Here is a 113738-nt window from a genome sequence, read left to right as displayed (position 1 = left end):
GTGGCGTCACCGAACGCAGCCTTCGCCTCGCTGCCGGCCTGCTGCATCTGCGTTTCGAGATCGTCGGGATCGTTGACGACCTTCATCCCGCGACCACCGCCGCCGGACGCCGCCTTGATGATCACCGGATAGCCGATGTCTTCCGCGATCCGCTTGGCCTCGGCGATGTCGCTGATCGCACCGTCCGAACCGGGGACGAGCGGCAGCCCGAGAGCGCCCGCGGTGCGCTTCGCCTGGACCTTGTCGCCCATCGTCCGGATGTGCTCGGGCTTGGGCCCGACGAACAGGATGTTGTGCAACTCGACGATCTCGGCAAACTGCGCATTCTCGCTGAGGAAGCCGTAGCCCGGATGGATCGCGTCCGCGCCCGAAATTTCGGCGGCCGAGATGATGTTCGGGATGTTCAGATAGCTGTCCACGGCTGACGGCGGTCCGATACAGATCGCCTCGTCGGCGAGCCGGACGTGCATCGCGTCGGCGTCGGCGGTCGAGTGCACGGCCACCGTCTTGATGCCCATCTCATGGCAGGCACGGTGGATCCGCAGCGCGATCTCGCCGCGATTCGCAATGAGCAGCTTCTTGATTTGCGGCATTATTCCACCACGACCAGCGGCTGGTCGAACTCGACCGGCTGGCCGTTCTCGACCAGAATCGCGGTCACCGTGCCGGCCGACGGCGCGACGATCGTGTTCATGACCTTCATAGCCTCGATGATCAGCAACGTGTCGCCCGCCGCTACCTTCTGGCCGACCGTCGAGAACGGCTTCGCTTCGGGGTTGGCAGCGAGATAGACCGTGCCGACCATCGGCGACTTGACCGCACTCGCACTGATCGCCGGAGCCGACGCGCCGACCTCGGCCTGCGGGATCGACAATGGCGCCGAGACGGGGGCCGGAGCGGGCGCCGGCGCGTAATGCGCGACGGGTGCGGCCTGCGCGGCTTTCCGCGCGACGCGAATCCGGCGCGAGCCGTCCTCGACCTCGATCTCGGTCAGCTGCGTGGTGTCGAGCAGTTCGGCGAGCTGGCGCACCAGGGTCACATCGACCTGCATCGCGCCTGTTGTTTCTGGTGTATCGTTCATGGCGGGGCCTCCTGTCAGAACCGTGCGACGGCTTCAAGCGCGAGCAGGTACGAAAGCGCGCCGAAACCCGCGATCGTGCCCTTCGCCGCCTGGCCGACCAGGCTCACATGCCTGAACGATTCACGCTTGTGGGGATTGGAAAGATGCACTTCGATCACCGGCGTCTTCACGCCCTTGATCGCGTCGTGCACCGCGACCGAGGTATGCGTGAACGCACCCGCGTTTAGGATCACGGCCTTCGCGCCGCGCGCCTGCGCCTCCTGGATCCAGTCGACGAGGTGCCCCTCGTGATTCGACTGGCGCATGTCGATCTCCAGGTCGAGCTCGCGAGCGCGGTCCTCCAGCATCCCGGCGATATCGTCGAGCGTCTCGTCGCCATAGATTTCCGGCTCGCGCGTTCCCAGCAGGTTGAGGTTGGGGCCGTTCAGGACGAATATCGTATCGGGCAAGGGCGGCCTTTCGGTTACGGGTCGGTTGCGGGTGCTGCGGAGCGGTCTCTATATGCGCGTCACGCCATTCCTTACAGGCCCGTCTCGCGACAAGTCGAGCCGCGCCGTCGCTATATAGTGGATCACACACCCATGCCCCATGCCGATGGCACCGTCTCGATCACCGTCAACGGCGAGCACAAGCGCGTCTCCGCCGGGCTCTCGCTTGCAGGGCTCGCTACCGAACTCGGCCTCGTGCCTGAGAAGATCGCGGTCGAACGCAACATGGAGGTCGTGCCGCGCTCGACGCTGGCCGACGTGATGGTAGAGGACGGCGACGACCTCGAGATCGTGCATTTCGTCGGTGGTGGCGACCACGAGAATAATGGGCATGAGGACAGCTGGACCGTCGCGGGCCAGACCTTCAAGTCGCGGCTGATCGTCGGCACCGGCAAGTACAAGGATTTCGCGCAGAACGCCGCTGCGGTCGAGGCGTCGGGCGCGGAGATCGTCACCGTCGCCGTCCGCCGCGTCAACGTGTCCGATCGTAACGCGCCGATGCTGACCGACTTCATCGACCCCAAGAAGATCACCTACCTCCCCAACACCGCCGGCTGCTTCGATGCCGAATCGGCGATTCGCACGCTGCGACTAGCGCGCGAGGCGGGCGGCTGGGAGCTGGTGAAGCTCGAAGTGCTCGGCGAGGCGAAGACGCTCTATCCGGACATGGTCGAGACGCTCCGCGCGACCGAGATCCTGGCGAACGAGGGCTTCAAGCCGATGGTCTATTGCGTCGACGATCCGATCGCCACCAAGCGGCTGGAGAATGCCGGCGCGGTCGCGATCATGCCGCTGGGCGCGCCGATCGGCTCGGGGCTCGGCATCCAGAACCGCGTGACGATCCGGCTGATCGTCGAGGGGGCAGGGGTGCCCGTGCTGGTCGATGCCGGCGTCGGCACCGCATCGGATGCGGCCGTCGCGATGGAGCTGGGCTGCGATGGCGTGCTCATGAACACCGCGATCGCCGAGGCGAAGGACCCGCTGATGATGGCCGCCGCGATGAAGGCGGCTGTCGAATCGGGGCGGCTCGCCTACCGCGCCGGGCGGATGGGGCAGCGTCGTTATGCCGATCCTTCGAGCCCATTGGCGGGATTGATTTGAAACATAGGTCATGACGCAAACGTCACGGAACCCACGGTAAAGACGGCCGTTATACCTTTGCAAGTTCAAGCGGCCCGGTTGGCGGGTTCGCACAGCAAGTGGAGGCTCTGATGGGCGAGTTCACCGACAAGGTTGCAGCAGCAGGCAACAAGGTTGCAGGTAACGTCAAGGAAGCCGTCGGCAAGGCGACCGATAACGAGAAGCTGGTAGCCGAAGGCGAGGCGCAGCAGGCCAAGGGCACTGCGCAGAACGTCAAGGGCAGCGTCAAAGGCGCACTCGGCGACGACATCTAAGCTTCGGCTTGGTGCAGGAATACAGGCCGCTTCGGGAAACCGGAGCGGCCTTTTCTTTGGGTGGTCGATTGAGGCTGCACCGCTACCCACAACCACGACCACCCCGGCAAAGGCCGGGGCCCAAGTGGGGGACGATTCTGATTAAGGGCGCCGCGCCGTTACCTCGGACATGCCAATTGGGCCCCGGCCTTCGCCGGGGTGGTGCAGAGAGCCGAACCAAACCGCCTTGCCCAACCCGCCAAACCCCCTCACGAGCACTCGCATGACTCTCCCCACCCGCAGCTACGCCGCCTTCCTGTTCGATATGGACGGCACGATCCTCACCTCGATTGCGTCGGCCGAGCGCACCTGGACCAAATGGGCGATCGCACACGGCCTCGACGCCGCGACGTTCGTGCCGACGATCCACGGCGTGCAATCCGTAGAGACGGTCCGACGGCTGAACCTCCCCGGCGTCGACCCGGTCGCCGAAGCCGCAGCGATCACCGCGGCCGAGATGCTGGACGTCGGCGACATCGAACCAATCCCCGGTGCGGCCGCGTTCCTGGCCAGCCTGCCGCCTGAACGCTGGACGATCGTGACGTCCGCCCCGCGCGCGCTCGCCGAGGTGCGGTTGAAGGCTGCCGGGCTGCCGATGCCTGCCACCATGATCGCCGCCGACGACATTCCGAACGGCAAACCTGCGCCGGACTGCTTCCTGGTCGCGGCCGAGCGGCTGGGCGTCGCGGCGGCTGATTGCCTGGTGTTCGAGGATGCCGCCGCCGGGATTGCCGCGGGCGAAGCGGCGGGGGCGGATGTTCTCGTGATTACGGCCACACACTCGCATGGTGTCGCGACGTCGCATCCTACGATCGTCGATTATCGCCGCGTGGTGGTGGTGACCGGAGCGGACGGGCTTACCTTAACCCACGTTTGATACGCCCCATCCGTCATCCTGACGAAAGTCAAAATCCAGAGTAACAGTCCGCATCGTTCGTGGCTCTGGATCCTGACTTTCGTCAGGATGACGGGCGTGGGTCAGGAGCGCGGACAGAACGCCTCAGAACAGTCCCTCGATCAGCCCTTCGTCGTTCAGGTGGATCGCCTCTGCGGCGGGCACGCGCGGCAGGCCCGGCATCGTCATGATCTCGCCGCAGATCGCGACGACGAACCCCGCACCCGCCGCAAGGCGGACTTCGCGGACCGGCACGATGTGGCCGGTCGGCGCGCCCAACAGAGCGGGATCGGTCGAGAAGCTATACTGCGTCTTGGCGAGGCAAACGGGGAGATGCCCATACCCCGCGTCCTCCCAGCGCTTGAGTTGCGCCAACACGCTCGGCTCGGCGACGGCATGCTCCGCGCGGTAGATCCGCCGCGCGACGGTATCGATCTTGTCGAACAGCGACAGTTCGTCGCCATAGATCGGTGCGAATCCGCCGCCATGCGTCTCGCAGATCTCGGCGACCGCGTCGGCCAGTTCGACCGCGCCCGCGCCGCCCTCAGCCCAATGCCGGCACAGGATCGCGCGCGAACCGTGTTGTGCCGCAGCCTCGACGATCGCGGTGATCTCCGCGTCGCTGTCGGTGTAGAAATGGTTGATCGCGACGATCGCGGGGACGCCGAACTGGCGGATGTTCTCGATGTGACGGACGAGGTTGACCGCGCCCTTGCGGACCGCCTCGACATTCTCGTGCGCGAGGTCGGCCTTGGCCACGCCGCCGTTCATCTTTAACGCGCGCGCGGTGGCGACGATCACGACCGCGTCGGGCGCGAGACCCGCTTGGCGGCACTTGATGTCGAAGAACTTCTCTGCGCCCAGGTCCGCGCCGAAGCCGGCTTCGGTGACGACGTAATCGCCGAGCGATAGGGCGGCTCGCGTCGCAATCACCGAGTTGCAACCATGCGCGATGTTGGCGAACGGCCCGCCGTGGAGGAACGCGGGCGTGCCTTCGAGCGACTGGACGAGGTTGGGCTTGATTGCCTCCGCCAGCAGCACCGCCATCGCGCCGTCGGCCTTGAGGTCGCGCGCGGTAACGGGCGTGCGGTCGCGCGTGTAGGCAACGACGATATCGCCGAGCCGGCGTTCCATGTCCGCAAGGTCGTTGGCCAAGCACAGAATGGCCATCACTTCGGAGGCGACGGTGATGTCGAAGCCCGATTCGCGCGGATAACCGTTAGCGACGCCACCGATCGACTGGACGATATCGCGGAGCGCGCGGTCGTTCATGTCGAGCACGCGGCGCCAGACCACGCGGCGGACGTCGATCTGGAGCGCGTTGCCCCAGTGGATGTGGTTGTCGATCATCGCCGCGAGCAGGTTGTGCGCGGCGGTGATGGCGTGGAAATCGCCGGTGAAATGGAGGTTGATGTCCTCCATCGGCGCGACCTGTGAACGGCCGCCACCGGTCGCTCCGCCCTTGGTGCCGAAACACGGCCCGAGCGAGGGTTCGCGGAGCGCCAGCACGGCCTTGCGGCCGGTATGGCGGAGTGCGTCGGCAAGGCCGATCGAGGTGGTGGTCTTGCCTTCGCCCGCCGGAGTCGGGTTGATCGCGGTGACGAGGATCAGCCGGCCTTTTGCGGCTGATTTACGGGTTTCCAGCCAGTCTAGCGCGATCTTCGCCTTGAAGCGGCCATAGGGCTCGATCGCCGCGTCGGGGATGCCGAGGCCGTCCGCAATGGTGGCGATGGGGCGCAGCGCGACGCTGCGGGCGATGGCGATATCGGTGTCCATGGCGGCGTGCGTAGCGGGGGATGTGGCGGGGTGCCAGACGCTTTATGTGGTCTAAAGCCCCTCCCTGAAAGGGAGGGGGGAAGGTCTTCATCTGTTAGAAGATGAGTCGGGGTGATGGGAGGGGGGCGAAGGCGCGCCGCGGCTAAGCCGCGTCGTCGGACAGGGCTGCTCGCCCCGCCGGCCGGGCGTGATGCCGCGTCCGCGCCGGAGCTTGCGCTCCGGCTTGGGCATCACGCCGCGAACTGGTTCATCGTATTATGCGCGCCCCCAGCCTTCAGCGCCGCCTCGCCCGCGAAATACTCCTTGTGGTCGTCGCCGAGGTCCGAGCCGGACATGTTCTGGTGCTTCACGCAGGCGATGCCCTCGCGGATTTCCTTGCGCTGGACGCCCTTCACATAGCCAAGCATGCCGGCGTCGCCGAAATACTCCTTGGCAAGATTGTCGGTCGAGAGCGCGGCTGTGTGATAGGTCGGCAGCGTGATCAGGTGGTGGAAGATGCCCGCACGCTTGGCCGAGTCCGCCTGGAAGGTGCGGATGCGTTCGTCGGCTTCGTCGGCCAGCGCGGTGCCGTCGTACTCGACACTCATAAGGCGCGCGCGGTCGTAGGCGGAGACGTCCTTGCCCTCGGCCGTCCAGGCGTCGAACACCTGCTGGCGGAAGTTCAGCGTCCAGTTGAAGCTCGGCGAGTTATTGTAGACGAGCTTGGCGTTCGGCACGACCTCGCGGATGCGGTCGACCATGCCGGCGATCTGTTCGATGTGCGGCTTCTCGGTCTCGATCCAGAGCAGGTCGGCGCCGTTCTGTAGCGACGCGATGCAATCCATCACGCAGCGGCCCTCGCCGGTGCCGGCGCGGAACTGGAACAGGTTGGAGGGCAGGCGCTTCGGGCGGAGCAGCTTGCCGTCGCGGTTGAGGATGACGTCGCCGTTCTGCGCCGTCGCCGGGTCGATCTCCTCGCAATCGAGGTACGAGTTATACTGGTCGCCGAGATCACCCGGCTGCTTGCTGACCGCGATCTGCTTGGTAAGGCCGGCCCCGAGCGAGTCGGTGCGCGTGACAATGATGCCGTCCTCGACGCCGAGTTCGAGGAACGCGTAGCGGCAGGCGCGGACCTTCGCGAGGAAGTCCTCGTGCGGGACGGTGACCTTGCCGTCCTGGTGGCCGCATTGCTTCTCGTCGCTGACCTGGTTCTCGATCTGGAGCGCGCAGGCGCCCGCCTCGATCATCTTCCGCGCGAGCAGATAGGTCGCCTCCGCATTGCCGAAGCCCGCGTCGATGTCGGCGATGATCGGCACGACGTGCGTCTGGTGGTTTTCGATCGCGTTGAGCAGGCGCTGTTCCTCGATCGCGTTGCCGGCGGCGCGCGCGGCATCGACGTCGCGGAACATCATGCCCAACTCGCGCGCATCGGCCTGGCGGAGGAAGGTGTAGAGTTCCTCGATCAGCGCGGGGACGCTGGTCTTCTCGTGCATCGACTGGTCGGGCAGCGGGCCGAATTCGCTGCGCATCGCCGCGACCATCCAACCGGAGAGGTAGAGGTAGCGCCGGTCGGTGGTGCCGAAATGCTTCTTGATGCTGATCATCTTCTGCTGCGCGATGAACCCGTGCCAGCAGCCGAGCGACTGCGTGTAGTGCGCCGGGTCCGCGTCGTAGGCGGCCATGTCCTTGCGCATGATCACCGCAGTGTAGCGCGCGATGTCGAGGCCGGTGGTGAACCGGTTCTGGAGCCGCATCCGCGCGACGGACTCGGGCGAGATCGCGTCCCACGTGCCGTTCTGGTCGGCGATGAGGTTGGTCAACTGGGCGATGTGAGTCTGGTAGGTCACGGGCGATCCTTCGCTGCTGCGTTGATCGTCGTGTACGGTTGTTGACAGGGTTTCTGCGCGAAATGCGGCGTGCCGGCGGGTGTTGGTGTCTGCCGGGTGGCAAACCGCAATGTCGCTTTGTGAAGAAGATTACACCGGCAGGGCTGGTGAGCACCACTCATCTACCTTCGTCATCCCCGCGGAGGCGGGGACCCATATGCTCGAACCTTCGCGATTATATAGCTTGGCCTGCCAATATGGGTTCCCGCCTTCGCGGGAATGACGAGGAACGTTCGACGCCTGCTTGTCTACGGGTGACGAGAGAGGCGTCAGTCCGCTTCCCTCACCCGGTCGGAAGGGGCTGGCGCCGTGAGTTGATCCGCCGATGCCGGCTCACCAAGCGACGCCAGCACCGCGGCTGCCAGCGCGTCCAGGCCGTAGGGCTTCTCCAGCATGATGGCATCGGTTTCGTCCGCAACCGAAGCCGTATCTCCGGTCGCAAAGACGATCCCCACCCCCGGCCGCAACGCCCGCGCGGTACGTGCAAAATCCGGCCCGGACACGCCCGGCAGGTTCACGTCGGTCACCAGCGCATCGATCGGCACGGTCTGGAGCGCCGTCATCGCGTCCTCCGCGCTGGCCGCATCGACGACGACGAAGCCGCTGCCCTGCAACATCTCGGCGGTGTTGGCGCGGATCAGCGCATCGTCCTCGACCAGCAGGACGGTGCGGCGGGCGGGCGTGTCGAGGCGGCGGTCCGCGTCGATCCGGGAGTCGCGCGCGGCCTTGGCTGCAGGGCTTCCCGAACGTTGGCGGTTGGCAAGCACCTGACGGAATTTCCGTGCCAGCGCCTCGCGCGTGTACGGCTTCGACAACAGGTCGATCCCCGCGTCGAGCTTGCCCCCGTGGACGATCGAGTTCTCGGTATAGCCCGAGGTGAACAGGACCGCGAGATCGGGCAGGCGTTCCTTCGCCTTCCGCGCGAGTTCGGGGCTTTTCAGCGTGCCGGGCATGACGACATCGGTGAACAGGATATCGATCGGCACGCCGCTTTCGACCACGTTGAGCGCGCTGGCTGCGTCGACCGCCTTTAGCACGCTGTAGCCGAGATCCGTCAGCAGCTCGACGACGGTGCCGCGGACCTCGTCGTCGTCCTCGACCACCAGCACGGTCTCGGTGCCACCGGAGATCGGGCTGGCGTCCGCGACGACTTCGACGTCCTCGGCTTCCATGGCACGCGGCAAGTACAGCTTGATCGTGGTGCCTTCGCCGACCTCGGAATAGATCTTCACATGGCCGCCGGACTGTTTGACGAAGCCGTAGACCATCGACAGGCCCAGACCGGAACCCTTGCCCTCGCTCTTGGTCGAGAAGAACGGCTCGAACACCTTTTCGATAATCTCGGGGCTCATGCCGCTGCCGGTGTCGGAGACGGCGAGCATGACGTACTGGCCCGCCTGGACCTCGTCGTGACCGAGCGCATAGGCGTCGTCGAGGTGGGCGTTGCCGAGCTCGATCGTCAGCTTGCCCTGGCCCTCCATCGCGTCGCGCGCGTTGATCGCGAGGTTGAGCAGCGCGTTCTCGATCTGCGCGGGGTCGATGAAGGTGTTCCACAGGCCACCGCCGACCACGGTCTCGATCTCGATGCCTTCGCCGATCGCGCGGCGCAGCATATCGTCCATCCCGCGCACGAACCGCGTGACGTTGACGACCTTGGGCTCGAGCGCCTGGCGACGGCCGAACGCGAGCAACTGCGCCGCCAGCTTCGACCCGCGCGACACGCCGGCCATCGCATTCTCGACCCAGCGCTCGGCACGCGCGTTGCCGGCGAGGTTCTTGCCGAGCAGCTGGAGATTGCCCGAGACAACCTGAAGCAGGTTGTTGAAATCATGCGCGACACCGCCGGTGAGCTTGCCGACGGTTTCCATCTTCTGCGACTGGGCGAGCTTGGCTTCGGCCTGGCGACGCTCATCGATTTCGCGGATGACGCGTGCCTCAAGCGTCTCGTTGAGCTGGCGGAGCTGATCCTCGGCGCGTTCGCGGTGGCGAACCTGACGGGCGAGCGCCTCCGCCTGTTCGCGCAACGCGGCTTCGGCGGCGCGCTGGTGCGTGATGTCGGTGTGGACGCCGACCCATTCGAGCACTTCGCCAGCATCGTCGAGGATCGGCAGGCCGCGCACCGCAAATGTGCGCCATGTGCCGCAGTGGCGGCGGACGCGGTGTTCGAACACGAACATCGACTTGCTGAGGACAGCGGCGGTCCAGGCCTTGATCGTCGATGCAACGTCGTCGGGGTGGATCGCGTCGGCCCAGCCGAAATTCTGATAGGCGTCGATCGACTGGCCGGTGAGCGCGGCCCAGCCGGGCTGCTCGCCGATCATCCGGCCGTCCGGGCTGTTGGTCCAGAGCACGCCGTGGACCGCGTCCATCGCGGTGCGGAAACGGCCGTTGCTGATGCCGACCGCGGCCTCGCGTTCGGCACGCTCCTCGACATCGATGCCGAGAATGTAGATGCCGGGGATCGAGCCATCCGCCGCGACATGCGGCACGTAGCGGAATTCGGACCGGCGCGGGCGGCCGTCGAGATGGGGGAAGATCGCTTCGGTGGTGAAACTCTCGCCGGCAAATGCACGATCGAATGATGGGCGACGGTTTTCGTAGGCTGCCTCGCCGAGGACCTCGCGAACCGGCTTGCCGATCATCGCCTCGGGGTCGATCCCGAGCCATTCGTCATATTGCGCGTTGGCGAGACGATAGACGTGGTCGCGGTCTACATACGAGATGAGCATCGGCACCGCATCGGTGACGCGGCGCAGTTCGGCCTCGCTGGCGGCGAGGCGGTGTTCGGCTTCGGCCCGGCCGGTGTTGTCGACCATCGTGCAGAGGACGCCGCCGACGGTGCTGGCAGTGGGGCCACTGGCGCAGTAGACGGGCGTGTAGAACAGGTCGAGCGTCAGCGTCTCGGGGCCGTCGGGGCGCTGGAACAGGATCGGCTGGTCGCGGTACGCCACGATCTCGCCGCGCAAGCCCGCATCGAGGACGGCGCGGTTCCAGTCCCACACTTCGGGGAACGCGGTCGCGACCGGGCTGCCGAGCGCGGCGGGGTGGCGGTCGCCCGCGACGGCGCGATAGCTGTCGTTGTAGAGCATGATGTGCTCGGGTCCCCACATCACGACCTTGGCGACCGGCGAGTTGAGGATGTTGGCGAGCGTGACGCGGAGTTCGGCGGGCCACGAGTCGATCGGCCCGAGCGAGGTCGCGCTCCAGTCTCGCTGGCGGACAAGCATCCCGCATTCGCCGCCGCCGATCAGGATTTCGGCAGGACTTGGCGGGGCGTCGCGCTCGCGCATCCGTTCGAGCGCGGTGCGGACGATCGCGGTGGCGTCGCCATGCCCTGCGGCGGCGAGGTCGTCGATGTAGCTGCCAAGGTCGGAGGGCAGGATAACGGTGCGCGACGAGACTTGCGACGAGTCTGGAGTTGTCATGCCGGACTAGTGGGTTTGTGGCGCACGCGTGTCAATAAATACGCATGGTTAGCGGCGATAGGGTTGCAGGTTGCGAGCTACTACAACTCCTAAACCACCCCGGCGGAGGCCGGGGCCCAATTGGAAAGGTGGGAATAACGAAGGACGGCTTTCCGTTCAGCGACTTCCCCCAATTGGGCCCCGGCCTTCGCCGGGGTGGTGCCGGGGAGGGGACATCCGACAACCATCATGTGTCCCCGCGAAGGCGGGGACCCAGTCTGGGCTCCCGCCTTCGCGGGAGAACAAGGGGGTGGGGGCCGTCGTTCGGCGGCTCGCACCGACCGGCTCCCACCACCTTGTCGCTTACCGAATCAGCCCTCGGTGCGCGGCAGGCCGAGCGGGTTGCCGTGCTTGACGGCCTTCGGCAGCAGCGCGTCGGGCAGGTCCTGATAGCAGACCGGGCGCAGGAAGCGCTCGATCGCCGCGGTGCCGACCGAGGTCGTGCGCGGGTCCGACGTGGCCGGGAAGGGGCCGCCGTGGACCATCGCCGGGGCGACCTCGACACCCGTCGGCCAGCCGTTGGCGAGGATACGCCCAGCCTTGCGCTCGAGCGTCGGCACCAGCGCTGCGGCGTCGGCGTAATCGCCTTCGTCGATCTGCAACGTGATCGTCAGCTGGCCCTCGATCTTCTCCAGCACGCTGCGGACCTCGGCGAGATCGGTGCAGCGGACGATGATCGACGCTGCCCCGAACACTTCGTGCGACAACGCCGGATCGGCGACGAACGCCTTGCCGGTGGTCGAGAACAGCGCGGCGCGGCCGCGGTTTGCGCCGTCGGCCTCGGTGCCACGCGCCACCGTCTCGACCGAGTCGTGACCGGCGAGCGCGGCGACGCCCTTGTCGTAGCTGGCGTGGATACCCGGGGTCAGCATGACCTGCGGCGCAGCTTCGCCGAGGGCAGCGGCGGCGGCTTCGACGAAGGTGTCGAGATCCGGACCATCCACCGCGACGACGATGCCGGGGTTGGTGCAGAACTGCCCCGAACCCATCGTCAGCGAGCCGACATAGGCCTTGCCGAGCGCTTGCCCGCGCGCGGCCAGCGCCGCCGGGAACAGGATGACGGGGTTGATGCTGCTCATCTCGGCATAGACCGGGATCGGCTCGGGACGCGCCGCGGCGAGCGCGACCAGCGCGAGGCCACCGCCACGCGAACCGGTGAAGCCGACCGCCTTGATCCGCGCATCCTTGACGAGTGCCGCGCCGAGTTCATTTGCAGGACCCTGGACCAGCGAGAACACGCCTTCGGGCAGGCCGCACTTGGCGACCGCGGCCTGGATCGCCTTGCCGACCATCACCGACGTGCCGGGATGTGCGGGGTGACCCTTGACCACGACCGGGCAACCGGCAGCGAGTGCGGACGCGGTGTCGCCGCCTGCGACCGAGAAGGCGAGCGGGAAGTTCGACGCACCGAACACCGCGACCGGGCCGACCGCGATCCGACGCTGGCGCAGATCGGAGCGTGGCATCGGCTTGCGGTCGGGCTGGGCCTCGTCGATCACGACCGAAGCCCAGGTGCCGGCGCGGAGATGCTTGGCGAACAGCCGGAGCTGGCCGGTGGTGCGACCGCGCTCACCCTCGAGACGAGGCCGGGGCAGGCCGCTTTCCTGGATCGCGCGCGCGACGAGCGGCTCGTGGATCGCCTCGATCTCGTCGGCGATCGTCTCCAGGAATATGGCGCGGGCCTCGGGATCGATCTCGCGGAAAACGTCGAAGGCGACTTCGGCGAGCTTGCAGGCTTCGGCGACGTCGGCTTCGCTCGACACGGCGAAGGCGGGCTCGATCTTCGCGTCGGTCGATGGGTCGATCGCCAGGAAGGTGACGTCGCTGCTTACGGCGCGCGCGCCGATCGGGAAGGTGCCGTCCATTTCAATTCTCCAGGTCGGTCGTGACGCGCATCGGCCGCGTCGCGACATTTTGGTAGCGGATCGCTTGGTGTCGCAGACGAAATAAGGGTGTGACCGATAACACGCAAGCCAAGGACTGCTGGCGGGGTCCGCGATTGCGGGTAATACGCACGGCGAACGGAGGATTGGCGCATGACGGTTGCGCTCTTGGCGAACGTAGCTTCGTCGATCGCGTGCCAGCATGCCTCCAGCGAGCATCGGGCCTGCGCCACGTTCTGCGAGCAGCGGGGCGGACCGCCGTGTCCTGCCCGACAACTATCTGGTATGCGATCAATCGGATGCCGCACCGGCGCGGCGTTTACGCGGGTGCGTCCACGCTTGACCGCATGGCGGCCGTCGCGGTAGCGCTCCCATCGAAGAATGGTGTTCAGGAGAGTTTGCAGTGGACCGTGTACCGGTAAGGCCGTTCCGATCGCGCGACTGGTTCGCCGATCCCGCCCGCTCCGACATGACCGCGCTCTATCTCGAACGCTTCATGAATTACGGGCTGACGCCGGCGGAACTGCGCTCAGGACGGCCGATCATCGGCATCGCCCAGTCAGGTAGCGACTTGAGCCCGTGCAACCGTATCCATCTCGAACTCGCCAAGCGCACGCGTGACGGCATCCGTGACGCAGGCGGCATCGCGATGGAGTTTCCGGTCCATCCGATCTTCGAGAATTGCCGGCGTCCGACCGCGGCGCTCGATCGCAACCTGGCGTATCTGGGGCTGGTCGAGACGCTCTACGGCTATCCGATCGATGCGGTCGTGCTGACCACCGGCTGCGACAAGACCACGCCGAGCGGCATCATGGCGGCGTCGACCGTTGATATCCCGGCGATCGTGCTGTCGGGCGGGCCGATGCTCGACGGCTGGCATGATGGCGAACTGGTCGGGTCGGGCACCGTGATCTGGCGCAGTCGGCGCAAGCTGGCGGCGGGCGAGATCGATGAGGAGGAGTTCCTCAACCGCGCCACCGACAGCGCGCCCTCGGCCGGGCATTGCAACACGATGGGCACGGCGTCGACAATGAACGCGGTCGCCGAGGCTCTGGGGCTCTCGCTGACCGGCTGCGCGGCGATCCCAGCGCCGTACCGTGAGCGCGGGCAGATGGCGTATGAGACCGGACGGCGGATCGTCGAGATGGCGTACGAAGATCTGCGCCCGTCGAAGATCCTCACGCGCGACAGCTTCCTCAACGCGATCCGCGTGGTCAGCGCGATCGGCGGGTCGAGCAACGCGCAGCCGCACATCATGGCGATGGCGCAGCACGCCGGCGTCACGCTGTACCCGGAGGACTGGTCGGATCATGGCTACGACTTGCCGTTGCTGGTCAACATGCAGCCGGCGGGCAAGTATCTCGGCGAGCGCTTCCACCGCGCGGGCGGCGTGCCCGCGGTGCTGCACGAACTGATCGCGGGCGGGAAGCTCGACACGTCGTGCCTGACGGTCACCGGGCGATCGATCGGCGAGAACATCGCCGGGCGTGAGACGCGCGACCGCGAGATGATCAAGCCGTTCGACGCACCGATGATGGAGCGCGCGGGCTTCCTGGTGCTCAAGGGCAACCTGTTCGACTTCGGCATCATGAAGACGTCGGTGATCTCGCCGGCGTTCCGCGAGCGGTATCTCTCGACGCCGGGCGCGGAAGATCGGTTCGAGGCGCGGGCGATCGTTTTCGAGGGCTCGGACGATTATCATCACCGGATCAACGATCCCGCGCTCGACATCGACGAGGGCTGTATCCTCGTGATCCGCGGTGCGGGGCCGATCGGCTGGCCGGGCTCGGCGGAGGTCGTGAACATGCAGCCGCCCGACGCGCTGATCCAGCGTGGCGTGCTGGCGCTGCCGACACTCGGCGACGGGCGTCAGTCGGGGACGTCGGACAGCCCTTCGATCCTGAACGTCTCGCCTGAGAGCGCGGTCGGCGGTGGCCTGTCGTGGATCCGGACGGGCGACATGGTGCGGATCGATCTGGTCGCGGGCACGTGCGACGCACTGGTCGAGCCAGACGAGATCGCGCGACGCAAGGGCGAGGGGCTGCCACCGGTGCCCGAGAGCAATACGCCGTGGGAGGAACTGTACCGCGAGAAGACCGGGCAGCTCGCCGAAGGCGGCGTGCTCGACTTCGCGGTGAAGTATCGTGGGATTTCCGCCAAAACGCCGCGGCATAACCACTGAGGGCAATATGGCCATCCCGTTCGTCGGGATGGCCATATTGGGCTCTAGAGCGTGACCAGCTCGACCGGAACGCCTGGGACCGCGACGCGGAAAGTGAACAGGTTGCCGGCGAGCGGCTGTTCCGCAAGCGCTGCGGCGTCGAGGCCCTTCGCCGCGGTCGTCGCATAGGCGGTCCGGCCGTCCGCGCCACCGAGCGCGATCTTGGTGATGTTCGCGACCGGGAAGCGCACCACATCGGTGCAGGTGCCGTCCGGCGCATAGCGACGCGCCGCCCATCCGCCGAAGAAACCGACCCAGACGCCGCCTTCGGAATCACAGATCGCGCCGTCGGGATGGCCATCGTCGGGGCCCACGACGATGAACGGACGACGATTGTCGAGCGTGCCATCGGCACTGACCGTCCACGCGTCGATCTGCTTGCCGAGCGTGTCGACCGTGTAGAGCGTGCGGCCGTCAGGTGAAATCGCAGGGCCGTTGGTGATCGCGACGGGCGGCACGTCGGTCTGCGTCAGCGTGCCGGCCTGCCAGTGATAGACGTGTCCGGACATGGCGGTTTCGGCGTTGTCCATCGTGCCGAACCAGACCCGGCCATCGGGCGCGCGTGCCGCGTCGTTGAGGCGGTTGCCGGGCGTCTCGACGTGAACGGGTGCGAGCAGATCGAACGCCCCGGTCGCCGGGTCGAACCGGTGCAGCCCGCCGCGGACGCCGGCGAGAAAGCCGCCACCGGTTTCCGGGATCACCCAGCCGACCTGATCGGGTGCTTCCCAAGAGTCCAGCGATGCCGAGGCGGGATCGAACCGGTAGACGCAGGGCGCCTTGATATCGACGAACCAGAGCGCCGCGTCGCGGGCGACCCAGATCGGGCCCTCGCCGAGCGTCGCGCCGACGTCGCAGATGCTGGTCGCGACGACCGTGTCGTTCGCCATCTTAGCGCCACCCCGCATCGACGAAATAGTCGTGACCGGTGCACATCCGCGCGTCGTCGGAGGCGAGGAACAGCACCAGCGCCGCGACATCGGCGGGCTGGACGCGGGTCTTCAGGCACTGCGCGGCGATGATCTCGGCCTCGCCTTCGGGCGTGTACCATTTCAGCTGGCGCGGCGTTTCGACATTGCCGGGGACGATCGTGTTCACGCGAATGCCGTCGCCACCAAGGTCGCGGGCCATCGCGCGGGTCATGCCCTCGATGCCGGCCTTGGCGGTCTGGTAGATCAGCAGTTCGGGCAGCGCGAGATGCCAGGAGATCGAACCGAAATTGAGGATCACACCGCCGCCGGCGCGCTTCATAGACGGCACCACGGCCTGGCCTGCGAAGAACAGGTGGCGCAGGTTGGTGGCCATCCGCTCATCCCAATATTCCGGCGTGATCTCCTCGATCGTATGGCGATCGTCGTTGGCGGCGTTGTTGATCAGGATGTCGATCCCGCCGAGCCGGCTTTCGATCGTCGCGACCGTCGTCTTCAGCGCATCGATGTCGCGCAGGTCGAGCGGGAGGAAGATCGGCGCGGTCGCGACGGCCGGCGTCAGCGTGGCGATCAGGTCGTGCGCCGCATCCACGGCCATGTCGACGAACGCGACGTGCGCGCCCTGCCGCGCGAACGCCTCGACCAGCCCCGCACCGATCCCGGACGCGCCGCCGGTGATGAGAACGCGTTTGCCCTTGAGGCTGGGATAGATCGCCGTTTGGTCGGCGGCTTGGGTCTTCTGCAGCACGGGGTTACGCTCCCTGGTTCTTGGTTTGCGCCAGCAGGCCGCGACCTGCCAGATTGCGCATGAGGTCGCCGATCCCGTAGTTCCACGGTGCGGCGTCCTTCGATGTCGTCACCGGATTGACCAGCGCGCCGAGCTTCGGGTTCGAGATCGTGACGACGTCGCCGACCGCATGCGTGAAGCCACGGCCGGGCTCGTCGCGATCCTGCGTCGGCGCGAACAACGTACCGAGGAACAGCACGAAGCCGTCGGGATACTGGTGCTCGCTCATCGCCTGGCGGACGAGATCCTCGGGATCGCGGCTGATCTGGTCCATCGAGCTGCTGCCTTCGAGCCGGTATCCGTCGGCACCGTCGATCGTCAGCGCGATCTCGGATGCGCGGACGTCGTCCATCCCGAAGCCGTCGTCGAACAGGCGGATGAACGGTCCGAGCGAGCAGGACGCGTTATTGTCCTTCGCCTTGCCGAGCAGCAATGCGCTGCGGCCTTCGAAATCGCGCAGATTCACGTCGTTGCCGAGCGTCGCGCCGATCGTCTTGCCGTTGCGGTCGACGACCAGCACGACCTCGGGCTCGGGGTTGTTCCAGGTCGAATCGGAGCGGATGCCGACCTCGCCGCCCCAGCCGATCGTCGACAGCGTCGGGCTCTTGGTGAAGATCTCAGCATCCGGGCCGATCGCGACCTCGAGATATTGCGACCACATGCCGTCCTCGATCAGCGCGGCCTTCAGCGCGGCCGCTTCGGGCGATCCGGGCACGACCGAGCGGATGCTCCCGCCGACGCGTTCCTCGAGACGGGTTCGGACCGCCGCCGCCGCCGAGGCATCGCCGCGGGCGCGTTCCTCGATGACGCGTTCGAGCGCGGAGACCGCGAACGTCACGCCGGACGCCTTGACGCAGTGCAGGTCGATCGGGCTCAGCAGTCGCGGCGTCGCGTCCGCGTCGACCGATAGCGCCAGGTCGTCGAGATGGCCGAGATCGGTGCCGGCCCCAGTATCGAAACTGCCCGCCTCGATCAGCGCCGCGACGGTCGGCGCCACGTACGACATGTCGTACACGCGACCGCCGCGAACGATGACCGGGGTTGGTCCGTCGCCCAAGTCGATCCGACCGAGCAAGGCCGCCTGTTCCCAATCGGCAGGCAACGCCCGCGCCGATGCGAATGCGATGTCCACGATGTCATCCTCTCCGAAATTGTTAGCGTTACCGTATGCTGCTTGGCGGAGTCGTCAAGTCCCGGTTGGCCGTCGCGGATGCTATGCTATCCCCGGGCCATCCCGCGCAACCGCGATTATACGATCTTTGCCGTAAACCGGGATTGTGACCGATGCTTGAACGGCCATAGCAGGGGGGCAATGGATCGTCCGCTGCGCATACCTCCGGGATATATCGTACCAGCGAGGTGTAAGATCATGCGCCGTAGAGCGCGAGCGCCCATGGCACGGTAACGATATCATCCGTGCGAGATACGGGACCGGCAGCGGAAATTGGCGCGCCCGGAGGGAGTCGAACCCCCGACCGAGGAGGTAGAAGCTCCTTGCTCTATCCAACTGAGCTACGGGCGCGCGCTGAGGACCGATTAGCGTGGATTGCGCGCGCTTGGAACCGTCATCATAACGCGCCGCATGGATATCGATCAGGGCAGGGGCGTGGCGTCGGACGCCATCGGAGTCGCCGCGAGCGACGTGTCGGGCGGGCAGTTCCGCTATTATGATTTCGTGATGGCCGCGTTCGTCACGATCCTGCTGCTGTCGAATGTGATCGGCGCGGGGAAGCGCGCGGTGATCGACCTGCCGTTCATCGGCGCGTGGCCGTTCGGCGCGGGGATCCTGTTCTTTCCGGTCAGCTATGTGATCGGCGACGTCCTGACCGAGGTGTACGGCTATGCGCGAGCGCGGCGCTGCATCTGGGCGGGGTTCGGCGCGATGCTGTTCATGGTGTTCATGTCGGCGGTCGTCGTCGCCCTGCCGCCCGATGTCGGCTGGACGGGCCAAGCGGCGTATGAGTCCGTGTTCGGACAGGTGCCGCGAATCGTGTTCGCGTCGATCTGCGCATTCTGGGTGGGCGAGTTCGCCAACAGCTTCGTGCTCGCGCGGATGAAGATCTGGACGCAGGGGCGGATGCTGTGGACGCGGACGATCGGCAGTACGATCGTGGGGCAGGCGTTCGACAGCCTGATCTTCTACCCGCTCGCGTTTTACGGCGCACCGGACTGGCCGGTCCACGCTATGCTAATGGTGATGGTCAGCCAGTTCCTGCTGAAGGTGTCGTGGGAGGTGCTGCTGACGCCGCTGACGTATGTCGCGGTCGGGTGGCTCAAGCGGCGCGAGGGTGTGGACGTGTATGATCGAGGGACGGACTTCTCGCCGTTCCGCACGCGGGTTTGAGCGCCGTCCGTCATCCCAGCGAAAGCTGGGATCCAGAGCCAAACGCGGATGCGCTCGTGGCTCTGGATTCTGGGTCGAGCCCAGGATGACGAAGGGTTAGGCGCTGACGGCTTCGAGCAGGCCCTCGAACAAGCGCCGTCCGTCGGTGCCGCCGTGCGCGGCTTCGATGCGACGCTCGGGATGTGGCATCATGCCGAGCACGTTGCCCTTGTCGTTCAGCAGGCCAGCAATGTTGCGCGCCGAACCGTTGACGCTCTCGGCATAGCGGAACGCCACGCGGCCTTCGCCTTCGAGGCGGTCGAGCGTCTCGGTATCGGCGAAGTAATTGCCGTCATGATGCGCGACCGGGAACGAGACGCGCTCACCAGCGGTATAGCCCGACGTGAACGTCGAGCTTGCCGTCTCGACCGTCAGCGCGACGTCGCGACAGACGAAATTCAGCCCCTCGTTGCGCATCAAAGCGCCGGGCAGGAGCCCCGCTTCGGTCAACACCTGGAAGCCATTGCAGATACCGAGCACGGGCAAGCCCTTGCCCGCCTGCTCGACGACCGCGCGCATGATCGGCGACCGCGCCGCGATTGCGCCCGAGCGGAGGTAGTCGCCGTACGAGAACCCACCGGGCACCGCGACCAGCCCGACATCCGCCGGCAAGTCCGCATCACCGTGCCAGACCATGAGCGGCTTGACGCCGGTCACCGCCTCCAGCGCGACGGCGATGTCGCGGTCGCAGTTGGAGCCCGGAAAGACGATGACGGCGGTCTTCATGCGCGCTCGACCCGGTAATTCTCGATCACCGTGTTGGCGAGCAGCTTGCGGCACATGCCGTCGATCGTCGCGTCGTCGGTATCGTCGGCGACTTCCAGTTCGATCAGCTTGCCTTGGCGGACGTCCTGCACGCCGTCGAAGCCGAGGCTGCCGAGCGCGTGGTGGATCGCCCGGCCCTGCGGATCGAGCACGCCGGGCTTCAATGTCACGAAAACCTTGAGTTTCATTTACTTGCCCCGGTTCTTGCGATGCTTTTCGAGGTCGAGAACGGCGTTGTCAGCCCCTTCGGGGAGCAGGCCAAGACGGCGTGCAACCTCTTGATACGCTTCGACTTCGCCGCCGAGATCGCGACGGAAGCGATCCTTGTCCATCTTCTCGTTGGTTTCCATGTCCCACAGGCGGCAGCCATCGGGGCTAATCTCGTCGGCGAGGATGATGCGACCGAAGTCGTTGTCGAAGATGCGGCCGAATTCGAGCTTGAAGTCGACCAGGCGGATGCCGACGCCGGCGAACAGCCCGCACAGGAAATCGTTCACGCGGATCGCGAGGTCGGCGATGTCGTGCATCTCCTCCTGGCTTGCCCAGCCGAACGCGGCGATGTGTTCGTCGGAGATCATCGGATCGCCGAGCGCATCGTCCTTGTAGTAATATTCGATGATCGTGCGGGGCAGCTTGGTGCCCTCCTCGATCCCGAGACGCGTCGAGATCGAGCCCGCAGCGACGTTGCGCACGACGACTTCGATCGGGACGATCTCGACCTGGCGGATCAACTGCTCGCGCATGTTGAGACGGCGGATGAAATGCGTCGGCACGCCGATATGATCGAGCAGCGTGAAGATGTGCTCGGAAATCCGGTTGTTGAGCACGCCCTTGCCGTTGATCGTGCCCTTCTTCTGGGCATTGAACGCGGTCGCGTCGTCCTTGAAATACTGGATCAGCGTGCCCGGCTCGGGACCCTCGTAGAGGATCTTGGCCTTGCCTTCGTAGATCTGGCGGCGGCGAGCCATGCGCGGTCCCCTGGAAATCGAGCGATGAAAATCGAGCGGCCCCAGCCTACGCGAGATCGTTCGCGAAGCCGAGGCCGGAATAGGCCGCGCCTATAGGCGAAGGGTGCGAGGGGTGCAATCGCGGCGTCAGCTGCGACTATGGTTGCAACGCGAACCGTTGAAACCCTGTACTGCATTGTGTATAAGTGTGTATCAGGGCGGGTATGCGAAGTGCCGAGATCATCAAACGGATTAGCAAAGCCGGTTGGGTCGAGGTCCGGCAAACCGGATCGCACAGGCACTTTCGTCACGCGACATTGCCGGGAACGGTGACTGTGCCGCATCCCAAATCGGAGATGGCGATCGGTACGCTCAAAAGCATCGAGCGGCAGAGTGGCGTGCGGCTTCGCTAGGTGCGCGGCTTGGTTACATTCCTTGAAGGATTTGAGAGTCATGGCGATCGTCCACTACCCTGCCATTATCGAGCGCGCAGATACCGGCTTCGGCGTATTTTTCCCTGACTTACCCGGATGTACCTCGGCGGGCGTGACGATGCAGGAGGCGGCGCTTGGCGCGGAGGAGGCGTTGAGCGGCCATCTGGCGATCATGGCGCAATATGGCGATCCAATTCCTGAGCCGTCAGCGATCGACACGATCGCACTTGATCCGGACGTCGACGAGGCGGCTCGCGTGCTGGTTCGCGGTGATCGGCCCGGGCGGGCAGTGCGCGTGCAGGTTTCGATCGACGAAGGTTTGCTCGCGCGGATCGACCGTGTCGCGAGCAATCGGTCGGGATTCCTGGCGGACGCGGCCAGAGCAAAGCTCGCAGCGATGGGATGAGGTTCGCCCTTACGTGACCGCCAGGCGTTGGGAGAAGGCTGGATCGCGCCACGCTTCGGTTTCGATCGTTTCGTGCAGGATTTCGGCAGCACGCCAGACATCCTCATGGCTGAGATATAGCGGCGTGAGCCCCAGCCGGAGGATATCGGGGTCGCGGAAGTCACCGATGACGCCTCTAGCTATGAGTGCTTGGGTCAAGGCGTAAGCGTGCGGGTAGCGGAAGCTGATGTGGCTGCCGCGTTTGGCGGGGTCTCGGGCGCTTACGCAGTCGAGACCCAATGCGTCGCCGGCTGCGGCAAGGATGTCGAACAATTGAGCGCTCTTGGTAGCGATGAGTTGCTGGTCGATGTCGGCCCAAAGGTCGAGTGCGGTTTCGAGGGCGGCGGTCGAGAGCATCGCGGGGGTGCCGGCGAGCCAGCGCTTCATGCCGGGGGCGGGGCGGTAGGCGTCCTCGAACGCGAACGGCGCGGCGTGGCCCATCCAGCCGGAGAGCGGGCTGGCTAGCGCGTGCTGCCAGCGCTTGGCGACGTAGAGGAACGCGGGCGCGCCGGGGCCGCCGTTGAGGTATTTGTACGTACAGCCGACCGCGAGATCGGCGTTCGCGCCGTCGAGGTCGATCGGGACCGCCCCGACGCTGTGGCTCAGGTCCCAGAGCATGAGCGCGCCGGCTTCGTGGGCGCGGGTAGTCCAGGCGGCCATGTCGAAGCGGTCGCTGGTCTTGTAGTGCACGTGGGTGAGCAGCAGCACCGCGGTGTCGTCGTCGAGTGCGGCGGCAAGGTCCTCGCGGACGACGACCTTCAACCGCGCGCCGGGGACGCAGGCGACAGCGCCTTCCGCGATGTGGAGATCGGTGGGGAAGTTGCCGGCCTCGCTGATGACGGTGTGGCGGTCGAGGTTGCTGCGGAGAGCGGCGACCAAGGCCTTGAAGAGGTGCGTCGAGGTGGTGTCACCGATGATCACCTCGTCCGCGGCCGCGCCGATCAGCGGGGCGATCTTCGCGCCGATCCGCTGGGGGGCCTCGATCCACCCTTCGTTCCAGCTGCGGATGAGGCGGTCGCCCCATTGGCGCGTTGCGACGTCGGCGAGCGCGGCGGGCGTGGCCTTGGGAAGCGCACCGAGCGAGTTGCCGTCGAGGTAGATCACGCCCTTGGGGAGCGCGAACTTGTCGCGGTAGGCGGCGAGCGGATCGGTCGCGTCGAGCGCGCGGGCGTCTTCGAGCGTCACTGGCTCTTTCCGAAATAGGTCAGGATCAGGCGTTTAGCCTCGGCCCAGGCAGGCGTTTCCGGCGTGATCAGTTCGACATGGCCGGTCGCAGGAATGGTGTGTAGCGTGGCGGTGTCGCCGGCCGCCTTGGCCTTGGCGATGTAGTCGGTCGCCATCACGAAGGGGATGATCCGGTCTTCGCGGCCGTTGATCAGGTCCTGCTTTACGCCGAGCGGCAGCAGGCGCGGGACCGAGGTGTCGGCGTACACGTCCGGATGCTGCGGCGTGGGCGCGCCGACCAGTTTCGCGACGACTTCGGTGCCGCAGCCATTGTCGGCGTTGGTCGCGGTGGCTTCGAGATCGGGCAGACCGCCGAGGCTGATGACCTGGCGGATGCGGAGCGGCTGCGCGGTATGGAGGGAGCTCGACGCGGGGATCTTGGGGCGGGCGGCGAGCCAGAGCGCGAGGTGGCCACCGGCCGAGTGACCGATCGCAAGCACGCGGCGCGTATCCAGGTTGAACGTCTTGGCGCTGACCTTGAGTTGGTCCGCGGCCGTCGCAGCGTCCGCGAACGTCCCCGGATAGCCGCCGCCGGTCCGGTCGACGCCGCGATAGTCGATGTTCCAGACCGCGATGCCGGCGTTGCGGAGGTCGTCGGCGATCCAGTTCATCAGGCTGCGATCGGCGATGCTCGTCGTCCAGCAGCCGCCATGCACCATCACGACGACCGGGAACCGGCCCTTTCCGCGCGCGCCCTTAGGGAGCCAGACGTCGACCTTCTGCATCGGGTCGATGCCATAGTCGACGGTTGCATCGGGCGTCGGTTTGGGCAGCTTGGTCAGGTCGGGCCAGGTCAACAGCTTGGGCGGCGGGGGAGCGGGCGTTTGCGCCATGACAGGCGTGGAGATCGCGGCGAGCGCGAGAAAGGCGAGGCGGATCATCGGGTTGGTGTAGCGGGCTCGATCGACCGCGTCATGCGGGCATATCGTCGCGTCGGGGCATGCCGCAGGGTTCGTTGCGTTCATGCTTTGATCGTTTCGCTCGCGGCTGCTATCGCTGCGCGCAATGGCCACCGATTTCAAAGATCCGTTCGACTCCATCGTCGACGCCCCCTTCGATAGCGCGTTGTCCGAGCGGTATCTCGTCTATGCGCTATCGACGATCACCGCGCGGTCGCTGCCCGACGTTCGCGACGGGATGAAGCCGGTGCATCGGCGCCTCTTATGGGCGATGCGACTGCTCAAGCTCGACCCGGCGCAGGGGTACAAGAAGTGCGCGCGCGTCGTCGGCGACGTCATCGGTAAATATCATCCGCACGGCGACCAGTCGGTCTACGACGCGATGGTCCGCTTGGCGCAGTCGTTCGCGATGCGCTATCCGCTGGTCGACGGGCAGGGCAATTTCGGCAACATCGACGGCGATAATGCCGCCGCCTATCGCTACACCGAGGCGCGGCTGACGCAGGTCGCGATCGACCTGATGGACGGGCTCGACGAGGACGCGGTCGCGTATCGCCCGACGTACAACGGCGAGGATCACGAGCCCGAGCTGTTCCCGGGGCTGTTCCCGAACCTGCTGGCGAACGGCGCGGCCGGGATTGCAGTCGGCATGGCGACGAGCATCCCGCCGCACAATGCGGCCGAGTTGCTGGAGGCGGCGATCGTGCTGATCGATACGCCCGACGCGGACGATGCCGCGATCCTGAGCCACGTGAAGGGCCCCGATTTCCCGACCGGTGGACTCGTCGTCGATCCGCCTGCGGTAATCCGCGAATCCTACGCGACCGGGCGTGGTGGCTTCCGCGTCCGCGCGCGCTGGGAAACCGAGCGCGAGAAGGGTGGCGGCTGGCAGCTGATCGTCACGGAAATCCCGTACGGCGTGCAGAAGGGCAAGCTGATCGAGCAGATCGCCGACCTGATCAACGCCAAGCGCCTGCCGATCCTCGCCGACGTGCGCGACGAATCGGATACCGAGATCCGCATCGTGCTCGAACCGCGCAGCCGCACGGTCGATCCGCAGATCCTGATGGACGGGCTGTTCCGGCTGACCGATCTCGAGACGCGGATCAGCCTCAACCTCAACGTGCTCGACAAGGATCGCACACCGCGCGTGATGTCTCTGCGCGAGGCGCTGGCGGCGTGGGTCGATCACCAGTTCGTCGTGTTGCGCCGGCGGACCGAGCACCGCTTGGCGAAGATCGCCGACCGGGTCGAACTGCTCGACGGCTATCTGATCGCGTATCTCAATCTCGACCGCGTGATCGAGATCATCCGCACCGAGGACGAGCCGAAAAAGGTGATGATCGCCGAGTTCGCGCTCACCGATCGCCAGGCCGAAGCGATCCTCAACATGCGGCTGCGCAGTCTGCGGCGCCTGGAAGAGTTCGAGATCAAGACCGAGCGCGACAAGCTCGACAAGGAGCAGGCGACGCTCGCCGCCTTGCTGGCGGATCCGAAGAAGCAGCGCGCGCGGATGAAGCGCGACATGGCGAAGATCCGCGACCGCTATGGTCTGGAGACGGTGCTCGGCAAGCGGCGCACGACGATCGAGGAGCACGCCCCGACGCGCGATATCCCGCTCGAGGCGATGATCGAGCGCGAGCCGATCACCGTGATCCTGTCGCAGCGCGGCTGGATCCGCGCGATGAAGGGGCACAATGATCTGGCGAGCCCGGAGGCGCTGAAGTTCAAGGAGGGTGACGGCCCGGCCTATGCGTTCCACGCGCAGACCACCGACAAGCTGTTGCTCGCCGCCGAGAACGGGCGGTTCTACACGCTGGCGGCGGACAAGCTGCCGGGCGGACGCGGGTTCGGCGAGCCGGTGCGCGCGATGATCGATCTCGACGGCAGCGTCGGGATCGTCGCACTGCTGCCCGCGAGCAAGCATCCCAAACTGCTGGTCGTTGCCACTGACGGCCGTGGTTTCTCCGTGAGCAGCGCCGAAGTGATCGCCGAGACCCGCAAGGGCAAGACGGTGATGACGCCGCGGCCGGGTGCGCAGCTGAAGATCGTCCGTCCGATCGGCCCCAATGACGATTACGTCGCGGCGATCGGCGATAACCGGAAGATGCTGGTGTTCCCGCTCGCCGAACTGGTCGAGATGACGCGCGGGCAGGGGCTTCAGTTGCAGCGCTATCGCGACGGCGGGCTGGCGGATGCGATCACGTTCACGTTCGCCGAGGGCCTGAGCTGGGCGATGGGCGGCGGTACCGGTCGGACCAGAACCGAATCGGACCTTGGACCGTGGCGGGCGGCGCGCGGCGCGGCCGGAAGAATGCCACCGACCGGGTTCCCGCGCGATAATCGCTTTGGCTAGCGTACCGTAAACCAACGACTTAACGCGATATGACGAAATGAACCGATGCGGTTCCTTCAGTTCGTCTTAACGAAGGACGTGTATGCAATCGGTATGGCATCGACAGCCCCGGATGCGACGACGCACCTGACGACCGCGACCGATCTGGTTTCGCGCGCGCTGGAACTCATTCCCATTCCGGCCGTGCATATCCATCTCAATGATGGGGCTTTCGAGCTCTTTGCGATGAACCGGGCCTACCGTCTCGCGGGACTGGGCGTGGTTGCCGAGCGATCGCCGATGATCGTCGACCTCGGGCCGCGAATTCGGGCGTTTCTCGAGAGCCAGCAGCTGCGGATCGATACCGACTGGACGCTGGGGGATGCGGTCGACTGCCGCTATTACCGCGTGACGATGGCGCGGACGTTCGCCTGGATGCACGACCGGTGCACGGTGAGCTTCATCGACCAGACGTCGCAGATCCAGACCGAGCGTAGCCTCCGACGCGAAATGACGACCGACAGCCTGACCGGGCTGCCGAATCGGGAGGGATTCGAGGAACTGATCGAGACCGTGCCCGACCGTAGCATCAGCGCGGTGCTCGCGGTCGATATCGATCGGTTCGGTCGGCTGAACTCGTGCCTGGGATCGCTCGCGGGCGACGAGCTGCTGATCACCGTGGCGCGGCGGATCAAGGGTGCGTTGCGCGGACGGGACATGCTCGCGCGGATCGGTGGCGATCAGTTCGGGATCCTGATGACCATCGACGACGATCGGGAGGAGGCCCACGCGCTCGCCGAACGGATCCAGCGGACGCTGACCACGCCGTTCCGGCTGACCGACTACGAGATCAGTGTCGAGTGTTCGGTGGGTATCGCCTATGGTGGGGACGACGCGAGCGATGTCGCCGAACTGATCCGCCACGCCCAGTTCGCGGTGAAGCGCGCCAAGGCGAGCGGCCTTGCCGAGAGTTATCTGCCACAGGATTTCGCGATCGCGCGCGCGCAGTTCAGCATGGAAACCGCGCTGCGCCGGGCGATCGAGAACCGCGAGCTGCGGCTTGCGTATCAGCCGATCTGCGATCTTTCCAGCGGCCGGATCGTCTCGTTCGAAGCGTTGGCGCGGTGGACCGATGCGAGCGGTCAGCGCCATTGCCCGACCACCTTCATCCCGGTGGCCGAGGAATCCGGGCTGATCGTGCCGCTGGGACGCTGGGCGATCGACGAGGCGGCCCGAACGCTCGCGGCCTGGGATGCGCGGTTTGGCGGCGATTGCGGCGTCCGGCTGGCGGTGAACCTGTCGGCGATCCAGCTCCAGCGCGACGCGATCGCACCCGTGGTGGAGGCCGCGCTCGCATCGACCGGGCTCGCGGGCGACCGGTTCACGCTCGAATTGACCGAGAGCGCGATCGTCACCGATCCGGATCGTATCGCCAAGACGATGCACGCGCTGAAGGCGCTCGGCACGACGCTCGCGATGGACGATTTCGGAACCGGCTATTCGAACCTCGCCTACCTCCAGAAGCTGCCGATCGACGTGCTCAAGATCGACCGCAGCTTCGTCACCGGCATGCTCGCGGACCGCGACAAGGTCTCGATCGTCCGCGCGATCCTGAGCCTGGCGCAGGCGCTGGGCATGAAGACGACCGCGGAGGGCGTCGAGACGTTCGACCTGGCGCAGACGCTGACCGCGCTCGGGTGCACCTATGGGCAGGGATATTTCTACGCGCGACCGCTCGAAGCGGATGCGGCGTATGCGATGATCGTTCCCGCCGAGGCCGGCTAGACCCGGCGAATGCATCGTCGTCGCCTCAGCCTCGCCAGGTTGGAGCCGGGGCTGGGAAGCGGAGCCTAAAGTACCGCCGCTGCGACCATTTCATCCGCGATGACCGTGACCCTCGCTGCATCCGGAAAGCCCTCTGCGATCCATCGCGTCTCGACCTGGCGAAGCATCGCGGCGACCTCCGGCCCCCTGCGCAGACCGCGTTCCACGAGCGCCCCGCCGGAGAACGGGAAGGCGGGCGGCGTCCAGTCCTTGATCGGCGTGACGTCTTCGCCGGCGATCAAGAGGCGGTCGATCGCGACGGTCATGCCGGTGCGGTAGGCGAGTGCCTGCGGGCCTTCGGTGCCCGGCCCGGCGGTGGCGGCGATCAGGCGCTTGCGGTCGGTGTTGGACAGCTTCAGACGCGCGCCGACGGCTTCGGCCGCTGCGGGAGCGATCGTCATCGCGAGCCGACGGATCGGGTCCGGCGCGATGCCGGCCGCGGCTTCGCGGTCGGCGAGAAGAGCGAGGCGCTCGGCACCGGCCGCATCGATCTCCGGCAAAACCGCACGGAAAATGCCGCGCTCGACCATCAGGGCGACCACAGGCACGGCGTTGGCCGCGACCAGCAGCTTTAGCACTTCGCTCGCGACGCGTTCGCGCGAGAGCGCCATCAGGTCGTTGGCGCGTGCGGTGCAGGCGTCGAGCCCGGCTTCGTCGATCGCGGTGCCGAACCGCGCGTGGAAGCGGAAGAAGCGGAGGATGCGAAGGTGATCCTCGGCAATCCGTTGCAACGGGTCGCCAATGAAGCGGACGCGCCGGGCCGCGAGATCGTCCAGGCCGCCGAAATAATCGAAGATCTCGCCCGTCGCCGGGTCGGCGTAGAGCGCGTTCATCGTGAAGTCGCGGCGCGCCGCATCCTCGCGCCAGTCGTCGGTATAGGCGATGATCGCATGGCGACCGTCGGTCGAGACGTCGCGGCGCAGCGTCGTCACCTCCACCGGTCCTGCGGCGGTGACCGCGGTGATCGTGCCGTGTGCGAGCCCGGTCGGGACCGCCTTGATCCGCGCATCCTGCAGCCGCTCGATCACCTCCTGCGGGGGCAGGCGGGTGGCGATATCAACATCGGCGACGTCGATCCCGAGCAGAGTATCGCGCACCGCGCCACCGACGAAGCGCGACTCGCCCTCCACCGCGCCGAGAACCTTGGTCAGTGCTTCCAGGCCGTCACGGTCGCGCCACGGCGCAGCCGGGAGTATCAAGACCACCTCAGGCGGCGCGCGAGGTTGACGATCATCGCTGCGGTCGCACCCCAGATACGGCGCTCGTTCCACATGATCTCGTAATAATGCCGGTCGTGGCCCTGCCATTCGAGCGTCGCCTCGACATGGTTCGCCTCGTCCAGCAGGAATGCGAGCGGGACTTCGAAGACGCTGGCGACTTCCGCTTCGCTCGGTGTGAAGACCAGGTCGGGCGGGATGATCCCGATCACCGGCGTCACCTGGAACCCGGTGACGGTGCGGTAGCTGTCGGCCTCGCCGATCACGCGGACCTCGTCGCGGGGGAGGGCGATCTCCTCGTCGGCCTCACGCAGCGCAGCGGTGACGACGTCCTCGCCGGGATCGATCCGACCGCCGGGGAACGCGATCTGGCCGGGGTGGCGGCTCATCGTGTCGGTGCGCTGCGTCAGGATCACGCCCGGATCGGCGCGGTCGGTCACCGCGATCAGCACCGCGGCGGGAAGCAACGTGTCGGCGGCGGTGAGATCGCCGTCATGCTGGTCGCCGGTGAGCAGGATCATGTGCGACCCGGCGCCCTTCGCCAGCGCCGCGGTCAGCCGTTCCGTCAGGTTCATGCAGCGGGCTCCAGCGGGAAAAACGCGCCATCGCTCCACAACCCGGCGGGAGTCGCGTCGTCGGCGATCGCGCGCTCGGCGAGTTCGTAATAGACCGAGCGCACGACCAGCGCCTCCATCCCGCCGCGCACCGCGAGGTAGGGGCGCGGGCCATCCGTATCCTCGACGAAGCGCAGCGGATGCTCGGGGCCTGCGGTGACGAGGTCGCCGGTGTTGAGCCGGAAGGCGAGCTTCGAGTCGCGACCGCTGCCCTCCGCCTTCATCTCGACCGCGATGAAGGCGGCGTCCTCGACCTCGATATCGAGCTTTTCGACCGGCGTGACGAGCACGTGGCTGCCATCGGGTTCGCGGCGCAGGATCGTCGAGAACAGCCGTACCATCGCCGGCCGGCCGATCGGCGAGCCCTGATGATACCAGGTCCCGTCGCGCGCGATCCGCATCTCGCTGTCGCCGCAATGCGTCGGATTCCATTTCTCGACGGGCGGGAGCTTGGCTTCCTCGACCAGCCGCGCGATTTCCGCGAGGCTGAGCGAGGCGATATCGGGGATGGGGTCCATGGGCATGGCGGCGGACTAGGCGGGCAGGGGGGCTAGGTAAAGCGGCGGCTTATGCGGATGCGGTGACTGGCAGGCGCGGACCCAGCATTCCGGTGCCATCCGGGACCGCTTCGCCGCGGGCGAGCAGGCGGTGGCGCTCGACCGGGCCGGGCGCGTTCCAGCGGGCGGTGCGGTCTGCTGTGAACCCGAAGAACCGGCCATAATAGTCGGGATCGCCGATCAGCATGAGCGCGTCGCCGAGGCCGTTCGCGGTGGCGGCATCGAGTACCTGCGCGACGAGGCTGCGGCCGATTCCGTCGCCTTGCCGGGTGGGGGCGACGGCGACCGGACCGACCATCACCAGCGGGCTCTCGCGGTGGTCGTCGATCAGCGCGATCGGCCAGCACTGTATCGAGCCCACCAGCGCGCCGTCCTCGACCGCCGCGAAGCTGAGCGCGGCGATCGGCCTGCCGGGGCCCCGGATCTTGTAGGCGGTGCGCGTGAACCGATCGGGACCGAAGGCGGCATCGAGCAGCATCTCGACCGCGGTCGGATTGATCGTGTCGAGGGGGACGAGCGTAATCACCGGCATCTCCTGCCCCGAAGGCGTCCGAGCATGAACGGCGAGGGCAGCGCGCTTTAGCCTTGGCGAGGCTGAACGCAAGAATAACCGGGGGTGAGACTCGCGTAAGCCATCGGCATCGCATCGCCCCGTCGAAGAGCCGACTTTCATCTCGGCGTGCGTCTGCTAGAGGCGCGGCGATGGAAGACAGTCTTCAACTCGAAGTCCACGATCTCGAAGTGCAGGTCCTGACCGGCATCTATTCGGAGGAGACGCACCTGCCGCAGCCGCTGCGGATCTCGCTGACCGTCGACATGGTCTGCCCGAAGCGCTTCGCGCCGGATACGCCGCTGTCGGCGTCGAAGAACTACCTCGACCTGAAGAACGCGGCGACCACCGCGCTGCCATCCGGCGTGCATTTCACGCTGATCGAAGGCGTCGCGGATCATATCTGCGAGACGCTGTTCCTGCAGGATGCGCGCGTGCTGCGCGTGCAGGTGAAGATCGTCAAACTGGCGATCGCCGAGGCGGACGAAGCGATCGGCGTGACTCTCGTCCGCCATCGCCGCTGATCAGCGGAGCCGAATGGTGCGGCTGACTCTCGAGTCGGACGGCGACATCGTCTCGTTGATCCGGAGTGCCGAGGCCGAGTCGATCGTCGTCGTCGTCGTACAGCCATCCGCGAACGCGCTCTGGACCGCGTTGGCGCGCGCTGCGATTCCACCGCTGGCGATCGAGCGCGCGCCGGGCTGCCGGGTCAACGCGGTATTCGCCGAGGAGGGCGCGTGCGACGCCGATGTCGATGCCGCCGCGGAGTTCCTCGACTGCGCCCGATCGACCACCGGCCAGATCATCGACGTCCGCCCGCCTGCGCTCGGCTAGAGTTTGCGCGTTCGACCGCAGGGGCCGAGCGCCTTCAGCACGAAGGCATAGTCCTCGCGCGCGACGACCGCGTCGGCGGCTTCGAGCGACGTGGTGCTGTGATCCGGCAGCGTCGACGGCAGCGCGCACGTCAGACGATACCACAGCAATGTCTCGGGCTTGGGCGGGGCGGCCGATTCGTCGACGATCTCGCTCAGCGCCACCGCCCAGCGCGGTTGCTCGCCGGGGCGACGCAGGATCGACAGCGATACGGGGCGCTGATCGGCGGTCGTCAGGAAGATCTGCGTTTCGCCCTCGCCGGGCAGCGCGCCGGCCACATGGAAGGCATTGCCGACACCGGTGATGACCGTCGGCGCATCGGCGGCCAGGGCCGCTTCCGCGATCTGGCGGACGGTGGCCTGCGCGGCGGGCGTCCAGTCGATCTGCGCATCCGGCGCGACGAGCTGCACCTGGTTGACCGAGCCGGCGACCGGCCGCGCGAACAGCAACACCCGCGCCTTCTTGAATTTGGGGATGCGGCCGCGCGCATCGGGCGCGACGTCGAGCAGGTAGCCGATTCGGGGCGGCAGGCCGTTTGCGCCCCGGATCAGCGTCCCGACATCGACCTCGACATAAAGTCTAACCTGTCCCGAAGTGAGACCAGGTGCCTCCGACGGCTTGATCCGGACGGTCGATCGGACGGTCGCATCGGCGATCACGGGCGCGGACAGGACGAGATCGGCTAGGTCCGAATATTGGAAGGACGATGCCGCCGACGACGGCACGGATGAAGGCGCATTTGTCGGATAACGGGGGGAAACGGCGGTTTGGGACGCAGAAATCGGTCCCGCCGCCAAAGCGATGATGCTGACGCAAGCCGTAACGTGAAAGGAGATTTTCATCGCTTTGCGCTACGCCATCGGAGCTGAACGATACAGAAATAATTCTGCCATCCCGAGGTTGTACGTTTGTTGCGTCCGACAAAGCGTTTGCGTGTCGCGGAACGTGGCGATAGGACTCGGGTACTGCCCCGTGGTTATTCCGGCCAACGGCAGACGTATGCGTCGCGCACTTGGTGCGAACACGTGCGTACGGAGCAGGCAGATTAAGGGAGTGTCGTTTCTGAATGGCCTATACTGACCAGAAGATGTCCGGAGGCAAAATCGTCGCGATCGTGATCGTCGCGCTGATTCATGCGGCCTTGGGCTACGCTTTCGTCACGGGCCTCGCGTATCAGTACGTGAAAAAGGCCCAAGAAAAGATGACGACGTTCGACGTGGAGCCGCCGCCGCCGCCGCCTCCGCCCGACGAGCCCCCGCCGCCGCCGCCTGACCAGCCCAACCTGCCGCCGCCACCGACCACGGTCGTGACGCCGCCGCCGGTCGTTGTAACGCCGCAGCCAGCGCCCGCGCTGACGACGTCGAGCATCATCCCGAAGTTCCAGCCGACGGCACCGCCGGCACCGCCGTCGCCGGCGGTGGCGCCAGCGCCGCCCGCTCCGGTGGTCAGCAAGGCAGCCGGTGCGAAGGGTGATCCTGCGCAGTGGGTTTCGACGGACGATTATCCGCCGAGCTCGCTGCGTGCCGAGGAAGAAGGGACCGTCGGGATCGCCTGGGACATCAACACCCAGGGTCGCGTCGAGAACTGCCGCGTCACATCGTCGAGCGGATCGTCCGCGCTGGATCGGGCCGCTTGCGCCGCGATCACACGGCGTGGTCGGTATTCGCCGGCAGTGGACACGGCGGGCAATCCGATCCGGTCGAGTTCTTCGCGTCGCGTGACGTGGAAGATCCCGCCTCAGTGATTTGGGCCAGGGATTATCGGGCCTGATGATTTGGGCCCGATACTCTGGTCAGTTTACGCTGCACCTTTCGTTTCAGACATAGACTATAGTCAGAGGACTAACCGAACATGATCACCACCATTCTTGCAGCGGCAGCGCCCGCCGCAGCCGACGCCAACCCGTACGGCCTGCAAGCCGCACTCCGCGAGGGCGGCCTGATTTCGCAGACCGTGTTCGGCATCCTCGTGCTGATGTCGGTCGTGTCGTTCTACATCCTGTTCTCGAAGCTGTTCGAGCAGCAGAAGATCATCGGCCAGGGCAAGCGCGTCCGTCAGGCCTTCTGGTCGTCGAACAGCCTCCGCGAGGGTTCGGCCAAGCTCGAGAAGAACTCGGCCTACAAGCAGATCGTCGACGACGGTCTGGCCGCTCAGGAGCAGCATTCGAAGCTGACCGATCCGGTCGAGGCACATGACTGGCTGCACGGCTCGCTGGCGCGTTCGGAAGCTGCGATCAACTCGAAGCTGGGTGGCGGTCTCGCCTTCCTCGCGACGGTCGGTTCGGTCTCGCCGTTCATCGGTCTGTTCGGTACGGTTATCGGCATCTACCGCGCACTGGTTAAGATCGGCGCATCGGGCCAGGCATCGATCGACAAGGTTGCAGGGCCGGTCGGTGAAGCACTGATCATGACCGCCCTCGGTCTGGTCGTCGCGGTTCCTGCCGTTCTGTCGTACAACTGGCTGCAGCGCCGCAACAAGTCGATCGCAGAGGACCTGTCGGCCTTCTCGAACGACGTGCTCGGCTTCCTGGCGTCGAACGGTGCGGTTCGCCCGGCGATCGCTGGTCCTGCTAAGCCGGTCACGAAGCCTGCCACGACGACCACGACTGCCGGCCAGACCGGTGGCGTGCCGCGCTAATCAAGATGCGCAAAAGGCGGGGCTGCTGTCCGCAGCGGCTCCGCTTCATTGCCGCCGGCAGTTCCGGTGGCGATCAAATGGATAGGATAGTTCGCACATGGCGATGAGTGTTGGTGGCGATTCCACCGAGAGTTCGATATCGGACATCAATACGACGCCGCTGGTCGACGTCATGCTCGTGCTCCTGATCATCTTCCTGGTGACGACCACGGTCGCGGTCCAGGCGGTGCAGCTGAAGCTGCCGGATGTTCGCTTCGATCCGACGATGACCAAGCCCGAGAACGTCTCGCTCTCGGTGACGTCGGCCAACGGACAGTGCCAAGTATATTGGGGTCTTTCCCCGGTGACTCACGAAGAGTTGCTGCAGCGGGGCGTCGACAAGCTGAAGGCGGAGATCGCGCGTCAGGGCGGTGCCAATGCCGCTGGCCTCGAATTGCCCGAGGCGCATATCCGCGGCGACGTGAACGCACCGTATCGCTGCATCGGCGCCACGATCTACACGATGCAGCAGGCCGGGTTCGCCCGTGTAGGCTTCATCTCCGAACCGCCTCCCGGCGTCACCACCGAACGTTGATGCGGAACGCTGATGCCGACCGCTGACGGTGGCTCGGACGTATTTAGGAGTAGTATAAAATGGCAATGAGCGGCGGCAAAGAAGACGGCGCGCCGATGATGGAAATGAACATGACGCCGTTGATCGACGTCCTGCTCGTTCTCCTCATCATGTTCATCATCACGATCCCGATCCAGACGCATGCGGTCAAGGTGGACCTTCCGGTCAACAGCCCGAACCAGCCGCAGAACCCGGTCAATCCCGAGAAGAACAAGATCTCGATCGATCCGGCGGGTGTCGTGGCGTGGAACGGAGCGCCGGTCGATGAGGTCACGCTGCGCCAGTATCTGGATCAGAGCGCTGGCATGACGCCGGAGCCCGAACTCCACTTCCAGCCTGATCCGCAGGCGAAGTATGAAGTGGTCGATCGCACGCTCGCGGTGATCAAGCGGTCCGCGATCACGAAGCTCGGCTTCATCGGCAACGAGCAGTACCGCAACGACTTCTAAGTCAGCGTACAGCATCGAACGTCCAAAGGGCGGTCCTCCGGGACCGCCCTTTTTTTTGTTGTCCGCCACAGGACGGACGGGAGGAGGGGCCTCTCACGAGAAGTTGATCGATGTACTTGTATGACGGTCTTCAAAGTGACACACCGTTGTCACAAAAATGAAACCTTCGGATCGGCGGAGGTCAGTGGAGATGGATGATGCGCAAGACCGTCCTGTTCGTTCTCACAATCCTGGGCACGGCAACGCCGGCGCTGGCAGGATCGTCCCCAACCATGGATCGTACCGGCTATACGGCGATCGCGGCGGGCGACCTCTCGACGGCGGAACAGCGCATCGTCGCCGAGCGGAAGATCTTCCCGCAGCGTCCCGAACTGATGATCAATCTGGCGTCGGTGTATCACCGGACCGGTCGCGACTCGGAAGCCCGCGCGCTGTATGCGGCGGTGCTGGAACGGCCGGCGGTCGCGATGGACCTGCCGTCGGGCGCAGTGGCATCGTCGCACGATCTCGCGAGCCGGGCGCTCGCCCGCCAAACCCAGCAGATCGCGACTCGCTGAGCAGGAACTCGCGGTCGTGATGGCAGGCTCTTAGTACGAGAGCGCGAGTGGCCTCGGCGCGGCCCCGATGGCGGGGGCAGCGCCCTGTAAAGGGCTGCGCCATTCTTGTTCTCCCGCGAAGGCGGGAGCCCAGTCTGGGTCCCCGCCTTCGCGGGGAAACAAGCCGGGCTGCGGTTGAGAGGGTATGGAGCGGGCAAGGAGCAGCCGAGCACGAGGGTGGTCGAACGTGTAGCCTGGCGGGGGGATCGTCCGCGATTGGACGGCATCCCTAGAGCTGGGACGATCCGTGTCCGATCTTGCCGACCGCCAGGTGAGGTTCGTTTCTTGCCATTTCGACCCCGACCTTCGCCGGGAGGGTGCGGGGAGCTACAGGTCAACCGCTATCCCCCCGCGATAGCGTGCCGCGGGCAACCAATCTGCGGCGGAAGCGGGCAATCTGCAGACCCCGAGCAAAGGTGGAGCGAGTCCCACACCTTCCGCCGTTGCCAGCCTCGGGTGGCCCTAAGCCCTAGAGCCGCGGCAACGTCACCCCGCGCTGGCGCATGTATTTGCCCGCGCGGTCTGCGTAGCTGACTTCGCAAGGCTCGTTCCCCTTGAGGAACAGGAACTGGCACGCGCCTTCGTTGGCGTAGATCTTGGCCGGCAGCGGGGTGGTATTCGAGAACTCCAGCGTCACATGCCCCTCCCATTCGGGCTCGAGCGGGGTGACGTTGACGATGATCCCGCACCGCGCATAGGTCGACTTGCCGAGGCAGATCACCAGCACGTCGCGCGGCACGCGAAAATACTCGACGGTCCGCGCCAGTGCGAAGCTGTTCGGCGGAATGATGCACACGTCGGTTTTGCGGTCGACGAAGCTGTTGGCCGCGAAGTCCTTCGGGTCGACGATCGCGCTGTCGACGTTGGTGAAGATCTTGAACTCGTCGGCAACGCGCGCGTCATAGCCATAGGAGGACAGACCGTACGAGATGCAGCCATCGCGGCGCTGCGCCTCATGGAACGGTTCGATCATCGCGTCGCCGAGCGCGCGCTCGCGGATCCAGCGGTCGGACATCACGGACATGGTAGCTCCTCTTCGGGGTGCGCTTTCGCCCGGATGCGGCGTCACGGCAAGGGGGCACGCTCGCGACGTCATGCAGGATCGCAAACTCACGGGGACTCGCGTCGCGCGGATGACTTGCCGTCCGCGAGGCCCTACGCACGCGGATCAATCGCAGGGGTCAAGATGCGCGCGTTCGTTCCGATACTCGCCGGTGTCACTTTACGCAGTCGGCTGCTCGCATGTCTGGGTGCGTGCCTCGGCATAGCGCTGACCAGCGCCATCAGCGCGACCATCATCCACCCGCACGGATCGTTGCTGCTCCTGGTCGCGCCGATGGGCGCCGCGGCGGTGCTGGTGTTCGTGGTGCCCGCCAGCCCGCTCTCGCAACCCTGGTCGGTGATCGGCGGCAACGTGATCTCGGCGCTGGTCGGCGTCGCTGCTCTGAAGCTCGTGCCGATCCCGGTCCTTGCCGCCGGACTCGCGGTGGGCGGCGCGATCCTCGCAATGTCGCTGACGCGGTCGTTGCATCCGCCGGCGGGTGCGGTGGCACTGACAGCGGTGCTTGGCGGCCCGGCGGTGTGGGACGCAGGGTTCGGGTTCGCGCTGGTGCCGATCGCCGTCAATTCGGTCGCGTTGGTCGGATTGGGCGTGGCGTTTCATCGGCTCACCGGGCAGCGCTATCCACACCGGCCGGTGCCGACCAGCGACCCCGCGCGCGAACCCGAAGCGACGATGCTGACCGCTACGGATCTCGATCTCGCGCTGATCGACCTGGGCGAGACGCTCGACGTCGGTCGGGAGGACCTCGACGAATTGCTCCGTCGTGTCGAGCATCACGCGATCCGCCGCCGCGCGCTGGCCGGGCCAATCACGCGACGCTGATCGGTCAGCCTATTCCGAGATCCGCCGGACCGAACGCGTCGGGCAGCAGTTCCGAGACGGTATAGGTGCGGATCGCGTCGCCTTCCGCCGCGCCGCAATGCACCGGCAGGTCGCGGCCGCCCATCTGTGCGGCTTCGTTGATGACCTGGCGACAGCGGCCGCACGGGCTGACGGGGGACGTGCCGGTTGCGCGGCCCTCGGCATCCATCGCGCCGCCGATCACGCCGATCGCGACGATATCGCGGAGCCGGCCCGCCGCGCTGGCGGTGGCGATCGCGACTGTTTCCGCACACAGCGACAGGCCGTAGCTCGCATTCTCAAAATTGGCGCCGGTGATGACGCTGCCGTCGTTCAGCAAGACTGCCGCCCCGACCGCGAACCGCGAATAGGGCGCGTGGGCGTTGCGCGCGGCGTCGCGTGCTGCCGCCACGAGTTGCGTTGCTTGTTCAGTCATGATGCCACCACGTCCCAGTTCACCGGTCCCTCGATCCCGTCGATGCGGCGGAAATCGCTGGCCCGCCACATCCGCCACGGCCGCGCGGTGTAGTCGGGCTTTAGGATATTCTCTACCGCCCATAGCGGCCGCGGCACGGCGTCCGACAGCGTGTATTGCGAGTCCACCGCCTTGCTGATCCGTAGCATGACCGGCTGGCGGGTATGCGTTTCGACCATCGTCACGAACTGCGCGATGTCGGCGATCAGCCTCGCGCGGTCGGGCCGCGCGGTGCAGTCGTCGTGGAACGCGATGTCGACAGCGGTCGGCAACGCGTCCGACGTCCGCGGCACGAAGGTGTTGAACGCGTTCGCCTGCTCGTCCGCGCGCTGGCATAAGGAATAGACATGAACCGCACCACGTCGCAGGCCGGCGTCGGGCAACGCCGCCCAGTTCGCCTCGAACGCCGCATCGCGGCGGTCGGTCCCCGACGTCGCGACGATATACGCGAAGTCGGCACCGCTCGCGCGCACCGTGCCCCATTCGACCGGGCCGGGGTTTTCGGCGAGGTCGATGCCCTGCAACGGGTAGTGCTTGACGTCGGGGTGCCAGCCGGTTGCCGCGGTCCAGCCGCAGATGCCGACGAAGCCGGTTGCGGCCAGCGCGGCCGCGAATTTCAAAAGTGCGTGAGCCATGGGTCTTCTAGTTGCGGATGTGGAGGACGCAGATCAGCGTGAACAGCCGTCGCGCAGTGTCGAAATCGACCTCGATCTTGCCGTCGAGACGCTCTTTCAGCAGCTCGGCGGCCTCGTTGTGGACGCCCCGGCGGGCCATGTCGACCGTCTCGATCTGCGCCGGGGAAGATTGCCGGATCGCTTGGTAATAGCTGTCGCAGATCGCGAAATAATCGCGGATCGGTCGGCGGAAGCGCCCGAGCGCGAGCACCAAAGTCTCGAGATGCGTGTCGTCTTCGCGGTGAATATGGATGCCGAGGCGTCCTTCTTCCGACTGGAGCTTGATCTTGTACGGCCCCGCATAGCCGTCGGCATAGGCTCGCTGCGGGGCGAAGTGATTGCCCTCGATCAGGTCGAAGATCGCGATCCGCCGCTCCTGCTCGACGTCGGGCGAGCGCCAGCCGAGACTGGTCTCGTCGAGTTGCACGTCGATGATCCGCGGGTCGGCCATACCGGTTCGATAGCGGGGGTCGTATCGCCTGTCACTTGGTCTGAACACGCGGACGCCAAGAGCTAGACGCGCTCCCCTCCCTGGAAGGGAGGGGCTGGGGGTGGGTAGGCCAGCTCTGGCCGCAACCGTTCCATGATCCGGAACCCGCCCCACCCCCGACCCCTCCCTTTCAGGGAGGGGCGCAGAAGGAGGCGACTTATCCCCACATTCCGTCGCAGTGCGCTTGGACCGGAAGGTCAGCATCGCGTAGGTGAAGGGGATGGCAACTCTCGCATTCCCCGTTCCCGCGGTCCCCGAACCGCAGCAACTTCCCCGCAACGTCGAGGCCGAGGCCGCGATGCTCGGCGCGATGATGATCGACAACCGGCTCGCGGACGACCTCGTCGACAAGCTCGAACCGGGGCATTTCTTCGAGCCCGTCCACGGACGGATCTTCGCCGCGATCAAGACGCTGCGCGGCAATGATATGCTGGTGACGCCGGTGACGCTGCGGCCGATGTTCGACGCGGACGAGGGTATGCGCGAACTCGGCGGGCCGGCGTATCTGGCGGGGCTGACGGGTAGCGGCGCAGGCCTGATCGGCGCGCGCCAGTTCGCGCAGCAGATCTACGACCTGGCGATGCTCCGTGCGCTCGTGTCGGTCGGCCGGACGCTCGTCGATCGCGCGATGGACACCTCCGAGGAGGTCAATCCGCGCGCGCAGATCGAGTTGGCCGAGGAGGAGCTGTTCAAGGTCGCGGCGGATGGCGGCTCCGAGAATACGGTGAAGTCGTTCGCGCAAGCGACCACCGCGGCGGTCAAGATGGCCGAGCGCGCGCTGAACTCTGGCGGCAACCTGTCGGGCGTCACCACCGGTATCGATTCGATCAACGCCAAGATCGGCGGCATGCATCACAGCGATCTCATGATCCTCGCCGGTCGTCCGGGCATGGGCAAGACCTCGCTCGCCACCAACATCGCGTTCAACGCCGCGCGGCGCTGGATGCGCGACATGGCCGACGGCATCGCCCCCAAGGACTCGGTCGGCGCGAAGGTCGCGTTCTTCTCGCTGGAGATGTCCGCGGATCAGCTGGCGACGCGTATCCTCGCCGAGCAGTCGCAGATTAGTTCCGAATCGCTCCGCATGGGTAAGATCAGCCGCACCGAGTTCGCGCAGCTCGCTGCTGCCGCTGCCGAGCTGGAGAACCTTCCGCTGTTCATCGACGATACCGGCGGTCTCTCGATCGGCGCGCTGCATACGCGCGTCCGCCGGTTGCAGCGCCGGCACAACAACGAGATCGGGCTGGTGGTGGTCGATTACCTCCAGCTGCTGTCGGGCTCTGGCAAGAGCAAGGACGGCAACCGCGTCCAGGAAATCTCCGAGATCTCGCGCGGCCTGAAGACCTTGGCGAAGGACCTCAACGTCCCGGTGCTGGCGCTGTCGCAGCTGTCGCGTGCGGTCGAATCGCGCGAGGACAAGACGCCGATGCTGTCGGATCTTCGCGAGTCCGGCTCGATCGAGCAGGACGCGGACATGGTCTGGTTCGTATATCGCGAGGATTATTACGTGGCGTCGAAGGAGCCCAAGCGGCCGGCGGAAGGGGATAGCTCGAAGATCTTCGAGGACCATGCGTCGTGGGCGGCGGAGATGGAGCGGGTCTACGGCCTGGCGGAACTGATCATCGCCAAGCAGCGCCACGGCGCGACCGGCAAGGTGCGGATGAAGTTCGATCCGACGATCACCAAGTTCTCGGATCTCGCCGAGTATTGAGTGTCTGAGTCCCTCGCCCCTCCGGGGAGAGGGAAGGGGCCCGCGGCTACTTGGCCGTGGGAAGGGAGAGGGGCATGTGGCTCGGGACGGTCCATCCCAACGCCCCTCTCCCTTCCGTCGCCAAGTGGCTCCTCCCTCCCTCTCCCCGAAGGGGCGAGGGAAAGTGGTCAGATCATCGGGTCGTAATCGGTAGGCGCGTGGATGCCGCATTCGACCTTGTCGAAACTGCGCCACCGGCCTGCCCGGGGGTCTTCGCCGGGGGCGACTTTGGTCGTGCACGGCGCGCAGCCGATCGAGAGATACCCCTGCGCCTCCAACGGATGCCGCGGCAACTCATGCTCCGCGAAATACGCGTCGAGCTTGGCCTTGTCCCAATCCGCCAGCGGGTTGATCTTCAACCGCCCCTCATCCTCCTCGAACCGCGGCAAGGCGGTACGAGTCCCCGACTGGAACCCCTTCCGCCCCGAAATCCACGCATCGAACGGCGCCAACGCCCGCCGCAACGGCTCGACTTTGCGCAGATCGCAGCAGCCATCGGGATCGTAGGACCAGCGCAAACCCGTCTTGTCCTTGATCGCCAGCAACCGCGGATCGGGCCGAAACACACGCAGGTCGGTGAAGCCCAGCTTCTCCGCCAGCTCATCACGGTACGCCAAGGTCTCGCCGAACATCTTCTGCGTATTCGTGAACACCACCGGCACATCGACATCGACCTGCGCGACCATGTGCAGCAGCACCGCCGACTCCGCGCCAAACGACGACACCGCCGCGATCCGCCCGCGCAACTCGCCGACCAGCAGCTCGAACAGCATCTCCTGTGCGGAGACGCCCTCGAACCGCTCCTGCATCGCCATCGCATCGGCGCGCGTGAACGCCGGCGTGACGTCGATCATGTCGAGTTGGCGCGCGGGCTCACCCATGGCGCAGCTTCCACACCGGCACCGCGCCATCGGCCGCCTTCTGGTACGGCGTGTCGTAGCGCTCCAGGCTCGCGCGTAGCACGTCGATATCGATCGGCGCCTGCGGTGCGAAGCTGTCGAACCCGCAGCGCCGCATCAGCGGAATCTGATCGACCAACACGTCGCCCTGCGCGCGCAGTTCGCCGGTATACCCCGCCTCGCGCAGGATCCGCGCGGACGAATAGCCACGCCCGTCGCGGTAGCCGGGGAAGCTCACCTCGATCAGCGCGAGCTGGTCGATCTGCGGCAACAGCGCGCGCGCGTCGTCGCCCGCCTCCAGGCGCACCGCCGCGGCATTGCTCTGGCCGATGAACGAATCGAGCGTCACCGCGGGCTCGTCATGCGGCTCGTCGTCGCGGAAGCGGAGCAATGTCTGGTCCGGATACTCAACCATAGATCGCCTCCTTGAACGTCTCGAAGCCGACGCGGCGGTAGGTGTCGAGGAAGCGTTCGCCGGGATCGCGGACCTGCAGATAGCGGTCGGTGACACGCTCGATCGCGTCGACCACGCCGTCCTCCGAGAAGCCGGGCCCGGTGATTTTCGCGAGGCTCACGTCCTCCGCGCCAGAGCCGCCGAGCGAGAGCTGGTAATTCTCGGTGCCCTTCTTGTCGACGCCGAGAATGCCGATGTGGCCCGCGTGATGATGCCCGCACGCGTTGATGCAGCCGCTGATCTTCAGCTTCAACTCACCCAAGTCGCGCTGCCGATCGAGACTGCCGAAGCGAGTCGCTATCTTCTGCGCGAGCGGGATCGAGCGTGCGTTGGCGAGGCTGCAATAATCCAGACCGGGGCAGGCGATGATGTCGCTGATCAGATCGAGATTGGCCTCGGCGAGCCCTGCCTCGTTCAGCGCCGACCATACCGCATGCAGGTCGGCGATGCGGACGTGCGGCAGAACGATGTTCTGCGCATGCGTGACGCGCAGTTCGTCGAAGCTGTAGCGCGTGCCGAGATCGGCCATCACATCGATCTGGTCCGCCGACGCATCGCCGGGGATACCGCCGATCGGCTTGAGGCTGATGTTGACGATCGCATAGCCCGGCTGCTTGTGCGCTTTCACGTTCTGGTCGAGCCAGACCGCGAAGTCGGGATCGCTGCGGTCGATGTCGGTCGAGGCATTGGCGTCGAAATCGGGCGCGCCGAAGTGGCTGGTAATGCGCTCTAGCTCGGCGCGCGGAGGATCGAGGCCGAGGCCCTTCACCGCGGCGAATTCCTCCTCGACCTGGCGGCGATATTCGTCGGGACCGACCTCGTGGAGCAGGATCTTGATCCGCGCCTTGTAGATATTGTCGCGACGGCCGTAGCGATTGTAGACGCGCAGGCACGCCTCGAGATAGCTCATCAGGTCGTCGGCGGGGACGAAGTCGCGGATCTCGTGGCTGATCATCGGCGTACGGCCCATGCCGCCGCCGACATAGATCTTCGCGCCAAGTTCGCCGTCGCGAACGTGCAACCCGATGCCGATGTCGTGCAGGCGCATCGCCGCACGATCCTCGTCCGCCGCGATCACGCAGATCTTGAATTTCCGCGGGAGGTAGGTGAATTCCGGATGGAACGTGCTCCATTGGCGGATCAGCTCGGCCCAGGGGCGCGGATCGGCGACCTCGTCCGCGGCGGCGCCGGCGAACTGGTCGGAGCTGATGTTGCGGATGCAGTTGCCGCTGGTCTGGATGGCGTGCATCTCGACCGTCGCGAGCTCCTGGAGGATGTCCGGCGTCTGGTCGAGCTGGATCCAGTTGAACTGGATGTTCTGGCGCGTGGTGAAGTGGCCGTAACCGCGATCGTACTTGCGCGCGATGTGGCCGAGCATCCGCATCTGCCGCCCGTCCAGCGTCCCGTACGGCACCGCCACGCGCAGCATGTACGCGTGCAGCTGGAGGTACAGGCCGTTCATCAGCCGAAGCGGCTTGAACTGGTCCTCGGTCAGCTCGCCCGAAAGGCGGCGGCGGACCTGGTCACGAAACTCGTCGACGCGCTGGTCGACGATCGCCTGGTCGTATTCGTCGTATTTATACATATCAGATTACCCAGCTGCCGGCGTTGGGGTCGGCGGGTTTGAGGGTCAGGTCGGGTCGCATCGTCGGGCCGAGCGCGCGGATGCGGTCCTTGATGTGGGCGGGGCGGGGGCCGTCTTCGGTCTGCGTCGCCTCGATCAGATAGGGGACGTTGACGCGGCGCGCGCCTTCCTCCGCCTGGAGGATGGCTTCACCCGCGACGCCGACGTCCGCCGCTTCCTCGATGTGGCGCGACCAGCCGTTGCCGGTCCACCAAACGACGTCGCCGGTGGGAAGGTCGTTTCCGGTCAACAGCTTCATGCGGCAGCGTCCTCTGCTACGCGGGCCCAGCGGGCGAGTTTGTCTTCGGCGTCCGACAGTTCGACGACCTCGCCGACGACGATGATCGCGGGGCTTTTCACCGCCTCGCGCGTCACCATCGCGCCGAGATCGGCAAGCAACGTCCGGATCGCCCGCGAGCCCTCGAGCGTGCCGCGTTCGAGCACTGCGACGGGCATGTCGGGGGCGACGCCATCGGTCATCAGCTTGTCGGCGATGTCGGTCGCGCTCGCGATGCCCATGTAGATCACCAGCGTTCGACCCTGTCCGGCCAGCCCCGCCCAGTTCTGTTCGCTCAGCCCCTTGCACTGGCCCGCGACGAAGCTGACCGCGCTCGAATGATCGCGGTGAGTGAGCGGTAGCATCGCTTCGGCGGCGCAACCGAGCGCGGCGGAGACGCCGGGGATTACCTCGACGGGCAGGCCCGCTGCGCGGACCGCCTCGACTTCCTCGCCGCCCCGACCGAACACGAACGGGTCGCCACCCTTCAGGCGGATGACGATCGCGCCGGTCTTAACATGCGCGATGATCAGCGCGTTGATCGCCTCCTGCGGCAGTGTGTGGCGCGCGCGCTGCTTGGCAACCGAGATGCGCTGTGCGCCCGGCGGCGCGATGTCGAGCACGCGCGGGTCGATCAGCCCGTCATGCACGACGACGTCGGCGGTCTTCAGCGCCTCGACCGCGCGGACGGTGAGGAGGCCGGGATCGCCCGGCCCCGCCCCGACGAGGATGACGCGCCCGCGGGCGGTGGGATCTAGGAGGCTTGCCATAGGATAAGAGATGGACGGCAACCCGCTGCACCGCAACCGAATGATGCTTTGGCGGGAGGTAGGATTGCTTTCGAACGCGCCGAAACGCGGTCAGCCGTCGGCGAGGCCGATGCCGATCGACGCACGCGCGCTCTCGGATTCGCTGCTGACGACCGGGTAGGCGCAGTAATCCGCGGCGTAATAGGCGCTCGGACGATGATTGCCCGACCAGCCGATGCCGCCGAACGGGGCTCCGCTCGAGGCACCATTGGTCGGCTTGTTCCAGTTGACGATGCCGGCGCGGATGTTCGCCCAGAACCGGTCGTACAGCGCGGGCGTCTGGCTGATCAGCGACGCAGACAGGCCGTAGCGCGTGTTGTTGGCCTCGGCGATCGCGGCGTCGAAATCGTCGACGCGAACAACCTGCAGGATCGGCCCGAACAGCTCGATATCGGGGCGGTCGGCGATATCGGTGACGTCGATCAGCGCGGGTTTCAGGAACGGCAGGTCCGCGACCGGGCGTTCGAGGTGACGGATCGCGCGGCCACCGCGCGTGAGCAGTTCGAGGAAGCTTTCGGTCAGCTGCTCGGCGGCTTCGTTGTCGATCACCGGGCCCATGAACGGGGCGGGGTTGGCATGCGGCTCGCCGACGATGATCCGGCCGACCATCTTGTCGACGGTGGCGATCAGCGGGTCATAGAGCTTGGTGTCGACGATCAGCCGGCGCGCCGCGGTGCAGCGCTGCCCGGCGGTGGTGAAGGCCGACTGGATGATCAGGATCGCCGCGGTGTGCAGGTCGGGCGTGTCCCACACGACGATCGGGTTGTTGCCGCCCATCTCGAGCGCGAGGATCTTCTCGGGCTTGTCGGCGAACGCGCGGTTGAGCGCGAGGCCGGTGCGCGCCGAGCCGGTGAACAACAGCCCGTCGATATCGGGGTGCGCGGCGAGCGCCTTGCCTTCGTTCGGGCCGCCGATCACGAGGCGGATGCACTCGGGGGGTACGCCCGCGGCGCGGAAGCATTCGACGAGGAAGGCGCCCACGGCCGGGGTTTTTTCCGACGGCTTGAAGACGACCGCGTTACCGGCGATCAGTGCGGGAACGATGTGGCCGTTGGGCAGATGCGCGGGAAAATTATACGGCCCGAGCACCGCGAGCACGCCATGCGGCTTGTGGCGGACGGCGATCCGCGACCCCATCGTCGCTTCGAGACGGCGCTGCGCGGTACGGTCGGCATAGGCGCTGACCGAGATGTCGACCTTGGCGATCACCGTCTCGACTTCGCCACGCGCTTCCCAGATCGGCTTGCCGGTTTCGCGGGAGATCAGGTCGGTGAACGCGTCGTTGCGCTGCCGGACGATGTTGGCGAAGCGCCGCATCGTCTCGATCCGGAAGGCCAGCGGCTTCGACGCCCAGCTCGACCAGCCGGCGCGCGCGCAGGCGACTTCGGCATCGACGTCGCCGATCGGTTGACGCCAGAGAATCGCGCCGGTGGCCGGCTCGTAGGAGATGATCTCGTCGGACATGCGCCGCTCTTGCCTTGATTCGCGGCGAGTTTCCACTGGCGGATGCGTCGCTTTCTTCTTCCCTCCCTGGAAGGGAGGGGGCGGGGGTGGGTGGGCCGGTTCGTGACACAACCGTCGCACCACACGGAAACCGACCCACCCCCAGCCCCTCCCTTCCAGGGAGGGGGGAGTTACTCGGCGAGTGCTTCGCCCATCGTGCGGATGGCGGCGACCTTGGCGTTCAGCGCACTCCAGTCGTCGTGCTCGGCGATCGGCGCCCAGATCGCCTCCACCTCGTCGATCAGCATGCTGCACGGCTCGCCCGCCCAGTACGGGTGCGAGCGGTCCTTCCGGGGTTCGTAGGTGGCGAGCGCGGTGCGGACTTCGGCCCAGGGTTCGGCGTAGGCGTCGGGCAGATTCCCACCGAACGCGTCGAAGAAGAACCGGTCGATCCCGACGCCGGAGGTGCGGAGCGCGCGTTCGGTGGCCTGGACGAGGTCGCGGTCGGCATCCGGATCGCGCGGGCGGACGCCGAGACGCCAGAGGATCGCCTGCGTGACTTCGGGTTGGTAGCGCGGACCGAACTGGTCGAGCGCGGCCACCAGCGGGTCGCTCTCGGCGATCTGGCGGAGCGCCACGGCCAGCTGCATCACGTCCCAGTGGATCGCCTCGGGCTGGCGGCCGAACGCGTAGAGCCCCTGGTGATCGAAATAGGCAGCGGTGAAGGCCGGGTCCCAGGTCGGGGCGAATCGCCACGGGCCATAGTCGAAGCTCTCGCCGGTAACGTTGATATTGTCCGAATTGAGCACGCCGTGGACGAACCCCGCTGCCATGTAGCGCGCCGCGAGACGCGCGGTACGGCCGACGACGAGGTCGAGCAGGCGGACCGGATCGTCGCTGTCCTCGTCGTAGAGGTTGCGGAGCGTGTAGCCGACGAGTTTGCGCAAACCCGCTTCGTCGCGTTCGTAGGCGAGGCGCTGGAAGCTGCCGATTCGGACGTGGCTGTGGTTGAGGCGGACGAGGACCGCCGATCGCGTCGGGCTGGGCTCGTCGCCGCGCTGGAGTTCCTCGCCGGTCTCGATCAGCGACAGCGTGCGCGAGGTAGGGACGTTGAGCGCTTCGAGCATCTCGGTCGCGAGGATCTCGCGCATCCCGCCCTTTAGTGTCAGGCGGCCATCGCCCGCGCGGCTCCACGGGGTCTGGCCCGATCCCTTGGTGCCGAGGTCCATCAGGCGACCGCGATCGTCGCGCATCTGCGCGAAGGTGAAACCGCGGCCATCGCCGAGATCGGGATTGTAGTTGCGGAACTGATGGCCGTGATAGCGGAGGGCCAAGGGCTGGGGGAGCGTGTCGGGGAGCGGTGAGAACCGGCCGAAATGGCGCGTCCATTCGTCATCCGTCAGCGTGTCGAGACCGATCTGCGCGGCGGCGCGGTCGTTGCGGAAACGAAGCCGCGTCTCGGGGAAGTCGGCGGGCGCGACGGGATCGAAGAAGCCGTCCCCCAGTGTTAGAAGTTCAGCTTCGGGGCGATACACTTGCGGGTCGATGGCCATGCGGCGATATGGTGGCCGCTACCCGAAGGACGCAACCATGGCCGCATACGAAAACCTCTATTGGTGGTCCAACGACGAGCTGAGACTCCACGCGCGCGACTATCCGGGGGGCGAGGAAGGCCAACCGCCGATCCTGTGCATGGCCGGGCTGACGCGCAATGCGCGCGATTTCGATGCGCTTGCGGCAAGGCTGGCCGGGCGCTGGCGCCTGATCGCCGTGGACTTTCGCGGGCGCGGCGAGAGCGCGTATGCGAAGGACCCGATGTCGTATGTCCCGCTGACCTATGTGCAGGACGTCGAGGCGCTGCTGACGGAGCAGGGGATCGATCGGTACATCGCGTTCGGCACGTCGCTGGGCGGAATCGTCACCATGCTGATGGCGGGGCCGTCGCGGGGGCGGATGACGGCGGCGTTGCTCAACGACGTCGGGCCGGAGATCGACGCGCAGGGGCTGGCGCGGATCCGCGGCTATGTCGGCAAGTCCAGCGTCTTCCCGACCTGGATGCACGCCGCGCGCTGCGTCGCCGAGAATAACGGCGATGTGTATCCCGACTGGCAGATCGAGGATTGGCTGGCGATGGCCAAGCGCCTGTACCGGCTCAACAGTTCGGGGCGGATCGTGCTCGATTACGATTTGAAGATCGCCGAGCCGTTCCGCGTGCCGGGGAACGAAGCGGGGCCGGACATGTGGCAGGCGCTGGGCTCGCTGCGCGACGTGCCGACGCTGATCGTGCGTGGCGGGCGCTCGGACCTGCTGTCGGCGGCGACCGCGGAGCGGATGGCGGCGTCGCTCGACTTGGCCGAAGTGGTGACGCTGCCGGGCGTCGGCCACGCCCCGACGCTGAGCGAGACGATGCTGCAGGAGCCGATCGACCGATTGCTGGCACGCGCGCTTGAGGGGGCGGCGATCCGCGCTTAGGGGAGGGCGGCGCGCAGTGTTTCACCGTGCATTTCGCCGCCAATCTGCTGACAAGCCGGGATACTTGATGACCGAACTCTCCGACGCCCACACCACCGTCCGCCCGCTGAAGGGCCGCCGCGCGATCATCACCGGGGGGACCACCGGGATCGGCCGGGCGATCGCGGTGCTGCTCGCCTCGGAGGGCGCCAAGGTCTATATCTGCGGCCGCGACGAACGCTATCTGCAGGATGCGCTCGCCCGCATTCGCGAAGTCGGCGAGGGCGACGGGATGATCACCGAACTCGCCGATCCCGACAAGGTCCGCGCGTTCTTCGACGCGGGCGAAGCGTATCTCGGCGGCTTCGACATCACCGTCGTTAACGCGGCGGTCGCGGCCGGCGGCCTGACGCAGATGAGCGAGGACGAGCTTCGCTATGCGATCGCGGTCGATTTCACCGCGTACCTGCTCAGCGCGCATCACGCCGCTCACCGGATGACGCCGATCAGCGACATCGTCATCATCGGCTCGCTGAGCGCGCATATCCTCGGGCCGAGCTCGACGGTGTATGCCGGGGTCAAGTCGGGGATCGCCGGCTTCTCGGAAGCGTTGCGGCGCGAGCTCGGGCCGAAGGGGATCAAGGTCTCGCTGGTCGAGCCGGGCAAGGTCGGCTCGAACATGCAGTATCCCGACGTGCCAGACGACAAGCAGCGGCAGATGATCGAAGCGGAGCAGATGCTGCGCGCCGAGGACATCGCGGTCGGGGTCGAGTTCGTCCTGACGCAGCCGACCCGGACCGTGATCCAGCAGATCGTCATCGTCCCGCGGGCGCTCGAGGGGGAATAGGCGCGCCAGCGGCTAACCCACCCCCCGTTCGCGCGGCGCCCGTCCCGTCATCCTGACGAAAGTCAGGATCCAGAGTAACGGCGAACTGCCCTTGATGACCCTGGATCCTGACTTTCGTCAGGATGACGGAGCAGGTGGAAGTCGCCAGACGTCAATCAAGGAGAATAGCATGTTCGACCAGCTCGTCTTCACCCCCGCCGACATCGACCTGTCGCGCTCGCCGCTGGCGGGGAAGGTCGGTGCCGAGACCTATGTGCTCGGGGCGTTCAATCCCGGGATGACGCGGCTGGCGAACGGCAATCTGCTGCTGATGGTGCGCGTCGCCGAGGCGCTCAAGCAGCCGGTCAAGAACGGCAACGTCCACGCGATCCGGTGGCAGGACGGCGCCTATCTGCTCGATGCGTGGCCGTTGCAGATGGTCGATACCAAGGATCCGCGCAAATTCCTGATTCCCGGCGGCGGATGGAAGGTGATGGCGCTGACGTCGCTGTCGTGGCTGCTGCCGGTCGAACTCGACGCCGAGGGGCGCTCGGTCGTCACGGTGCATTACGGCAAGGCGATCGCGCCGCGCACCTCGTACCAATGCTACGGCGTCGAGGATGCACGGATCTCGAAGGTCGGCGATCGCTATCTGATGACGACCTGCTCTGTCAGCCCGGAGCGGCATTCGACGACGTTGTATTCCTCCGCCGACGCGCTCGACTGGCAGCTCGAGGGGATCGTTCTCGATCACCAGAACAAGGACATGCTGATCTTCGAAGGACTGATCGACGGGCAGTATTGGGCGCAGACGCGGCCGCTCGGCGACCTGTATTTCGCGTATCCGCCGAACAGCGAATGGCGCAGCGGGCCATCGATCAACCTGTCGCGCTCACCCGATGCGCTGCACTGGAAGCCGCACGACAAGCCCGGCATCCGCCCGCATTCGGCCACCGTCTCGACCGCGCGGATGGGCGGCGGCGCCCCCCCGATCCTGACCGATCGCGGATGGCTGACCTTGTGGCACGGGGTGGAGCCGTCGGGCGTGGTCGGTATCTACCGGACGTACTGGTCGATCCTCGACAAGGACGACCCCTCGATCACGGTCGCGACCGAGCATACCGCGCTGCTCGAGCCGAACCCCACGCTGACCGAGCCGCTGAAGGACCAGATGTATCTCGACAACGTCGTCTTCACGACGGGCATCGCGGATGCGGGAGATTTCTACGTGGTGGCGAGCGGCGAGGCCGACCTGGCATGCCGGATCACGCATATCCCGAAGGATATGTTCGCCGCCTGATCGCGATTCTGCAGCTAGATAATTACGGCTTTTTCTTCGTCATGCCGGGCTTGTTCCGGCATCCACTGTTCCGCAAACTCATCGAGATTTGGTTTGCGGCACGGTGGACCCCGGAACAAGTCCGGGGTGACGGGGCGGTTTTGGCATCTGCAAGGGCTTAACCTGATCCCCGCTCTTACAGCGCCAGATCGGGGCTGCGGTCGACCTTGACGCGCGTCGCCGCAGGCTTCGGCTGCGTCGCGACCTGCACCGCCGGCGACGGCACCGTCAGTTGCAGCGTCTGCGCGGTCGCCGCCCAGGTCTTGGCGATCAGGTCGGGCTTGTCGTTGAGCGTGACGCCGTAGCTCGGGACGATCTCGCGGATCTTGCCCTGCCACGCCGCCGTCGCGAGGTGGTTGGGGAACACCTTCTTGAGCAAATCTAGCATGATCGACGGCGCCGTCGACGCGCCCGGCGACGCGCCGAGCAAGGCCGCGATCGAGCCGTCCTTCGACGCGACGATCTCGGTGCCGAGTTTCAGCACGCCGCCCTTGTTCGGATCGCGCTTGATGATCTGGACGCGCTGCCCCGCCTGCCACAGGCGCCAGTCGCCATCCTTCGCGCCCGGGAAATACTCGCGCAGCGCGGTCATCCGGTCGGCGTCCGACATGATCAGCTGCCCCGCGAGATATTCGACGAGATCGAAATCGTCCCAGCCGACCGCGATCATCGGCCGGAAATTGTCGAGCGTCACCGACGCCGGCAGATCGAAATACGAGCCTTCCTTCAGGAACTTGGTCGAGAAGGTCGCGAACGGGCCGAACAGCAGCGCCTGCTTGCCGTCGAGATAGCGCGTGTCGAGATGCGGCACCGACATCGGCGGCGAGCCGACCGCGGCCTTGCCGTAGACCTTGGCGAGATGACGCTGCGCCACCTCGGGCTTGTCGGTGACGAGGAACGAGCCACCGACAGGGAAGCCGGCATAATCGTCGGCCTCGGGAATCCCAGACTTCTGCAGGATCGGCAGCGCGCCACCGCCCGCGCCGGCGAACACGAAGCGCGCGTTGATGATCCGCTTCTCGTCGCTCTTCATGTCGCGCGCGGTGACCCGCCAGCGCTTGTCCTCGCTACGCTCCAGCGACCGAACTTCATGGCCGGTGGTCAGCGTGAAGCCCGGCTGCTTGCGCATCGCGTCGACATATTGCCGCGTGACCTCGCCCCAGTTGCAGTCGGTGCCGAGCGGCGAGCGCGTCGCGGCGAGCTTCATGGTGGGGTCGCGGCCCTGCATCATCACCGGCACCCACTGCGCGATCTGCTTGGGATCGGTCGAGAATTCCATGCCCGAGAACAGCGGGCTCGCCTGCAACGCGGCGTGGCGCTTGCGCAGGAACGCGACGTTCGCATCGCCCCACACCAGGTTCATGTGCGGGGTCGAGTTGATGAACGAGCGCGGGTTGGCGAGCATCCCGGCATCGACCTGATGGCTGAGGAACTGGCGGGTGACCTGGAACTGCTCGTTGATCTCGATCGCCTTCTTGATCTCGACCAGGCCGTCGGCCGCGTTGACCGGCGTGTAGTTCAGTTCGCACAGCGCCGAGTGACCGGTGCCCGCGTTGTTCCAGCCGTTCGAGCTTTCCTCCGCGACCTTGTCGAGCCGTTCGACCAGTTCGATCGTCCAGGTGGGTTCGAGCTGGTGGAGCAGCACCGCGAGCGTCGCGCTCATGATGCCGCCACCGACCAGCAGTACGTCGACATTGCGCTCGGTGGGGGCTGCATCGGCGGATGCCAGCGGCAGCATCGCCGCGCCGCCCGCGGTAATCGCCGACCCCAGCAGCCCGCGCCGCGTTACGCGCGTGTCGATCGTCGCCGCGCGGTCGGAGTCGCCATTCAGCTGGGGCGTCGTCATGTCGTCGTTGGAAGGGAGCCGCATCGTCGTGCCTCGTCGTTGGCGGTCTGGCCCGGCCTCCAGCGCTTCGACAGCGGGGGCGGGACTCAAGGACCGGATTGTCGTTCGGGCCGCGCGAAGATCTTACCGCATATAGGCAAAACCATCGATCGAGCGCGACCGCTGCTCGAAATCCTCGTCCAACTCTCTGTCAGTCTTCGGGTGTCGTCACGCTGCTTGCTGCGCATGACGTTGTTGTCACATAATGGCATCGCGGTACCGATCGTGCAAGACCGCACCGGCTAAAGCGGGTTTGCGCCACCTTGAAAGCTGCCGCGAAAATCGGCATCGGTCGCGGATGGCCGCACCCGTCAACATCCTCCATCTCCACTCGTCGTTCGACCTCGGCGGCAAGGAGGCGCGTGCGGTTCGGCTGATGAATGCGTTCGGCGATCGGGCGAAGCACACCATCGTATCGGGGATGCCCGATGCGCTCAGCGCGCGGGACTCGATCGCGAAGGGCATCCGCTACGAGATCGCGCAGAATCCACCGCCGCTGACGGGCAAGCCTTCGGTCAAGCGCTACGAGGCCATCGCGCAGTATATGCGGCGGTTCGACCTCGTGTTGACGTACAACTGGGGCGCGATCGACGGGGCGATGGCCCGCCGCGCGTTCGCCACGGGCGCGCCGCCGCTCGTGCACCACGAGGACGGGTTCAACGCGGACGAGGCGAGCGGGCTCAAGATCGAGCGCAACATCTACCGGCGGCTCGCGCTGGGCGCGGCGCATGCGCTCGCGGTGCCCTCCGAGGTGCTCGAAGGCATCGCGCTGAAGACCTGGAAACAGCCGCGCGAGCGCGTCCACCGGATCGTCAACGGGATCGGCACCGCCTATTACGCGCAGAAGCCCGAGCCCAAGGCGATCCCCGGCTTCACGCGCAACGCCAAGGAAACCGTGATCGGCGCGCTCGCCGGCCTGCGCGAGGTGAAGGACCTGACCGCGCTGGTCCGGGCTGTCGGTGGCGTCTCGGGCAGGGTGCGGCTGGTGATCGTCGGCGAGGGGCCGGAGCGCGCGAACATCCTGCAAGCCGCCGCCGCGATGGGGATGGCGGACAAGCTCGTGCTGCCCGGGTTCCTCGATCGCCCCTACCGGTACATCGGCCATTTCGACATGCTCGCGATGTCGTCGCGCAGCGAGCAGTTTCCGATCGCGGTGGTCGAGGCGATGGCGGCGGGCCTGCCGATCGCGAGCTATCCGGTCGGCGATATCACGCGCATGGTCTCGGCGGAAAACCTGCCGTTCGTGACCGATATCGCCAATGAAGTCCGGCTGCGCGACGCGTTGCAGGCACTGGTCGGCGATCCGGCGTTGCGCGCCTCGGTCGGGGCCGCGAACCAGGCCAAGGCGCGGGCGGAATTCGACGAAGCGGTTATGATCGCTCGCTATCGCGCGCTGTACGAGGACGCGCTCGGGCGGCCGGGCGCACTTGGCGATCTACTAACCTAGGTCTTAATATTGCTCGCGCGCTGCGTCCTTGCGATATAGGGGGCCGTATTTTCCGGGAGAGGTGACGTCGTGTTCAAGGGCCTGAAGCCTATCGTCTATAACGGTCGGGAAGTCTGGCCTCTGGTTGAGGGCGGCAAGGGTGTCGCCGCGACCAACCACGCGTCGGCCGGCGCCTGGGCTGCCGCCGGGGGTATCGGCACGGTGTCGGCTGTCAACGCCGACAGCTATGATCCCGACGGCAAGATCATCCCGCAGGTCTATGCGGCGCTGACCCGGCGCGACCGGCACGAGGAACTCGTCGAATACGCGATCGAAGGCGCGGTCCAGCAGGTCGAGCGCGCCTACGAGATCGCCGACGGCAAGGGCGCGATCAACATCAACGTGCTGTGGGAAATGGGCGGCGCGCAGCGGATCCTGCACGGCGTTCTCGAACGCACGCGCGGCAAGGTCGCCGGCGTCACCTGCGGTGCGGGCATGCCGTACAAGCTGTCCGAAATCACCGCATCCTACGGCGTCAGCTATCTGCCGATCGTCAGCTCCGGCCGTGCCTTTCGCGCATTGTGGAAGCGGGCCTATTCGAAGGCGGCCGAATGGCTTGCCGCGGTGGTGTATGAGGATCCGTGGCTTGCAGGCGGGCATAACGGCCTGTCGAATGCCGAGGACCCGCTGAAGCCGCAGGACCCGTATCCGCGCGTGAAGGAGCTGCGCGACGTGATGCGCGAAGGTGGCATCAGCGACGACGTGCCGATCGTGATGGCGGGCGGCGTCTGGTATCTGCGCGACTGGAACGACTGGATCGACAATCCCGAGCTTGGCACGATCGCGTTCCAGTTCGGCACGCGGCCGCTTCTCACGCGCGAAAGCCCGATTCCCGAGGGCTGGAAGAACGCACTGACGCAGATCGAGCCCGGCGACGTGCTGCTGCACAAATTCTCGCCGACCGGCTTCTACTCGTCCGCGGTGCGCAATCCGTTCCTGCGCTCTTTGGAAGCACGCTCCGAGCGCCAGATCGCCTTCTCGACGCAGGAGGCGGGCGATCACGTGTTCCAGCTCGACGTCGGCGTGAAGGGCAAGAACTTCTGGGTCACGCGCAACGACCTGCTGCGTGCGCGGCAGTGGTTCGGCGAGGGCTATACCGACGCGCTGAAGACGCCGGACAACACGCTGGTGTTCGTCAGCCCGACCGAGAAGGGCATGATCCGCAAGGACCAGTCGGATTGCATGGGCTGCCTGTCGCAATGCTCGTTCTCGAGCTGGGCGGATACCGAGACCAACTCGACCGGACGCCTCGCGGACCCGCGCAGCTTCTGCATCCAGAAGACGTTGCAGGACATCGCGCACGGCGGCGACATCGACCAGAACTTGATGTTCGCGGGCCATGCCGCGTACAACTTCAAGAAGGATCCGTTCTACTCGAACGGTTTCGTGCCGAGTGTGGGACAGCTGGTCGACCGGATTTTGACGGGGGATTGAGGCTGGAGGCAGTAGCGAACCGCAGTTTAGCGGCGGTGCTGCTGTGCCAACACGCCACGTTCTTCGTCATGCCGGGCTTGTTCCGGCATCCACGGTGCCGCGCTATCTCGAGTGTGAGTTTGCCGCACCGTGGACCCCGGAACAGGTCCGGGGTGACGGACTGTTTTTGGCAGGGCTCTGAGCAGGCTGCGGGCGCCAGTAGGCAGCCAGGTCTTCTTCATCAGCATGAAGGGCAGGGGAGTAAACATGACGCTACACGCCTGGTGGTTGTTCGTGGTCGCGGTGTTCCTCCTATGCGGAACGCCCGGACCCAACATGCTGCACGTCATGACACGCAGCATCGCCTTCGGCGCGCGGCGCAGCGTCGCGGCAATGGCGGGGTGCCTTACCGCGCTGGTGCTCGTGCTGGCGGCGTCCGCGGCGGGTGTGTCCGCGCTGCTCGCGGCATGGCCGCGCGTGTTCGACGCGCTGCGCTATGCCGGCGTCGCGTACCTCATATTCCTCGGGATCAAGGCGTGGCGCGGGGCGGGGTCTCCGATCGACGTCGGCGACGATACGACGCCGGTGGCGCTCCCCCCGACCGTGTCGGCGTGGCGCCTGTTTCGCGGCGGGTTCGTGATCGGGATCAGCAATCCCAAGCTGCTGCTGTTCGCCGCAGCATTCCTGCCGCAGTTCGTCGATCGCGCCTCACCGCAGGCACCGCAGTTCGCGATCCTGGTGGCGACCTTCGCGGTCGTCGAAAGCTTCTGGTACGGCGTGTATGCAGCCGGTGGGCGAACGCTCGCGCGCTATCTGACGCGTCCGGCGTTGCGGCGCGCGTTCGACCGCGCGACGGGGGCGATCTTCGTCGGTTTCGGTCTCGCTTTTCTGCGGGTGCGGGCATAGCCAAAGCATGCCGCGCCATTGCCGTTCGGGGCGATAGCGCGCATAGCTGATGCATCGCGGCGCTTCGTACGGGCATGCTGCGACTGAGAGATGCTTTGCGCTCCCGCTCCGAGCCGGGAATGCCGCATGACGATCACTTCTGCCATCGTGACCTCAGGGATCGCATCGTGACGACGGGCACCGACACGGTCGTGCCGATCTCGCGCGCGGTCAATGTCAGCGTCGAACAGCCTCAGGTCGTCGCGATGTGCAAGAAGCACGACGCGACCATCAGCGCGATCGAAACGCTGCCGTCGGGCGGCACGCGCGTCGTGCTGATGAACAGTGCGGACGCCGCTAAGATCATCAAGGCGTTCGGCTCCAAGGTGCTGACCGGTACGGTAGCGCGAACCCACTGGATGCGCGCGGTCTGAGAGTTACGGAACGATCCTCCCCCGCCAGGGGGAGGTGGCTGGCCCTTGCCAGTCGGAGGGGGAGGACGGCGAAACGTCGCGTGTCCCCCGTCACCACCTCAACCTTGCGGGGGAGGATCAACGGCGGAAGCTCATACCCAGCCGTCGAGCACCTGATCCGGCGGACGATGGCCATCCGCCCACATCCGGATGTTCTGGATGACGCGCTCGCCCGATGCCATCCGCCCTTCGAGTGTCGCCGAGCCCATGTGCGGCAACATCACGACATTGGGCAACGCCAGCAGGCGGGGATCGATCACCGGCTCGTGCGCCCAGACGTCGAGTCCCGCGCCCGCCAGGCGTCCGGTTTCCAACGCCTCAACCAGCGCCACCTCGTCGACGATTCCGCCGCGCGCCGCATTGATCAAATACACATGCGGTCGCATCAGGCCGATCCGGCGGGCGTCGATGAGGTCACGGCTGTCGGCGTTCAAGGGGGTGTGGATCGTGACGATGTCGACCGCGCCCAGCATTTCGTCGAGCGACTCGTGCCACGTGGCAGCGAGCTGCGCCTCGCGGACGGCGGGCAGGCGGGTGCGATTGTGGTAATGGATCGTCAGCCCGAACGCGCGTGCCCTGAGCGCGACCGCCTGGCCGATCCGCCCCATCCCGACGATCCCGAGCGCCTTGCCGCCGATCCGGTGGCCGAGCATCCCGCCGGGGCTCCAGCCCTTCCACTGGCCAGAGCGCACCAGCTTCTCGCCCTCCGCCAGACGCCGCGGCACCGACAGGATCAGCGCCATCGTCATGTCCGCGGTGTCCTCGGTGAGCACTCCCGGCGTGTTGGTGACGATGATCCCGCGTGCGCGTGCCGCCTTCAGGTCGATATGGTTCACGCCCGCACCGTAGTTCGCGATCAGCTTCAGGCGATCGCCTGCGCCCGCGATCAGCGCGGCGTCGATGTCGTCGGTCACGGTCGGCACGAACACGTCGCAATCGGCCATCGCCGCGGCGAGCTGGTCGCGGTCGAGCTTGGTGTCGGCGCGGTTGTTCTGCGTGTCGAACAGCGCCTCCATCCGATCCATCAGCGTATCGGCCAGCTCGCGGGTGACGACGACCTTGGGGTTCGGACAGCGGCGTGTGTCGGTCATGCGACCGGCTTGGCGAAGCCGCTCGTGCCCGTCAACGTCGAGCCCGCAACTTCGGGGCCGCAACTTCGGTTGAGGAAAGCGGTTCGTCGCGATAGGAGTTCGGTTCGCCAGTTAGGACATGACCATGCGCATTCTCGCCGCCGCGCTTTCCGCTCTTGTTGCCACCGCGCTGGTGCCCGACCCGGTGACCGCGGCCGACGCGACGAAGAAGAGCGTGCCCTATTACGCGTCGATCTCGGCGTCGCGCGCGCGGATGCGGACCGGGCCGGCCCGGACGTATCCCGCGAGCTGGCTGTATCAACGCCAGGACCTTCCCATCAAGGTTGTCGCGATCTTCAAGGAATGGCGCAAGATCGCGGATCCCGACGGGACCGAGGGCTGGATGCAGGCGAACCTGTTGAGCGGCACGCGCACCGCGATCGTGCATGGCGGGGGGCCGGTGGACCTGCGCGAGAAGCCCGATGCAGGAAGCCGGGTGCTGTGGCGCGCGGCACCGGGCGTGGTCGGGCGGCTGAGCCGGTGCGGCAATGGCTGGTGCCGGTTGGATGTGAAGGGGCAGGCGGGGTTTGTTGCCGTTGGCGGGCTTTGGGGTGTCGAGGCGGGTGAGACTCTGCCTTGAGGCTTTGAGGGGGCGTTTTGGGAGGCGTCGCTTGATGCGGAAGCCGACCCACCCCTAGCCCCTCCCTTCCAGGGAGGGGGTAAGAAGTTACCAGTCGGGCGGCTTCCTTCTAGTTCCCCTCCCTGGAAGGGAGGGGCTGGGGGTGGGTTGGCCGCTGAAGACGGAGGACGCTTGCCAGGATCGTCTCGGTTACGCCGTCTGGATTGCGGGTAACGTCGGAGTTCCAGAACCGGATCACCGTCCACCCCAGCGCTTCCAACCGCCGCGTCCTCGAACGGTCCCGAACCGAGTCGATGTGCTGGCTCCCGTCGAACTCCACCGCCAGCCGCACCTCCCGGCACGCCAAGTCGACGATAAACCGCTCGATCACCAACTGCCGAGTAAACCGCGGCCGAAAATACGCGACCCTATGCCAGATCGCGATATCCGCATCCGTCGGATGATTGCGAAACTCTCGAGCGCGCCGCGTCATCTCGGGAGGGATACGGGCCATCGTTCCAAACTGCTCTCGAGACTCGTGGAGAGCAACCCACCCCCAACCCCTCCCTTCCAGGGAGGGGGGAAGTCAGCGCATCAGTTCCACAATTCCACCGCCATCGCGGTAGCCTCGCCGCCACCGATGCAGAGCGAGGCAAGCCCGCGCTTCTGCCCGGTCGTCTCCAGCGCCGACAGCAACGTCGCCAGGATCCGCGCGCCGCTAGCGCCGATCGGATGACCGAGCGCGCACGCGCCGCCGTGGATGTTGACCTTCTCATGCGGCAAACCAAGGTCGCGCATCGCGATCATCGCGACGACGGCGAAGGCTTCGTTGACCTCGAACAGGTCGATGTCCGACGCCGACCAGCCGGCCTTCTCCATCGCCTTGCGCATCGCGAACACCGGCGCGGTCGTGAACAGCGCCGGGGCATGGGCATGCGCGGCATGCGCTACGACGCGCGCGATCGGGGTGATGCCGAGTCGGTCCGCAACGCTAGCCCGCGTCATCACCAAAGCCGCGGCACCGTCGGAGATCGACGAGGCGTTGGCGGCGGTGATTGTGCCGTCTTTCGAGAAGGCGGGCTTCAGCGTCGGGATCTTGGCGACGTCGCCCTTGGCCGGCTGCTCGTCGAGCGAGACCGTGGTCGTGCCCTTGCGCCCGGCGATATCGACGGAGACGATCTCCCGGTCGAACGCGCCGGACTTCTGCGCGGCTTGCGCCCGGTGCAGCGATTCGATCGCGTAGTCGTCCATCTGCTTGCGCGTAAACTGGTATTCGTGCGCGGTGTCCTCGGCGAAATTGCCCATCAGCTTGCCGGGTTCGTACGCGTCCTCGAGCCCGTCGAGATACATGTGGTCGTACATCCGGTCATGCCCGATCCGCGCGCCGCCACGGTGGCTTTTCGAGAGGTATGGCGCGTTGGTCATGCTCTCCATGCCCCCCGCGACGAGCAGGTCGACCGAGCCTGCAGCCAGTGCATCCGCGGCAAGGATCGCCGCCTGCATCCCCGATCCACACATCTTGTTGACCGTCGTCGCCTCGACGTGATCGCCAAGACCCGCGTTGATCGCAGCCTGTCGCGCCGGCGCCTGGCCGAGCCCGGCAGGCAGCACGCAACCCATGTAGATCCGCTCGATCTCAGCGGCGGAGACGCCCGAGCGCTCGACCGCACCGCGCACCGCGTCGGCGCCAAGCTGTGTTGCGGTAGCGCCCGCAAGCGCGCCCTGGAACGATCCCATCGGCGTGCGCGCGTAGGACAGGATGACGATGGGATCTCGATCGGCGGCCACTTCACTCTCCATGTATTCTTCTGCCCCCGTATCTGGGGTTGATGTGCGGCAATACAAAGCACCACGGGATGCGCCTAGACCCCCCATCATGGAAACACTCATCACGACGCTCAAATGGTCCGCCGCAGCATCCGGCGTCATCGCCGCGTTCATGGTGTCGCTCGATTTCGGGCGGCGCGTGACAGGGTGGGGGTTCGTGCTGTTCGTCGGCTCGTCGATCGCGTGGCTGAGCGGTGCGGCCTTGACCGGGGACTGGGCGCTGGGCACGCAGAACATCGTGTTGTTCGGGATCAACCTCCTCGGCGTGTATCGCTACCTCGTGCGGAAAACGGGTGTCTGAGGCCGCGTTCTGGGCGGTGCTGCTGGGCGTGCTCGGCGCGATCATCGGCAGCTTCGTCGCGGCGCTGGTGACGCGCTGGCCCGACGGACGATCGGTGATGCAGGGGCGCTCGGCGTGCGATGGCTGCGGGCGGACTCTCCGCGCGGTCGAACTGGTGCCGCTGTTGAGCGCGCTCGTTCTGCGCGGCCGGTGCAAAGGGTGCGGCGTCTCGATCAGTCCTGTGCATTGGCGGATTGAGCTGTCGGGACTTGTGATCGGCGTGGCGGCGGGGATCGTTGCACCGGGACAAGTCGGTATCGCAGGCGCAGTGTTCGGATGGCTGCTTCTGGCGCTGGCAAGCCTCGACCTCGTCGCGTTCTGGCTGCCCGATCGGCTGACGATCCTTCTCGCCGCGACCGGGCTCGTCGGCGCCGCGCTTGGTATCGACCCGCCGCTTCAGGAACGGCTGATCGGCGGTATCGCCGGGTTCGGCGCGCTGTGGCTGGTCGCGTTCGGCTACAGGCATTTGCGGGGCCGCGACGGAATGGGCGGCGGCGATCCCAAGCTGTTCGGCGCGATCGGGCTGTGGCTCGGGTGGCAGATGCTGCCCGCCGTCCTGCTCATCGCAAGCATGATCGGGCTCGGTGTGGTCCTCGCCGCGCACCTCAAGGGGCGCAGCATGGCGTCGGACACCGCGCTCCCGTTCGGCGCGTTGCTGGCGATCGCGGCTTATCCCGCGTGGCTGTTCATGATAGGCCTGACGTCATGATCTCGCTCGCTCTTATGCTCGCGCTGCAAGCCGCGGCCCCGTCTGCTGCGGCCAATCCGGGGGCGAACCCAGGCCCGGGCCCCCTCGGCGCGATCGGCACGCAGAAGCTCCCCGCCAAGGGATGCGCCGCGTATCTCTGGAGCATGGACGCCGGCCGGCAGCTCGTCGCGATGGCGACCGCCGACCCCGCGCAGATCCGCTTGGCGATCGACGGCAAGACCAATGACTACGCGATGACGACGCAGTCCCCCGCGATCGGCTTCGGCTTTGGCGGCGTGACCCAGTATCGCGGCCGCGATGTGACCGCGACGCTCGACATGGCGGTCGCGGTCCGCGCCGACATCTCCGCCGGCGCGACCGTGACCTCCGCGACGCTACGGATCGACCGCCCCGGCCGCGATACGATCGTCATGCCGGTCGGTGGCCTAATCGGCTGTGTCTGAGGTTAATTTTTGTGAAACCAAGCCGTCCTATGTGCGTTACGTGGACGAAGATGGGGGTGAATCGAGCACGATCGCTGCCTGTAAAGGGGATCGTGTGACAGCTTCTAACCGCCGGCATCATTGGCTCGCTCTGGCGTTGGTAGCGTCGACTACAGGTTTTACCGGGGGATTTGCGGGCCTCGCTTCCGCACAACTCGCCAAGCCGGGCACCGCCCCGGCCAAGGGCCCCGGCGCGCCCAAGCCCAGCGATCAGCCGCAGTCGAACGATCCGCGTTCCGACGCGCCGATCGTGCCGGACGCGGAGTTCGACAGCGCCTTGCCGCCGTTGAGCGGGGACCTGAACGCGCCGTTGGAAGCGATGGCGCCGCTGCCCGCTCCGACGACCCAGGCACCTGCCCAGGCACGCGCCCAGAAACCGGCGACTCCCGCCACCGCAACGACCCCCGCGACCACGCTCGCCGGCGACGTCCTGCCGCCGACCGGCCCGAGCGATCCACAACTCGCGCAACCACTGACGCCGCTGTCGAGCTTCGACACGACCCCGCTCCAGACCGCGGCCGACATCAAGGACAAGGACGCGCCGGAGATCCGCTACGAGACCGCGACCAAGGGGCTCGACAAGGCGGGCGACGGACTAGAAGGCGAATACAAGGCGCTGTCCGCGCTCGCCGAGGGCAAGGGCAAGGCGGCGAACGCCACGCAGGTCGCGGCGCGCGCGCGTGAGGACGAAGCGCTGGCGGTGCGGCTGTTGAAGTCGCTCGGCTATTACGATGCGACCGCGATCTCGACGATCGAAACGATCCCCGACGCCGACAAGACCAAGCCCGCGCGGCTGAAGGCGACGGTCAGCGCGCAACCCGGCCGGCTCTATTCGCTGTCGTCGATCACCGTGAAGGCGGACGCCACGACGCCCCCCGATCTGGTTCGGACGCAATTGCCGCTCAAGGTCGGCGATCCGATCGAGGCGGCACGGATCCAGGGCGCGGAGGCGAATGTCAGCCTGACGCTGCCGCAGCAGGGCTATCCTTTCGTCAAGGTCGGCGAGCGCGACATCCTGCTCGACGACCAGACCCCGACCGGCGCGTACACGCTGCCCGTCGATACCGGCCCGCGCTCGTCGTTCGGGCAGCTGCGCACCGAAGGCGATCCGGTCTTCAACCTCGAGCATCTGAACCTGTTCCCGCGGTTCAAGTCGGGGGAACTCTACGACAACCGGATGACCGACGACCTGCGCGATGCGCTGGTCGCGACGTCGCTGTTCTCGACGGTGTCGGTCGAGCCGGTCCGCACCGGCACGATCAACCCCGACGGCACCGAGCAGGTCGACCTGCTGGTCCGCCAGAGCGAAGGCAAGCCGCGCTCGCTCGGCGGCAATGTCGGGTTCTCGACCGGGCAGGGCTTCCGCGCGGAAGGCACGTGGCAGCACCGCAACCTGTTCCCGTACGAGGGCGCGCTGATCGCGTCGGTGATCGCGGGTACGCAGGAGCAGGGTCTGGCGGGCACGTTCCGCCGCGCCAACGCGGGCAAGCGCGACAAGACGTTCAGCCTGACCGCGGGCGCGAACCATTCGAATTACGACGCCTACGACGCGTTCACGACCAGTGTCGGCGTCCGCTGGAGCTACGATTCCACGCCGATCTGGCAGAAGCCGCTGACCTATTATTACGGTGGCGAACTCGTCGGCACGAACGAAAGCGTCTACGACTTCACGCAAGGCAAGGACGTCCGCCGGACCTACGGCATCGTCGCGCTACCGGGCCAGGTGAAGTTCGATCGCTCGGACAGCCTGCTCAACCCGACCAAGGGCTATCGCCTCACGCTCAACCTCAGCCCCGAAACGTCGGTGCAGGGGTCGGTGAAGCCATACATCCGGACGATGATCGAGGGGACGTTCTACTATCCCGTCTCCAGCAGCATCGTCATCGCGGGCCGTGCCAAGGCGGGCTCGATCCAGGGCGTAGACCGCGACGATCTCGCTCCGTCACGACGCTATTACGGCGGCGGCGGCGGATCGGTGCGCGGCTATGGTTATCAACGGCTCGGGCCGTTCGATCCCAACGGCAACCCGGTCGGCGGCCGCTCGCTCAACGAATTCGCGCTGGAGGCCCGATACCGGTTCGGCGATTACGGCATCGTGCCGTTCATCGACGCGGGCAACAGCTATGAGAGCAGCACGCCAAACCTGTCATCGTTGCGCTACGGCGCCGGCATCGGCGGGCGCTTCTACACCAGCTTCGGCCCGATGCGGTTCGACGTCGCGACTCCGCTGAACCCCCGCAAGGGCGACGGCAAGGTCGCCCTCTACATCTCGATCGGGCAGGCATTCTGATGGCCGAAAACGGCACCTCACCTGTTGAACAGGGCCCTGCTGAGCGGGACCAGTTCGAGCAGACCGAAACGGTGATCGTAGACCGTCGCCCACTATGGCAGCGTATCCTGAAATGGCTCGCGATCCTGGCTGTCGGCCTGATCGCGCTCGTCCTGATCGTGCTGTTCGGAATCAACACCGATCCGGGCCGGCGCCTCGTCGCGGACCAGATCGGCGGCTACACCACCGCATCCGGTCTCAACATCAAGGTCGGTCGGATCGACGGCTCGATCTACGGCGCGATGACGCTCAGCGACGTGCGGGTGTCGGATCCCAAGGGCGTCTTCCTGACCAGCCCGAAGCTCGCCGTCGACTGGCGTCCGTTCGCGTTCGCCAAGAACCATGTCGACGTGCGTTCGCTGACCACGCCGCTGGTCACGCTGCAGCGCCGCCCGGTGCTCAACGCGACGCCGACCGACCCGAACGCGCCGCTGCTCCCCGATCTCGACATCGACGTGAACCGCCTGGTGATCGATCGCTTCCTGATCGCCAAGCCGGTCACCGGCCAGACGCATATCGTCAAGATCGACGGTGCGGTTCACATCGCCGACAAGCGCGCGCAGCTGACCACCAACGCGACCGCACTGACCGGCCCCGGTATCGCCGGCGGCGACCGCCTCGTGCTGAAACTCGACGCGGTGCCCGAACAGAACAAGCTCGACGTCAATGTGAAGCTGACGGCTCCGGTCGGCGGCGTCGTGTCGACGATGGGCGCGTTCAAGGCACCGTTGACGGCAAGCGTCGACGGCCGCGGTAGCTGGGCCTCGTGGCAGGGTCGTGCGGTCGCGACGCTCGGCGGCGGACAGCTCGCCAACCTCGGCCTGACCGCGAAGAACGGTCATATCGAAGTGCGCGGTTCAACGCGTCCAGGCCTGTATCTCGAAGGTCCGGTCGAGCGCCTGACCGCGCCGCAGCTCGACGTGGCCATCGATACCACGCTCAACGACCGCAAGGCCGACACGCGGATGACGCTGAAGTCGGACGCGCTTGCGGTCGACGCCGGCGGCCTGATCGATCTCGCCAACAGCCGTTTCGGCAATTTCGCGGTCAACGCGAAGCTGCTGACGCCCGGTGCGATCCTTCCGAACCTGCGCGGTCGTGATGTCACGGCACGCGTCGTCCTCGACGGCGCGTTCGCGACGCCGACGGTCGACTACAAGGTGCGCGCGGCGACGATCGCGTTCGGCGACATGGGCGTCGAGAACCTCTACGCCGAGGGTCTCGCCCGCGTGAACTCGGACCGTATCCTCGTACCGATCAAGGCGCGCGCGCGTCGCGTGACGGGGCTCAATGCCGCCGTCGGCGGGCTCGCGACCAACGTCGCGATCGACGGCGACTTCGCGATTTCGGGCGTCAACGTCCTGTCCGACAACCTCAAGATCCGTTCGGACAAGATCGATGCGACCGCGGTGGTCGTCGCGAACATGGCGACCGGTCGCTACACCGGCGCGCTCAAGGGCCGGATCAACAATTACCGCGTCGACGGCATCGGCATCGTCAACCTGACGACCGACGCGAAGCTGGTACCGGGGCCGAAAGGCGGCTTCGGGATCACCGGTCGCGTCGTCGCGCAGACCTCGCAGATCTTCAACGAGGGCGCGCGCAGCTTCCTCGGCGGCAACGCGATCATCCGCTCGGACATCGGCTACAGCCCCGAAGGCATCGTTACCTTCCGCAATCTTCGGATGAACGCGCCACAGTTCCGTGTGACGAGCGGCGAGGGCCGGTTCGATCCGGCCACCGGCGCCGTGCTGGTGAATGCCGACGCGTATTCGACCGCCTATGGCCCGCTGTCTGCCCGCGTCACGGGCAGCGCCACGGCGCCGGTCGTCGTCCTACGCGCACCGCGTCCTGGTGTCGGTGTCGGCCTCGTCAACCTCAACGCGCGTATCGTCGGTCGCGGCGGCGCCTATGCCGTCACCGCGAGCGGCGGCACCAATTACGGGCCGTTCACCGCCGACGTGCTGGTCAAGCCGGGCGCGCAACTCGCGGTCGACGTGCGCCGCGTGGTGTTCGCCGGGATCGTCGGCAGCGGTCGGATCGTCCAGACTGCGGCCGGCCCGTTCGCGGGTGCGCTCCAGTTCGCCGGGCAAGGCCTGTCGGGCAACGTCCGCCTCGCCAACCAGCGCGGCTACCAGCGCGCCGACGTCGCGGCGCGTGCCAACGGCGCGAAGATCCCCGGCATGGTCGACTTCACCATCGGCCGCGCGATCGTCAACGCCACCGCGGTGCTGACCCCGACGCCGCAGATCGTCGCCGACGCGCAGATCGCCGACATGCGCTACGGCGCGATCGTCCTCTCCGCGGCGCGCGCGAAGGTGAACTACGTCGGTGGCAACGGCACGGCACAGGCGCTGCTGACCGGCTCGAACGGCGTTCCCTTCCGTCTCGCCGTCAATACCAAGCTCAGCCCCAACAATTACCTCGTCGCAGCGCAGGGCCAGGCGAACGGCATCGACTTCCGCACCGTCAATCCGGCGCGCATCCAGGCGGTGAAGGGCGAATATCGCCTGTCGCCGACCCGGATCGACTTCGGTGGCGCAGGCGGCGGCTCGGCGCGCCTGGCCGGCAGCTATGGCCGCGGCACGAACGCGCAGGTCCGGCTCGATCGCCTCGACCTGTCGACGCTCTCCGCTTTAGTCCCGAACCTCGGCATCGGTGGCAAGGCGACCGGCAGCCTCGACTTCTCGCAGGCGAATTCGGCCGCACTGCCGACCGCGGACGTTCGCGTAACCGTCGCCAACTTCACCCGCTCGGGCCTCGCCGCCGTCTCCGAACCCGTCGACATCGTGTTCGCCGGGACGCTCGGCGGCGAGGGTGCGACTGGCCGCGCGCTGGTGCGTCGCGGGACGTCGGTCATCGGCCGCATGGTCGCCAACCTCCGGCCGCTGCCGGCGGGCAACGGTTCGTGGAGCACGCGCCTGATGGCCGCGCCGCTGTCGGGCGGGATACGCTATAATGGCCCGTCCGCGGTGCTGTTCAGCTTTGCGGCAATTCCGAACCAGCAATTGTCGGGCCCGATCGCGGTCGCAGCCGACTTCTCCGGGCGCCTGTCCGCACCGCAGCTCAACGGCGTCGTCCGCGCCGATAACCTGACCTACGACAACGAGACCTATGGCACGCGTCTGTCGCAGATGCGGATCGCCGGGCGGTTCTCGAACACCGACCTGCAACTGACGCAGCTGACCGCAAAGGCCGGCGACGGCACCGTGCAGGCGCAGGGCAAGATCGGGTTCGCGGCGGATAGCGGTTTCCCGATCGATATCCGCGCGACGCTGAACAATGCGCAGCTCGCCAAGAGCGACGCGATCAGCGCGACCACGACGGGTACGGTTCACCTCACCAACGGACGCGATGGCGGCCTGATCCAGGGCGATCTCCAGATCCCCGAGGCGCGCTACCAGATCATCCGCCAGGGTCAGGCCGAGGTCCCGGAACTGACCGGCGTTCGTCGCAAGAGTGATATCCGGACGCCCGTCTCGACCGACCGCTCGGACGTGCCTGCGATCGGCAAGTTCAAGCTCGACCTCCGTGTGCGTGCGCCGAACCAGCTGTTCGTCTCGGGCATGGGCCTCGAGTCCGAGTGGGAGATGGACATGCACATCGGCGGCACCTCCGCCGCGCCGATCGTCACCGGTGGCATGGACGTGGTCCGCGGCACCTATTCGTTCTCGGGCAAGCGGTTCGAGGTGAACAAGGGTCAGATCCGCTTCCGCGGCGGTGCGCTGACCGACCCGGATATCAACATCCAGGCGACCACTACGACCAGCGATATCACCGTCGTCATCAACGTCACCGGGACCGGCCAGAAGCCGCAGATCGCGTTCACCTCGACGCCGGTCCTGCCGCAGGACGAGGTGCTCAGCCGCCTGCTGTTCGGCTCGAGCCCAGCCAATCTGTCGGCGACCGAGGCGATTCAGCTGGCGTCCGCGTTGAACTCGCTGCGCGGGTCGGGCGGCGGCGGCCTGAACCCGCTCGGCAAGCTCCGCTCGGCGACCGGGTTCGACCGGTTGCGCGTGCTCGGCGCCGATCAGGCGACCGGGCGTGGCACCAGCCTCGCGGCGGGCAAGTACATCACGAAGAACATTTATGTTGAGATCGTGACCGACGCGAAGGGCTTCACATCGACGCAGCTCGAGATTGCGCTGACCAAGGCGCTGAGCCTCTTGTCGGCCGCGGGATCGAGCGGCGGGCAGAGTGCGAGCGTCAAATATACGAAGGACTATTGAGTAAAGATCACAACAGGATAGGTTCGGTTCTGAAACCTACGGCGTAACGCCGGGGCGGGAGGATGCAGCATGACCGAACATGTCGACGTGATCGTGGTGGGCGCCGGCATTTCCGGAATCGGTACCGGCTACCACCTGCAGACGCGCTGCCCCGACCGGAGCTACATGATCCTCGAGGGTCGGCAGTCGATGGGCGGGACGTGGGACCTGTTCCGCTATCCCGGCATCCGGTCCGACTCGGACATGCACACGCTGGGGTTCGCCTTCCACCCCTGGACGGCGGCCAAGTCGATCGCCGACGGCCCCTCGATCCGCGCCTATGTCGAGGAGACGGCGAAGGAATACGGCATCGACCGCAAGATCCGCTACGGCCATCACGTCAAGTCGGCGGCGTGGTCGACCGAGGACGCCCGCTGGACCGTCGAAGCGACCGGCCCCGACGGTGCGCGTGTGCATCTGACCTGCAACTTCCTCTCGATGTGCGCGGGCTATTACAATTACGCCAAGGCCTATTCGCCTAAGTTCGAGGGTGCGGACAGCTTTGCCGGGCAGATCGTCCACCCGCAATTCTGGCCCGAGGACCTCGACTATAGCGGCAAGAACGTCGTCGTGATCGGCAGCGGCGCGACCGCGGTGACGTTGGTGCCGACGATGGCGAAGACCGCCGCACACGTGACGATGCTCCAGCGCTCGCCGACCTACATCGTCGCGCGGCCGGGCGAGGACGGCGTGGCGAACTGGCTGCGCGGGAAACTGCCGGCAAAGGCTGCGTATGGCATCACGCGGTGGAAGAACGTGTTGATGGGGATGTTCTTTTACCGAATGGCACGGAAGAAGCCCGCCGTGGTGAAGGAGCGGATGATCGGCATGATCCGCGATCATCTCGGCCCCGACTACGACGTCGCGACGCACTTCACGCCGCGCTACAATCCGTGGGACCAGCGCGTCTGCCTGGTGCCCGACGGCGACCTGTTCACCGCGATCAACGCCGGCACTGCCTCGATCGTCACCGACACGATCGCGCGGATCACGCCCGAGGGTATCCGGCTCGATTCGGGGAAGGACTTGCCCGCCGATGTGATCGTCACCGCGACGGGGCTCGAACTGCAACTGATGAGCGGGGTCGCGTTCAGCCTCGACGGCAAGTCGATCGAACTCGCCGGGCGGCTCCAGTACAAGGGGATGATGTTCGATGGCGTGCCGAACCTGTCCTCGACCTTCGGCTACACCAACGCGTCGTGGACGCTGAAGGCCGATCTGACCGCAGTGTACGTCTGCCGCCTGCTCAACACGATGAAGAAACGAGGGTTGCGGCAAGCGACGCCGAGCAACGACGATCCCAGCATGAAGCAGGAGGCGTTCCTGGATTTCACCTCGGGCTATGTGCAGCGCGCTGCTGCGGCTCTGCCGGTTCAAGGCGCACGCAAGCCGTGGAAGCTGAACCAGAATTACGCGCTGGATCTGCTGGCGTTGAAGTTCGGCTCGGTAGACGATTCGATGAGGTTCTCGAACCCGGCGACGCTTCATTCGCTACGCGCTGACATGACGCGGGCCTAGCCGTCGATTCGGCTCCTGAATGAGCGCTGTTCGGCAATGCAAGGATTGGAAACCGGAATTGGTGCAACTTGCAGCCAATAAGGTTTTATTTGACGTTGCGTTGGAAGCTTTGATCAAAAGCGCGTTTGGACAGCCTTTATCAAAACTCGTTAGTCATTGACTAATAACGGTTAAATGTCGGTCCGGAAACCTGACGCGCCAACTGGTGGCGAATCTGTATCCGGACCGACGAACGTTATTCACCAAGGACGGATGGTGATTCCGAGTACAGAGGCAATGATCTTCAGCATGTTTATGCTCCCTTATGGGCACCGTTACCGGTGCTCGCACAACATATCACTAATGCGACGTTAAACAATCATCTTTATAGTCTGTTAACCATACATAATATGTGTGTGTCGCTTGCAGTTAAGGGTATGTTTAGGGCTCGCCGATAGCACGACGGGATGAGCGAACATCCGTACTCGCAGATCGAGTGCAGCCCGACGCAAACCGATGCGCGGCTGGTCGATCCGGTGTTGCTCGGCGAACTCCGGCAGGACGGGATCTGTGATCGGGCGCTGAACGGTTGGCGTTTCCTGATCCTGGCAGAAATCGCCAACTTTGCAGCGCTGCGACGCCACCTCGGCAAAGCCCGTTCGGAGACGTTGATAGTCGATTTCGGCGCGCGGGTGCGAGAAGCTCTGCCGGACGCGCGCATCGTTGCGGTCGGTCGCGAAATTCTTGAAATTGCGTTCGAGAGTGGGGCTCGGCTTGCGCTCGATGTCGCGATCGCTGCGCTGGAAGGCGCGTTCGAACGTCCATTCGATATCGACGGCGAGACCCACGATATCCAGGCACGCCTTGGTGGTGCCGCGGCGGCCCCGCATCGCGACGAGGTTCACCTGATCGAGGCAGCGGAACAGGCTTTGGCGGAGGCGCGTATCGAGCGCACCCCAGTCGCGCTCGACGTGGCCGGAAGCACGGAGGCGATCGATCGGGCTCAACTCGTCCGGGACTTGCCGGTCGCGATCGAAAACGAAGAGCTTTTTCTGCAGTATCAACCGAAGGTGCACCTCCGACGGCAGCAGATCACCAGCGTCGAGGCACTGGTTCGCTGGAACCACCCGACACGCGGAATGGTGTTACCGAGCGACTTCATTCCATTGGCTGAAGAAACTCACGATATTGTCGCGCTGACCCTGTGGACGATACGACGGTCGATCGAGGACCAGAAGATATTGTCGCGGGCCGGGCACGATCTGCGGGTGTTCATCAATATCTCCGGCGTGCTCCTGGCAGATGCGTGGTTCGTAAGGCAGGCGTGCGCATTGGTCGAGCAGAGCGGTGCTCAACTCGGATTCGAGATCACCGAAACTTCGGTCATTCGCGATCCCGAAAGCGCGATCGCGAACCTCAAGGTCTTTGCCGAGATCGGCATCGTCATCGCGATCGACGATTACGGGGCGGGGTTGTCTTCACTGGCGTATCTCAAGCAATTGCCGGCGCGAGAATTGAAGATCGACAAGCTTTTCGTGACGCAATTGACGAGTTCGAACCGCGACCCGCTGATCGTTCGCTCGACCATCGACCTTGCGCATGCGCTGGAAATGGAAGTCGTCGCGGAAGGCGTGGAGACGCCCGCGGCGATGGCGCTCCTGTCGGTGATGGGGTGTGACATGATCCAGGGATTCCTGATCAGTCGTCCGATCAATATCGATGCGCTGATCCATTTTCTCGACGACGGCAAGGCGCTGGCGCTGGCCACCGACGTCCGGGCGCCATTCAATCGACTGGCGACCGTGTGGAAGCGCGCCTGATCTCCCGTATTCTTCGAAGTCTCGCCCTAATCATGGCGGTAGTGCTTTTGGGCGCGGCGCCCTCGCCAGCAATGGCAACGCCGCCGTCGCCAGCGAGGGAGGCAAATGAGGGCTATGCAGACGCTGTCGCTGAGGCGAAAGCCGCAATGCTCATTAATCCTCAGCAGGCGTTGATCAAAGCGATAGAGGCCGAGCGTCTTGGTTCACGGATTGCGCAGGTCGATGACCGCAGCGTTGCGATCGCTACCGCGCAGTGGCTTCAGGGCGAAGCGTATCTGCGGACCAACAAATCGGACATGGCGGAAGCACCTATCGAGAGCGCAATCGCCCAAGTCGCACAGCGCCAACCCAAATCAAAGCTTCATGGCGATCTTCTGCTGTCCTTGGGGTGGCTAGACAGCAATCGGGTGCGAATGGGCGACGCGTTGCGGGATTATCAAGGAGCGTTCGAGATATATCGGAAGCTCAACGATCCCCGCGGGCAGGCCCGTGCTCTGGTCTTCATCGCTTCGCTGTACGATCAAGCCCGCGAGCAGCAAACTGCGCTGAAATACTTCCAGCAAGCGCTAGACATATACCAGTCTGACGTGAACCTTTCTCTTTCGATCCATAATAACCGAGCGCTCTCCCTTGCGTTACTGCGCCGCTACCCTGAGGCGCGAGACGAGCTTGCCAAGGCCCTGTCTATCGCAAAGATTCTTGGAAGTCGGAACCTGCTCGAGCAGATCTATATCAATATCGCATGGATCCAGCTCAAGATCGGTAATCTGTCACGGGCCGAACAAGCGTTGATATTTGCGCGCAAGGTGGCAGACACAAGCGATCTGGGACTTCGAAGCAGATTGTTGGCAACGGATGCGCAAATCTCATTGCAGCGCGGCGATGTCGTGCAGGCGCGCGCGTTGATGGTCAGATCCTTGGTCGGCCTTAGTCCAACGGACACCGACATGACCTACAGAGATGTCCACCAGACTGCGTACGACATTTATAGCATGATCGGCGATGCGAAGGGCGCCTTGGGGCAACTTCAAGCCCTTAAGCGAATGGATGACGACGCAACCAAACTGGCGACGGACACCAAAACTGCGCTTATGGCGGCACGGTTCGACTTCGCTAACCAGGAACTAAAGATAAGCCAGCTCAAGGCGACCGAACTGCAACGGAGCATCGCGTTTGAACGCGCGCATGCGCAGACCCAGCGCTATATGTTTATCGGTGCATCGGCCGCGGTGGCGGTGGTGATCGCAATGCTGGCGGTCGGGCTGGTCACGATTCGCCGCAGCCGCGACCGTGTGCGGGCGGCGAACGACGACCTCGCCGTGACCAATGATGCGCTCGGCAAAGCGCTTGCCGCCAAGACCGAGTTCCTGGCGACCACGAGCCATGAGATACGGACGCCGCTCAACGGTATTCTCGGCATGACGCAGGTGATGCTCGCGGATCGGGCGCTCGGGACCGCGATCCGCGACCGCCTCGACATCGTCCACGGCGCCGGTGTCAGGATGCGCGCTCTGGTCGATGACATTCTCGACGTCGCCAAGATGGAGACGGGGAATTTGACGATCGAGTCCGCGCCGTTCGATCTTCGCGCGACGGTGATCGACGCGACCCGGATGTGGGACGAGCAGGCCCGTGCCAAGGGATTGTCGTTCGTCGTCGACCTGGACGGCTGTCCGGACATGATCATGGGTGATGCTGCGCGAGTCCGACAGATCGTGTTCAATCTGCTGTCGAACGCGCTCAAGTTCACGACATCGGGCGAGGTGGCGCTGACGATCGACGTAGTGACCGACGATCGGCTTCGCATTGCCGTCATCGATTCGGGTATCGGCATCTCGCCGGGCAAGTTCGAGGAGATATTCGAATCGTTCAAACAGGCCGATGCGGGCACGACGCGGCAATTCGGCGGGACCGGGCTTGGTCTCTCGATCTGCCGCAACCTGGCGCGTGCGATGGGCGGCGATGTGTCGGTCGGCAGCGCGATCGGTCGCGGCGCGACGTTCACGTTGACGCTCCCGTTGATCCGCGCCGAACCTATCGCGATCACCGAACGCGGCGCTGTGGAGGGAACGGTAACGCTGGTACTCGATCGCAACCCGATCACACGCAGTATGTTCACGACGTTGCTCACGCCGCGTTGTGGTCCAGTCGGGTGCGCGACGTCGGTCGACGAAGCTATCGCTCGACTTGATCTGGGCAATGTCGCGCGCGTGCTGATCGACGACGCGACGGTACAAGGGGAGGGCGATCATATCGCAGCGCTGACTCGGATCGCCTACGCAGCCGCATCGGCATGTGTCGAAACGACGCTGCTCTGGCCCATTTCGGCTGATCGGGAACGCGAGGAATTGCTCGCGACAGGGATCACGCGCGTCGTGGCAAAGCCGGTCAGCGGGGCCGATCTTATCGCGGCAGTTTTACATGGATCAGTTTTAAAAAACCACTCAATTCCTGACCTTGTATCTCACGCTGCATGACGCGTAGACGTAGCGGCATGACGGTCCTTTCGCCTCCTTTCAAACGCCCCTCGCGACCTACCTCGTGAACGTCCTTTTCATCGAAGACGACCGGATGAACCGGCGTGTTGTCAAAGACATGCTCGACGTCGCCGGGGCGACGATGGTCGAAGCGGAGAGCGCCGAAATCGGCTTGAAGATCCTCGATGACGACGAGTTCGCGATCGTGCTGGTCGATCTGCGAATGCCCGGCATGGATGGGATAACCGCGATTCGGCATATCCGCGCCCGAGGTGATGCAAAGGCGGTCGTGCCGATCATCGTCGTCACCGCGGATATCGCGCCCGACCTCCGCCAGCGATGCCTTGCCGCGGGAGCGGACGACGTGATCTTCAAGCCGGTCGCGATGGATGCGCTGTTCGAGGCGATGGGACGCATCCTGGCGCGCGCCGCGGAGGGCGACGGACTGATCGCCTAGCGTTTGAGCGCGTCGCCCAGCGATGCCGTCGCGCTGCCGCGTCTAGCGGGCTTGGGCTGCGAGGGATCGGGCGACCAGCCGGTCAGGAAGACGATCTGGAACGTCTCCCGCGTTCTTCCCGTATCGTCGGCAGCATCCGCAAATGCAGTGAACGTCCGGGCGAGCACGTCGCGTGTCAGGGGCTGGCGTTGCGCGAGCATATTGTTCGCCGCCATGCCGCGCAGATCGGCGAACACGCGGCTCAGATCGGCATAGCGGACATCGAGCGTCTCGACATCGGCGACCGGCAACGCGAAGCCGGCGCGCATCAGCAGGTCCCCCGCCGACCGCACGTCGATCTGCGGATGGAGGCGCGCGGCGGGGCGTTCGCTCTCGCCGATCCGCAACGCCGCACGGAGCGCGTGCAAGCTGCCCGCGCCGACGAACGCGCCGAGAAACAGCCCGTCGGGACGCAGCACGCGTCGAATGAGAGCAAGCGCGCCGGGCAGGTCGTTGACCTGGTCGAGCACGCCGGCGCTGACCACCAGATCGAACGACGCGTCGGCGAACGGCAGGCGATCCTCGTCGGCCTGTACCCCGCCGGTTCGTGCGGCAAACGCGAAGCCCGCGTCGCACCGCACCACGCGCGCGCCCGGTGGCGGTGAGAATGCGCCATCGAAACAGCCGAGATCGAGGATGTCGGTGAACGGGCGGGTGACTGCGTCGATCCGCTCGGCGATCCCGTCGAGCATCGTATCGCGAAGAAATGCATGATCGGCATAATCGGGTGCGGCGCGGTCGCGACGCAGGCGACGCGCCGCGCGGTCGAAGATTTCGGGAGGACTGTCTGACACGACCGCGCTTGTGCCGTGGTCGGGCTTCCACGACAAGGTCTCGCAGGGGGAGCCAGACGGGAGCAGGCTTCAGGGCGGGGGAGATACGGCATGACCGGACCGTTTCGCCGGATCATCGGCCTCGCGTTACCGCCGCGCTGTGGCGGCTGCGGGACACCCGTCGCCGAGGATCACCGGTTCTGTGCGATCTGCTGGAGCAGCCTGCGGTTTCTCGGGCCGCCCTGGTGCGTGGCGTGCAACCGCCCGTTCGCCTTCGATCGCGGCGAGGGCGTCGTTTGCGCACCATGCCTCGCCGAGCCGCCACGCCACGCCGGTGTCCGCGCCGCGGTCGCTTACGGACCCATCGCGAGCAGCCTCGTGCTGCGGCTCAAATATGGCGGCCGGATCGCTTTTGCCGAGACGATGGCGCGGCATATGCATCGCCTGATGCCCGATGATGCCGACCTGCTGGTGCCGGTGCCGCTGCACCGATGGCGGATCTGGTCGCGGGGGTTCAACCAGGCGGCGCTGATCGCCCGATCGGTGGCGGCATTATCCGGCGTCACCCACGATTGCGATATACTCGTTCGGGCGCGGCGGACGCTCGTACTGCGGGGGCTGGGAGGGAAAGCGCGCGTGAAGGCGGTCGCGGGTGCATTCGCTGTTTGTACGCCCGAGCGGGTTCGGGGACGGTCGGTCGTGCTCGTCGACGACGTGTATACCAGCGGCGCGACCACGGACGGCTGTACGCGCGTCTTGCTCAAGGCGGGCGCGCGATCCGTCACGATATTGTGCTGGGCGCGCGTGCTGTCTCCGACGGCAAGCGATTGATCCACGCCGAATTGACCGTCCAATTTACCGGCGCCGAGTTGACAGCGCCCGGCGGAAACCACATCTCCGGCGCATGGCAAAAGTAGAAATCTATACCAAGGCGTTCTGCCCGTACTGCACGCGCGCGCTGAAACTTCTCGCCTCGAAGGGCGTCGAACCCGAGCAGTTTGACGTGACGATGGGCGGCCCGAAGAAAGCCGAGATGGTCGAGCGCTCGGGCGGTCGCAACACGATGCCGCAGGTCTTTATCGACGGCAAGCATATCGGCGGATCGGACGACCTCGCGGCGCTCGACGCAAAGGGCGGTCTCGACGCTCTGCTGGCCTGATGGCCAGGATCGGCGTTCTCCAGATGACGAGCGGTATCGATCCGCTCGTCAATGCGACGACGCTGGTCGATGCGATCGATAGGGCGGCAGGCGAGGGTGCCGCGATGCTGTTCACGCCCGAAGTGTCCGGCCTGGTCGACCGCGATCGGGTCCGGGCGGGCGCTTCGATCGTGAGCGAGGCCGAGGACCCCGTGCTCGCAGCGGTTTGCACCGCTGCCGCCGATGCAGGCATATGGGTGCATCTGGGCTCGTTGGCGGTTCGCCGCCCTGATGGCAGGCTCGCCAATCGCGGGTTCGTGATCGACGATACCGGCACGATCCGAGTGCGTTACGACAAGCTGCATCTGTTCGACGTCGATCTGCCGACCGGCGAGAGCTGGCGCGAATCCGCCGCCTATGTCGCGGGCGACACCGCGACCGTGATCGACACGCCCGTCGGGATGGTCGGTCCATCGATCTGTTACGATCTTCGGTTCGCCGATCTGTATCGCGCCTTGAGCGACGCAGGCGCGGCTATATTGTCCGTTCCCGCCGCCTTCACGCGACCAACTGGCGCGGCGCATTGGCACATCCTGCTGCGCGCCCGCGCGATCGAGGCGGGGGCGTTCGTCGTCGCCGCGGCGCAGACGGGCGTGCATGCCGACGGGCGCACGACCTACGGCCATTCGCTGGTCGTAGATCCTTGGGGAGATGTCCTGCTCGATATGGGCGACGCGGCTGGATTGGGTTTTGCCGAGATCGACGCCGACCGACTGCGCGACGTCCGATCGCGCATCCCGGTGATCGCGCACCGTCGTGCCATCCCCCCCGTCACGGTCGTGCGGTGATCGTCTTCGATCTGAAGTGCGGCGGCGGCCATGTCTTCGAGGCGTGGTTCGGCTCCAGCATTGCGTACGAAACGCAGCGCGAAGCGGGGCAGGTCCGCTGCCCGATCTGCGACGACAGCACGATCATCAAGGCGCTCATGGCCCCTGCGATCCCGGCAAAAGGCAACAGCAAGGCGCCGATCCCGAGCCCCGACGCGATCAAGTCCGCCCTGGCGATGCTGGCGAAACAGCAGGCCAAGGCGCTCGAATCATCGCAATGGGTCGGTACAGCCTTTGCCGATCGCGCCCGCGCGATGCATCTCGGCGAGGAAAAGCACGCCACCATCCACGGACGTGCCAGCCTCGCCGAGGCCAAGGCTCTGGCCGAAGAGGGCGTCCCGATCGCCGCGCTGCCCTTACCGATCGTTCCGCCGGACCGAACCAACTGATCGTCCGTTTCGGAATTTGCACCGGCGAGCGATGTAAATTGGCGGACGGGGTGGGATTCGAACCCACGGTAGAGTTACCCCTACGACGGTTTTCAAGACCGTTGCCTTAAACCACTCGGCCACCCGTCCGGGATACGCGTGTATCGGCGGGCGTCTAAGCGGTAGGGGGCGGGATCGCAACCGTTTCGAGCCGCGGCACCGTGCCGGGACCGGTTGCGTTTCGGCTACGCGGGCTAGAGGAAGCGAAATGGATCTCGACGCGGTACTACGACATTTCTTCGGCACCGCCGATATCGATGCGCTTGATCAAATCGCGATCGACGACGGACGGGAGAAGGTCGCCATCGCATTCGGAACCGAGCGCGAACCGGGCCGACGCTTCGCCTTGTGGGCGGTGTTGCGCTCGACCGGCGACGCGCCGGACCCGCGCGATGCATTCGAGGATCTACGCGAGCGTCGGGCGGCTGCGATGTACGCGTCTGCGATCGCCGTCGCGGACCGATCCGACTAAGGCAGGGTCAGGCGGCGCGCCGATCCTGCAGTGCGCGATCGATCCGGCAGATGAGTTCGGCGATCGGCGGCATCTCGACGGCCCGACTCCGATGACCTTGCTCACCGAGAGTGCCGCGCATACGCTTGCCGACCAGCGTGAAGACGTCCTGTGTGCTTGCCATCGATCTCGTCCTATCCGATGGTGCGAGTATGCCGGCCAAGCGTTAACCGATGGTTGGCATGCGTTTTACCTCTGCGTAACTGTTTGAACGGCGGCGAACGGCGACTCGCAACGCTCGCGCGCGTCCGACGTTGTCTGTTCGTGACCGGTGCGCTCCCGCAACCGGATGGTCCGGGATGTATCCACTGACGCAATATCCATCAGGCTGGTCCGTCCTCGAAGCCGTCCGCCACCTCGCGGCATCGTGGGACCAGGAGAACACGCACGAAGATTTTCCCGCCGAGCGGCTCCATGCGCTGTTCGAGGCGGGGGCGTTGGGTGCGTTCAAGGCGGTGACGCCGGGGGGGGCGACAGATGCGCTGCTCGACGTGCTGCGCGCGATTGGGGGGGCGGATCTCAGTCTCGGGCGGGTGTATGAGGGGCATGTCAACGCGGTGCAGTTGATCGCGACCTATGGCGACGCGGAGCAACGCGCGACGCTGGACACCGATCTCGAGGCGGGACGCACGTTCGGCGTCTGGAACACCGAACCAGCCCTTGGTCTCGCGATCCGCAAGGTTGGCGACGATCGGTGGACTCTCGATGGCGCGAAGAGCTTTGCGACCGGGGCAGGGCATCTCGACCGCATCCTCGTCACCGCGCGCGACGAGACGGGCGGCAAGCAACTGGTTCTCGTGCCGATCGCCGGCGAAACCGACCGCGCGGATAACGCCGGATGGCAGGTGCGCGGGATGCGGGGGACGTGCAGCGGGGCGTTCGACTTTTCCGATATGGCGATCGGTCGTGAGGGCGTGATCGGTGCGGCGAACGAGTATGAGCGCGAGCCGAGGTTCAGTGCCGGCGCGTGGCGGTTCACCGCGGTGCAGCTCGGTGCGGTCGAGGCATTGGTGAGGCATTTGCGCGATCACCTCGTCGCAAGCGGCAAGTCCGACGATCCGATCCAGCGTGCGCGGTTCGCTACCTGTCTCACCGAGACGCGCAGTGCCGGGCTCTGGGTTCGGCGCGCCGCGCATCTCGCCGAAACGCAGTCGGCGGAAGCGATCCCGTTCGTGCTGATGACGCGCGGCATCGTCGAGGAAGCGGGGCTGCGGACGATGGAGGCGGCAGCCCGATCGGTCGGCACCGCGTCGTTCTTCGCCAAAAGCCGGATCGACCGGATCACGCGCGATCTGGGGCTGTACCTGCGTCAGCCGGTACCCGATCAGGCGCGCGACCGGGCGGCGGCGGCGTGGCTCGAAGAGGATTGCTGGGGCGACGATCGGTGGTGGTAGCGCCAGGCGGGGATGCATGGCGTGCGCTGACGCGGCGTGCCCGGCGGATCTCGGCGAAGGACGCGGCGCGACAGGGGCCGTGGCTCGTGCTCGCACCGCATCCCGACGACGAGACGCTGGGCTGCGGCGCGCTGATCGCCGCGGTCAGCGCCGCGGGGGGCCGAGTGCACACCGCATTTCTGACCGATGGCTCCGGATCGCACCCCAATGCGCCCGGCTGGAGCGCGGAGCGGATCGCCGGGTTGCGCCGCCGCGAAGCGCAGGCCGCGGTACGCATCCTTGGCGGCGTGGCCGACCTGCTGCATCTCGACTGGCCCGATGCGACGCCGGCAAAACCGGGCGACCCGGTGTTCGCCCGCAGCGTCGACCGACTGGTGGCGTGGTGCAGGCGACGCGGCATCCGACAGATCGCAGTGACGTGGTCGGGCGACCCGCACTGCGATCACGAGGCCGCGGCGGCACTGGCGGCGGCGGTCGCGGCGCGGCTTCGTTGCCGGCTCTACGATTATCTGGTCTGGGGCTGGACGGTCGATGCGCTGACCCAGCGCCTGCGTGGGGTTCGTGCCTTGGCGGTCGACAGCGAGGCAGGGCGGCCCAATCAACGCCGCGCGATGGCGTGCCACCGGAGTCAGCGCGGTGGCCGCATCGTCGGCGCGCGGGAGAATTTCCGCCTCCCTCGGGCGATGCTTCGCCTGATCGATCGCCCCAACACCGTGCTCCTGGAGACCCGCCTTGCGTCGTGAACACTCGATCGAACCCGCCTATTTCGAGGCGCTCTACAAGGATCGGGGCGATCCCTGGCACTTCGAGACCAGCGCCTACGAAGCCGCGAAATATGACGCGACGCTCGCCGCGTTGCCCGGCGATCGGTTCGCCAACGCGCTGGAAGTCGGGTGCGCGAACGGCGTCCTGACGACGCGCCTGGCGCAGCGCTGCGACTCTCTCCTGGCGGTCGACGTGTCCGACACCGCCCTCACCGCCGCGCGCGCGCGGTGTGGGGCGCAGTCGAACGTCCGCGTCGAACGTCGCCGCCTGCCCGCCGAAGCCCCCGACGGGGCCTTCGATCTCGTGCTGCTGTCGGAGGTCGTCTATTACTGGGACAGCGCCGATATCAGCCGGTTGGCGGACTATCTGCGGACTGCGCTCTTACCTGGCAGGCACATTCTGCTGGTGCACTGGATCGGCGAAACCGATTATCCCAAAAGCGGGGACGACGCGGTCGCCGAACTCCAGGTCGCGCTCGGCGAAGCGGTCACCGTCGTCCGCAGCGATCGGTACGACGCGTATCGGCTGGACCTTTGGCGGTTTGGCGCGGCGGGCTAGCCGGATCAGGCGCTGTGCTTCGGCGATCGCGGCAGGCAGGGTCGCAAAGCTGAGTTGGTCGCGGCGGGTCGCGCGATCAGGGGCGAGCGCGGCGGCCACGGCGTAGGTTTCGTGTAGTGGCGCGTGCTCCGGCTGATCGATCCAGCGGGCGACCGCGTCCGCCATGCCACCGGGCGCGCGGCCCGCGGTGCGACATGAGGTGAACACCCTCACGTCGAGTGCGTGGCGAATGCGGCCGCCGTACTGCCTGATACGCTCGAACAGCGCGCGATCCTCGGCAACCGGCGGGGTGGGGGCCCCGCCGATCCTCCGATACAGCCGCCGCGACAGGGCGATGCTCGCGCCGCCTTCGTAGAAGTGCCGAGGCCAGGGATCGTGCGGCGAGGCTTCCGCGTCGGCGCGCAGGTAATCGAGCGCGGTATAATAGCGGCCGATCATGTCCAGCCGTCGCCGCGCCGTGGTGCCTAGATGCTCGCGGTCGCCACGCAGCGTCAGCGCGCGTCCAGCGACCGCATCATAGCCACCATCGATATGCGCCACCGTACGGACGATCCAGTCCGGCGCCACGTTGGTATCGGCGTCCGTCGACAGTAGAAGGTCGTCGTCGGTGTCTAGCAGATCGGCTGCGGTGTCCCAGGCCAGGCGTCGCGCCCAACCCGCGTGACGAAAGCCGGCAAGTAGCGACACGGCATGACAGGAAAGCTCGGCAAACCGTGGTCGCCACTGCTTGAGGAGTTCCAGCGTACCGTCCGTACAGTCGTTCAACAGCGCGACGATCGTGACCCGACCGCCGAACACCTCGGCGGCACGATCGATCGCAGCCAGGCAGGCGGGGAGATGCTCCTCCTCGTTTTTGATCGGGATAGCGATCGCAATACGGCGCTGTGACGCAATTGATTTCGTAAATAGCGGTAAAGAGACAGTTTTCAAAATGAAGCGGCCGGTATCGCGCGTGGTCGGCTTTGACCTCGTCGATCAGCCGTTAAACCGATACTGCGGCAGTCGCGCATCCCTGAACCGAAAGTCTTGGTCACACGCTGCCCCACCATTGTGTCGATGTCATAAAGCATGGCGATACGTTTGAGTTGCGTCCGTTTCAGCGCGATTGATCAGGATCAGCTAGATTGTCTGCGATTGGAAAGAGTTGCCACCCGGTGCGTTGGGCGAGGACTGTTTCCTACGAAAGATCCATCATGCACATCGACCTGACCGGCCAGGCCGCGATCATCACCGGCGCGAGTTCGGGACTGGGGCGCGCCGCCGCGATCGCCTTCGCCGCCGCCGGTGCAGCCGTCGCGGTCAACTACAACAGCAGCGAGGACAAGGCGCGCGAGGTCGTCGACCAGATCGTCCAGGCCGGCGGCAAAGCCTTCGCGTGCGCGGCGGACACGTCGGACGAGGCCGCGGTGACCCGGATGTTCGACGAGACCGTCGAACGGTTCGGCGGCGTCGACATCGTCTTCGCCAATGCGGGCCTGCAGAAGGACGCGGCCTATGCCGACATGACGCTTGCCGATTGGAAGCAGGTCATCGACGTCAACCTGACCGGGCAGTTCCTGGTGACGCGCGAGGCCGTACGCCGGTTTCGCCAGCAGGGCGACCGCGGCGTCAGCCGGGCGATCGGCAAGATCCTCTTCATGAGTTCGGTCCACGAGGTCATTCCGTGGGCGGGGCACGCCAACTACGCCGCCTCGAAGGGGGGCAGCGGCATGCTGATGCGGACGCTCGCGCAAGAGGTGGCGGGCGATCGTATCCGCGTGAACGGCATCGCTCCCGGCGCGATTGCCACCGCGATCAACGCGGATGCGACGGCCGATCAGGACAAGCTGCTCGAACTGATCCCCTATGGTCGGGTCGGCGATCCCGACGATGTCGCGCGCGCCGCGCTGTTCCTGGTCTCGGACGCTGCCGACTATATCGTCGGATCGACGCTCACGATCGATGGCGCGATGTCGCTGTATCCGGGCTTCCGCGATAATGGCTGATGCCATGCCAGCGACGGGAGGCCGCGCGTCGGACCGGAACGTGTCGGACTCGCCCGCAGTGACGCAGATCGCCGATCACGGCGCGATCGGTAATCTCGAGACGATCGCGCTCGTCGATACCGCGGGCACGATCGACTATCTGTGCTGGCCTTGCCTCGACAGTCCGTCGGTGTTCGCGCGGCTGCTCGATGCCGGAAAGGGGGGGCATTTTTCGATCGAGCCCGATCTCGACGGCGCCCGGGTCGTCCAGATGTACGTGCCGGAAACCAACATCCTGATGACCCGCTGGATGGGGACGCAGGCAAGCGTCGATCTCGTCGACCTGATGCCGGTCGGTGACAATCGGAACGAGGTGCCGCCGCGGCTGGTTCGCCGGATCACGTGCACGCGGGGCCGCGCGACGGTTCGCATCCGCTGCGCACCGCGGTTCGATTACGGCGCGGTAGGCCGCGCCGCCTCCGTCACCGCGTCGTTCACCGCCGACGAGAACGGGAGCGCGCCCGGCGTTTCACGCGGCCGGTTCGATCATGAAACCGGGCTCGCGCTGGCGTTGCATGGCAAGGGAACGCTCGTTGCCGACGGACAAGACCTCGTCGCCGAGATCGAGCTTGCCGAAGACGAGACCGTGTCGCTGGTGCTCAGCAACCCCGACGACGTGTCGCTGGGCGCGTCCGCGCTCGATGCGGTTGTCGAGAAGGATATCGCCTATTGGCGGAACTGGAGCCGGCAATCGATGTACCGCGGCCGCTGGCGCGAGACGGTCGAGCGGTCGGCGATGCTGTTGAAGCTGCTGACGTCGCGCAAGCACGGCTCGATCGCGGCGGCGGCGACGTTCGGCCTGCCCGAGGCACCGGGCGGCGTCCGCAACTGGGACTATCGCGCGACGTGGATCCGCGATTCGTCGTTCACCGTCTACGCGCTGCTCCGGCTCGGCTATCAGGGCGAGGCGGTCGACTTCCTCCACTGGGCGATGGACCGCACGTCCGAGTGCACGGACGGCAGCATCGGCGTGATGTTCGCGCTCGACGGCGGCCCGGTATCATCCGAACGTAAGCTCGAGCTCAGCGGCTTCGAAGGCGCCGGCCCGATCGTGGTCGGCAACGATGCCAATATTCAGGTCCAGCACGATATCTACGGTGCGCTGCTCGACGCCGTCTATCTGGGCAGCAAATACGGCGAGCCGCCGTCGCATGACAGCTGGCAGAACATCATCCGGGTCGTCGATCAGGTCTGCGAGACGTGGCAGACCCCCGATTCCGGGATCTGGGAGGTGCGTGGGCCGACCAAGCATTACCTCCACTCGCGACTGATGAGTTGGGTCGCGGTCGATCGCGCGGTGCGGCTGGCGCAGAAGCGTTCGCTCCCCGCGCCGCTGGTGCGCTGGGCGGAAACGCGGACCGCGATCCACGACGATATCTGGGCCAACTTCTGGGACGAGACGCTGGGGCGCTTCGTCCGCGCGACGGGGGATACGCCCGCGGACAGGGCGGTCGACGGCGCGTTGCTGATGATGCCGCTGGTCCGCTTCGTCGGCCCGACCGATCCCAAATGGCTGGCGACGCTCGATGCGATCGGCGCCGACCTGTCCGACGACGGCCAGGTCTATCGCTACAAGATCGACGACGGGCTGCCGGGGCAGGAGGGGACCTTCGTCGCCTGCTCGTTCTGGTACGTCGAATGCCTCGCGCGTGCCGGCCGCCTCGACGAAGCGCGGTTCAACTTCGAAAAGCTGCTCGCCCACGGCAACCATCTCGGCCTGTTCGCCGAGGAGATCGCGCAGGACGGCACGTTCCTCGGCAATTTCCCGCAAGGGTTCAGCCATCTCGCTCTGATCAGCGCCGCCTTCTATCTTGATCGTGCGCTCGACGATGGCGGCCCCCGCGCCTGGGGTTGAGCGCTGAGCTTGGCCGATAGTAATGGTGTAGATGCAGCGCGTTGGCGCCGTTCCCTCAGTCGGTAAGGGAACGGCGTCGCTAAACGGACGGTGTGATCAGCTCTCGAACAAATCCTTAAACTGCCGCGGCTGCGACCGCAGATACTGATTCGGCGCCTTCACCTTGCCCCCAAGATGCGCCGCCGCGTGCCAAGGCCAGCGCGGATCGTACAGGATCGTCCGAGCCAGCGCGATCATGTCCGCATCGCCCGTTCCGACGATCGCTTCGGCCTGCTCGAAATCGGTGATCAGCCCGACCGCGACGACCGGTATCGACACCGCCTGCTTCACCGCCCGCGCGAGCGGCACCTGGTAGCTCGGCCCGACCGGGATCTGCTGCGCGGGCGTGATCCCGCCGCTCGACACGTGGATCGCACTGCACCCACGCGCCTCCAGCGCCTTCGCAAACGCCACCGTCTGTTCCGAATCCCAGCCGCCCTCGGCCCAGTCGGTCCCCGACACGCGCATCGTCACCGCGCGCTCGGCCGGGAAGGCAGCGCGGACGGCGTCATACACCTCGAGCGGGAACCGCATCCGGTTATCGAGACTGCCGCCATATTCGTCGTCACGTCGGTTCGACAGCGGCGACAGGAACTCGTGCAGCAGATACCCATGCGCCGCATGCAGCTGCACCGCGTCGATCCCCAGCCGCGCCGCACGCACCGTCGCCGCCACGAACGCATCGCGAATCCGCGCCAACCCCTCGGCGTCGAGCGCGACCGGCGCGTTCTCCTCGGGCAGGAACGGCACCGTCGAGGGCCCCTCGGTCTGCCACCCGTTCGGCTCACCCGGTGCGATCTGGAGTCCGCCCTTCCAAGGCACCTCGCACGAGGCCTTGCGCCCCGCGTGCGACAACTGGATCGCGATCGGCATGTCGGACCAGCGCCGCACGCTCTCGATCACCCCCGCCATCGCCGCCTCGGTCGGATCGTCGTACAGCCCAACGTCGCCATACGTGATCCGCCCCTCGGGCAGCACCGCGCTCGCCTCGATCGTCAGCAGCGCCGCGCCCGACAGCGCAAGCTGGGCCAGGTGGATCTGGTGCCAGTCGTTCATGCAGCCATTGGTCGCCGAATACTGGCACATAGGCGCGATCACGATCCGGTTCGCGAGCCTCAGGTTGCCGACCTGAAGCGGCTCGAACAGTTTCGGCCCGCTCATGCGGCGATCGATCGGATGGTGGAAGGCATGCGCATGTCCCTTGATCTGTGAGAAGGTGCGGCGAAAACTCGCTGCTGCTGGCGGAACATAGGAACGGGCGGGCGGGTTTCACGGCAAGGAATGCTGCACCGCGATAAAGCCGCGCCCGCAGCGTTGATTACGACACGAAAAGGGTCCTCGCATTGCATCTACTGCCCGACACGCTCGACGCCGGCTCGGCCTATCCCCTCGGCGCGACCTTCGACGGCCTCGGCGTCAACTTCGCGGTCTATTCCGCCAATGCCGAGAAGATCGAACTCTGCGTCTATGACGAGACCGGCCGCCGCGAGCTGAAGCGCTATCCGCTGCCCGAATGGACCGATGAAGTCTGGCACGGCTACCTCCCCGACGCACAGCCGGGCCTCGTCTACGGCTTCCGCGCGCATGGCCGGTACGCGCCCGAGGAAGGGCACCGCTTCAACCCGAACAAGCTGCTGCTCGATCCGTACGCCAAGCAAATGATCGGCGAACTCCGCTGGACCGACGCGATGTACGGCTATCAGGTGAAGTCGCCGCGCGCGGATCTGAGCTTCGACAAGCGCGACAGCGCGCTGACGATGCCCAAGGGCGTCGTGACCGACAGCCATTTCGACTGGTCGCGCGACGTGCGTCCGAACACGCCCTGGTCCGAAACCGTGATCTACGAGGCGCATACCAAGGGCCTGACCAAGCTGTTCGAGGAGGTCCAGCCCTCCGAGCGCGGCACCTTCGCGGCGCTCGGCAACCCCAAGGTCATCGATCACCTCAAGCGCCTCGGCGTCACCGCGATCGAGCTGCTGCCGATCCACACCTACATCCAGGACCGCTTCCTCCAGGAAAAGGGGCTGCGCAATTACTGGGGCTACAACACCCTCAACTTCTTCACGCCCGAGCGCTCGTTCTTCGCCACCGACAGCCACGACGAACTCCGCCGCTCGATCCGCCGGTTGCACGCGGCCGGGATCGAGGTGATCCTCGACGTCGTCTACAACCACACCTGCGAAGGCTCCGAACAGGGTCCGACGCTCTCCTGGCGCGGCCTCGACAACGCGAGCTACTACCGCCTCGTCAAGGACGACCCGCGCTATTCGATCAACGACACCGGCACCGGCAACACGCTGAACCTCACCAAGGCGCGCGTCATCCAGATGGTTGCGGATTCGCTCCGCTACTGGGCGACCAGCTTCGGGATCGACGGCTTCCGCTTCGATCTCGGGCTGACGCTGGGCCGGACGGATACCGGCTTCGATCCCGGAGCAGGCTTCTTCGACGTGCTCCGCCAAGACCCGGTGCTCGGCAGGCTGAAGCTCATCACCGAGCCCTGGGACATCGGTCCCGGCGGTTACCAGCTCGGCAATTTCCCCCCCGGTTTCGCCGAGTGGAACGACAAGTACCGCGACACCGTGCGAAAATTCTGGCGCGGCGATCATGCCCAGCGCGCCGATCTCGCCGCCCGCCTGACCGGCTCGGCCGATCTGTTCGACCGCCGGGCGCGCCGCCCCTGGGCGAGCGTCAACCTGCTCGGCGCGCATGACGGCTACACGCTCGCCGACACGGTTGCCTACGAGGAGCGCCACAACGAGGCGAACGGTGAGGACAATAACGACGGCCACTCGAACAACTGCTCGCGCAACTGGGGCGTCGAAGGCCCGACCGAGGACTCAGCGATCCTTGAGACCCGGTCGCGCGTGATGCGCTCGATGCTGACCACGCTGTTCGCCTCGCTCGGCACGCCGATGCTGGTCGCGGGCGACGAGTTCGGCCGCACGCAGAACGGCAACAACAACGCGTATTGCCAGGACAACGAGATCAGCTGGCTCGACTGGAATAAGGCCAAGTCGCCGGAGGGCGACGCGCTGATCGACTTCACCGCGCGCCTGATCGCACTCCGCCGCGACTATCCGATGCTCCGCGCCGGCAACTTCCTCTACGGCGAGGACACGCCCGCGGAGGGGCTGAAGGACATCGAATGGTGGGACGAGCGTGGCCTGCAACTGACCCCCGAAGATTGGGAGAACACCAACGGCCGCGCGCTGGTGATGCGCCGCGCGTGCGAGCAGGAATCGGGCGAAGTGCAGGTCATCTCTCTCCTGCTCAACGCGTCGGAAGGCCCGCTGACCTTCCACATGCCGCCGCCGGCAGAGGTCGAACGCACCGTGCTGATCGACAGCAGCAAGCCGGAGCAGGGCACCACACCGATCAAGGACAGCTATGAGCTTCCCCCACAAGGCGCGGCACTGCTCTCCTGGACGATCGCAGCGTGAGTAGCTGGGGACCGACGCTCACCGGGGACGAAACGGCGTTCCGCCTCTGGGCACCCGATCGCGACGCAGTGACGGTCGAGATCGTTGATGGCCCGTCGGTCCCCATGATCCCTGAACCGGAAGGCTGGTTCAGCGCCAAGGCGCCGGTAGGGGCGGGGACCCTCTACCGGTTCCGTCTGACGGACGATCTCGCGGTTCCCGATCCAGCGTCGCACGCGCAGTCCGGCGGCGTCCACGGCTGGAGCGTGGTCGTCGATCCCGACGCCTACGCGTGGCGCACCCCGGACTGGCGCGGCCGACCGTGGGAAGAGATGGTCATCCAGGAGGTCCATGTCGGCACGCTAGGCGGCTTCGCAGGCGTCGCGGACCACCTCCCCGCGATCGCCGGACTCGGCATCACGGGAATCGAACTGATGCCCGTCAACGCGTTCGGCGGCACCCACAATTGGGGCTATGACGGCGTGCTGCCCTACGCCCCCGCCGAGAGCTACGGCACGCCCGATGGCTTGAAGGCGTTGGTCGACCGCGCCCACGAACTCGGCCTCGCCGTGTTCCTCGACGTGGTCTACAATCACTTCGGCCCTGACGGAAACTACCTCGGCGCCTATGCGAAGGGCTTCTTCCATCCTGAAGTCGACACCCCCTGGGGCGGCGCGGTCGCGGTCGACCAGGCGGCGGTCCACCGCTATTTCGTCGACAACGCGCTGATGTGGCTCAACGAGTACAAGTTCGACGGCCTCCGCTTCGACGCGGTCCACGCGATCGAGAACGACGCCTTCCTCGACGCGATGGCCGCCGAACTGCGCGCAAAGACCGCCGGCCGCCACGTCCACCTCGTCCTCGAGAACGAAGGCAACGACGCCGACCGGCTCCACCCAGCCGCGTTCGACGCGCAGTGGAACGACGACTTCCACAACGTCCTCCACGTCCTGCTCACCGGCGAGACCAGCGCCTATTACGCCGACTTCGCCGACCGCCCCGCGGAACGCTTGGCGCGGTGCCTTGGCGAAGGCTTCATCTACCAGGGCGAAGGCTCCCCCAACCACGACGGCAAGCCGCGCGGCAAGCCCAGCGCGCACCTGTCACCGACAGCGTTCGTTGCGTTCCTCCAGAACCACGACCAGATCGGCAACCGCGCGCTCGGCGAACGCCTGACGCTGCTCGCTGACCGCCAGAAGCTCCGCGCCGCCACCGCGTTGCTCCTGCTCGGCCCGCAGATCCCGCTGCTCTTCATCGGCGACGACCATGGCAGCGAAAGCCCGTTCCTGTTCTTCACCGACTTCCACGACGAACTCGCCGACGCGGTGCGCGAAGGCCGGCGCAAGGAATTCGCCAAGTTCGCCGCCTTCGCCGATCCCGAAGCGCGCGAGGCAATCCCCGACCCCAACGCACACGAAACCTTCCACCAATCGCGAGCACGCCCCGGCGCCGATGCGGCCGAGTGGCAGGACCTGTACCGCACCCTGCTCAAGATCCGACACGAGCAGATCATCCCCCGCCTGCGCGATACGACCGCAATCGGCGCCGAGACGATCGGCGAGGGAGCGGTCGTTGCGCGCTGGCGGATGGGTGACGGCGTAATCCTGACAATTGCTCTCAACCTCGGCGACGATCTCGTTGATTTTCCGGCAATAAAGACCTTGCCCATCTTCGCCGATGGCAAGCCCGGTGAGGCTGCCAGCGTGGCAGTCTGGCTGGATCGATGAGCGGCCTCCGAACACTCGCGGTCGCTGCCGGCCTGCAACCCGAATGGCAGGACGCAGGGGGGCGTCGTCAGACCGTCGCCGACTGCGCGTTGAAGGCGATCCTGGATCGTCTCGGCCATCCGTCCGGAAGCGAAACGCAGATCGCCGAAAGCCGCGCCGCGATCGAAACGCGAACCGCGCAGGGTATCCGTTTCCTGTCCGTCGATGTGGGAGACCCGATCCGGCTGACATCGAAGGTATCAGGCAACGCCGAACTTCTGTTCGAAGACGGTACGACGCGCTCCGTCACAGTCGATGACGGCGAATTGAGTCCGATAAGCAGGAGCGGCTACCACAAGCTTAAAATACATAGCGAAGTCATCGAAATTCTCGTCGCCCCACGCCGCTGCTACACGATCGCCGACGCGCTACCGGGACGTAAACTCTGGGCGCCCGCCGTCCAGATCCCGAGCCTCCGCACCGACGTGCCGAAGTCGTTCGGCGACTTCGTTTCGCTAGCCGATGCCGCCCGAGCCTTCGGCCAACGCGGCGCCGATGCTCTCGCGATCAGCCCGACGCACGCGCTGTTTCCCGCCGACGCCAGCCGGTACAGCCCCTACGCGCCCTCGAGCCGGCAATTCCTCAACGGGCTGTATGGTGACCCGGCCGCATTCGGTGCACAGTCCGACAGCCGCGACCTCCCGGAACTGATCGATTGGCACGCCGCGATCCTCGAAAAGCTCGCGCGACTACGCAAGATCTTCGATCAAGTGCTTCCACAGATTGAGGAAATGCTGACAGCGTTCAGGCGGCAAGGCGGCAACGATCTCGAACGCCATGCCGAGTTCGACGCCCTCCACGCGCACTTCTTCGCGACCACCCGTGCACGCGGCTGGCAGCAATGGCCCGCCGCGTATCACGATCCTGCTAGTCTCACCGTTCGCCGCTTCGTCGCGGAGCATGCCAATGACGTCACGTTTTACGTCTTCCTCCAATGGCTAGCCCGCCACGACCTCGACGCCGCGCAGGTGGCTGCCAAAGACTCCGGCATGGCGATCGGCCTCATCGCCGATCTCGCCGTCGGCATGGACCCCGGCGGCAGCCACGGCTGGAGCCGGCGCAGCGACTTGCTCACCGGCCTCTCGATCGGCGCGCCGCCCGATCCGCTCGGCCCCGACGGACAAAGCTGGGGCATCACCGGGTTCGACCCACAAGCCCTGCGCGACACCGGCTTTGCCCCGTTCATCGCGACGATCCGTTCGGCGCTCGCACACGCCGGTGGCATCCGCATCGACCACGCGTTCGGCCTCCGTCGCCTCTGGGTCGTCCCCGAAGGTGCGTCAGCCGCAGAGGGCGCGTATCTCGACATGCCGTTCAACGACCTGATGCGGATCGTCGCGATGGAATCGCAGCGTGCCAAGGCGATCGTAATTGGCGAAGATCTCGGTACCGTCCCCGACGGGTTCCGCGAGGCGATGGACGCGCGCGCCATGCTCGGCATGCGCGTCCTCTGGTTCGAGCGCGACGCGGACGGCTTCGTCCCCCCCGCCAAATGGTCGCCCGACGCGGTGGCGATGACCGGTACGCACGACCTCGCCACAGTCGCTGGCTGGTGGAGCGGCCGGGATATCGACTGGACCTGGGACCTCGGACGCAAGTCCGACGCTGCCGACAAACCCACGGACCTCGCCGCTCGCGCCGAGGACCGCGTCGCGCTCTGGTCTGCATTCCACACCGGCACCGGACAGCCCACCGCCGAAGACACCGACCCGGTCGTCGACGCCGCCATCGCGCACGTCGCCAGCACGCCCTGTGCGCTCGCCATCATCCCGATCGAAGACCTCGCCGGGCTGGTCGAGCAACCCAACCTCCCCGGCACGATCGACGAACACCCCAACTGGCGCCGCCGCATGCCCGACACGACCGAAACGCTGCTCGCCCGCCCCGAAGTTGCCGCCCGCATCGACACGCTCAACGTCACGAGACCCGCATGACCGCCCCCTCCACGCCCCGCGCAACCTACCGCTTCCAGTTCCACAAGGACTTCACGTTCGCCGACGCGGAAGCACTGGTCCCGTATCTCGACGACCTTGGGATCAGCCATCTCTACGCCTCGCCGATCACCACTGCGCGAAGCGGGTCCACCCACGGCTACGACGTCGTCGACCCGACCCGGATCAATCCCGAACTCGGCGGCGAAGACGCGTTCCGCAGCCTCGTTGCAGCGCTCCGATCGCGCGACATGGGCGTCATCATCGACATCGTGCCCAACCACATGGGCGTCGCCGGTGATGAGAACGCGTGGTGGAACGACGTCCTAACACACGGTGAAGGCAGCGAGTTCGCGCGATACTTCGACATCGACTGGCGCGAGAAGCTCGTCCTCCCGGTCCTCGGCGATCCGCTCGCCGAGACGCTGGCCAGCGGCGCGCTGAAGGTCGAGCATAACGACGGGCGCTACGTCCTCGAAGCATACGGCGAGCACCGCTTGCCCCTCCGCGACGAGGACCAGGCGACCGCGGCAACCGATGACATCGCCGCACTGATCGACCGCCAGCATTACCGCCTGGCGTCATGGCGCGTGGCGAACGACGAACTCAACTGGCGGCGGTTCTTCACGATCAATGACCTCGCCGGCCTTCGCGCCGAAGACCCCATCGTCTTCGACGCCACCCATGCGCTCTATTTCCGCCTATACGCCGAAGGACTGATCGACGGCGTCCGCGTCGATCATGTCGATGGCCTAACCGACCCAGCTGGCTATTGCCAACAACTCCGGGCGCGTCTCGACGCGATCGAACGTCCCGCGGATGCACCGGCTGGGCCTGCCTACATCGTCATCGAGAAGATCCTTGCCGACGGCGAACCGCTCAGCACCGACTGGGGCGTCGATGGTACCAGCGGCTATGACTTCATGGAGCAGGCCACGGCCTTGCTCCATGCCCCCGCCGGCGCCGACCCTCTCGCCAAGCTCTGGGCTGACATGAGCAGTCGCTCCGCCGACTTCGCGCCGGAGGAATTGCGTGCGCGGCAGGAACTGCTCGCCTGGCAGTTCGACGCGCAGCACCGCCGGTGCGTCGAGGCGTTCGCCGCGCTCGCCCGCACGGCCGTCGAGTGTGATGGTCTGACAACGGGCATGCTCCACCGCGCGATTGAGCGGTTGCTCTGGGTCTTCCCGGTCTACCGCACCTACGGCACGGGCGCTGCCGCACCCGCAGCAGACGCCGAGATCCGCGAAATCGTCTGTCAGCGCGTTGCTGAGTTCGTCCCCCCCGGCGAAGGCCCCGTAGTCGACCAAATCCTGTCCTGGCTGGCAGGCGAAGGCCCCGGCGACGCTGCACTCGCCGCCGAGGCGGTGCGCAAATTCCAGCAACTCTCCGCGCCGATCGCGGCGAAGGCGGTCGAGGACACCGCATTCTATCGCTACGGCCGCCTGCTTTCGCGCAACGACGTCGGTTTCGATGCCGCTCGGATGTCGCTGGATATCGGCGATTTTCACGCGGCTATGATTGACCGTGCCCGCGACTGGCCGTCTGCCATGCTCGCCACCGCGACGCACGACCACAAGCGCGGCGAAGACGTCCGCGCGCGGCTCGCAGTGCTCAGCGAAATTCCGGACGAGTGGCGCGTGCGAGTCGAGCATTGGCTCGCGATGGCCACGCCGCTTGCAAACGCGGTCGATCCGGCAGACGTCTACATGCTGCTCCAGACCCTAGTCGGCGCTTGGCCGGCAGGTCTGAGGGCGTCGGACGCGAGAGAGCTCGCCGCCTTTGCCAAGCGTATCGTCGCGTGGCAGGAAAAGGCGCTGCGCGAGGCCAAGCTGCGGTCGTCTTGGGAAGCGCCCGAAGAGGCGTATGAAGCGCGCTGCCACGATCTCGCGCTCGCGCTACTCGATCCCGCGCGGTCGCTCACGTTCCTCGACGACCTGACCTCCTTCCTCGCGCGGATCGTGCCATCGGCGGACGCGAACAGTCTTGCACAGGTTGCCCTGCGCTATACCGGACCTGGCGTTCCGGACCTGTATCAGGGTACCGAGATCGCCGACCTGAGCCTGGTCGATCCCGACAATCGTCGCCCGGTCGACTATGCAAAGTTGCAGGCGATGCTCGACGGTACCCCTCCGCCAAAGATGGCGCTGATCGTACGACTGCTCGCGATGCGGCGGGAGCATCCGGGGGTATTCGCTGAAGGGAGCTACGACCTAATCACGATCACCGGCCCCCGCGCGGCTAACGTCTTGGCCTTCAACCGCCGGCATGATGGCGCGACGCTGCGCTGCGTGGTGGCGTTGCGTTGTGCCGACCGCCATCTCGACGGGATCGCTGCACGCGACTGGTGGGCCGACACTGCACTCGCATCGGGAGAGGTGCTCGCCGACCTGCTCGGCGAAGAGACGGTGTCGGTCGAAATCCTGCACACGGACGCCTGAACCCCGCCGCCGTCACCCTGCAGTGACGACCGCGAGGGTCTGGGCCTTACAACCCGAAGCGCAGCGTCGCGCGGAAATCGCGGCCTGCGAGCGGCGCGAAATCCTTGAGGAAGCTCGTCGCGCGGCGGGCGTTCACGTCGAACAGATTGTTCGCGCTCAACAGCAACGTCGTCTTCGACTCCTTGCCGAACGGGCTGAGGCCGATCGAGGCGTTGACCATCGTGTACGCGTTGGTCTTCGTCTCGAACGCGGCGATGCGGTTCTGGTCGAATACGTGCTCGACCTCGACGCGGCCGTTGATCCGGTCGCCCTGCGCCTCGATCCCGCCCAGCACGCGCATCGGCGGGATGCGCGGGACGGGGCCCTGGTCGACGATGTTGGCATGGACGTAGTCGCCCAGCACGTCGGCGTTGACCGCATAGCCGCCGATCTGCGCGACCTTCACCGACGCATCCGCCTCGAACCCGTAATAGCGCGCGTCGGCCTGCTGATACTGGAAGCACGGCAGGTCGACGGTCCGGCCCGAAGGATCGGCGGCCGCCTGGCAGACCGTCGACGCGACCTGGTTCTCCGAGATGTAGTTCGAGAACCAGTTGTAATAGGCCGACGCGTCGAAGCTGAATCCGTCGCCATGCGCGTGCAGCGTGCCTTCTAGGCCCCACGACTTCTCCAACCGGAAGTTCGGATTGCCCAGTTCATACGCCTGCGTGCCGGCATGCGCACCGTTCGCGAACAGTTCTTCGGCAGATGGCGCACGCTCGGTCCGCGAGCCGTTCAGGCCAACGCGAATGCTGTCGGTCAGCGCGTAGGAGGCACCGAGCGAACCCGAAACCGAATGATAGCTCTGGCTGCCACGGAAGAAGCGCAGATCGTCCTCGGGCGTGCGCGCAGCGAGATCGGTGATCTCGTAGCGGACGCCGCCCTCGGCGCGGAACTTGCCCGAATCATACTGCTGAAGCGTGAAGAGGCCGGTCTGGTTGGTCTCGTTCTTCGGCAGGAAAGCCTCGTCGCCGACCACGTTGAAGATGCGGTTGTAGAACTGCACGCCCGACGCGCCCTGCCAGCCGCCGCGGTTCGCCTGGATGACCTCCAGGCGTCCTTCGAGACCCTTGTTGTAGAAGGCGGTGCCGACGGAGTTGTCCTCCTCGAGCTCGAAATGGCGATAGCTCGCCTGCCCCGCGCGGATGCGGATCTTGCTGATGACGTCGCCGCCGGTATCGATCTCGCCGCGCAGGTCGACGCGGTTCTGGACGACGTCGAGCCGCGGGGCTTCCTGTTCCTGGCCGGGTTGCGTGGCGTAGCGGATCGGTACGCCGTACAGGCTGTCGTAATGGCTGTACGAGATGCCGAGATTGCCAGTGTCGGTGATGATCGACGCGCCGGCGCCCGCGGTCCAGGTCTCGGCCTGCGTGTTGGGCAGCTTGCCCTTCAACCGCGCCGATGCGGCATAGTCGATGGACTCGGCGTCGTTCGGATCAACGGGTGTGGTGGCCGCCGTCGCCAATGCCTGCGCGCGGGCGTCGCGCGAGAGGATGTAGCCGCCGGTGCGCAGGTCGCCTGACTTGAGGTACGAGCCATCGGCGTGGAGCACGAGATGCGAGCCGACCGCGACGTCGCCCGCCATCCCGCCCGAGCGCTCGTTGGCGGCCGAACCATAGTTGGCGATGCCGTTCACGCGGTAGCCGTTCTCGGGGACCGTGCGCGGGATGCGCGTGTCGATGACGTTGACGACGCCGCCGACCGCCGACGTGCCGTACAGCAGCGCGCTGGGGCCGCGGAGGATCTCGATACGCTCGGCGAGCAGCGGATCGATGATGACGGCGTGGTCGACCGAGGTATTCGACACGTCGATCGAGCCGATCCCGTCGGTCAGCACGCGGATGCGGTCACCCTGGAAGCCGCGCAGGATCGGACGCGAGGCGCTCGGGCCGAACGACGATGCCGATACGCCGGGCTGGCGCGCGAGGGTCTCGCCGATCGACGGGCGCAGCTGGCGGGTGAGTTCCTGGCCGGTCAGGACGGTGGTGCCCTGCAAGACGTCGCGCTCACTGGTCTGGATCGGCGCGGTGACGATGATGTCGCGCTGATTGGTCGATCCGACCGATGCCGGGGCGGGGGCGGGCGTCGCAGGATCCGCGGCGGTCGTCTGCGCGTGCGCCTGTGCGGCCAGGAGGGCGGCCAGGGCGGTGGCGCCGAACAGCATCGTCTTCATTAAATTTCCCCGTGTCGTCCCCGAATGAACCGACGATTAAAACTATATGATACATCATATCAAGTTTGAATTGGGTGAGGTCGGCACATCGTTGACTGGCTGTTACCGCAATGCAACACGGATCGGCCTTGGAAGCTGGGAGAGCTCGCGCTGAGGTCATACTGACAAACGTCAGGATGACGGGGTGGGGGCGTTCCTCCCCCCTTTTTTAGATCGTCGCTGGTTCGTTCAGCGAACGCCAGTCACACCTGCGGGATGTCGAGTCCCCGCACTCGCGTCGGCGGCGACCGGCAGCAACCGCGCCAGCCGATCCGCCCATGCCGCGCAGCCGTCGGTCGAGCCGAGCAGGTCCTGCCGGATCTCGATCTCCGCATAAGGCCGTCGTCCCGGATAGGCGTGGCGTGGGACGGTGTAATCGATCAGGTCCATGCGGTACGGCTCGTTGTCGCCCACCGTCAGATCGGGCTCGGTCCGCAACACATCGAGCAGCGCGTGTGCAAAACCCGTGTCGCCGCCGTCGTGGAGGATACCGATCTGCCAGGGCCGCGCCTGATCGCGCAGCGCACCACGCATCGCGGGCGTGAAGCTGTGGAGCGCGACGAGGATGGTCCGCATCCCCGCCGCATCGCGCCGCGCCAGCTCGGCCGCGATCGCCGCCTGATACGGCGCATGGATCTCCGCCAGCCGAGCCGCACGGTCCACGGCGCGCAGGCCGGCATTGCCCGGGACGATCGTCGCATCGCTGATGTCCGTGATCAGATCCGGCTGGGTCTCGCTGCGGTTGCAGTCGATCACGAGCCGCGAATAGGTCTGGCGCACGAACACCGCATCGAGTTTCTCCGCCAACATCGCACCGAGGTCGCCGATGCCGATGTCCCAGCCGATATGCCGCGCCAGATCTACATCGCTCAGGCCCAGCGCATTCAACCGCTTCGGCACCGCATTTCCCGCGTGATCGCCGATCAACAGGAACGATGACGCACCTTTGGGGTTGACCACGACGACCGGTGCGGCATCTTCGGTCCTAAGCAGCGTTTGGCTGGCAGTGCTGTTCATGCGACGTGGATCCTCGATGCCATCTCTAACGCTCTCTCATGTAACCAAATACTCGTATCGCCAACCGGTTGCGTTCGGCGAGCACCGGATCATGGTCCGACCGCGCGAAAGCTACGATCAGCACCTGATCGACGCGACGCTGACGATCACGCCTGAACCTTCCGACGTGCGCTGGCTGCACGACGTGTTTGGCAATTCGGTCGCGATCGCCACTTTCGCCAAGCGTGCGAAGGACCTCGTGATCGACAGCACCGTCCGCCTCGACCACAGCCCGGCCGAACTGCAGCGGGTCGATATCGAACGCTATGCGCGGCAGTATCCGTTTACCTATTCGTCGGAGGAAATGCCCGACCTGCTGCGCTCGATCGAGCGCCAGCATCATGACCCGCAACGCCAGATCGACAGCTGGGCGCGGCGCTTCGTCGGGACCGGCGGGAAGACCGATACGCTGGCGATGCTGTCGGAGATGACCGCCGCGATCAAACGCGAATTCACCTACGTCCAGCGCCCGGAGAAGGGCACGCAGTCGCCGATCGAGACTCTGACGACGCGCAAAGGCACCTGCCGCGACTATGCGATGCTGATGATCGAGGCGGTCCGCGCGCTCGGCTTCGCGGCGCGGTTCGTGTCGGGCTATGTCTACAATCCTACACGTCGGGAGCATCGCACCGGTGGCGGCAACACGCACGCCTGGGTCCGCGTGTATTTGCCTGGCTCGGGCTGGGTCGAGTTCGATCCGACCAACGGCATAGTCGGCAATCGCGGGCTCGTCCGCGTCGCGATCGCGCGCGACATCTATCAGGCGGTGCCGGTCTCGGGGACCTGGAGCGGCTTTCCCGGCAGCTTTCTCGACATGAGCGTGTCGGTCGACATCACCGTCGACGAGGACGCGGAGGTCGCGCGTCACCAGCATCCATCATCGCAATCCGCATGACACCAGGGCATCCAAGGGGGGCATCGATGCTGATCAGAGCTGGCTACGACATTCGTTTCGAGACCGATGTGGCGACGCCGATGATGGCGATGCTGAGCCTGCACCCTTCGCGCAACAAGGATCTGGTGACGCCGCATCGGCTCGCGGCCGATCCGGACGTGCCGACCTATGATTATCTCGATGCGTTCGGCAACGTCTGCTCGCGCTTCACCGTCCCCAAGGGCGGCCTGACGCTGTCGTGCGACTTCACGATCGAGGATAGCGGCCTGCCGGACCCCGTCTCCCCCGACGCGGTCCAGCACGCGGTCGAGGATTTGCCCGACGACGTCCTCATCTACCTGCTCGGCAGCCGATACTGCGAGACCGACCGGCTCTCCGAGACCGCGTGGTCGCTGTTCGGGCACGTCCCCGCGGGCTGGGAGCGGGTCCAGGCGATCGTCGATTTCGCGCACGACCATGTCGAGTTCGGCTATCACTTCGCGCGCCCGACCAAGACCGCGTGGGACGTGTATCAGGAGCGCCAGGGCGTGTGCCGCGACTTTGCGCACCTCGCGATCACCCTGTGCCGCTGCATGAACATCCCGGCGCGCTACTGCACCGGCTACCTGGGCGATATCGGCATCCCGCCGGTCGACGCGCCGATGGACTTCTCCGCATGGTTCGACGTGTATCTCGGTGGCACCTGGCACACGCTCGACGCGCGCCACAACCGTCCCCGGATCGGCCGGATCCTGATGGCGCGGGGGAGGGACGCGACCGATACCGCGCTGACCACCAGCTTCGGCCCGGCACGTCTGGTCGGCTTCGACGTTCACACCGACGAGGTCGACGCCGCAGGCTAAACCGGCGCTTGCGGCAAGTTAGGCCTTGTCGCGAGCGCCGCGTTCGGCCTAACGGCTCCGATCCCCCAACTTATGCTGCGATGCACAACATGACCTCGACCCCCGACCAGTCCTCGCCCGCCAACGCGAACGCTCTGCTGTTGCAGGCGATCGCGCTGCGCCAGTGCATTACCGCGACGTATAACCGGATGGTCTGCACGCTCGCCCCGCACATCCTCTATACCAAGCATGACGACGTGTTCGTCGATGCGATCACGCTCGAGCGCGACGGTCAGCCGCCCAAGGAGATCAAGCTCGGGACGTTCAAGCTCGCCGGGTTGAAGGACATCGAGGTCATCGATCGCCCGTTCGTCCCCGATGCGATCTTCAATCCCGGCGACATCAAGTACGACCGCGTTACGCTGTTCGTGGTCGATCGCACCTGAATTTCACGCGGCGGCGGGCAACCACGCCGTCTCGATCTCGCCGTAGCGATCGACGAACCCGGTCGCCGCGACGAGCGCTTTCTCGTCGACGATCTTGACCCGCCGTCCGGTCCGCTCGATCACGCCGGACTTCTCCAGCGCGCGGATCGTCCGGTTGACGTGTACCTTGGTCAGCCCGAGCGCATCGCCGATATCGGTCTGCGTGAGCGGCAGGTCGAACGAGTCGACGATCCCGCCCGCGGTCACCCGCAGCCGCGCCATGATATCGAGCAGCAGCGTCGACAGCCGCTCGCTCGCCCCCATCCGGCCGATCGTCGTCAGCCGGTCGCTCATCGCGACGTTCTCGGCCGCGGCGATCGCGTAGAGCAGCCCGGCGATCCGCGGTTGCGCGCGGAACAGCTGGCCAAGGGCATTCTTCGGCATCTCGATGACGATACAGTCGGAGATCGCGGTCAGTGTCGCCGCCGCCTGCGACCACGCCATGCTCGACGTCCCGATCAGGTCGCCCGCATAATGAAACCGCAGGATCTGCCGCCCGCCGGTGATCAGCTTGGTCGACGAATGCAGCCAGCCCTGGCGCACGACGTACAGCGCATGGCTTTCGCCACCCTCCGCCATCAGCACGTCGCCCGCTTTCAGGCGTCGCTCGCCCTTTTCCGCCTGCAGGATCGCGTCCCGCTCCGCTTCGGTCAGGTCGAGATGTCGACCCAGCCGCGCGATCAAACCGCTCAATTGCATCTTCGTGCCTTACGTCCACACCCCATGAGCAAATATCGTTCGCACGAACATCGCCCAGCGGGAAGGGGGGATGACCGTTTCACCGCTGGTTTCGCACGAGGAAGCGCTGTGCTAGTCGCCGCGCAACAGCCTCGGCAAGCGAGGCGACACGGAGATGGCATGCTGAACGATTTCGATTTCGCGCTGGGCGAATCTGCGGACATGATCCGCGAGTCCACGCAGCGGTTCGCCGCGGACAAGATCGCTCCGCTGGCGGCGAAGATCGATGCGGACGACTGGTTCCCGCGCGAACTCTGGCCGGCGATGGGCGAACTCGGCCTGCACGGTATCACCGTCGAGGAAGAATATGGCGGACTCGGCCTGGGCTATCTCGAACACGTCGTTGCGGTCGAGGAAGTCTCGCGCGCGTCCGCGTCGATCGGGCTCAGCTACGGCGCGCACTCGAACCTGTGCGTCAACCAGATCCGCCGCTGGGGCAATCCCGAGCAGAAGGCCAAGTATCTCCCCAAGCTCGTGTCGGGCGAGCATGTCGGCAGCCTCGCCATGTCCGAGGCGGGGGCGGGCTCCGACGTCGTCTCGATGAAGCTGAAAGCGGTCAAGACCGACGCGGGCTACGTCCTCAACGGCACGAAGTTCTGGATCACCAACGCGGCCTATGCCGACACTTTGGTCGTCTATGCGAAGACCGGCGAAGGCTCGCGCGGGATCACCGCGTTCCTGATCGAGAAGGACATGCCGGGCTTCGCGATCGGCCAGAAGATCGACAAGATGGGTATGCGTGGTTCTCCCACGGCGGAACTCGTCTTCACAGATTGCGAAGTACCGTTCGAGAACGTCATGGGCCCCGAGAACGGCGGCGTCGGCGTCTTGATGTCGGGCCTCGACTACGAGCGCGCGGTGCTCGCGGGTATCCAGCTCGGCATCATGCAGGCGTGCCTCGACGTCGTGATCCCGTACGTCCGTGAGCGGAAGCAGTTCGGCACGCCGATCGGCCAGTTCCAGCTGATCCAGGCGAAGGTTGCCGACATGTATGTCGCGCTGAGTTCGGCGCGTGCGTACGTCTATGCGGTGGCGAAGTCGTGCGATGCCGGCAAGACGACTCGGTTCGACGCGGCGGGCGCGATCCTGCTGGCGAGCGAGAGCGCGGTGAAGGTGTCGCTCGAATCGATCCAGGCGCTCGGCGGGGCCGGGTATACCAAGGACTGGCCGGTCGAACGGTTCATGCGCGACGCGAAGTTGCTCGACATCGGCGCCGGGACGAACGAGATTCGGCGGATGTTGATCGGCAGAGAACTGATCGGTGCCGCTCCCAAGGTAGCGCAGTAATGGCCCCCGCCAATCCTCCCCGAAACGGGGAGGGGGACCGCGTAGCGGTGGAGGGGGACCGCGTAGCGGTGGAGGGGGCTCACCCCACACGCAACGTCGGCGGAAGCCCCCCTCCACCCTTCGCCCAAGCGGACGAACGGTCCCCCTCCCCCTGCCGGGGAGGATTGGCATGACCGCGCCCGTCCTGACCTCCGCGCTGTCCCCCGACAGCGAGACCTTCCGCGCGAACGCCACGCACAACCGCGCACTCGCCGAAACCCTCCGCGAGGACGTCGCCCGCACCGGGCTAGGCGGCAACGCCAAGTCCCGCGAGCGCCACACGGCCCGCGGCAAGCTCCTTCCGCGCGACCGCGTCGAACGTCTGCTCGACCCCGGTTCGCCGTTCCTCGAAATAGGCCAGCTCGTCGCGAACGGCCTCTATGACGATGAGGTCCCCGGCGCCGGCGTGATCGCCGGGATCGGCCGCGTGTCGGGTCGCCAGTGCATGATCCTGTGCAACGATGCGACGGTGAAGGGCGGCACCTATTTCCCGCTGACCGTCAAGAAACACCTGCGAGCCCAGGAAATCGCTCAGGAAAACCGGCTCCCCTGCATCTACCTCGTCGACAGCGGCGGCGCGAACCTGCCGCACCAGGCGGAGGTCTTCCCCGACCGCGATCATTTCGGTCGGATCTTCTTCAACCAGGCCACCATGTCCGCGCTCGGCATCCCGCAGATCGCCTGCGTCATGGGCAGCTGCACCGCGGGCGGCGCATATGTCCCCGCGATGTCCGACGAGACGATCATCGTCCGCGGGCAGGGGACGATCTTCCTCGCCGGCCCGCCTCTGGTGAAGGCCGCGACCGGCGAAGTCATCTCAGCCGAGGAACTGGGCGGCGCCGACACGCACGGCCGCCGCTCGGGCGTGGTCGATCACGTCGCCGAGAACGACGAACACGCGCTGACGATCGTCCGCGACATCGTCTCGACGCTGCAACCGCAGGCGCAGACCGCGGTAAACCTCCAGCAGCCCAAGCCGCCGAAGTTCGCGCCGGAAGAGCTGTACGGCATCGTCCCCAGCGACGTCCGCGCACCCTACGACGTCCACGAAGTCATCGCGCGCCTCGTCGACGGCAGCGAGTTCCACGAGTTCAAGGCGCTCTACGGCACCAGCCTCGTCTGCGGGTTCGCGCATATCTGGGGCATCCCGATCGCGATCCTCGCCAATAACGGCGTACTGTTCAGCGAAAGCGCACAGAAGGGCGCACATTTCATCGAACTCGCCTGCCAGCGCCGCATCCCGCTGCTGTTCCTCCAGAACATCTCCGGCTTCATGGTCGGCGGCAAATACGAGGCGGAGGGCATTGCCAAGCACGGCGCAAAGCTCGTCACTGCCGTCGCCACCGCGACCGTCCCGAAGATCACCGTGCTGATCGGCGGCAGCTTCGGCGCGGGTAATTACGGCATGTGCGGCCGCGCCTATTCGCCGCGCTTCCTGTTCACCTGGCCCAACAGCCGGATCAGCGTGATGGGCGGCGAGCAAGCGGCTTCCGTCCTCGCCACCGTCCACCGCGACGCGGAAAGCTGGACCCCCGAACAGGCCGAAGCCTTCAAGGCGCCGGTCCGCCAGAAATACGAGGATGAGGGCAACCCGTGGTACGCCACCGCGCGGTTGTGGGACGACGGCATCATCGATCCCGCTCAAACGCGCGACGTGCTGGGCCTGGCCTTCGCCGCGACGCTCAACGCTCCCATCCCCGAACGCCCCGCGTTCGGCGTGTTCAGGATGTAACCCGATGATCCTGCTGTCACTTTTCCTCGTCGCCGGTCAGGTCACCCCGGTCCAGCCGATCGTCAAGGGCACTGGCTTGCCGCCAGCCGTCGCAACCGAGGAGGCCGGCGTCATGGTCCCGATCGATGCTCTCTTCGCCGCGCTCGCCGCGCGCGACGGGCAGGCTATCCTCGCCCAGGTCCGATCCGACGGCGGCGCCACCGCGGTCGAGGAAAAGTCGGACGGCACGCGGAGCATCCGCCGTACGAGCTGGACCGACTTCGCCGCCGCGCTGAAACCCGGCCCCGAACGCTACGCCGAACGCCTGACCGACCCCGCGGTCGACATCGACGGCGACATCGCGATGGTCTGGTCGCCCTACGTCTTCACGATCGACGGCAAGGTCGCGCATTGCGGCACCGACCATTTCGACATGGTCCGCGAAGCCGGGCGCTGGAAGATCGCCAACCTCACTTGGTCGAAGCGCACCACCGGCTGCGCGAACTGACATGGCCTGTCCTACACCGCCCGCATCGGCTTATGCCGGGATGACCATGACGAAACAGTCGATCCTTTCCGCCGATCATCCTGCCTTCGAGCGGCTTTCGAGCCCGATGTGCACATCGCTGGAGCGTCTGCACTTTGTGCACTTCCGCGGAGCGAATCGATGATCGAGTCGCTCCTGATCGCCAATCGCGGCGAGATCGCCTGCCGTATCATCCGCACCGCGCGGGCGCTCGGCATCCGCACGATCGCGGTCTATTCGGATGTCGACGCGAACGCGCTCCACGTCCGCCAGGCCGATGAAGCCGTCCACATCGGCGCCTCCCCGGCGCGCGAAAGCTACCTCGTCGGCGACCGCATCATTGCCGCTGCGAAGGATACAGGCGCGCAGGCGATCCATCCCGGCTACGGTTTCCTCTCGGAGAACGCGGACTTCGCCCAAGCCGTGCTCGACGCCGGGCTGATCTGGGTCGGTCCCAACCCCGACAGCATCCGCGCGATGGGCCTCAAGGACGCCGCGAAACAGCGCATGATCGCCGCCGGCGTGCCCGTCACGCCGGGCTATCTCGGCGAGGACCAGTCTCCCGAACGCCTAAAGGCGGAGGCCGACGCGATCGGCTACCCCGTTCTCATCAAGGCGGTTGCCGGCGGCGGCGGCAAGGGCATGCGTCGCGTCGATACGGCCGCCGAGTTCGCCGACGCGCTCGTCTCGTGCCAGCGCGAGGCGGCGTCATCGTTCGGCAACACCGACGTGCTGATCGAGAAATACATCCTCTCGCCGCGCCATATCGAGGTGCAGGTCTTCGGCGACAGCCACGGCAACGTCGTCCATCTGTTCGAACGCGACTGCTCGCTCCAGCGCCGCCACCAGAAGGTGATCGAGGAAGCGCCCGCACCCGGCATGGACGCCGCCACCCGCGACGCCATCTGCGCCGCCGCGGTCAAGGCCGCCAAGGCGGTCGATTACGTCGGCGCCGGCACGATCGAGTTCATCGCCGACGCCAGCGAAGGCCTCCGCGCCGATCGCATCTGGTTCATGGAAATGAACACGCGGTTGCAGGTCGAGCACCCGGTGACCGAAGAGATCACCGGCCAGGACCTCGTCGAATGGCAACTCCGCGTCGCATCCGGCGAGCCCTTGCCCAAGCGTCAGGACGAACTGGCGATCGATGGTTGGGCGATGGAAGCGCGTTTATATGCGGAAGATCCCGCCAAGGGTTTCCTGCCGTCGATCGGAACGCTCGAACGCTTCGACCTCGGCAGCACCGCCCGCGTCGATACCGGGGTAGAGCAGGGCGCTGAAATCTCGCCGTTCTACGACCCGATGATCGCCAAGGTCATCGCCTGGGGCGAAGACCGCGAGACCGCGCGCGAAGCCCTGGCGTATGCGCTCGATGGCGCGGTCGTCTGGCCGGTACGCTCCAACGCCGGGTTCCTCGTCGAGGCGCTCGACCATCCCGACTTCGTGGCGGGCACGCTCGACACCGGTCTGATCGCCCGCGAAGGCGACGCGCTCATGCCGCCGACGCACCCGACCGAAGAGGCGTTGGCCGACGCCGTCGGCGCGCTCGTATCCGCTGATCCGATCTCGGGTTTCCGTCTGAACGCCTCGTCGCGCCGTACCGCAACATTCCTGCTGGACGGCGAACCGGTCGAGGTCGAACTCGACGGACACGCCCGAGCGACGTCGGCGTTCGAAGACGTCCTGATCTCCGAAGCCGGCCAGACCTGGCAGCTCAAGCCGTGGCGTGCGTCGGGTGTCGCCGCGGGCGGAGCAGCGGACGGTGCGATCCTGTCGCCGATGCCCGGCCGCATCATCGCGGTCGACGTTGCAGCCGGCGATACCGTCATTAAGGGTCAGAAGCTCGTCACGCTCGAGGCGATGAAAATGGAGCATTCTCTCACCGCGCCGTTCGACGGCATCGTCGCGGATCTGAACGCAATCGAGGGCGGGCAGGTGACCGAGGGCACCATGCTCGTCCGCATCGAGAAGGATAGCTAATGGCCGGCCGCTATTTCGACGACTGGAGCATCGGCGACCGGATCGAGCACGAGATCCGCCGCACGGTGACCGAGACGGACAACCTCCTGTTCTCGACAATGACTCACAACCCGCAGCCGCTCCACCTCGATATCGAGGCGGCGAAGGCGAGTGAGTTTGGCCGGATCCTCGTCAACGGCACCTTCACCTTCGCGTTGATGGTCGGGCTGTCGGTCGGCGAGACGACGCTCGGCACGCTCGTCGCGAACCTCGGCTACGACAAGCTGGTACACCCGAAGCCCGTGTTCATCGGCGACACGATGCGTGCGGAGACGGAGGTGACCGACCTCAAGCCCAGCAGATCGCGACCCGAGGCCGGCATCGTCACCTTCACCCACCGCCTGATCAACCAGCGCGACGAGATCGTCTGCCAATGCCTGCGAACGGCGCTGCTCAAGCGAAGGGGTTAACTGGACTTTCCGAGCGCAGTCTCTACCACCGGCGTGACCTTTGCCGCGATCTTGGCGACCCCGCCCGAATTGGGATGAACATGATCGCCCTGCATCAACTGCGCATTGCCGATCACCCCGTCCAGAATAAACGGATAGAGCGCAACGTCGTACCGCTTGGCCAAGTCAGGCCAGATCGCGTTGAACTGATTGGCGAAGTCGGGTCCCAGATTGGGCGGCGCCATCATTCCGGTGAGCATAACCGGAATCCCGCGACGCTTCGCCTCGTCCAGCATCGCCGTCATGTTCGCCCGCGTCTCGGCCGGTGCGATCTGGCGCAGCACGTCGTTCCCGCCCAGCCCGATCAGCACGAGATCGGGCTTTCGCGCCATGTTGTCGAGCGCGAACGCGAACCGCTGACGCCCCGCCGCGCTCGTATCCCCCGACACGCCCGCGTTGACGATCGTCGCATTGATCCCGTCACGCCGCAGCCGTGCCTGTACCGCATCCGGCAGACTCTGGCCGCGATCGAGCCCATACCCCGCATACAGGCTGTCCCCGAAGGCGAGGATCAACTTCGGCGGACCTTTCGGCGCTGGCGTTGCAACGACGGGCGCGACGGCATTGGTGGGAGGTGAGGGGGCGGGTGTCGTGTCGCTTCGATCGCATCCGGCAAGTAGCCCGGCTTGGAGAAGGACCGCGCCGACCCCATACAGTGTCCGACGCCTGCTTTTTCGATTTCGCTCCAATTTGAAGATCTCCAACCACCCATGACTCACAATGCGCACGACGCCGTGCCCGATCATGCCGCAGACGACGCCGCAGACGACATGGTGATCACCATTCGCGATGTCACCCTGACGCTTGGCGCAGCAAGCGCGGCGACGACGATCTTGAAGGGCATCGACCTCGATATCGCACGCGGGACCAGCATCGCGCTGCTCGGACCGTCGGGATCGGGCAAGTCGTCGCTGATGGCGATCCTGTCCGGACTTGAACAGGCGAGCGGCGGCAGCGTGCGGGTCGCGGGGCTCGATTTCGGTGCGCTCGACGAGGATGCGTTGTCGCGCGCGAGACGCGGGCGGATCGGTATCGTTCTCCAGGCCTTTCATCTGCTGCCGACGATGACCGCGCTGGAAAACGTCGCGGTGCCGATGGAGCTGGCCGGCATGCCCGACGCGTTCGCGCGCGCCGAGGCCGAACTGACCGCGGTCGGACTGTCGCACCGTATCGGCCATTACCCTACGCAATTGTCGGGTGGCGAGCAGCAGCGCGTCGCGATCGCCCGCGCACTGGGACCGCGCCCAGACATCGTGTTCGCCGACGAACCGACCGGCAATCTAGACACGGCGACCGGCGCGTCGATCATGGACCTCCTTTTCGATCGCCGTGTCGCGACCGGCGCGACGCTGATCGTGATCACGCACGATCCCGCGCTCGCGGCGCGCTGCGACCGGATCGTCGAGCTGGGCGACGGGCGTATCGTCGCGGATCGCTTGCGGTGAACGAGTGGCGGCTGGCGTGGCGGCTTGCGCGGCGCGAACTCGACCTGCGGTTTCGCGGGCTGCGGCTGTTGCTCGCGTGCCTGTTCCTTGGCGTCGGGGCGCTCGCCGCGATCGGCAGCCTGACCCGGGCGATTGATACCGAACTCGCCTCCCGCGGTAGCGCGATCCTTGGCGGAGACGTGGAATTCTCGGCCTCGCAGCGCGCCGCTACGCCGGCCGAACGTGTGGCGATGGCGCGGCTCGGGACCGTGTCGGAGACGGTGCGGATGCAGGCGATGGCGGTGCGCGGCACCAATAGCGTGCCGATCGAGTTGAAGGGTGTCGATGCCGTCTATCCGCTCTATGGCACGCTGGCTTTGCGCGGTGGCCGATCGGCAAGACCGCTCGACGCGACGACCGTACTCGTCGTGCCCGCGCTGGCGGAGCGCCTCGGGATAGCGCCCGGCGCCAAGGTCAGGCTCGGCACCGCAGCGTTCACCGTCGGTGGGATCGTCACGAGCGAGCCGGACCGGCTGGGAGAGGGCTTTACGCTCGGCCCGGTCGCGATCGTCTCGCTCGCGGGGATCACACGGACCGGCCTCGTCCAGCCCGGTAGTCTGTACGAAAGCAAATACCGCATCCGGTTGCCCGACGGCGCGTCGCCGCAAACCGCCACCGACCGCTTCAAGACAGCGTTCGCGACCGGCGGCTGGGAGACCAAGACGCGCGATCGCGCTGCACCCGGCGCCGAGCGCTTCGTCGACCGGATGGGCCAGTTCCTCCTGCTCGTCGGTCTCTCCGCGCTGGTCATCGCCGGGATCGGCGTCGGCAACGGCGTGTCGTCCTACCTGACCGCACGCCGCAGCAGCATCGCCGCGCTGAAGGTGCTTGGCGCCACCTCGGGGATCATCGCGCGGATCTATATCCTGCAGGTCGCGGTGGTCGCGGCGATGGGGATCGCCGCGGGGCTGGTCGCCGGGATCGTGACCGTGCCGTTGATCGTGTGGCTCGCAGGCGACGTCCTGCCCGTCGCGCCACGGTTCGCCGTTCAGGTCGCGCCGCTCGCGCTTGCCGCGGCGTACGGCATGCTGATCGCGCTGGCCTTTACCGCACCGCCCTTGATCAAGGCAGGGCGCATCCCTGCTGCCGGGTTGCTGCGCGGGCTACCCGGTGAGCGGCGCGTACCACTCCGCCGGACACTTCCCTGGGTGCTCGGCGCCGGTGCGGCGATCGTCGCGCTTGCGCTGCTGACCGCCGAACAGCCCGGTCTGAGTGCCGGCTTCCTCGCGGCGGTGGCGGGCGTGCTTGCGATCCTGGCGCTGTTCGGATGGAGCATCCGTCGCGGCGCCGCGCTGCTGCCTCGACCGCGGCGCCCGTTACTCCGCTTGGCGGTCGCCGGTCTGTACCGACCAGGGGCAAGGACCGGGACGTTGGTTGTCGCGCTCGGTCTGGGCTTGACGCTGTTCGTCCTGCTGGCCGGAATCCGCACCAGCATCGACGCGAACATCGAGCGGACTGTGCCGCAGCGCGCGCCGGCGTTGTTCGCGCTCGACGTCCCACCCGATCGCGAGGCCGAGTTTCGCCGGGCCGTCGAAGCCGTCGCCACCCACCCGGTGATCCGAACGGTGCCGGCGATGCGCGGCACGATCACCGGCTATGGCACGACGCGGGTTGCGGATCTCAAGACGTTGCCCGAGGGCGCCTGGGCACTGCGTGGCGAGCGCGGGCTGACCTATTCCGAGACGCTTCCTGAAGGGAGCGAACTGACCGCCGGTCGTTGGTGGCCGCGAAGCTATCATGGGCCGCCGCTAGTCTCGATCGATGAGCGGCTGGCGAAGGTGCTCGATCTGAAGATTGGCGATCCGCTCAGCTACACGTTGCTCGGGGTGGAGCGAACCGCGACGATCGCATCGTTCCGGCGGATCAGCTGGGATACGCTTGGCTTCAACTTCGTGATGGTCTTCTCGCCAAACGCGATCGAAGACGCTCCGCACAATCTCGCGGCGACGATCGATCTCGCGCCCGGGCAGGAGGCGAGGGTGATGCGTGCGCTGCTGCCCCGCTTCCCGTCGGTCTCGGTGATCGAGGTGCGCGGTGTGCTGGGGCAGGTTCGCGCGATCGTCTCGCAGATGGCGACGGCGATCACCGCGGCGGCATCGGTCGCGATCCTGGCCGGTATCGCCGTGCTGATCGGTGCGATCGCCGCCGCACGCGAGGCGCGCACCTATGACGGCGTGATCCTGCGAACGCTTGGCGCCACGCGGCGGCAGGTGCTCGCGGTCCAGGCGCTCGAATACGCGTTTTTGAGCATCGTGCTGTCGCTGCTTGCCTTGCTGCTGGGGCTCGGCGGCGCGTGGTATGTGGTGACCCAGCTCTTCACGTTCGAATGGCTGCCCGATTACGCGACGGTCTTCGCGACGCTGGTCGGCGGCGCCGGGCTGACGATGGCAATCGGACTGATTGGCGCGTGGCCAATTCTCGGCGCGCGCCCCGCACGCGCGCTTCGTGAGCTTTAGACTAGGAATGCGTACGAACATGCGGCACGTTTCCCGACCCGCGGCGTTGGGCTGATGCGGGGCGATCCTCGCGTCACCACCGTTTTCCGAGGACCAAGACTCTGGCCGATACGACCGCTTTGCCGAACACTGCCACTAGCCCTTGGTCCATGTCTGCAGGCGAATGGTGGAAGGTCCTGAAACGGACCTGGGCCGAAGCCGCGGACGATAATATCGGGCTTATCGCCGCGGGGACCGCGTTCTACGGGTTCGCGGCGATCGTCCCGTTGCTGGCGTCGATCGTCCTGATCTATGGTCTGGTTGCCGATACCGCGACCGTCGTCGCCAACATCCGTGCTCTTTTCAACGTCCTCCCCGATGATGCGGCCCGCGTGATCGGCGATCAGCTCGCCACCGTCGTCGGCACGTCGGAAGGCAAGAAGGGCTTCGGCCTCGTCATCGCGCTGGGGATCGCGTTATACGGCGGCACCAAGGGTGCCTCGTCGATCGTCACCGCGCTCAACATCGCCTATGAAGAGAAGGAAACGCGGGGGTTCATCGTGTTGAACCTGCTGGCCTTCGCGATCACCGGTGGTGCGGTAATGCTGGCGTTGGTTGCCGCCCTGTCGACCGCGGCGTTTGCGCTCCTCGACAGCCTGATACCCGGCGCGCCGGAAATCCTGCTGCTGGCGATCCGCCTCGTCAGTTACGGCGTGCTCGCCTCGCTGGGCGTTACGGCAGCGGCGTGCCTGTATCGGTTCGGCCCCAATCGTCACAAAGCCAAATGGGCGTGGCTGACGCCCGGATCTCTGGCTGCGACGGTTATATGGCTGGGTGCGACGATCGGGTTCGGCGTCTATGTCTCGCGCTTTGGAAATTACGGCGCGACCTATGGCTCGCTGAGCGCGGTCATCGTGCTCCTCACGTGGCTGTGGCTCTCGGCCTATGTTTTCCTGCTCGGCGCAGAGCTGAATTCGGAACTTGAGCACCAGACGACGAGCGACACGACGACCGGTGGGGCTACACCAATGGGAATGCGAGGTGCGACCGTCGCGGATACGGTTGCAACAGATATTGACCCGAAGCCAGTTGTTCATCCCGAGGAGCCGGACAGGGTCTTGGCCGCAGTCCATTTCAGTGGCGTGCAGGCGGGGTTACCAGCATCGCTTCTGGCGCTCGGCGGTCTGAGGTCGATCCGTCGCGGCTCACCGTTCGCGGGTCTTTGTCTGATCGCTGTTGGCGCAGCGCTGGCGCACCGGAAGCGGTGCGCGTCTGACGAGGTGGCAGCAAAAACGCGAGCCAACGCCTGATGACATATGGGCGGTCGATCAAGCTGTTCTTCGATGGCGGTTGCCGGCCAAACCCCGGCCTCATCGAATGCGCCGTAGTCCGGAAGGGGGTCGCGCACTACCGGCACGATCTTGGTAACGGGAGTAACAGCGACGCCGAATGGCTGGCTGCGATCCAGGCATTGGAGATCGCAGCACGAAACGGCGACCGTGATATCACGCTGCTCGGCGATTCCATGCTGGTCGTCACCCAAGCCAACGGTACGGCACGGTGCCGCTCGATAGAACTCGAAGCGCACCGGGCAAGGTTTAAGGAGTTAGCGGTTGGATTCGAGCGCCTTCGCATCCGCTATATCGGTCGAGCCCAGAACCTTGCGGGGATAGCGCTGGAGCAGCTGCACTCTCGGTGAGGCTGATATCGCCCTGCCAAGCGTCAGAGGGGCCTCAAGCGCCGTTTTTCCGAAAACCGACCAAAAACTGTAAAATAGTGTTTGACGGGTTTGTGCGTTGGCCCTAGAGGGGTGTCACCGCAGCGAACGGCCACACGGTCTGGACGCAGCGGTCGCAAAAAACCAGATGCTCCAAGCTTCTCGAGAGGGAGGTTATGCGAGTGTCGGTATTTTTGTCGGCTCTTTGACATTGTAGGTTAAGAT

Annotated in this window: 103 protein-coding genes, 2 tRNA genes and 1 pseudogene (1 of these 106 running past the window's edge); 61 read left to right on the top strand and 45 right to left on the bottom strand. The window is 66.1% G+C overall.

Annotation, left to right across the window (positions count from 1 at the left end; genetic code table 11):
* The 3 genes in view from accC to aroQ are tightly spaced (at most 14 nt apart) and all read right to left on the bottom strand, a layout consistent with a single transcriptional unit that may run on beyond the window.
* Positions 1–593, bottom strand: the 5' portion of a protein-coding gene (gene accC, locus C8J44_RS06970; protein WP_121903963.1) for an acetyl-CoA carboxylase biotin carboxylase subunit. 760 nt of this gene lie to the left of the window's left edge; the window shows 593 of its 1353 coding nt (coding positions 1–593); the start codon lies at positions 591–593; its stop codon lies off the left edge, out of view.
* Complete coding sequence (accB, locus tag C8J44_RS06965) at positions 593–1081, bottom strand: acetyl-CoA carboxylase biotin carboxyl carrier protein (RefSeq protein ID WP_121903962.1); 489 nt, start codon at positions 1079–1081, stop codon at positions 593–595. Before accB ends, accC begins: the two co-directional genes overlap by 1 nt.
* 14 nt (positions 1082–1095) lie before the next feature.
* Entirely contained in the window at positions 1096–1530 is a 435-nt protein-coding gene (gene aroQ / locus C8J44_RS06960) for a type II 3-dehydroquinate dehydratase (protein WP_056062978.1), read from the bottom strand.
* A 132-nt stretch (positions 1531–1662) separates the two neighbouring features.
* On the opposite strand from aroQ, the gene thiS reads away from it, so the two are divergent.
* From thiS to C8J44_RS06945, 3 genes are all read left to right on the top strand, one after another.
* A complete protein-coding gene (gene thiS, locus C8J44_RS06955) occupies positions 1663–2670 on the top strand; it encodes a sulfur carrier protein ThiS (RefSeq protein ID WP_121903961.1) in 1008 nt (335 codons plus the stop codon).
* Positions 2671–2780: 110 nt separating this feature from the next.
* Complete coding sequence (locus C8J44_RS06950) at positions 2781–2963, top strand: CsbD family protein (protein WP_056050734.1); 183 nt, start codon at positions 2781–2783, stop codon at positions 2961–2963.
* A 262-nt stretch (positions 2964–3225) separates the two neighbouring features.
* Positions 3226–3879: an HAD-IA family hydrolase gene (locus C8J44_RS06945; protein WP_121903960.1), complete on the top strand. Its 654-nt coding sequence runs from the start codon at positions 3226–3228 to the stop codon at positions 3877–3879.
* A 123-nt stretch (positions 3880–4002) separates the two neighbouring features.
* On the opposite strand, the gene C8J44_RS06940 is transcribed toward C8J44_RS06945, so the two are convergent.
* The 4 genes from C8J44_RS06940 to C8J44_RS06925 all read right to left on the bottom strand — a co-directional run bounded on the left by C8J44_RS06940 (position 4003) and on the right by C8J44_RS06925 (position 12867).
* Complete coding sequence (locus C8J44_RS06940; protein WP_121903959.1) at positions 4003–5673, bottom strand: formate--tetrahydrofolate ligase; 1671 nt, start codon at positions 5671–5673, stop codon at positions 4003–4005.
* A 230-nt stretch (positions 5674–5903) separates the two neighbouring features.
* Positions 5904–7499 (bottom strand): isocitrate lyase, encoded by a 1596-nt coding sequence (locus tag C8J44_RS06935; RefSeq protein ID WP_121903958.1) that lies wholly within the window; start codon positions 7497–7499, stop codon positions 5904–5906.
* A 308-nt stretch (positions 7500–7807) separates the two neighbouring features.
* Positions 7808–10963 carry a response regulator gene (locus C8J44_RS06930; protein ID WP_121903957.1) on the bottom strand — a complete coding sequence of 1052 codons (3156 nt, stop codon included), beginning with the start codon at positions 10961–10963 and terminating at the stop codon, positions 7808–7810.
* A gap of 350 nt (positions 10964–11313) precedes the next feature.
* Positions 11314–12867, bottom strand: coding sequence for an aldehyde dehydrogenase (NADP(+)) (locus tag C8J44_RS06925; protein WP_121903956.1), 1554 nt, complete (start codon positions 12865–12867; stop codon positions 11314–11316).
* A gap of 421 nt (positions 12868–13288) precedes the next feature.
* Between C8J44_RS06925 and C8J44_RS06920 the strand changes: the two genes are divergently transcribed.
* Entirely contained in the window at positions 13289–15067 is a 1779-nt protein-coding gene (locus C8J44_RS06920) for an IlvD/Edd family dehydratase (RefSeq protein ID WP_121903955.1), read from the top strand.
* Between the two features lie 44 nt (positions 15068–15111).
* On the opposite strand, the gene C8J44_RS06915 is transcribed toward C8J44_RS06920, so the two are convergent.
* The 4 genes from C8J44_RS06915 to C8J44_RS06900 form a co-directional block, all read right to left on the bottom strand.
* Entirely contained in the window at positions 15112–16011 is a 900-nt protein-coding gene (locus tag C8J44_RS06915; protein ID WP_259466755.1) for an SMP-30/gluconolactonase/LRE family protein, read from the bottom strand.
* Entirely contained in the window at positions 15995–16780 is a 786-nt protein-coding gene (locus C8J44_RS06910; RefSeq protein ID WP_121903953.1) for an SDR family NAD(P)-dependent oxidoreductase, read from the bottom strand. The genes C8J44_RS06915 and C8J44_RS06910 overlap by 17 nt, the downstream gene beginning before the upstream one ends.
* 4 nt (positions 16781–16784) lie before the next feature.
* Complete coding sequence (locus tag C8J44_RS06905; protein ID WP_259466754.1) at positions 16785–17951, bottom strand: fumarylacetoacetate hydrolase family protein; 1167 nt, start codon at positions 17949–17951, stop codon at positions 16785–16787.
* A 313-nt stretch (positions 17952–18264) separates the two neighbouring features.
* Positions 18265–18341: transfer RNA gene (locus C8J44_RS06900), tRNA-Arg, on the bottom strand.
* Between the two features lie 60 nt (positions 18342–18401).
* Between C8J44_RS06900 and C8J44_RS06895 the strand changes: the two genes are divergently transcribed.
* On the top strand, positions 18402–19163 hold the full coding sequence (locus C8J44_RS06895) for a queuosine precursor transporter (protein ID WP_121903951.1): 762 nt from the start codon (positions 18402–18404) through the stop codon (positions 19161–19163).
* A gap of 96 nt (positions 19164–19259) precedes the next feature.
* Here C8J44_RS06895 and purQ read toward each other — a convergent pair whose 3' ends face one another.
* From purQ to purC, 3 genes are read right to left on the bottom strand one after another with little or no spacing between them, the layout of a single operon-like run.
* Complete coding sequence (gene purQ / locus C8J44_RS06890) at positions 19260–19928, bottom strand: phosphoribosylformylglycinamidine synthase subunit PurQ (RefSeq protein WP_121903950.1); 669 nt, start codon at positions 19926–19928, stop codon at positions 19260–19262.
* Positions 19925–20155 carry a phosphoribosylformylglycinamidine synthase subunit PurS gene (gene purS / locus C8J44_RS06885; protein WP_056050714.1) on the bottom strand — a complete coding sequence of 77 codons (231 nt, stop codon included), beginning with the start codon at positions 20153–20155 and terminating at the stop codon, positions 19925–19927. Before purS ends, purQ begins: the two co-directional genes overlap by 4 nt.
* Entirely contained in the window at positions 20156–20935 is a 780-nt protein-coding gene (gene purC / locus C8J44_RS06880; RefSeq protein ID WP_056050712.1) for a phosphoribosylaminoimidazolesuccinocarboxamide synthase, read from the bottom strand. It lies immediately after the preceding gene.
* Between the two features lie 203 nt (positions 20936–21138).
* On the opposite strand from purC, the gene C8J44_RS06875 reads away from it, so the two are divergent.
* Together C8J44_RS06875 and C8J44_RS06870 are read left to right on the top strand one after the other, a co-directional pair.
* Positions 21139–21327 (top strand): type II toxin-antitoxin system HicA family toxin, encoded by a 189-nt coding sequence (locus tag C8J44_RS06875; RefSeq protein WP_121903949.1) that lies wholly within the window; start codon positions 21139–21141, stop codon positions 21325–21327.
* A 40-nt stretch (positions 21328–21367) separates the two neighbouring features.
* Positions 21368–21754, top strand: a complete 387-nt coding sequence (locus tag C8J44_RS06870; protein ID WP_121903948.1) for a type II toxin-antitoxin system HicB family antitoxin — start codon at positions 21368–21370, stop codon at positions 21752–21754.
* Positions 21755–21763: 9 nt separating this feature from the next.
* Here the strand turns inward: C8J44_RS06870 and kynU are convergent, their stop codons facing one another.
* Both kynU and C8J44_RS06860 read right to left on the bottom strand, forming a co-directional pair.
* On the bottom strand, positions 21764–22978 hold the full coding sequence (kynU, locus tag C8J44_RS06865; protein WP_121903947.1) for a kynureninase: 1215 nt from the start codon (positions 22976–22978) through the stop codon (positions 21764–21766).
* Positions 22975–23982: a S9 family peptidase gene (locus C8J44_RS06860; RefSeq protein WP_259466753.1), complete on the bottom strand. Its 1008-nt coding sequence runs from the start codon at positions 23980–23982 to the stop codon at positions 22975–22977. Before C8J44_RS06860 ends, kynU begins: the two co-directional genes overlap by 4 nt.
* A 40-nt stretch (positions 23983–24022) precedes the next feature.
* Between C8J44_RS06860 and parC the strand changes: the two genes are divergently transcribed.
* Both parC and C8J44_RS06850 read left to right on the top strand, forming a co-directional pair.
* Positions 24023–26272, top strand: a complete 2250-nt coding sequence (gene parC, locus C8J44_RS06855; protein ID WP_121903946.1) for a DNA topoisomerase IV subunit A — start codon at positions 24023–24025, stop codon at positions 26270–26272.
* Positions 26273–26365: 93 nt separating this feature from the next.
* The gene (locus C8J44_RS06850) at positions 26366–28036 is read left to right on the top strand and encodes a bifunctional diguanylate cyclase/phosphodiesterase (RefSeq protein WP_121904619.1); all 1671 of its coding nucleotides are present in this window, start codon (positions 26366–26368) and stop codon (positions 28034–28036) included.
* Between the two features lie 65 nt (positions 28037–28101).
* On the opposite strand, the gene C8J44_RS06845 is transcribed toward C8J44_RS06850, so the two are convergent.
* The 4 genes from C8J44_RS06845 to C8J44_RS06830 are packed head-to-tail and all read right to left on the bottom strand — an operon-like array spanning position 28102 to position 30989.
* The gene (locus C8J44_RS06845; protein WP_259466752.1) at positions 28102–29280 is read right to left on the bottom strand and encodes a CCA tRNA nucleotidyltransferase; all 1179 of its coding nucleotides are present in this window, start codon (positions 29278–29280) and stop codon (positions 28102–28104) included.
* Positions 29271–29867: a CoA pyrophosphatase gene (locus C8J44_RS06840; RefSeq protein WP_121904618.1), complete on the bottom strand. Its 597-nt coding sequence runs from the start codon at positions 29865–29867 to the stop codon at positions 29271–29273. Before C8J44_RS06840 ends, C8J44_RS06845 begins: the two co-directional genes overlap by 10 nt.
* Positions 29864–30430: a DUF1285 domain-containing protein gene (locus C8J44_RS06835; RefSeq protein ID WP_060527022.1), complete on the bottom strand. Its 567-nt coding sequence runs from the start codon at positions 30428–30430 to the stop codon at positions 29864–29866. Before C8J44_RS06835 ends, C8J44_RS06840 begins: the two co-directional genes overlap by 4 nt.
* Before the next feature lie 43 nt (positions 30431–30473).
* Positions 30474–30989, bottom strand: a complete 516-nt coding sequence (locus C8J44_RS06830) for a GNAT family N-acetyltransferase (protein WP_121904617.1) — start codon at positions 30987–30989, stop codon at positions 30474–30476.
* Positions 30990–31165: 176 nt separating this feature from the next.
* On the opposite strand from C8J44_RS06830, the gene C8J44_RS06825 reads away from it, so the two are divergent.
* Together C8J44_RS06825 and C8J44_RS06820 are read left to right on the top strand one after the other, a co-directional pair.
* Complete coding sequence (locus C8J44_RS06825; protein WP_121903944.1) at positions 31166–31537, top strand: dihydroneopterin aldolase; 372 nt, start codon at positions 31166–31168, stop codon at positions 31535–31537.
* A 16-nt stretch (positions 31538–31553) separates the two neighbouring features.
* Positions 31554–31847, top strand: coding sequence for a Rossmann fold domain-containing protein (locus C8J44_RS06820; RefSeq protein ID WP_147453149.1), 294 nt, complete (start codon positions 31554–31556; stop codon positions 31845–31847).
* Here C8J44_RS06820 and C8J44_RS06815 read toward each other — a convergent pair.
* Positions 31844–32728, bottom strand: a complete 885-nt coding sequence (locus C8J44_RS06815; protein WP_183128732.1) for a hypothetical protein — start codon at positions 32726–32728, stop codon at positions 31844–31846. The two genes, C8J44_RS06820 and C8J44_RS06815, sit on opposite strands and share 4 nt — an antisense overlap.
* A 224-nt stretch (positions 32729–32952) precedes the next feature.
* Between C8J44_RS06815 and C8J44_RS06810 the strand changes: the two genes are divergently transcribed.
* From C8J44_RS06810 to C8J44_RS06790, 5 genes are all read left to right on the top strand, one after another.
* A complete protein-coding gene (locus tag C8J44_RS06810; protein ID WP_056050690.1) occupies positions 32953–33630 on the top strand; it encodes an energy transducer TonB in 678 nt (225 codons plus the stop codon).
* 107 nt (positions 33631–33737) lie between these two features.
* On the top strand, positions 33738–34523 hold the full coding sequence (locus C8J44_RS06805) for a MotA/TolQ/ExbB proton channel family protein (RefSeq protein WP_056050688.1): 786 nt from the start codon (positions 33738–33740) through the stop codon (positions 34521–34523).
* A gap of 97 nt (positions 34524–34620) precedes the next feature.
* The gene (locus C8J44_RS06800; protein ID WP_056050686.1) at positions 34621–35097 is read left to right on the top strand and encodes a biopolymer transporter ExbD; all 477 of its coding nucleotides are present in this window, start codon (positions 34621–34623) and stop codon (positions 35095–35097) included.
* 59 nt (positions 35098–35156) lie between these two features.
* Positions 35157–35585: a biopolymer transporter ExbD gene (locus C8J44_RS06795; protein WP_056050684.1), complete on the top strand. Its 429-nt coding sequence runs from the start codon at positions 35157–35159 to the stop codon at positions 35583–35585.
* A 197-nt stretch (positions 35586–35782) separates the two neighbouring features.
* Positions 35783–36142 (top strand): M48 family metallopeptidase, encoded by a 360-nt coding sequence (locus C8J44_RS06790; protein WP_121904616.1) that lies wholly within the window; start codon positions 35783–35785, stop codon positions 36140–36142.
* A gap of 508 nt (positions 36143–36650) precedes the next feature.
* Here C8J44_RS06790 and dcd read toward each other — a convergent pair.
* Entirely contained in the window at positions 36651–37205 is a 555-nt protein-coding gene (gene dcd / locus C8J44_RS06785; RefSeq protein WP_060527027.1) for a dCTP deaminase, read from the bottom strand.
* Positions 37206–37367: 162 nt separating this feature from the next.
* Here dcd and C8J44_RS06780 point away from each other — a divergent pair, with 162 nt between their 5' ends.
* Positions 37368–38066: an HPP family protein gene (locus tag C8J44_RS06780; protein ID WP_121903941.1), complete on the top strand. Its 699-nt coding sequence runs from the start codon at positions 37368–37370 to the stop codon at positions 38064–38066.
* A 4-nt stretch (positions 38067–38070) separates the two neighbouring features.
* On the opposite strand, the gene cdd is transcribed toward C8J44_RS06780, so the two are convergent.
* The 3 genes from cdd to C8J44_RS06765 are packed head-to-tail and all read right to left on the bottom strand — an operon-like array spanning position 38071 to position 39684.
* On the bottom strand, positions 38071–38520 hold the full coding sequence (gene cdd / locus C8J44_RS06775) for a cytidine deaminase (RefSeq protein ID WP_121903940.1): 450 nt from the start codon (positions 38518–38520) through the stop codon (positions 38071–38073).
* Positions 38517–39194 carry a glycoside hydrolase family 25 protein gene (locus tag C8J44_RS06770; protein ID WP_121903939.1) on the bottom strand — a complete coding sequence of 226 codons (678 nt, stop codon included), beginning with the start codon at positions 39192–39194 and terminating at the stop codon, positions 38517–38519. Before C8J44_RS06770 ends, cdd begins: the two co-directional genes overlap by 4 nt.
* A 7-nt stretch (positions 39195–39201) precedes the next feature.
* A complete protein-coding gene (locus C8J44_RS06765; RefSeq protein WP_056050677.1) occupies positions 39202–39684 on the bottom strand; it encodes a UPF0262 family protein in 483 nt (160 codons plus the stop codon).
* Between the two features lie 259 nt (positions 39685–39943).
* Here C8J44_RS06765 and C8J44_RS06760 point away from each other — a divergent pair, with 259 nt between their 5' ends.
* Entirely contained in the window at positions 39944–41434 is a 1491-nt protein-coding gene (locus C8J44_RS06760; RefSeq protein WP_056050676.1) for a replicative DNA helicase, read from the top strand.
* Positions 41435–41601: 167 nt separating this feature from the next.
* Here the strand turns inward: C8J44_RS06760 and C8J44_RS06755 are convergent, their stop codons facing one another.
* The 7 genes from C8J44_RS06755 to C8J44_RS06725 all read right to left on the bottom strand — a co-directional run bounded on the left by C8J44_RS06755 (position 41602) and on the right by C8J44_RS06725 (position 48532).
* Entirely contained in the window at positions 41602–42354 is a 753-nt protein-coding gene (locus C8J44_RS06755) for a phosphoadenylyl-sulfate reductase (RefSeq protein ID WP_060527031.1), read from the bottom strand.
* Positions 42347–42787, bottom strand: a complete 441-nt coding sequence (locus C8J44_RS06750; RefSeq protein WP_056050673.1) for a DUF934 domain-containing protein — start codon at positions 42785–42787, stop codon at positions 42347–42349. Before C8J44_RS06750 ends, C8J44_RS06755 begins: the two co-directional genes overlap by 8 nt.
* On the bottom strand, positions 42780–44411 hold the full coding sequence (locus C8J44_RS06745; protein WP_121903938.1) for a nitrite/sulfite reductase: 1632 nt from the start codon (positions 44409–44411) through the stop codon (positions 42780–42782). The genes C8J44_RS06750 and C8J44_RS06745 overlap by 8 nt, the downstream gene beginning before the upstream one ends.
* A gap of 1 nt (position 44412) precedes the next feature.
* Positions 44413–44709, bottom strand: a complete 297-nt coding sequence (locus C8J44_RS06740; protein WP_121903937.1) for a DUF2849 domain-containing protein — start codon at positions 44707–44709, stop codon at positions 44413–44415.
* The gene (gene cobA, locus C8J44_RS06735; protein ID WP_121903936.1) at positions 44706–45497 is read right to left on the bottom strand and encodes a uroporphyrinogen-III C-methyltransferase; all 792 of its coding nucleotides are present in this window, start codon (positions 45495–45497) and stop codon (positions 44706–44708) included. Before cobA ends, C8J44_RS06740 begins: the two co-directional genes overlap by 4 nt.
* Positions 45498–45587: 90 nt before the next feature.
* Entirely contained in the window at positions 45588–47000 is a 1413-nt protein-coding gene (astD, locus tag C8J44_RS06730) for a succinylglutamate-semialdehyde dehydrogenase (RefSeq protein WP_121903935.1), read from the bottom strand.
* A gap of 170 nt (positions 47001–47170) precedes the next feature.
* Positions 47171–48532, bottom strand: coding sequence for a protein adenylyltransferase SelO (locus C8J44_RS06725; protein ID WP_121903934.1), 1362 nt, complete (start codon positions 48530–48532; stop codon positions 47171–47173).
* 37 nt (positions 48533–48569) lie between these two features.
* On the opposite strand from C8J44_RS06725, the gene C8J44_RS06720 reads away from it, so the two are divergent.
* From C8J44_RS06720 to C8J44_RS06710, 3 genes are all read left to right on the top strand, one after another.
* Complete coding sequence (locus tag C8J44_RS06720; protein WP_121904615.1) at positions 48570–49451, top strand: alpha/beta fold hydrolase; 882 nt, start codon at positions 48570–48572, stop codon at positions 49449–49451.
* A gap of 67 nt (positions 49452–49518) precedes the next feature.
* A complete protein-coding gene (locus C8J44_RS06715; protein ID WP_121903933.1) occupies positions 49519–50277 on the top strand; it encodes an SDR family oxidoreductase in 759 nt (252 codons plus the stop codon).
* Between the two features lie 169 nt (positions 50278–50446).
* A complete protein-coding gene (locus C8J44_RS06710) occupies positions 50447–51556 on the top strand; it encodes a glycosidase (protein ID WP_121903932.1) in 1110 nt (369 codons plus the stop codon).
* Between the two features lie 175 nt (positions 51557–51731).
* Here the strand turns inward: C8J44_RS06710 and mqo are convergent, their stop codons facing one another.
* Positions 51732–53465, bottom strand: a complete 1734-nt coding sequence (gene mqo / locus C8J44_RS06705; RefSeq protein ID WP_220683098.1) for a malate dehydrogenase (quinone) — start codon at positions 53463–53465, stop codon at positions 51732–51734.
* Positions 53466–53778: 313 nt separating this feature from the next.
* Between mqo and C8J44_RS06700 the strand changes: the two genes are divergently transcribed.
* The 4 genes from C8J44_RS06700 (at position 53779) to C8J44_RS06685 (ending at position 57698) form a co-directional block, all read left to right on the top strand.
* Positions 53779–54927 (top strand): glycosyltransferase, encoded by a 1149-nt coding sequence (locus C8J44_RS06700; RefSeq protein WP_121903930.1) that lies wholly within the window; start codon positions 53779–53781, stop codon positions 54925–54927.
* Between the two features lie 69 nt (positions 54928–54996).
* Complete coding sequence (locus tag C8J44_RS06695) at positions 54997–56400, top strand: nitronate monooxygenase family protein (RefSeq protein WP_056050660.1); 1404 nt, start codon at positions 54997–54999, stop codon at positions 56398–56400.
* A gap of 246 nt (positions 56401–56646) precedes the next feature.
* Positions 56647–57285 carry a LysE family translocator gene (locus C8J44_RS06690; RefSeq protein ID WP_121903929.1) on the top strand — a complete coding sequence of 213 codons (639 nt, stop codon included), beginning with the start codon at positions 56647–56649 and terminating at the stop codon, positions 57283–57285.
* Between the two features lie 167 nt (positions 57286–57452).
* Entirely contained in the window at positions 57453–57698 is a 246-nt protein-coding gene (locus C8J44_RS06685; RefSeq protein ID WP_235529850.1) for a hypothetical protein, read from the top strand.
* A gap of 131 nt (positions 57699–57829) precedes the next feature.
* Here C8J44_RS06685 and C8J44_RS06680 read toward each other — a convergent pair whose 3' ends face one another.
* Positions 57830–58828, bottom strand: coding sequence for a D-glycerate dehydrogenase (locus C8J44_RS06680; RefSeq protein ID WP_121903928.1), 999 nt, complete (start codon positions 58826–58828; stop codon positions 57830–57832).
* 118 nt (positions 58829–58946) lie between these two features.
* Here C8J44_RS06680 and C8J44_RS06675 point away from each other — a divergent pair, with 118 nt between their 5' ends.
* Positions 58947–59447 (top strand): SH3 domain-containing protein, encoded by a 501-nt coding sequence (locus C8J44_RS06675; RefSeq protein WP_121903927.1) that lies wholly within the window; start codon positions 58947–58949, stop codon positions 59445–59447.
* Positions 59448–59556: 109 nt separating this feature from the next.
* On the opposite strand, the gene C8J44_RS06670 is transcribed toward C8J44_RS06675, so the two are convergent.
* Together C8J44_RS06670 and C8J44_RS06665 are read right to left on the bottom strand one after the other, a co-directional pair.
* Entirely contained in the window at positions 59557–59919 is a 363-nt protein-coding gene (locus C8J44_RS06670; protein WP_310886158.1) for a DUF559 domain-containing protein, read from the bottom strand.
* A 101-nt stretch (positions 59920–60020) separates the two neighbouring features.
* Positions 60021–61214 carry an acetyl-CoA C-acyltransferase gene (locus C8J44_RS06665; RefSeq protein ID WP_404969190.1) on the bottom strand — a complete coding sequence of 398 codons (1194 nt, stop codon included), beginning with the start codon at positions 61212–61214 and terminating at the stop codon, positions 60021–60023.
* A gap of 88 nt (positions 61215–61302) precedes the next feature.
* Here C8J44_RS06665 and C8J44_RS06660 point away from each other — a divergent pair, with 88 nt between their 5' ends.
* The 9 genes from C8J44_RS06660 to C8J44_RS06620 all read left to right on the top strand — a co-directional run bounded on the left by C8J44_RS06660 (position 61303) and on the right by C8J44_RS06620 (position 75632).
* Positions 61303–61554 carry a hypothetical protein gene (locus tag C8J44_RS06660; RefSeq protein WP_056050651.1) on the top strand — a complete coding sequence of 84 codons (252 nt, stop codon included), beginning with the start codon at positions 61303–61305 and terminating at the stop codon, positions 61552–61554.
* Positions 61547–62302 (top strand): A24 family peptidase, encoded by a 756-nt coding sequence (locus C8J44_RS06655; RefSeq protein WP_121903924.1) that lies wholly within the window; start codon positions 61547–61549, stop codon positions 62300–62302. Before C8J44_RS06660 ends, C8J44_RS06655 begins: the two co-directional genes overlap by 8 nt.
* Entirely contained in the window at positions 62299–62745 is a 447-nt protein-coding gene (locus tag C8J44_RS06650; RefSeq protein WP_121903923.1) for a hypothetical protein, read from the top strand. The genes C8J44_RS06655 and C8J44_RS06650 overlap by 4 nt, the downstream gene beginning before the upstream one ends.
* A 136-nt stretch (positions 62746–62881) precedes the next feature.
* Positions 62882–65074 carry a BamA/TamA family outer membrane protein gene (locus C8J44_RS06645; protein WP_404969202.1) on the top strand — a complete coding sequence of 731 codons (2193 nt, stop codon included), beginning with the start codon at positions 62882–62884 and terminating at the stop codon, positions 65072–65074.
* Positions 65074–69342 (top strand): translocation/assembly module TamB domain-containing protein, encoded by a 4269-nt coding sequence (locus C8J44_RS06640; RefSeq protein ID WP_121903922.1) that lies wholly within the window; start codon positions 65074–65076, stop codon positions 69340–69342. Before C8J44_RS06645 ends, C8J44_RS06640 begins: the two co-directional genes overlap by 1 nt.
* Before the next feature lie 69 nt (positions 69343–69411).
* Positions 69412–70899: an NAD(P)/FAD-dependent oxidoreductase gene (locus tag C8J44_RS06635; RefSeq protein ID WP_121903921.1), complete on the top strand. Its 1488-nt coding sequence runs from the start codon at positions 69412–69414 to the stop codon at positions 70897–70899.
* A gap of 518 nt (positions 70900–71417) precedes the next feature.
* Positions 71418–72698, top strand: a complete 1281-nt coding sequence (locus C8J44_RS06630) for an EAL domain-containing protein (RefSeq protein ID WP_259466751.1) — start codon at positions 71418–71420, stop codon at positions 72696–72698.
* Complete coding sequence (locus C8J44_RS06625; RefSeq protein WP_147453148.1) at positions 72683–75175, top strand: ATP-binding protein; 2493 nt, start codon at positions 72683–72685, stop codon at positions 75173–75175. Before C8J44_RS06630 ends, C8J44_RS06625 begins: the two co-directional genes overlap by 16 nt.
* Positions 75176–75239: 64 nt before the next feature.
* Positions 75240–75632: a response regulator gene (locus C8J44_RS06620; protein ID WP_056050637.1), complete on the top strand. Its 393-nt coding sequence runs from the start codon at positions 75240–75242 to the stop codon at positions 75630–75632.
* Here the strand turns inward: C8J44_RS06620 and C8J44_RS06615 are convergent.
* Positions 75629–76465, bottom strand: coding sequence for a class I SAM-dependent methyltransferase (locus C8J44_RS06615; protein ID WP_121904612.1), 837 nt, complete (start codon positions 76463–76465; stop codon positions 75629–75631). The two genes, C8J44_RS06620 and C8J44_RS06615, sit on opposite strands and share 4 nt — an antisense overlap.
* Positions 76466–76555: 90 nt before the next feature.
* Between C8J44_RS06615 and C8J44_RS06610 the strand changes: the two genes are divergently transcribed.
* The 4 genes from C8J44_RS06610 to C8J44_RS06595 all read left to right on the top strand — a co-directional run bounded on the left by C8J44_RS06610 (position 76556) and on the right by C8J44_RS06595 (position 78858).
* On the top strand, positions 76556–77275 hold the full coding sequence (locus C8J44_RS06610) for a ComF family protein (RefSeq protein WP_121903919.1): 720 nt from the start codon (positions 76556–76558) through the stop codon (positions 77273–77275).
* A gap of 73 nt (positions 77276–77348) precedes the next feature.
* On the top strand, positions 77349–77603 hold the full coding sequence (gene grxC / locus C8J44_RS06605; protein WP_056050631.1) for a glutaredoxin 3: 255 nt from the start codon (positions 77349–77351) through the stop codon (positions 77601–77603).
* Entirely contained in the window at positions 77603–78430 is an 828-nt protein-coding gene (locus C8J44_RS06600) for a carbon-nitrogen hydrolase family protein (RefSeq protein ID WP_121903918.1), read from the top strand. Before grxC ends, C8J44_RS06600 begins: the two co-directional genes overlap by 1 nt.
* On the top strand, positions 78427–78858 hold the full coding sequence (locus C8J44_RS06595; RefSeq protein WP_121903917.1) for a DUF1178 family protein: 432 nt from the start codon (positions 78427–78429) through the stop codon (positions 78856–78858). The genes C8J44_RS06600 and C8J44_RS06595 overlap by 4 nt, the downstream gene beginning before the upstream one ends.
* Positions 78859–78897: 39 nt before the next feature.
* Here the strand turns inward: C8J44_RS06595 and C8J44_RS06590 are convergent.
* Positions 78898–78987 (bottom strand) — tRNA-Ser (locus C8J44_RS06590).
* Positions 78988–79105: 118 nt separating this feature from the next.
* Between C8J44_RS06590 and C8J44_RS06585 the strand changes: the two genes are divergently transcribed.
* The gene (locus tag C8J44_RS06585) at positions 79106–79369 is read left to right on the top strand and encodes a hypothetical protein (protein ID WP_121903916.1); all 264 of its coding nucleotides are present in this window, start codon (positions 79106–79108) and stop codon (positions 79367–79369) included.
* Between the two features lie 7 nt (positions 79370–79376).
* Here C8J44_RS06585 and C8J44_RS18410 read toward each other — a convergent pair whose 3' ends face one another.
* Positions 79377–79532 (bottom strand): hypothetical protein, encoded by a 156-nt coding sequence (locus tag C8J44_RS18410; protein ID WP_156364170.1) that lies wholly within the window; start codon positions 79530–79532, stop codon positions 79377–79379.
* 175 nt (positions 79533–79707) lie between these two features.
* Between C8J44_RS18410 and C8J44_RS06580 the strand changes: the two genes are divergently transcribed.
* The 3 genes from C8J44_RS06580 to C8J44_RS06570 are packed head-to-tail and all read left to right on the top strand — an operon-like array spanning position 79708 to position 82125.
* Positions 79708–80802 carry an acyl-CoA dehydrogenase family protein gene (locus tag C8J44_RS06580; protein WP_121903915.1) on the top strand — a complete coding sequence of 365 codons (1095 nt, stop codon included), beginning with the start codon at positions 79708–79710 and terminating at the stop codon, positions 80800–80802.
* The gene (locus C8J44_RS06575) at positions 80793–81545 is read left to right on the top strand and encodes a PIG-L deacetylase family protein (protein ID WP_259466750.1); all 753 of its coding nucleotides are present in this window, start codon (positions 80793–80795) and stop codon (positions 81543–81545) included. The genes C8J44_RS06580 and C8J44_RS06575 overlap by 10 nt, the downstream gene beginning before the upstream one ends.
* Positions 81535–82125 carry an SAM-dependent methyltransferase gene (locus tag C8J44_RS06570; protein WP_121903914.1) on the top strand — a complete coding sequence of 197 codons (591 nt, stop codon included), beginning with the start codon at positions 81535–81537 and terminating at the stop codon, positions 82123–82125. Before C8J44_RS06575 ends, C8J44_RS06570 begins: the two co-directional genes overlap by 11 nt.
* 501 nt (positions 82126–82626) lie before the next feature.
* Here C8J44_RS06570 and C8J44_RS18740 read toward each other — a convergent pair.
* Positions 82627–83055 (bottom strand): annotated as a pseudogene (locus C8J44_RS18740) (glycosyltransferase); the annotation flags it as partial.
* A gap of 263 nt (positions 83056–83318) precedes the next feature.
* Here C8J44_RS18740 and C8J44_RS06560 point away from each other — a divergent pair.
* Both C8J44_RS06560 and C8J44_RS06555 read left to right on the top strand, forming a co-directional pair.
* Complete coding sequence (locus C8J44_RS06560; RefSeq protein ID WP_121903912.1) at positions 83319–84110, top strand: SDR family oxidoreductase; 792 nt, start codon at positions 83319–83321, stop codon at positions 84108–84110.
* Between the two features lie 4 nt (positions 84111–84114).
* Positions 84115–86004 carry a glycoside hydrolase family 15 protein gene (locus C8J44_RS06555; RefSeq protein ID WP_121904610.1) on the top strand — a complete coding sequence of 630 codons (1890 nt, stop codon included), beginning with the start codon at positions 84115–84117 and terminating at the stop codon, positions 86002–86004.
* A 96-nt stretch (positions 86005–86100) separates the two neighbouring features.
* Here C8J44_RS06555 and C8J44_RS06550 read toward each other — a convergent pair whose 3' ends face one another.
* Positions 86101–87204: an NADH:flavin oxidoreductase/NADH oxidase gene (locus tag C8J44_RS06550; RefSeq protein WP_121903911.1), complete on the bottom strand. Its 1104-nt coding sequence runs from the start codon at positions 87202–87204 to the stop codon at positions 86101–86103.
* A gap of 182 nt (positions 87205–87386) precedes the next feature.
* On the opposite strand from C8J44_RS06550, the gene glgX reads away from it, so the two are divergent.
* Genes glgX through treY form a run of 4 tightly spaced genes read left to right on the top strand, consistent with a single transcriptional unit; the run spans position 87387 to position 95600 of the window.
* The gene (gene glgX, locus C8J44_RS06545) at positions 87387–89486 is read left to right on the top strand and encodes a glycogen debranching protein GlgX (RefSeq protein ID WP_121903910.1); all 2100 of its coding nucleotides are present in this window, start codon (positions 87387–87389) and stop codon (positions 89484–89486) included.
* The gene (gene treZ / locus C8J44_RS06540) at positions 89483–91192 is read left to right on the top strand and encodes a malto-oligosyltrehalose trehalohydrolase (protein ID WP_121903909.1); all 1710 of its coding nucleotides are present in this window, start codon (positions 89483–89485) and stop codon (positions 91190–91192) included. The genes glgX and treZ overlap by 4 nt, the downstream gene beginning before the upstream one ends.
* Positions 91189–93165 carry a 4-alpha-glucanotransferase gene (gene malQ / locus C8J44_RS06535; RefSeq protein ID WP_121903908.1) on the top strand — a complete coding sequence of 659 codons (1977 nt, stop codon included), beginning with the start codon at positions 91189–91191 and terminating at the stop codon, positions 93163–93165. The genes treZ and malQ overlap by 4 nt, the downstream gene beginning before the upstream one ends.
* Positions 93162–95600, top strand: a complete 2439-nt coding sequence (gene treY / locus C8J44_RS06530; protein ID WP_121903907.1) for a malto-oligosyltrehalose synthase — start codon at positions 93162–93164, stop codon at positions 95598–95600. The genes malQ and treY overlap by 4 nt, the downstream gene beginning before the upstream one ends.
* A 46-nt stretch (positions 95601–95646) precedes the next feature.
* Here treY and C8J44_RS06525 read toward each other — a convergent pair whose 3' ends face one another.
* Both C8J44_RS06525 and C8J44_RS06520 read right to left on the bottom strand, forming a co-directional pair.
* Positions 95647–97812 (bottom strand): TonB-dependent receptor, encoded by a 2166-nt coding sequence (locus C8J44_RS06525; protein WP_121903906.1) that lies wholly within the window; start codon positions 97810–97812, stop codon positions 95647–95649.
* A gap of 228 nt (positions 97813–98040) precedes the next feature.
* Complete coding sequence (locus C8J44_RS06520; RefSeq protein ID WP_121903905.1) at positions 98041–98868, bottom strand: N-formylglutamate amidohydrolase; 828 nt, start codon at positions 98866–98868, stop codon at positions 98041–98043.
* Positions 98869–98884: 16 nt separating this feature from the next.
* On the opposite strand from C8J44_RS06520, the gene C8J44_RS06515 reads away from it, so the two are divergent.
* The 3 genes from C8J44_RS06515 to C8J44_RS06505 all read left to right on the top strand — a co-directional run bounded on the left by C8J44_RS06515 (position 98885) and on the right by C8J44_RS06505 (position 101069).
* The gene (locus C8J44_RS06515) at positions 98885–99802 is read left to right on the top strand and encodes a transglutaminase family protein (RefSeq protein ID WP_056050597.1); all 918 of its coding nucleotides are present in this window, start codon (positions 98885–98887) and stop codon (positions 99800–99802) included.
* Positions 99803–99828: 26 nt separating this feature from the next.
* A complete protein-coding gene (locus C8J44_RS06510) occupies positions 99829–100644 on the top strand; it encodes a transglutaminase family protein (RefSeq protein ID WP_121903904.1) in 816 nt (271 codons plus the stop codon).
* A gap of 80 nt (positions 100645–100724) precedes the next feature.
* Complete coding sequence (locus C8J44_RS06505; protein ID WP_404969189.1) at positions 100725–101069, top strand: hypothetical protein; 345 nt, start codon at positions 100725–100727, stop codon at positions 101067–101069.
* Positions 101070–101072: 3 nt separating this feature from the next.
* On the opposite strand, the gene C8J44_RS06500 is transcribed toward C8J44_RS06505, so the two are convergent.
* A complete protein-coding gene (locus C8J44_RS06500) occupies positions 101073–101801 on the bottom strand; it encodes a Crp/Fnr family transcriptional regulator (protein WP_162237258.1) in 729 nt (242 codons plus the stop codon).
* A 165-nt stretch (positions 101802–101966) separates the two neighbouring features.
* Here C8J44_RS06500 and C8J44_RS06495 point away from each other — a divergent pair, with 165 nt between their 5' ends.
* From C8J44_RS06495 to C8J44_RS06475, 5 genes are all read left to right on the top strand, one after another.
* Positions 101967–103133, top strand: a complete 1167-nt coding sequence (locus tag C8J44_RS06495) for an isovaleryl-CoA dehydrogenase (protein WP_121903903.1) — start codon at positions 101967–101969, stop codon at positions 103131–103133.
* 169 nt (positions 103134–103302) lie between these two features.
* Complete coding sequence (locus tag C8J44_RS06490) at positions 103303–104904, top strand: carboxyl transferase domain-containing protein (protein WP_121903902.1); 1602 nt, start codon at positions 103303–103305, stop codon at positions 104902–104904.
* A 4-nt stretch (positions 104905–104908) separates the two neighbouring features.
* Positions 104909–105391: a hypothetical protein gene (locus C8J44_RS06485; protein ID WP_121903901.1), complete on the top strand. Its 483-nt coding sequence runs from the start codon at positions 104909–104911 to the stop codon at positions 105389–105391.
* 159 nt (positions 105392–105550) lie between these two features.
* Positions 105551–107389: an acetyl/propionyl/methylcrotonyl-CoA carboxylase subunit alpha gene (locus tag C8J44_RS06480; RefSeq protein WP_121903900.1), complete on the top strand. Its 1839-nt coding sequence runs from the start codon at positions 105551–105553 to the stop codon at positions 107387–107389.
* Entirely contained in the window at positions 107389–107838 is a 450-nt protein-coding gene (locus tag C8J44_RS06475) for a MaoC family dehydratase (RefSeq protein WP_121903899.1), read from the top strand. Before C8J44_RS06480 ends, C8J44_RS06475 begins: the two co-directional genes overlap by 1 nt.
* Here the strand turns inward: C8J44_RS06475 and C8J44_RS06470 are convergent.
* Complete coding sequence (locus tag C8J44_RS06470) at positions 107835–108392, bottom strand: arylesterase (protein ID WP_259466749.1); 558 nt, start codon at positions 108390–108392, stop codon at positions 107835–107837. The two genes, C8J44_RS06475 and C8J44_RS06470, sit on opposite strands and share 4 nt — an antisense overlap.
* 255 nt (positions 108393–108647) lie before the next feature.
* On the opposite strand from C8J44_RS06470, the gene C8J44_RS06465 reads away from it, so the two are divergent.
* From C8J44_RS06465 to C8J44_RS06450, 4 genes are all read left to right on the top strand, one after another.
* Complete coding sequence (locus tag C8J44_RS06465) at positions 108648–109322, top strand: ABC transporter ATP-binding protein (protein ID WP_121904608.1); 675 nt, start codon at positions 108648–108650, stop codon at positions 109320–109322.
* A complete protein-coding gene (locus C8J44_RS06460) occupies positions 109319–111817 on the top strand; it encodes an ABC transporter permease (RefSeq protein WP_183128729.1) in 2499 nt (832 codons plus the stop codon). The genes C8J44_RS06465 and C8J44_RS06460 overlap by 4 nt, the downstream gene beginning before the upstream one ends.
* A 149-nt stretch (positions 111818–111966) precedes the next feature.
* On the top strand, positions 111967–113106 hold the full coding sequence (locus C8J44_RS06455) for a YihY/virulence factor BrkB family protein (protein ID WP_121903896.1): 1140 nt from the start codon (positions 111967–111969) through the stop codon (positions 113104–113106).
* Complete coding sequence (locus C8J44_RS06450; RefSeq protein WP_121903895.1) at positions 113106–113495, top strand: reverse transcriptase-like protein; 390 nt, start codon at positions 113106–113108, stop codon at positions 113493–113495. Before C8J44_RS06455 ends, C8J44_RS06450 begins: the two co-directional genes overlap by 1 nt.
* Positions 113496–113738 lie beyond the last annotated feature (243 nt).

The organism is Sphingomonas sp. PP-CE-3A-406 (genome assembly GCF_003688625.1).
Taxonomy (GTDB): Bacteria; Pseudomonadota; Alphaproteobacteria; order Sphingomonadales; family Sphingomonadaceae; genus Sphingomonas.
The sequence above is the reverse complement of the archived record's forward strand: the minus strand, read 5'-3'. Positions and strand labels throughout refer to the sequence as shown.

Excerpts from the sequence above, each read along its gene's own strand:
- C8J44_RS06725 (WP_121903934.1), bottom strand. The coding sequence starts at position 48,532 with ATGGCCATCGACCCGCAAGTGTATCGCCCCGAAGCTGAACTTCTAACA.
- C8J44_RS06600 (WP_121903918.1), top strand. The coding sequence starts at position 77,603 with ATGGCCAGGATCGGCGTTCTCCAGATGACGAGCGGTATCGATCCGCTC.
- C8J44_RS06485 (WP_121903901.1), top strand. The coding sequence starts at position 104,909 with ATGATCCTGCTGTCACTTTTCCTCGTCGCCGGTCAGGTCACCCCGGTC.
- C8J44_RS06760 (WP_056050676.1), top strand. The coding sequence starts at position 39,944 with ATGGCAACTCTCGCATTCCCCGTTCCCGCGGTCCCCGAACCGCAGCAA.
- malQ (WP_121903908.1), top strand. The coding sequence starts at position 91,189 with ATGAGCGGCCTCCGAACACTCGCGGTCGCTGCCGGCCTGCAACCCGAA.
- C8J44_RS06640 (WP_121903922.1), top strand. The coding sequence starts at position 65,074 with ATGGCCGAAAACGGCACCTCACCTGTTGAACAGGGCCCTGCTGAGCGG.
- C8J44_RS06750 (WP_056050673.1), bottom strand. The coding sequence starts at position 42,787 with ATGGTTGAGTATCCGGACCAGACATTGCTCCGCTTCCGCGACGACGAG.
- C8J44_RS06585 (WP_121903916.1), top strand. The coding sequence starts at position 79,106 with ATGGATCTCGACGCGGTACTACGACATTTCTTCGGCACCGCCGATATC.
- parC (WP_121903946.1), top strand. The coding sequence starts at position 24,023 with ATGGCCACCGATTTCAAAGATCCGTTCGACTCCATCGTCGACGCCCCC.
- C8J44_RS06490 (WP_121903902.1), top strand. The coding sequence starts at position 103,303 with ATGACCGCGCCCGTCCTGACCTCCGCGCTGTCCCCCGACAGCGAGACC.
- C8J44_RS06870 (WP_121903948.1), top strand. The coding sequence starts at position 21,368 with ATGGCGATCGTCCACTACCCTGCCATTATCGAGCGCGCAGATACCGGC.
- C8J44_RS06475 (WP_121903899.1), top strand. The coding sequence starts at position 107,389 with ATGGCCGGCCGCTATTTCGACGACTGGAGCATCGGCGACCGGATCGAG.
- C8J44_RS06720 (WP_121904615.1), top strand. The coding sequence starts at position 48,570 with ATGGCCGCATACGAAAACCTCTATTGGTGGTCCAACGACGAGCTGAGA.
- C8J44_RS06950 (WP_056050734.1), top strand. The coding sequence starts at position 2,781 with ATGGGCGAGTTCACCGACAAGGTTGCAGCAGCAGGCAACAAGGTTGCA.
- C8J44_RS06805 (WP_056050688.1), top strand. The coding sequence starts at position 33,738 with ATGATCACCACCATTCTTGCAGCGGCAGCGCCCGCCGCAGCCGACGCC.
- C8J44_RS06580 (WP_121903915.1), top strand. The coding sequence starts at position 79,708 with ATGTATCCACTGACGCAATATCCATCAGGCTGGTCCGTCCTCGAAGCC.
- purS (WP_056050714.1), bottom strand. The coding sequence starts at position 20,155 with ATGAAACTCAAGGTTTTCGTGACATTGAAGCCCGGCGTGCTCGATCCG.
- C8J44_RS06850 (WP_121904619.1), top strand. The coding sequence starts at position 26,366 with ATGGCATCGACAGCCCCGGATGCGACGACGCACCTGACGACCGCGACC.
- C8J44_RS06465 (WP_121904608.1), top strand. The coding sequence starts at position 108,648 with ATGGTGATCACCATTCGCGATGTCACCCTGACGCTTGGCGCAGCAAGC.
- C8J44_RS06650 (WP_121903923.1), top strand. The coding sequence starts at position 62,299 with ATGATCTCGCTCGCTCTTATGCTCGCGCTGCAAGCCGCGGCCCCGTCT.
- C8J44_RS06815 (WP_183128732.1), bottom strand. The coding sequence starts at position 32,728 with ATGAAAATCTCCTTTCACGTTACGGCTTGCGTCAGCATCATCGCTTTG.
- thiS (WP_121903961.1), top strand. The coding sequence starts at position 1,663 with ATGCCCCATGCCGATGGCACCGTCTCGATCACCGTCAACGGCGAGCAC.
- C8J44_RS06455 (WP_121903896.1), top strand. The coding sequence starts at position 111,967 with ATGTCTGCAGGCGAATGGTGGAAGGTCCTGAAACGGACCTGGGCCGAA.
- astD (WP_121903935.1), bottom strand. The coding sequence starts at position 47,000 with ATGTCCGACGAGATCATCTCCTACGAGCCGGCCACCGGCGCGATTCTC.
- C8J44_RS06945 (WP_121903960.1), top strand. The coding sequence starts at position 3,226 with ATGACTCTCCCCACCCGCAGCTACGCCGCCTTCCTGTTCGATATGGAC.
- C8J44_RS06450 (WP_121903895.1), top strand. The coding sequence starts at position 113,106 with ATGACATATGGGCGGTCGATCAAGCTGTTCTTCGATGGCGGTTGCCGG.
- C8J44_RS06560 (WP_121903912.1), top strand. The coding sequence starts at position 83,319 with ATGCACATCGACCTGACCGGCCAGGCCGCGATCATCACCGGCGCGAGT.
- treY (WP_121903907.1), top strand. The coding sequence starts at position 93,162 with ATGACCGCCCCCTCCACGCCCCGCGCAACCTACCGCTTCCAGTTCCAC.
- C8J44_RS06795 (WP_056050684.1), top strand. The coding sequence starts at position 35,157 with ATGGCAATGAGCGGCGGCAAAGAAGACGGCGCGCCGATGATGGAAATG.
- C8J44_RS06515 (WP_056050597.1), top strand. The coding sequence starts at position 98,885 with ATGCCATCTCTAACGCTCTCTCATGTAACCAAATACTCGTATCGCCAA.
- C8J44_RS06480 (WP_121903900.1), top strand. The coding sequence starts at position 105,551 with ATGATCGAGTCGCTCCTGATCGCCAATCGCGGCGAGATCGCCTGCCGT.
- C8J44_RS06780 (WP_121903941.1), top strand. The coding sequence starts at position 37,368 with ATGCGCGCGTTCGTTCCGATACTCGCCGGTGTCACTTTACGCAGTCGG.
- dcd (WP_060527027.1), bottom strand. The coding sequence starts at position 37,205 with ATGTCCGTGATGTCCGACCGCTGGATCCGCGAGCGCGCGCTCGGCGAC.
- C8J44_RS06770 (WP_121903939.1), bottom strand. The coding sequence starts at position 39,194 with ATGGCTCACGCACTTTTGAAATTCGCGGCCGCGCTGGCCGCAACCGGC.
- C8J44_RS06635 (WP_121903921.1), top strand. The coding sequence starts at position 69,412 with ATGACCGAACATGTCGACGTGATCGTGGTGGGCGCCGGCATTTCCGGA.
- C8J44_RS06895 (WP_121903951.1), top strand. The coding sequence starts at position 18,402 with ATGGATATCGATCAGGGCAGGGGCGTGGCGTCGGACGCCATCGGAGTC.
- C8J44_RS06875 (WP_121903949.1), top strand. The coding sequence starts at position 21,139 with ATGCGAAGTGCCGAGATCATCAAACGGATTAGCAAAGCCGGTTGGGTC.
- C8J44_RS06520 (WP_121903905.1), bottom strand. The coding sequence starts at position 98,868 with ATGAACAGCACTGCCAGCCAAACGCTGCTTAGGACCGAAGATGCCGCA.
- C8J44_RS06740 (WP_121903937.1), bottom strand. The coding sequence starts at position 44,709 with ATGAAGCTGTTGACCGGAAACGACCTTCCCACCGGCGACGTCGTTTGG.
- C8J44_RS06610 (WP_121903919.1), top strand. The coding sequence starts at position 76,556 with ATGACCGGACCGTTTCGCCGGATCATCGGCCTCGCGTTACCGCCGCGC.
- C8J44_RS06915 (WP_259466755.1), bottom strand. The coding sequence starts at position 16,011 with ATGCGGGGTGGCGCTAAGATGGCGAACGACACGGTCGTCGCGACCAGC.
- C8J44_RS06755 (WP_060527031.1), bottom strand. The coding sequence starts at position 42,354 with ATGGGTGAGCCCGCGCGCCAACTCGACATGATCGACGTCACGCCGGCG.
- C8J44_RS06840 (WP_121904618.1), bottom strand. The coding sequence starts at position 29,867 with ATGAACCTGACGGAACGGCTGACCGCGGCGCTGGCGAAGGGCGCCGGG.
- C8J44_RS06505 (WP_404969189.1), top strand. The coding sequence starts at position 100,725 with ATGCACAACATGACCTCGACCCCCGACCAGTCCTCGCCCGCCAACGCG.
- C8J44_RS06550 (WP_121903911.1), bottom strand. The coding sequence starts at position 87,204 with ATGAGCGGGCCGAAACTGTTCGAGCCGCTTCAGGTCGGCAACCTGAGG.
- C8J44_RS06765 (WP_056050677.1), bottom strand. The coding sequence starts at position 39,684 with ATGGCCGACCCGCGGATCATCGACGTGCAACTCGACGAGACCAGTCTC.
- accB (WP_121903962.1), bottom strand. The coding sequence starts at position 1,081 with ATGAACGATACACCAGAAACAACAGGCGCGATGCAGGTCGATGTGACC.
- C8J44_RS06930 (WP_121903957.1), bottom strand. The coding sequence starts at position 10,963 with ATGACAACTCCAGACTCGTCGCAAGTCTCGTCGCGCACCGTTATCCTG.
- C8J44_RS06680 (WP_121903928.1), bottom strand. The coding sequence starts at position 58,828 with ATGACCGACACACGCCGCTGTCCGAACCCCAAGGTCGTCGTCACCCGC.
- C8J44_RS06925 (WP_121903956.1), bottom strand. The coding sequence starts at position 12,867 with ATGGACGGCACCTTCCCGATCGGCGCGCGCGCCGTAAGCAGCGACGTC.
- C8J44_RS06510 (WP_121903904.1), top strand. The coding sequence starts at position 99,829 with ATGCTGATCAGAGCTGGCTACGACATTCGTTTCGAGACCGATGTGGCG.
- C8J44_RS06790 (WP_121904616.1), top strand. The coding sequence starts at position 35,783 with ATGCGCAAGACCGTCCTGTTCGTTCTCACAATCCTGGGCACGGCAACG.
- C8J44_RS18410 (WP_156364170.1), bottom strand. The coding sequence starts at position 79,532 with ATGGCAAGCACACAGGACGTCTTCACGCTGGTCGGCAAGCGTATGCGC.
- C8J44_RS06495 (WP_121903903.1), top strand. The coding sequence starts at position 101,967 with ATGCTGAACGATTTCGATTTCGCGCTGGGCGAATCTGCGGACATGATC.
- C8J44_RS06825 (WP_121903944.1), top strand. The coding sequence starts at position 31,166 with ATGGAAGACAGTCTTCAACTCGAAGTCCACGATCTCGAAGTGCAGGTC.
- C8J44_RS06715 (WP_121903933.1), top strand. The coding sequence starts at position 49,519 with ATGACCGAACTCTCCGACGCCCACACCACCGTCCGCCCGCTGAAGGGC.
- C8J44_RS06525 (WP_121903906.1), bottom strand. The coding sequence starts at position 97,812 with ATGAAGACGATGCTGTTCGGCGCCACCGCCCTGGCCGCCCTCCTGGCC.
- C8J44_RS06800 (WP_056050686.1), top strand. The coding sequence starts at position 34,621 with ATGGCGATGAGTGTTGGTGGCGATTCCACCGAGAGTTCGATATCGGAC.
- C8J44_RS06670 (WP_310886158.1), bottom strand. The coding sequence starts at position 59,919 with ATGACGCGGCGCGCTCGAGAGTTTCGCAATCATCCGACGGATGCGGAT.
- C8J44_RS06675 (WP_121903927.1), top strand. The coding sequence starts at position 58,947 with ATGACCATGCGCATTCTCGCCGCCGCGCTTTCCGCTCTTGTTGCCACC.
- C8J44_RS06555 (WP_121904610.1), top strand. The coding sequence starts at position 84,115 with ATGCCAGCGACGGGAGGCCGCGCGTCGGACCGGAACGTGTCGGACTCG.
- C8J44_RS06835 (WP_060527022.1), bottom strand. The coding sequence starts at position 30,430 with ATGCCCATGGACCCCATCCCCGATATCGCCTCGCTCAGCCTCGCGGAA.
- purQ (WP_121903950.1), bottom strand. The coding sequence starts at position 19,928 with ATGAAGACCGCCGTCATCGTCTTTCCGGGCTCCAACTGCGACCGCGAC.
- cdd (WP_121903940.1), bottom strand. The coding sequence starts at position 38,520 with ATGACTGAACAAGCAACGCAACTCGTGGCGGCAGCACGCGACGCCGCG.
- C8J44_RS06940 (WP_121903959.1), bottom strand. The coding sequence starts at position 5,673 with ATGGACACCGATATCGCCATCGCCCGCAGCGTCGCGCTGCGCCCCATC.
- C8J44_RS06860 (WP_259466753.1), bottom strand. The coding sequence starts at position 23,982 with ATGAACGCAACGAACCCTGCGGCATGCCCCGACGCGACGATATGCCCG.
- purC (WP_056050712.1), bottom strand. The coding sequence starts at position 20,935 with ATGGCTCGCCGCCGCCAGATCTACGAAGGCAAGGCCAAGATCCTCTAC.
- C8J44_RS06745 (WP_121903938.1), bottom strand. The coding sequence starts at position 44,411 with ATGTATAAATACGACGAATACGACCAGGCGATCGTCGACCAGCGCGTC.
- mqo (WP_220683098.1), bottom strand. The coding sequence starts at position 53,465 with ATGCGGCTCCCTTCCAACGACGACATGACGACGCCCCAGCTGAATGGC.
- C8J44_RS06710 (WP_121903932.1), top strand. The coding sequence starts at position 50,447 with ATGTTCGACCAGCTCGTCTTCACCCCCGCCGACATCGACCTGTCGCGC.
- C8J44_RS06810 (WP_056050690.1), top strand. The coding sequence starts at position 32,953 with ATGGCCTATACTGACCAGAAGATGTCCGGAGGCAAAATCGTCGCGATC.
- C8J44_RS06660 (WP_056050651.1), top strand. The coding sequence starts at position 61,303 with ATGGAAACACTCATCACGACGCTCAAATGGTCCGCCGCAGCATCCGGC.
- C8J44_RS06700 (WP_121903930.1), top strand. The coding sequence starts at position 53,779 with ATGGCCGCACCCGTCAACATCCTCCATCTCCACTCGTCGTTCGACCTC.
- grxC (WP_056050631.1), top strand. The coding sequence starts at position 77,349 with ATGGCAAAAGTAGAAATCTATACCAAGGCGTTCTGCCCGTACTGCACG.
- cobA (WP_121903936.1), bottom strand. The coding sequence starts at position 45,497 with ATGGCAAGCCTCCTAGATCCCACCGCCCGCGGGCGCGTCATCCTCGTC.
- C8J44_RS06690 (WP_121903929.1), top strand. The coding sequence starts at position 56,647 with ATGACGCTACACGCCTGGTGGTTGTTCGTGGTCGCGGTGTTCCTCCTA.